The sequence below is a fragment of the Butyrivibrio proteoclasticus B316 genome (assembly GCF_000145035.1).
GTDB lineage: Bacteria > Bacillota > Clostridia > Lachnospirales > Lachnospiraceae > Butyrivibrio > Butyrivibrio proteoclasticus.
In genome coordinates this window covers 1,441,788-1,535,000 of the sequence record NC_014387.1, presented here as the reverse complement: position 1 = coordinate 1,535,000, position 93,213 = coordinate 1,441,788, and the positions used below count along the sequence as shown (strand labels likewise).

Sequence of the window (93,213 nt, the reverse complement as noted above, 5' to 3'; positions counted from 1 at the left end):
CTTTTACCACTTCCTCACTTGAAGCATCGATAGCACTATCTATAATCTGGGTGCTCCCCTGATCATCCAATGATAAATCTTCTGTACTTGACATTGAAGGTTCTTCTATTTCAGTTTGGATTGGTTCTGGCACTTTTACCGGTTCCTGAACCGGCTGTGGAGCAGGCTTACTAGTTTCTTTGTCCTTTTCTTTCTCTGCCAGTGCTGCTTCTTTTTCCCTTTGCTTAGTTACTTCCTTAGCATCGACATACGTAAGCTTGGCCTGTCCATTATTTGAATATTTCATCAAAAGACCTACTGCAAACTCCACAGTCTGATTATATTCATCATCAGTAAGCTCCGGAAACGCCTCTCCGCATCCTGCCAAGCATAAAGAAAAACATATAGCCGTCAGTATACCAAAATACTTTTTTGTCCTCATAAGCCATCCTCTCTTAGGATTGATTACTTGGTTTCCAATTCAAAATAGAATTCTACTCCATTATCATAGTTCTTGACGCCATATTCCTGATGCATTCCTTCCATGATAGCCTTAACTATGGATAAACCTACTCCACTACCGCCGTACTCTATGGTTCTTGCCTTGTCTACCTTATAAAACTTCTCCCAAATGTGTCCAATACTATCATCCGGAATAGGTTTACCTGTATTAAAGACAGAGACTCTGACGTGGCTGTCTTTTCTGGTAAGTTTGATCTCTATTATCTTCTCACCATCAATATGATTTAGAGCGTTACTGTAATAATTCTGAAGTACTTCTTCTATCTTGAATTCGTCACCCCATACAAATATCGGCTCATATTCATCAAACTTGATAGTTACATCTTTTTGTCTTGCCAAAAGATCTGCAGATTTAATATAGTTAGTGATCATTTCGACGATATCAAATCTGTCCATGTTTGCACTTTCATTGCCAAACTCAAGCTGATTGAGAGTAAGGAGCTTTTTAACCATGATATTCATCTTATTAGCTTCATCCATGATTACTTCACAGTAAAAGTTCCTACTCTCTTCATCATCACTGATTCCTTCCTTAAGGCCCTCTGCATATCCTTGAATAAGAGCTATAGGAGTCTTCAGCTCATGAGATACATTTGAAAGGAATTCCTTACGCATCTCATCAATTTCTTCTTTTTTGGCAATATCATGTTTGAGTGCTATATTCGCATTCTTGAGTTCTTTGATTGTCTTCTCAAGAGTTTCTGACAGCTCATTCATATTCGACCCAAGTGCATCTATTTCACTGTGGTAATCCCCTGTAGACTCATATTTTGCTTCAAAATTAAGTTTCTTCATATCGTCTGATATGAAATATAGTCTCTTGATAGGATCAGTGATCTTCTTGGAAATATATAAAATGACAATAGAACCTGCCACAATAGCAACTATAGCAACATAGATCATGAAAGTGTTGGAAATTGCTACACTGTCATGAATACTCTCCATGGCGGAACGTACCAGAACAAGGTTTCCGTTTCCTACAACGCCCCACATTTCCAGATACTTTCTTCCGTACCTGTCTTCATCTCTTTGAAGAGTATAGTTCTCTCCTACATCGAGAACAACCCTATTCTCAATTTCGTATTCTCCACCAGCCGGGCTTATCATGTTTTCCCAAAGAATTTGGGCAAGAAGTTCAGCATTGCTGGTTGAAGATTTAACTGTCTTGGAATCACCGTCAAGAACCAGCATCTCAATATCATATCGTTCACAGATATGTCTGATTTCCTGATCAAATTCTTCAGAAGTTATATCACCTGTTGAAGTGGCCCGATCAATGCTTCTATACGCCTCAATGATTGCTTCTCTTTTGTTTTGAACATAAAAGTTCTCCATAAACAAAAGATTTATAACAAGGCAGAACGTAAAAGTTCCAATCATTGTCGCGATAAACGCGATACTCATTTCAAAACGTATGGAATGGGTCTTATTAAACTTTTTATCATTTCCCATAGCGATAGCCAACCCGATTCCCCGTATTATTCTGCATCAAACTTGTAGCCCATTCCCCAAATGGTCTTGATCATATCACCTTTTTTTCCAAGTTTTCCGCGAAGTTTTTTGACATGAGTATCAATAGTTCTGGCATCGCCAAAATAATCATAATTCCAAACATTATTAAGGATTTTTTCTCTTGAAAGAGCAACTCCTTTATTCTCAAAAAAGAATGATAATAATTCAAATTCTTTATAGCTCAGATCAATTTCTTTTCCGTCAACAAGAACGCTATGTGCAACTTTATTAACCACTATTCCACCAATTTCCATGATCTGATTATTGGCAGCCTGATTAGTTCTGCGCAAAATAGCAGAAACTCTGGCAGCAAGTATCTTGGGACTAAAAGGCTTTGAAATATATTCATCAACGCCAAGTTCAAATCCCAACAGCTCATCTCTTTCTTCTGCCTTGGCAGTAAGCATGATGATTGGAACCTTAGAGTTGGTTCTGATTTCTTTACAGACTTCCCAGCCATCTCTCTTTGGCATCATAACGTCAAGGATGATCAGAGAAATGTCCTTATCTTCGTAAAAAATATCCAGAGCCTGCTGTCCATCTTCAGCTTCAACTACGAGATATCCGTCTTTTACTAAAAAGTCTTTAACGAGCTTACGCATTCTGCTCTCGTCATCAACTACTAATATTTTTAGATCTTCCATTATGTCAATCCTCCTGATTGTCGTCTATTATTTCTGTATCCTCATAATAACTTGAAGTATCAGTGATGCCAAGCCTTTTTTCCGCTTCTCTTACTTTTTTCTCCCTCTCTTTAAGGTCCTGTTCCCATGAAGCATATCTGTTCGTGACATTACTCTTGTAGTTAATTATATTGTCACTTTCTGCAGTTGCAGCGATAACAAACAATAGTATAACAAGAATAACAAGGACTATATTACATATAATTGACAATATTTTGAGAAAATCAAGCTTTTTTTCCTGCTTCTGTGGCTTTATTCTCTGTTTAACTGAAAGGTTATCGAGAGCTGAATGCTTGGAAAAAGAGACATCAATAGGAATCGGAATAAGATCTGCATCTGCATATCCACTTTCCAATAATTTCCTTCTAAGCCCTGTAAGATACCCCCATCCAATCGGTGTTTTAAATATCTTATTTTCTATAGCTTTCTCATAAACCGCTTTAATATCTGTCGGTTTGCTGGACTTAACTCTGGATTGCAGAAGTTTTATCTTAGACGAATCAAGGGATGCTTTTTGCGTATCTGATTCCGACATAAACTGAAATCCATCAACTATAAAATTGTCAGCATTACTTTTATCATCAGCCGCCATATTCTGCTCCATTAGCTGCAATGAATACACTTACGCTTCTGGCCTTAAGAGTTTTGTTTCTCCAGGTAAGAGGCTTTGGTCTGTTAAAAAAGTATTTGCCATCATCGTCGCCGGTATCTATGCAAAGTGCCCAGTACATACCCTCAGGTGGGTTTGGAAGCATTATCTGTACATCTTCCCAATACGCATTTATTGCCATATATACAATGTCATCATGGCCTTTTTTGTTATAGAATCCGGCATATCTGACGCAGACAACCTTAGATTCTCCTGTTATATTACCATTGTCCGGATTTTCTGTATGTAACGATATATTCGGATAGCCGCTTTTGGCATTAGGAAGGTCTTTTCTGATGCATGGATGCTTTCTTCTAAACTGGATAACTCTTCTATAGAAGTCAAAAAAGTCTTTATTCTTATCTAATAGTTGCCAATTAAGCCATGAAATCTCATTATCCTGACAATAAGCATTGTTATTGCCATACTGAGTATTTCCAAACTCATCTCCGGCATAAATCATTGGAGTTCCCCTGCTGCACATCAAGACCGTAATAGCATTACGCATCATCCGGAATCTAAGATCGTTTATGCCCTGATCAGTAGTCATACCTTCAGCGCCACAATTCCAGCTCCTGTTATCATTGGCTCCATCAGTATTATTCCAACCATTATCTTCATTATGTTTACTGTTATAGGCATAAAGATCATACAATGTGAATCCATCATGGCAGGTTATAAAGTTTACGGATGATTCATATCCAAGATATGCCCCGCCATAAAGATCCATTGATCCTGTAATTCTCTTTACTGCTTCAGGTGCAGCCCAAATATCCCCTTTCAAAAAAGAACGAATGTCATCTCTATACTTGCCATTCCATTCAGCCCATCTTTTCCATGCAGGGAAATTACCAACCTGATACATTCCTCCGGCATCCCATGCCTCGGCTATAAGCTTGACATTTCCAAGGATAGGATCATAGGCAAGGCGCTGAATAAGTGGCGGTCTTTCCATGGGTGATCCATCCTGATCTCTTCCGAGTATGCTTGCCAGATCAAACCTAAAGCCATCAACTCTGTACTGTTCAACCCAATATCTAAGGCACTCTACTATTAGTTCCTGCACCATCGGGTGGTTACAGTTCATAGTATTTCCGCATCCGCTGAAATTATAGTACTGCCCCATAGGAGTAAGCAGATAATAGATATTATTATCAAATCCTTTAAAAGAAATAAAAGGTCCATTTTCGTTGCCTTCAGCAGTATGATTGAACACGACATCAAGGATAACTTCAATTCCGTTATCCTTAAGCTCTTTTATCATGTGTTTGAGCTCAACACCTTCTTTATTGTATTCACTTTGAGATGCATAGCTGGTGTTGGGTGCAAAAAAACTGATGGTATTATATCCCCAATAGTCAAGGAGGACCTTACCATTAACTTCACGTTTATCCCTGGTTTCGTCAAACTCAAAAATAGGCATAAGCTCAACAGCTGTTACACCAAGTCTTTTCAGGTATTCAACTTTTTCCTTTATTCCTTCAAAAGTGCCTCTGCATTTAACTCCGGAAGAAGGGTCCATTGTAAAGCCACGAACGTGCATTTCATAAATTACAGAATCACACATCGGTATGCCAAGATTTGATGTAGCATTCCATTCAAAGTTATCTCTGACAACTCTTGCTCTGTACTGCCCATTCTTATTAAGTCTCTGTCCCCATATTCTCTGTCCTGATACTGCTTTGGCATACGGATCAAGTAGAACATTGTTTTTATTAAATAAAAGACCTTTTTCCGGATCCCATGGACCATCTACGCTATAACAATATTCTAGATTTTCTATATCCAGACCAAACACAATCATGGAATAGACCTTGCCAATTTTATAGCTTTCAGGAAATGGTATTTGTGCAAAAGGCTTATCTTCACCTCTGTGATATAACAAAAGAGTTACAGTTGTAGCCCCATTAGAATAAACGGTGAAATTAACACCATCAGTAAGCATTGTAGCGCCATTAATACCATAAAAACCAGGCCTCACTCTGAAGCCTGATATCTCATCCAGCGCTAGCATTTGTCTGTTAAGATCGCTCTTTCTAAGCTCTCTGCCCTGCCTCTCGCCGATCTCTATAGGTTTTCTGCTCTGCCTGTGTCTTCTATACTCATTCATATTAATATATTAACACATTATTGATAAAATTTCTGTGAAATAATAATCATGACTTATTGAAATCGAGTAGGAGGGAGTGATTAGCACCCGTCCTCTCACAGCACCGTACGTACCGTTCGGTATACGGCGCTTTCAATAGTTGACGTGCACAGACTGATAGGCTGTGGCTAAATCATAAAAGCCACTGTTTATCAGTCTTTCTTTTGATAAGGCACAGTTAACCGCACCCATACCAGACACAAACCAATGGCCTCTACGGCTGTTGGCTGTGATATGTGCATAGTATTCGGGTATCCCCAGTTTAATAAGATTCCTCTTCTTTGTCTTGGGAAGTTTCCACTGTTTCCATATGCACATGCGTATTCTGTGATAGAGCCACTTATTAATGTCATCTATGTTGTTCTTCATGCTGGCTATTCCATAGTAGTTAAGCCATCCTCTCGTATATGTCTTGATTTTCTCTAGGCTTGGCTTGATGGACTGTACAGACTTACGGGAAGATAAGTCTTTCAGCTTGGACTTAAACTTCTTCCATGACTTTGGATGAACTCGGACATATATGCCACTTCCGTTCCTTCCCAATGCAAAGCCAAGGAATTTAAAATTTCGGATAGCAAACGCACTGACAGTACGACTTTTCTCCCGATTAACCGTTAGCTTCAGTTTCTCTTCGAGATATTTAGTACTGCTTTCCAAGAGTCTCTCTGATGCTCTTTTGCTTTTCGCAAGAAGAACGATGTCATCTGCATATCTTATACAGGGCACACCTCTTTTCAGAAACTCTTGGTCGAACTCATTGAGGTAGATATTCGCAAGAAGCGGAGATAGATTTCCACCTTGCGGTGAACCTTCCTCTGTGTCAATAACCACTCCGTTTTCCATTACTCCACTCTTCAGATAGCGCTTTATGAGCTGCACTACACGTTCGTCCTTTACATTCTTTCGAAGAAGATTTATAAGGATTTCGTGATTCAGGGTGTCAAAATACTTGGACAAATCAAGAACGACAGCAAATGTATAACCTTGTTCTGCGTATTCCTTTACCTTCTGTATAGCATCCTTTGCGCTTCTGTTTGGACGATAGCCGTAGCTTCCGTCCGCAAACAATGGTTCATAGATGGGCACTAACTGTTGAGTTATTGCCTGTTGGAGTGTTCGGTCTATCACGGTAGGTATGCCAAGCTTGCGCACACCCCCATCTGGTTTTGGAATCTCAACTCGCCTGACTGGCGATGGGGTATACTTGCCGCGGTATATACGGTCAGTTAACTCCTGTTGATGTTCCTTAAGGTACGGAAGTGCCTCTTCAATGGTCATACCATCAATACCTGGCGCTCCCTTGTTTGCCTTAACTCTTTTGTACGCTCTGTTAAAGTTATCCTTATACAGTATCGCTTCCAAGAGCTTCGGCTGTGCACTGTCTCTTTCTTTCCATATCCGATTGAATGACCTAAGCGCTTTCGCATACCCTTCGTGTTCCGCACTATCTCTTTGCGAACAGCCATTATTATCAATGTTTTCTGCCATTAATGGTCATTCCTCCTTTCTCGGTCATACTTAAGACTCCTACTGATTTCGGTCCTTCGGTTAGCATGTCCATGTTTCCATGTCCATATCCCTACTGTGACCTCTGCTGACTTCTGCGTGTTCAGCACCGCCTCGTTTCCTTGTACGGTGGTTACTCCTTTCAGAGCGTTTCACGCAGACCTCCCTAGGTACCACACGTTTCTTCCTCTCCATCCATCTGCCTCATTTATCATGCATGATTCCGTGTAGTTATTGGGCTTCGACTTGTATGGCAGCCTTACCCTCATGCATAACCTCGTATGAGATTTCTGTACGTCAGACCGGAGATTTGCCCGTGGGTTAGTATGTTCCCCACATCCAGCTTCCTTCAGATTCCGTCTCGCGATGGACACCCTTGCCTTCGACTATATCCTTCCCACTACCGGGCGGATTCGGGACTTTAACCCGTTAGAAACGTGCGCCGCTAGGCGCACCACAAAAATGCAGCGGCTAAAAGCAAAAATATGCTTTTGGCCGCTGCATTATATTTACCTTTTATCAAACAGGATATGCACCATTCTTGGTATCAGCTGCAGATACATCTACTGATGTCTGCTGAGCCATACGATACTTGAAGAAGTCTGTAGCAACCTGTGGGAACAATGCATATGAGAGAACATCCTCATCCTGCTGCTTCCACTGAGCAACTTCCTTCTCGAACTTAGCAAGACCAGGCTCAAGTCTGTCAGCAGGTCTGCATGTGATTACCTCTCTGTCACCAATGATCTTCTTCTGAACTTCAGGATTGAAAGGCTTAATTGTCTTACCATACTCACCAGCAAGAAGGTCCTTAGTCTGGTCAGTAGCAACCTTATATCTCTCGCCCATAAGTACGTTCATAACAGCCTGTGTACCAACGATCTGTGATGAAGGTGTTACAAGAGGTGGCTCACCGAAGTCCTTACGAACCTGTGGGATTTCCTCAAGAACTGTATCATACTTATCGCTTGCATTCTGCTCTTTAAGCTGACTAACCATGTTAGAAAGCATTCCACCAGGAACCTGATACATAAGAGTCTTAATGTTAACACCAAGAACCTTAGGATCCATAAGTCCACTAGCAAGACACTCTTCTCTGTATGGTCTGAAGTGATCTGCAATCTTAGCAAGAAGTTTCTGATCAAGACCTGTCTCAAAAGGCTGTCCCTTGAAAGCTTCAACCATAACTTCTGTAGCTGGCTGTGAAGTACCAAGAGCAAATGGTGAAATAGCACAGTCAATTATATCTACACCAGCCTCAGCTGCCTTCATGTATGTCATGCTGGCAACACCTGATGTGTAATGAGTATGAAGATCAATAGGAAGGCTTGTAGCGCTCTTAAGAGCCTTAACAAGCTTCTCTGCCTCATAAGGAAGAAGAAGTCCAGCCATATCCTTGATACAGATAGAATCTGCTCCCATGCTCTCGATATCCTTAGCAATGTTCATCCAGTACTCTTCTGTGTAAGCATCACCAAGTGTATAAGCAAGAGCGATCTGAGCATGTCCGCCCTCTTTCTTACATGCCTTAACAGAAGCCTCAAGGTTTCTAAGGTCGTTAAGACAGTCAAAAATTCTGATGATATCGATACCGTTAGCAATAGACTTCTGAACGAAGTACTCTACTACATCATCTGGATAATGCTTGTATCCAAGGATGTTCTGTCCACGGAGAAGCATCTGAAGTTTAGTATTTTTGAATCCGGCACGGAGCTTACGAAGTCTCTCCCATGGATCTTCCTTAAGGAATCTCATACATGAATCGAATGTAGCACCGCCCCAGCACTCAACTGCGTTGTATCCAACCTGATCCATTGTCTCAATGATAGGAAGCATTACTTCTGTAGGCATTCTTGTCGCAATAAGTGACTGATGTGCATCACGAAGTACAGTCTCATTGATACGAACTGGTTTTTTCTGTATATCTGCCATTTCTTTATTTTCCTTTCAAAAATATTTATATATTATCACTCATACACCAAATACCGCCATAAATGTACCGGCAACAACGGCTGTACCAATAACTCCGGCAACGTTAGGTCCCATAGCATGCATGAGCAGGAAGTTTGATGGGTCATATTCTGCACCAACCTTCTGTGATACACGAGCAGCCATAGGTACGGCAGAAACACCTGCTGAACCGATAAGTGGGTTGATCTTGCCACCTGTAACAAGGCACAGGAGCTTACCAAGAAGGCATCCCGCAGCTGTACCAAAGGCAAAAGCAATAAGACCAAGAACTACAATGATGATTGTTGTTGTATTAAGGAAAGCCTCAGCACTTGTTGTAGCACCAACGGATGTACCAAGAAGGATAACTACGATATACATAAGTGCATTAGAAGCTGTCTCCTGAAGCTGACGTACTACTCCGGACTCTCTGAAAAGGTTACCCAACATGAGCATACCAATAAGAGGAGCTGTAGTAGGCAGGATCAAACTTACAACGATTGTAACAATGATAGGGAACAGAATCTTCTCAAGCTTGGATACTTCTCTAAGCTGCTGCATTCTGATTTTTCTCTCTTTGTCAGTTGTAAGAAGCTTCATAATAGGTGGCTGGATCATAGGCACAAGAGCCATATATGAGTAAGCAGCTACCGCAATAGGTCCCAGAATTGATGTCTGATGCAGTTTGGATGCAAGGAAGATAGATGTAGGTCCATCTGCTCCACCGATAATAGATACAGCAGCAGCCTGCTGATCATTAAATCCAAAAGCAATAGCCATAAAGTATGCTGAGAAAATACCAAACTGAGCTCCGGCACCCATAAGGAAACTGATAGGGTTAGCAATAAGAGGACCAAAGTCAGTCATAGCTCCAACACCAAGGAAAATCAGTGAAGGAAGAATTGCCCATTCATCCAGGATATAGAAATAATGGAGAAGACCACCGGCTGAATCGCCTACTGGTTTAGCCATGATTTCAGGATAAATGTTTACAAGAAGCATACCAAATGAAATTGGTACCAAAAGTAAAGGTTCAAATCCCTTGGCAATCGCAAGGTACATAAAGACAAGTGCAACTACTACCATTACATAGTTACCAGGTGTCATTGTTGTAAATGCAGTCTGTTGCCAGAGATTAGATAATGTATTAACGATGTAATCCATTTTTTATCCTCATTTCTGTTTATTGAAAAACTTAGATTTCTCTGACGTCTACTTAGTTAAGAGTTGCGAGGCATGTACCTGCTTCTACAGAATCACCTGCAGCAACATCAATGCTTGCTACTGTTCCGTCTGAAGGAGCAACCATAGGGATCTCCATCTTCATAGACTCGATAGTAACAACTGTGTCGCCCTTCTTAACAGCCTGTCCAACGCTTGCGTTGATCTTAAGAACCTTACCAGCTGCACCAGCCTCAACCTTAATTGAACCTGCGCCAGCGCTTGCCTTCTTAACAGGTGCTGCAGGAGCCTTAACAGCAGGAGCTGCGGCTACAGGAGCAACGCCTGATCCAGCACCTTCCTCTACAGTAACATCATATACGTTTCCGTTAACGGTTATAGTATAATTCTTCATTTATATCTCCTTTCGATGAGCAGGGTATTCATCCGTGCTCGATCCTTTCATTAATGTTTTTTCCAGTTATTATTTACTTTTCTGATAGATCTTACACGGAATCCATCTGTTCCGGCGCTTCCCTCATAAGCGGCAATAGCAGCTGCGATAACAGCTACAAGTTCAGCATCGCTGGAAAGGTCTTCCTGTTCAGCAATCTGATTGATTGTATTATCCATTGCCTTCTGAGTGATTTCTTTATCGCTCTCCTTCTTTTTCTTGTTTCCGCCAAAGAGCATTGGGAAAAGAGAAATAATGAGAGAAATAAGGATAAGGATAGTAAACGCCATTCCCATTCCAAGAAGAGTATTAAGTCCTGCATTCTCAAGCTTCTCAGCAGTAGTCTTATTAACTGTTACACCGATATCTGTAACTTCTCCTCTGTTTGTGAGGTAGATTTCCATATCAGCTGTATGCTTGGTTCCCTGCAGTACTGCATTTACTACAAGTTCATCATCCTTGTTAACTTCGTAGTTAACCTCTTTAACAAAAATATCATTAGCAAGAGTCTCAACTGAATTATATCCGAGATCATCAAGAGCCTTGTACCAGCTGTCATAACCACTGGCAAGAACCTCATAACGCTCGTCAGTTGAATTCAGTGCAATGTCGAAGTATAAGTTGCTTTCGAAGTTGTCAGGAGTTATTCCCTGTAAATACCAACCTTCGAAGTTGTTATCTTCAAGTGACTCTGCAAAGCCCTTCAAGCTTTCCTGTGTGAAAATATCAGACGAATACCTGCTTCCTTCTACGGTATTGGATTTAACCTCTGCACCGCAGGCTGTCAGTCCCAGAAGGCAACTAAGCATTACGCCCAAAACCAACGTTTTATGTTTCATTTTGAGTGCTCCCTTCATTAAACTGTGCCATGTTTCTTGGCAGGACGCTCATCCCTTTTTGTAAAAAGCATCTCGAATGCACCTACAACATACTTTCTTGTATCTGCAGGTTCAACGATTTCATCAACATATCCTCTTGCAGCAGCACTCTTAACATTGTTCTGAAGTGCAGCGTATTCAGCAGCAGCCTTGGATACAGTCTCAGCATCCTTGCCATCGCAAATGATCTTGGCAGCAAGATTAGCATCCATTGTACCAACCTGAGCATCAGGCCAGCTGATAGTAACATCAGCACCGATTGCCTTTGAATTCATGATAACGTATGCACTGCCAAATGCCTTACCTGTAATAAGGTTAACCTTAGGAACAGTAGCATTTGCAAGTGAATAAACAAGTCTGCCTGCAGCCTTGGCAACATGCTTCTCATCGCATTTAGATGTGCCAAATCCTGTTGCATTTGTAAGTGTAAGAACAGGAAGATCAAAAGCATCACAGAATGTAATGAATTCTGCAGCCTTCTCAAGACCATGTGCTGTAAGCTTGTCAGCAAACTTCTCAGCTTCCTTGCCGTTCTCATCAAATACAGCTGTACGGTTTCCTACAAGACCTACGGTAGCACCATTTAATCTGATAAATCCTGTTACCATCTCCTTGGCGTATTCTCTCTTTGTCTCAAAGAACAGGCCATTGTCAGAAATCTGTCTAGCAATAAGTGAAGGATCAGCTGTAGCACCATCAAGATTCTCACATGCTCTGTTAAGATCATCTGAGCATTCCTGATATGAATCTCCATCCTCATTATTGGAAGGGAGAATAGATACAAGTTCTCTGATCTGCGCATAAATAGAAGCTTCATCAGAAACAACGTCAACATTAGCTGTCTCTGTAGACTGCCACTTAGCAGCTGATGTGTCACACTTCTCTTTATAGTTGCCATCAAGAGCGTTAGGTGAATTAACAAAGAGCTTAGCCTTCTCAGACTCCATGAATGTAAAGTCTGTGATAGAAGGAATTATCGCAAGTCCACCACCACAGGCACCAAAAATGGCTGTAATCTGAGGAACAACTCCAGAAGCCTCCACCTGCTTAAGATAGATTTCGCCAAAGCCATTAAGGGCATCTGTTGCCTCCTGAAGACGAAGTCCTGTTGAATCGATAAGTCCGATTACAGGTGAACCAGTCTTAATTGCCAGTTCATACAGGCGAACGATCTTTCTGGCATGCATTTCACCGATAGATCCGCCCAGTACAGACGCATCCTGGCTGTAAACATAAACCAGATTACCGTCAATAACACCATATCCGGTTACTACACCGTCAGATGGTGTTTCTTCCTGTTTCAGATTGAAATCTGTGTTTCTGGCTGTCACAAGAGCACCAATTTCAACGAAACTGTTTTCCTCCAACAAAGCATTGATTCTTTGTCTCGCTTGTGAAGAACTACTCATTTGTTTACCTCCGAAAATTTTATATTGAATAATATATGCACAAATGAATTGTAAAAATGCAAAAAACTGCTATTTTCACAACATAAGTCAGAATATATTGTATCATAAAAAATGGCAAAAAAAAGGAAAAATGCATAAAAAATTGCGCATTTTTCCTATAATTTATGAATTGTATATAAATAATTGTTTATGCAAATATCATTGACTGCAAATTGATAATAATATATCTGTTAATTAAATATCAAGCTTAACATTTATCTCTTCCTCAGCCTGAGCCTTAAACTCCTCAACCTGCACAGTTCCTATAGATGGAAGCTCATCAAGTGATCTTACGCCAAAGCTTCTGAGGAATTCTTCTGTGGTTCCAAACAAAAGAGGTCTTCCTGGCGCATCCAGTCTTCCCAATTCCTGAACAAGTCCAAACTCTACCAGTCTGTTAACAGCGTGATCACTGTTAACTCCTCTTATTTTCTCAACTTCCAGTCTGGTGATTGGCTGCTTATAGGCTATTATAGACAAAGTCTCCATAAGTGAATCCGTTAAAACTGCCTTTTTTGGAGCTTTTGCTATTTTTACCAAATATTCATACATTTCTTTTTTGGTACATAGCTGAACTGCCTTTTCAAGCTCTATAATTCCAATTCCGCTATCACTTCTTTCATATTTTTCTTTTAAATAATCAATGTATTTCTTAATTTCCCTGGCATCCATCTCCATCGCCTTAGCCAGCGCACTGATTTCAACAGAATCCCCCATAGTAAATAAAATAGCCTCTACTACAGCTGCTCCCTCTTCTCTTGTCATATTAACTTGCCTTCCTGGACGTAATTATAATATCTCCAAACGTCGTTTCCTGCTCGATTTCTATCTCTCCAAGTTTCATTTCTTCGAGCATAACAAGAAACGTCACAATGATTTCTGTTTTGCTATGCTGTTTTTCAAGAAGCTGCCTGAAGCTAAAACGCGAATGTTCTCTTATGAAAGCTCTAATATAAAGAGTCTTAGCATCCATATCTACTTCTTCTTTTTCTATGTTGCCAAATTTACTACGGATCGGGTCAACCTTATCTTCCTGTCTCTTGAGCAGATCCTGAAAAATCTCGTTAAGCTTGGACAAAGTTGCATCGCCGATAAGTTCCGATAAATCAACCGGCATCTCATAATCCTTGACTTCCTGCGGAATATTCTTATTCCTAAACCAGGAAAGTCCTGCATCCATCTGCCTGTCCTTAAGTTCATAAGCCATATACTTGTACATCTTGTACTCAAGGAGCTTTTCAACCAGTTCTGCTCTGGGATCTTCCTCTTCTCCCTCTTCATTAACCTCTTTCGGAAGAAGCATTTTACATTTAATATCGATCAAAGTAGCTGCCATCACCAAAAACTCACTGGTAACATCCATATCATCACTTTGCATCGCATTTATATATTCAAGATACTGATCCGTAATAGTAGCAATCGGAATATCATAAATATCTATCTGGTTCTTATCGATCAGGTGCAGCAAAAGATCCAGCGGACCCTCAAACACCTGAAGTTTAACTTCTAGTGACATATCCTACCTCTATAAAAAACATTATCACAAACAGATATATTACTTGTTTACACTGTGAACCCTGATTATATCAACCTCTCCAGGATTAAACATTCTAACGTGAATGCTGTGAGTCCCAAGTCCTCTGCTAAGTATCATAGTCTTGCCGTCTTTGGTAAACTTACCGCCATCATATTTAGGGAAAAGAGCTATTGCAGGTGAAATTACGCCTCCCAACAGCGGAAGCCTTATTATCCCTCCATGCACATGGCCGGAGACTGTAAGATCAGCTCCCCAATCCGCATATTCATCAAAATACTGAGGATTATGTGCAATAAGAACCTGAAATTTATTTTTACTGCTATGGCCTACCGTTTTGTCGACATATCCCTTTTCCATTTCAAGTTTGATAACCTTGCGAAAATAGTCGTGCTTAAGTTCAAGGCCTGTTATTCGAATGTTAGTGCCCTGTATATCGACGCTGTCATTTTCAAGCACTACCACCCCGGCCTTTTGAAGGCCGCTCCTATATCTGGAATACAAATTACCAAACTCGACTGTATATGTCTTTATCTTGTGCTCATGGTTACCATTAGCCATGTATACAGGAAATTCACCAGCAAGCTCAGTAAGCACATGAAAACCTGCCTGATATCGTATTTCCCCCTTTATCTTGTGTCCGGTGAACATATCCCCTGCACACAGAACAGCATCCGGGTTCTCTCTGGTAACTGCCTCTATAAGCCTGTCATTATTATTGCCATATACATACCCATGAAGATCTGATAAAAGAGCAAAAGTATAATCACCCTCTATCTTGTCAGAATAAACATCATATCTCCTGACAACAAAGTTATGCGTATCATGATAAATAACAATAACTGAAAGTATTATTAGTATTAAAATTGCAATCAGTATATATATCCACATAAATTCATCCCGTGCTTAAAACGTAACAATCATAATTTTATCACAGACTTGAAATATTAGGAACAAAAAGAACATATACACCAGCAAAATAAAGGCAAAGAAAAAAGTCCTCAGAGAAAAACTCCAAGGACTTTTCATAAATTTGTTTTAGTTATATTTGCGCTTTCTTGCTGCTTCAGACTTCTTCTTGCGTCTTACGCTAGGCTTCTCGTAGTGCTCTCTCTTACGGATTTCCTGCTGGATACCAGCCTTTGCGCAACTTCTCTTAAAACGACGCAGTGCGCTATCCAAAGTCTCGTTTTCTTTTACTACTACTGTTGACATCTCTACTCTTACCCTCCCTTCAGTCCCTTCAAGTACATGACTGATTGGGTTATTTATTATGCTTATACTAAGCCCATTAGCTCACATAACATGAATAATTTTAGCACATTTATCATGTCTGTCAAGCATATTTTTAATATTTTTATATAATATTTAGTTTATTTGACTCAAAAGGACAGTCTTTGCTTCAGCAAGTGCGTCCTGAATACCGGCAGGATTCTTACCGCCTGCCTGAGCCATATTAGGACGACCGCCACCGCCGCCGCCAACCTTAGGTGCAATTGCTTTAACAAGGTTTCCTGCATGTGCTCCCTTAGCCATAGCACCATCAGTTGCCATTGTTACAAGGTTTACCTTGCCATCAGCTTCTGAAATAAGAACAACAACGCCTTCACCAAGCTTAGTCTTCATCTGGTCACCAAGATCTCTAAGGCCGTTCATATCAACACCCTTAACTGATGTTGCCAGGAGTTTAACTCCCTTGATTTCAAGAACCTGATCCATTACATCGCCAAGAGCAGCCTGTGCTTCTTTGCTCTTAAGAGACTCATTCTCACTTCTGAGGTTTTTAAGTTCTTCCTGAAGCTTCTTGATGTGATCAACAAGATCAGCCGGTGTAGTTTTAAGAGTCTTAGCTGCTTCTCCAAGATTAGCCTCAACATTCTTATAATATGCTCTTGCATTGTCTCCTGTAAGAGCCTCTATACGACGAACGCCCGCAGCAACGCCGCTCTCAGACAATATCTTGAAAAGACCGATATGGCTTGTGTTAGCTACATGAGTACCACCGCAGAGCTCAATTGAGAAATCTCCCATATTAACGACTCTTACAGTCTCACCATACTTCTCACCAAACAGAGCCATAGCCCCAGTCTTCTTGGCATCTTCTATTGACATTTCCTTAGTCACAACAGGAAGTGCCTCAAGAATCTTGCTGTTAACTATGTCCTCAACCTTCTTAATCTCATCTGCTGTCATAGCCTGATGATAGCTGAAGTCAAATCTTGTTTTATCAGGATCCTGATATGATCCGGCCTGTTCAACACCGTCTCCAAGAACCATCTGAAGGGCTTTCTGAAGAAGGTGAGTTGCTGAATGGTTACGACAAGTCTTAGCTCTATTCTCAGCATCTACACTAAGTGTCACTTTATCAGATACCTTGAAGCTTCCTGATACAACCTTACCGACATGTGCTGTTCTGCCGCCGGCAACCTTGACCGCCTCAGTTACCTCAAATTTAGCGCCATTGCTTCCAAGAATCTCACCGATATCGCCAACCTGACCACCCATTGTGCCATAGAATGTAGTCTTATCTGTGATAATAGTGCCCTGCTGACCTTCTGTAAGTTCAGTTACAAGAGCATCTGCTCCAGCAATAACTGCTACAGTTCCATCACATTCAAGTTTCTCATATCCAAGAAACTCGGTTGCCACTGACTCATCAAGGTTATCAAAAAGTCCTGTACCTGTTGAAAGGTTTGCTGAGAAATTCTGGTTCTCTCTGGCCTTCTGTTTCTGCTCTTCCATAGAAGCCTTAAAGCCCTCTTCGTCAACAGTAAAACCTTCTTCATCAGCAAGCTCAACTGTAAGTTCTACAGGGAATCCAAATGTATCGTAAAGGAAGAAAGCATCCTTACCCTCGATTTCCTTCTTGCCTGCTGCAGAAGTCTTATCAAGAATCTTTCTAAATTCCTTCATTCCATTTTCAAGAGTTGACTCAAATCTTGTAATTTCTCTCTCAAGCTCTGTAAGAACAAACTTGCGATTCTTGGCAAGATTCTCATAGCTCTCAGAATACTCATCAATATAGATAGTAGCTACTCCAAGAATCTGGTCCTTATTAAGGCCGAGGGTTCTTGCATGTCTAACTGCTCTTCTGATAAGTCTTCTCAGAATATAACCAGCTCCTGTATTGGAAGGGAGAAGCTTAGCTTCATCACCAATAAGCATAACGGATGTACGAGTATGGTCAGCAAGAATTCTCATAGATCTTGTTGTCTTCTCGTCAGATTCATACTTAAGGCCACTCTCTTTTTCAATATAAGCGATTACAGGTGCATGAAGATCAATCTTATATACATCATCTACGCCATTAAGGAATGCAAGAATTCTCTCAAGTCCCCATCCTGTATCAACGTTTTTCTGAGTAAGAGGTGTAAGATGTCCATCATGATGCTTCTCATACTGCATAAATACATCATTACCAATTTCTGTGTACTTACCGCAGTGACATCCAGGTCCGCAATTTGGTCCACAATCAGGCATATCCTTAACATAGAACATCTCACTGTCAGGACCACATGGGCCATATTCAAGTCCCCACCAGTTATCTTCTGCAGGAAGATAATAGATATTCTCAGGCTTAAAACCTGACTCTATACGATACTTGGCGCCTTCTTCATCTCTTGGTGCATTCTCATCGCCTGCAAAAACCGTGGCAGCAAGGTGATCTGCATCAAATCCAAAGAGCTGTGTCAAAAGCTCAAAACTCCACTGGCAACGCTCCTTTTTAAAGTAGTCACCAAGTGACCAGCTACCCATCATCTCAAAGAATGTACCATGACTCTTATCGCCTACTGAATCAATATCATTGGTACGTACGCATCCCTGAACATTGCAAAGACGTGTTCCCATAGGATGCTTCTTGCCAAGAAGATATGGCATAAGAGGCTGCATACCTGCAACGTTGAACATAACACCTGTTGATCCATCTGATACAAGTGAAACAGCGCCACAATCCACGTGTCCTCTATCCTTATAAAACTGCTTCCAAGCTTCGCGAAGCTCCTGTGCTGTAAATTGTTTCATCAAAGATTCCTCCGTATAAACTGAAATAATCAAAGAACCTGAAATAGCTCAGGTTCTTTGATCTATGTCTGATAATGATCAAAAATCGAATTTGTCACTAAAGAAAGCTTCAAGCTCGTCTATAGCAATTCTCTCCTGTTCCATGCTGTCTCTGAATCTTACTGTAACCATGTTGTCATTCTCAGACTCAAAGTCATATGTAATGCAGAATGGAGTACCAATCTCATCCTGACGACGATATCTCTTACCAATATTTCCACGATCATCAAATTCGCAGTTATATTTCTTGGAGAGTTTAGCATAAATCTTCTCTGCACCTTCGTTGAGCTTCTTGGAGAGAGGTAAAATACCAATCTTAACAGGAGCAAGAGCCGGATGGAAATGAAGGACTGTTCTCATGTCAGGTTTCTCTTCTGTTCCGATGTTCTCTTCATCATAAGCTTCACAAAGGAAAGCAAGTGTTACACGATCTGCACCAAGTGAAGGCTCAACAACATATGGAATATACTTCTCATTAGTCTCATCATCAAAGTAGTCCATAGGCTGACCAGATGTCTCCTGATGTCTTGTAAGGTCATAGTCAGTTCTTGATGCAATTCCCCAAAGCTCGCCCCAATCTGTGAATGGGAATGCATATTCTATATCTGTTGTATGATCTGAGTAGAATGAAAGCTCCTCAGGATCATGATCACGAAGTCTAAGGTTTTCTTTCTTGATTCCAAGTGAAAGAAGCCATTCATAGCAAGTCTTTCTCCAGTACTCAAACCACTCTGTCTGTGTTCCCGGCTTGCAGAAGAACTCAAGCTCCATCTGCTCAAACTCTCTTGTGCGGAAAGTGAAGTTACCAGGTGTGATCTCGTTACGGAAGCTCTTACCGATCTGGCAAATACCAAATGGAACCTTCTTACGTGATGTACGCTGAACATTCTTGAAGTTTACAAAAATTCCCTGTGCTGTCTCAGGACGAAGATAAACTGTATCCTTGGCATCCTCAGTAACACCCTGGAAAGTCTTAAACATAAGGTTGAATTCTCTGATACCTGTGAAATTATGCTTGCCGCATGATGGACATGGAACACTATGCTCTTTGATAAAGTTCTCCATTTCCTCATGAGACCAGCCATCTACAGATGTCTCAAGTGTAATATTATTCTCTGCAGCAAAGTCTTCAATGATCTTATCTGCTCTAAATCTCTCATGACACTCCTTGCAGTCCATAAGTGGGTCTGAGAAGCCGCCAAGATGTCCTGAAGCGATCCATGTCTGTGGATTCATAAGAATAGCACAGTCAACACCTACGTTATATGGATTTTCCTGTACAAATTTCTGCCACCAAGCCTTCTTGACATTATTCTTGAATTCAACGCCCAGATTACCGTAGTCCCATGTATTGGCAAGGCCTCCATAAATCTCAGATCCCGGGTATACAAATCCTCTCGCCTTGGCCAGAGCTACGATTTTGTCCATTGTTTTTGCGTTTGCTTCCATAATCCTCCATTCTGCGACTGCCACAAACTGCAGACGTTTATAACTTATATTTTTATTTTGAAAGAAGTATCTGTACCAAATCAGTTGTTACATTAGTAAGATCTGCTTCCTTTTTATCTAAAAGTTCAACACCGCTTGTCATATACTCTATATTGTATGGTGTATATATTACTGTCTTCTCACCGGTTATGACAATATGTTTATTCAAATAATCTTCATATCCAAGATCAAATACATTACCGTTTTTATCTACCAATGATCCGGATAACTCAAAGCCATTATCAATAGCTTCCTGAACAGTACCGTAAAATAGGCTTGTCTGATTGAAATGTGAATAATCCGATGACGTTTCAAATGTCATAACAATTTTGCCAATCGTATCATCCTCTATAACTCCAACATCTGATATAGCAATCCTTGGTTTGTCATACTCGGAATTATAATAAGAAATCTCCCGATTTGCCATGTCGGATAACTCGTCTATATCGTAATAATCCCTGTCAAAGGCTTCATAAATAGTATTGGTTATCCTGCCATCTTTACTGATACTAAGGTTAGTATCTCTCCTATTATCCCCTCCGCATCCGGTTAGTGATGTAACACCTATAAATGTCAGAATTGCAAAAGAGATAGCGCTTGCATATAAGCTTTTATTCTCTTTAAAACTATGTATTTTCACTATTTCCCCTCTATTTAGCTAAAAAAATACAAACAAAGTTATTATATCCAAATAGTATTTCTTTTTCAATACTCAAAGATTTCAAGCATTTCAAGGCTTTTAAGAGGCCTGTCAATGTAAGTATTACGGTACTCCTTGGTGATCCTGTCAAGTTCTCCAAGTACTTCTTCTGAAAGCGAAAAAGAAAAAAGTTTATTAAGCGGACTTGTAGTTATAAAGCCCATCGCATATCTGGTTGAATCAAGCAGCTTTTGCCCTTCCGGAATCCCGGGATATTCCCCCTCTATCACAAGAGCTCTGAGCTCAAATATGCATCGCACAAGCCTGTTCGGTATATTCTCTTTTAAAAGCGCCTTTAGTGAAAAATACAGCAGATTCAAGAGATCTTTATCTTCATTGTTTTCTCTTGTATAAAAACTGCATAATTCAAGAAAAAAGGTGCCATAACAGGCACCTTCCAAATCCGCCCTAAAGCCTTCAAAATAGTTCTCTATGTCCGCTTCCGCTATTGTATACGAATTCTTACCTGCAAATAGTTTAAATGTGCCAAAGCAAAAGGGTTCTACCAGTCCGGATAACTTGGCCGAAGGCTTTCTGGCACTTCTGGCAAAAGCTGTTATCTTACCTCTCTCTGCCGTAAAGATTGTAGCGACCCAGTCATAATCTCCCACAGGTGCATGTTTTAATACAATGCCGCGAACTACTACGAAATCTTCCATTTTTATTCCGATCAGCTGAAATATCAGGCATTCGCAATATATCAGCGTTAATTACACATATGTTATTTAAGGTCCCTTATATCGTACCCAAAACTCTTCATCTGAGTTTTATCATCGCGCCAGTCTTTTCTGACTTTCACCCATATCTGTAGGTTTACCTGGCATCCAACAAGTTCCTCAATATCTTTTCTAGCTGCCGAACCTATTTTTTTGAGCATAGCCCCGCCTTTACCGATGACAATACCCTTATGAGAATCTCGCTCGCAGATAATAGTTGCATCTATATCCATGATTCCATCGGGATCATAATCCTGCTCAGGCTCCTGAATTGCACTTAGATCAAGTACCATAGGTCCATCGAAATCCTCATCTAAATCTTCTGGATTATCTAAAGCACTGGATAGTTCTTTTTCCATAGCTTCAAGCTTACTTTTTTTTGGAGGATGCTGGTGTCTCTTTTTCTTGGGTCTTGGAGTCTCTACAACCTTTTCCCTCATTCTCATAGTCTCTATGGTGACTGCAATTCCATGAGGGACCTCATCCTGTAAAAGACGAAGGGCCTTTTCTCTTATAATTTCCGCCGCAATTTGTCTTTCAGGCTGGTCTGTAAGTGTTTCTTCATCATAAAATGGCGGTCCAAAAGGAAGAAGCTTCTTGATGGCGTCCATCAGCTCATCTATGTTCTGACCCTTGAGCGCAGCCACTTTAACAACTCTATCAAAATCCATTTCCTGCCTATAGGCATTTTCAAATTTATCCAGATTGTCCTTGGAGACAGTATCTATCTTATTGATTACAAGGATCACAGGTTTTCTGCACTTTTTGAGTTCCTCGATAATAGACTTTTCACCAGCTCCAATGAAAGTGCTGGGCTCTACCAGCCACAAAACCACGTCAACCTCTTCAAGAGTACTCTTGGCTACCTTGGTCATATATTCACCAAGCTTATTCTTGGAGTCGTGTATACCGGGTGTATCCAAAAAAATCATCTGACAATCGTCATCAGTATAGACAGTCATGATCTTATTTCTGGTGGTCTGGGGCTTATTGGAAGTAATCGCAATCTTCTGCCCTATCATATGGTTCATAAGTGTTGATTTGCCTACATTGGGGCGGCCTATCAAAGTGATAAAACCTGTTTTAAAATTATCCTTCATTTTATCCTTTCATCATTCGTTCTGAGTATTGTCGTTTGTTTTATCTGCAACGACCTTCTTCTTTTTCTTTAATACTCTCCTGATCACCAATACAACAATAGTAATTACTATAGCAAGAAGCACAAGCTGAGGAATATATATAACAAACCAGACAAAGAATTCTACAATAGCGTGAAGAACGGATCCGCAGCTTTCTACAAATCCTTCCACCATTCTCTTTCCTGCGCTCTTCTCCTCAACAGGTGTATATTTGGAAACCTCTGTAATATCAAGATATATAGTGCTGTAATTAACTTTGTTATCTATAGTACGAAGCTTGGATTCTATGCTCTCAAGTTCATACCTGACCTCCGATAATCGACTTTCCACAGCAATTATATCTTCAACTGTTTCAGCCGTTTGAACAATTTCCAAAAGCCTTGACTCCTCTGCTTTAAGAGCTTTTTTCCTGCTCTCGGTATCCACATATTCAAGAGTCACATCCTCAACGTTCTGAGATTTATTGGTGATGTTGGTAACGCCTTCCACAGTCTGCAGAAATACTTCAAGCTTATCTGCAGGAATTCTTATGGTCAGATTTGCATCTCTTGTTATGGCACGGCCTGAATATCTGCTACCATTATAAATATTGCTTGATTCGACATATCCGCCAAGCTCTTTGACCCTGCCATTAACAGATTCAAGCACCTCATCAAGATTCTCCGCTTCTGCAGAAATGTTCATAGTAGTAATGAGCTTTCTGGAGGAATCTATGACTTTCTGATCATCTCCGGTAGCTTTTGGAAGCTGTGCATCAAAGTCCGCAGCCTTGTATTCATATATTCCGCTTTCATCATATGCCTCTTCTGCAGCCATATTCTCAGTAGCATAGGATGCCCCCTTGCTGCTTCCGCAGCCCGTTAAAAGAAATGACGCAGTAAATGCTACAATAACCCATTTGCCCCAAAAGCTCTTTTTCATACAAGTCTCCTCCCCGCTATTACTTATCTGTTTACAAGCTGCTCAACATTATCAAACAAATCCTTGGCTTCATCTATTTTGTCATTTGTACCAATGACGCAAAGACACTCATCCTGCATAAATGCATCAACATAATCTGCAAGGCTTCTGATGGTCTCCTTGGTCGTTCCAAGCAGTTCGTCACGATTTCTCTGAATGTTCTCCATTCTGGCATTGCAGAGATAAGCTGTAAGGCCATAAGCTCCCTTTCCTGAAGGAGTCTTAGGTGTATCAAGATCAGAAATTGCTCCGATTATATACTGCAAAATAGTGCGGTCATCATCATCAAAATTCCTCAGATAATCAGCTGCTTTTTCAAAAACATCGATACTGTTCTTAAGATTGGGATCCCTATAAGTAACAAATGCGCTGTCACCATTTTTAGCATAACTGCTCATGCATCCATAAGCTCCGCCAATGACTCTTATGTTCTTCCAAAGATAATCATACCCCATCATCACCTTAAGAACACGAAGCGCTCCGTTGTATCTAAGACCCTTAGATGCAAAATTACCTGCTCTGCATACGTACTGAACCTGTCCGGCTGTCTTGAAAGCTTCATTTTTCTTGGAAGTATGAATCTCAAGTCTGCCCATATCAATTGTATCTGTGTACAGGCTGTCAGCAAATTTCTTACTGTTCTCAGGGATTCCCTGATATTCCTTATCAGTGCCTGTAATATCTACTAAAAGATTATCCGCTCTAAAAATTGCTCTGCTAAGTTTACCTAGTGTGTCGACTATCTGCTTGGCACCTTCCTCAGTATTAATATCCCTGATAAGCTGTTCAAGATTTCTGAAATAACCAATTCCACTCACACAATCAGACACATAAGCAGCCGGTGAAATATAGGACATTGCGCGAAGTGCTGCTGTCTGATGTCCTGCTGAAGCAAGGTCAGACTGAAGTCTTGCGTATTGCTCTCCAAAAATCTCTTTTAACCTCTTGGTATCATCAAACCTTGTGGAAGTGATAATTTCCTGAACAAGTTCAAATGCTTTATCAAGATTGCTGTGAAGGACCTTAACGCTGATTTCAAAAGCAGTTTCAAATTGGGTCACGTCATCAGAATTTGTATAAGTACTGATAGCACCTGAAATTCCTCCTGTATAAATATTTATCTCGTTATACAGATCGCCATAGGTATGCTTATCAGTATCCAGCATTCCAAGCACCTTTTTGAGCACTGATACATATGGAAGATACTTGGCATCAATATTCTTTAAATCAAAAACAAACGAAATATAATCAATTTCATTTGTAAACACGTCGTGATGAAGAATCTTAACGCCTTGATATTCCTTGAGCTCATAGACAAATTTATCTGCCTCTTTTTTGAGGTCCTCAAGTTTTAAAAGAGGTATCTTTCTTAGGTCCTCAGGATCATCAGGCTGCTCCTGATACTCTTTTAACTCTTTGGTTTCTCTTACGATCTTGTCAATATCATCCGCTGAAAGAGATGCTTTATATGCTTCAAGTTTAGCCCTTAGCTCTTCGTCTTTTTTCTCTGTAAGTCCCTGAACAGGCTCAAGAAGAAGAACTGTCCTGTGGGTATTATCAAGTAAATACTTCTGAATAAGCTCCTCAAAGTATCTTCCCTTGGCATCCTCTTTAAGCTGTGCAAAGGTATCATTAGCCTCGACATTTATCCATGGGCTGTTGTCGTCATAAAGCCAGCTGTCAAATACCTGCAAACCATATAACAGCCCCTTAGGAAATCTTCCAAAATCAGCTTCTCTGTATTTAAACTCATCAAAATTAAGTCCTGCCAAAAGAGATTTCTTATCAATTCCATCTCTTACCTGCTGCTCAAGTACTTCTCTGATAGTATTAACAAATTCATCCTTCTGAGCCGCATCAGCGTTTTTGGCGATTATAGAGAATACCGGCTGCTGAAGACCATTGTCATATTCACTATAAACATCCTGTCCAATCCCCTTATCAATAAGAGCCTTCTTGATAGGTGCACCGGGCGCAGAGCACAGCGCATAATCCAGAATATCGAAAGCTACATAGAGTTTTCTGTCTAAAGTTGAGCCAACGCTGAAGTTATAAGACAGATATGTATTCTGCTCCATTGAGTCGCCTTCAAGAATAGAATATGGCTTATGTATTTCTCTTGGAGCGTCAAAAGCCTGCTGTCTCTGAATTTCAGAATCAACCTTGAGATAATCAAAGTTTGAAAGATAGTTCTTGTCAATATAATCCAGTTTCTCAGCCATATCCATATCTCCGTAGAGATAAATATAGCTGTTTGAAGGATGATAATACTTCCTATGAAAATCCAGATACTCTTCATATGTAAGTTCAGGGATAACATCAGGGTCTCCACCTGACTCTATGCCGTATGTAATATCCGGATAAAGAGAATTCTGTATTTCTCTTGAAAGAACATCGTCAGCTGAAGAGAATGCGCCCTTCATCTCATTGTACACAACACCATTGATGGTAAGATCACTATCCTTGTCCTCCATCTCATAGTGCCAGCCTTCCTGTTTAAATATCTTGTCAGTTTTATAGATATTAGGATAAAAAACCGCATCAAGATATACATGCATCAGATTCTGGAAATCTGCATCATTGCAGCTTGCAATAGGATAAACAGTCTTGTCAGGAAATGTCATGGCATTTAAAAAAGTATTAAGAGAGCCCTTTACCAGCTCTACAAAAGGATCCTTTACAGGGAATTCCCTTGATCCGCATAAAACAGTGTGCTCAATAATATGGGCTACGCCTGTTGAATTCTTAGGAGGAGTCCTAAAACCTATAGTAAAAACTTTATTATTATCATCATTAGAAAGAAGTGTTACTCTTGCACCTGTTTTCCTGTGTCTGAGAATATAGCTGTCAGAATTAAGGTCTTCTATTCTACGTTTTTCTATAATCTCATATGTTGCCAATTCTTCTAATCTCATTAAAAATATCCCTTTCAGGTTTTCTATTTATTTAAAGATCAAAATCATCACCATTCTTAAATGGCAGATCAAAATCATCTTTTTTATTTTCTTTTTCAACATGCGCAGTCTTGTACTCAGTTCTCTTTCTAAATACAACCTTGCGTTCTTTATGTTCGGGCTCAGTCTTAATCTCCGGCTTAACTGTAATTTTGTGTTCAGAAGATTTCCTATCCAGTCCAATCTTGCCTTCGAACTTAGGCATCTTCATCTTGGATGCGTCAACATCCATCTCATCCTCAGAACCGGTAGGCAAAACCATACCTTCAGGAACGTAGCGAGGACCTTGAAGCGCTTTCTTTTCAAGTGGAACATACTCGGCATCTTCATCACCTATGATTGTCCGAAGTTCTTCATCCACAGAGTCATCTTCATCATCTTCTTCTATATCTTCGTCAAAAATTTGTTCCTGTCTGGTCAGAGTAATAAGCGAAACAACGCATGCAAGAACAAATGCAAAAAATACAGTCACAACATTCTGATCATTCATTCTGGTTGCGCCAAAGAAAGGTGTAGCAACAAAGACAAGAATAGTAGCCAAAAGCCAGGGTGAAATCCTGCCAAAATTCTTATTTCTAAAATATCCTACAAGCACTCCGGACATCACTATAAAAGTGATCAGATACAAAAGCTTATAGTTTGTATAAGTCCAGAACATGCTAAAGGTATTGAGATTTCTAAAATAATAGTCAGACCAGTTGCCAAGAACTGCTCCCATATGCGCAAAACCGGCCTCCTGGGTAATCATTGCAAAAAATGTTATGACTCCCGAAAGAGAGACAAATAAGAAGCTAAATACTCCTTTATAGCCCTTATCTCCTGCCATAAACATAACTGACAAAAGAAGTGGCAAAACAGTAATAAAAGTTCCGGCATCAAGGTAGGTCATGAACCCTACAATAACTCCAACGAAAACATACCAGATTACATACCATCTTGAATTATATTTCCCATCAGATGCATTTCTCAGGTATATTCCAATTACAAAAAGCTCTACTCCCAGCATTGTGAGAAATAGCTCATCTGTACCAATAACTGCCTTTTGAAGATTCTCTGTAAAGATAGGCATAAAAGAAACATAAGAAGCAAAAATAACTGATCCAGCCTTACCCAAAAGAACCTTGCAGGTAATAGTTCCCAAAATGACAAATATCATAAAAAAGGCAATCTGAAGACCATAAGCCGTAGTGATCTTATTTCCGGTAAAATACATGATGAATCTAAGGATATCAGTATAAACGATAGACAAAAGATCATATTCGGCACCTGCAGCCTTAGCGCCCACCTGTGCATTTTCAAAAAGCGACAGCTTTCCAGTTGGCTCAGCTGTAGTCTGTCCTAAAATATAAAGCCGATAAAAAATACCACCTATAAAAACAGCAATAAGCATCAAAGCATAAATCACTCTGACGCCTATAGAATGAGCCAAACTCTCAAGTTCTATATGATCGCATATCCTGCCAAGCAAAAAGGTCAAGACGCTCATTATCAGAACGCCAAGGACAGTAAGTGCAATCGAATATGTTAATTTGGTATCTGAATATGGAAAAAGCCCTGAAAAGAAACTGGAACTTGCCACCATTATCACATCAAAAATCATAAATACAATCAAGATGCACAAACCTGGCCACATACGTTTTAGTTTCATTTCAGGACTCCCCCACGTTATATATATTGTTATAAAAAATCAGCCTATCTCAGCAGGTATATCACTCTTCAGGCTCATCCCAGTTGTGATATACAGCCTGAACATCATCATCCTCATCAAGGAGATCAAGAATTCTTGTAAGATATTTAACTGTCTCAGGATCAGTAACTGATACATAGTTCTGAGGGATCATAGTTACTTCTGCTGAAGCAGTCTCAACACCTGCCTCGTTAAGGGCTTCTACTACAGCCTGGAAACTATCAGGAGTTGTAAGGATTTCATAGCTGTCTTCTTCTTCATTAAAATCATCTGCTCCTGCATCAAGAACAAGCATCATAAGATCATCAGAAGACATCTTGCACTCTTCCTTGTCAATAAGGATCTGTCCCTTATTGTCAAACATATAAGATACGCATCCAGGAGTTCCAACGTTTCCATTACCCTTAGTAAATGCGCTCTTAACATTTGCTGCTGTTCTGTTCTGGTTATCTGTAAGAGTCTCAACGATGATAGCTGTTCCACCAGGGCCATATCCTTCGTATGTGATGCTCTTATAATCAACTGCTCCGTCTGCACCTGATGCCTTCTTGATACCACGCTCAATTGTATCGTTAGGCATGTTGTTAGCCTTAGCCTTGGCAATTACTGTAGCAAGCTTAAAGTTATTGGCAGGATTTGGACCACCTTCTTTAACTGCTACTGCAATTTCCTTACCAATGATAGTGAAAATTTTTCCCTTTGCAGCATCATTCTTTTCTTTCTTATGCTTGATGTTTGCAAATTTTGAATGTCCTGACATAAAAACTTCCTTCCTTTAGATATATCTAATTTGCTATTTCTAATTCTTTTTCTTCCTGAACAATCTCTTCATCAGGCAGCTTATTGACCTGAACACTCTGTACCATGTGATTATCTACAGAAAGAATCTTGAAACTATAGCCATCAACGGTGGTGCTAAACTCTTCATCAGCCTCAGGTATCCTGTCAAGCTGAGAAATCATATATCCGTTTAGCGTTTCAAACTCGCTCTCGCCGAAAGATATTTTAAATCTTTTCTCGAGAACTTCAAGAGGCGTTGTACCCTCTACAAGATATTCGCCGGAATTCTTTGTAGGTTTGATGAAGTTCTCATCCTCATCATACTCATCCATGATATTACCTACAATTTCCTCCAGAATATCTTCCATTGTGACCAAACCTGCAGTCTGACCATATTCATCTATGATTATGACCATCTGCGTTTTGGTAGATTGCATACTATGGAAAAGAGAATCTATATTCCTTGTCTCAGGAACAAATTTTGGCTGACGTAAAATACCCTTGATCTTCCTGATGGGAAGCTCTTCATCTGTCTCCTCGGATAGTTTTTTCATGGCATCTCTTATATGCATGATGCCAATGATATGATCAATATCATCAAGATAAACCGGAAATCTGCTGTTATTCGTGTCCATCATAAATCCAACAGCTTCCTTAAGGCTCATATTAGCGTCAATAGCCACCATAGCCTTTCTGTTGGTCATAATATCTCTGGCTTCTTTATCTGAGAATTCAAAGATATTGGTTATCATGTCTGCCTCTGTTTCCTGCAGAACTCCCTGTTCCTGTCCTTCAGAAACCATCGATTTGATTTCCTCTTCAGTAACATCAGACTCATCCGTTTCTCCGCGAATTCCAAATAAATATAAGAGCCCGGAAGAAAGCGCATTCGATATAAAAACAAAAGGATAACAAATTCCCAAAATAATGTTCACCGGATAAAAGCAAACATAAATCCATTGCTCCGGATATCTCGCCGACAGCTTTCTTGGAATCAATACTCCAAAGCACATTATAAGAAAACTGATGATAAGTCCGGTGCATAGATAAATAACTCCATGAGAATACCAGGTTGTAGTCATATTCTTGTCCATGGCACTTACAAAAGCACCGGAGATATTGATTACAACTATGCCTCCCAGGATCATATTTACCACAATATTAAAATACTGGATACATTTGATAAGTCTGGCATCATCCTTAATAGCCTTAAGAATCTTGGCGCTTAGCTGTTCTTTATTCTCAAGAACCTTTTTCTCTATTTCTTCCTCCCGGACATGCCCGAGAGCCACGCCAAATCCGTGTACCAGAACATCCATTATCAAAATGATAAAAAAGATGAGAATACTGACAGAAGGCAAGCCTTCGTCCATAGTAAGTCCTCCTATACACAAAATGTCAACTTACACTATATCATATTTTATAAACCTATTCCAGTAGGCAATTAGTCGCAGGCAAGTTTATCTATTTCAGCTCTCAAGACGTCACTATATATACCATCTTTTATCTTTTCGCTATGATCAAGTTCTTCATAGGGAACCAAAAGATTATGCTTTCTGGCAGCATTATCTCGTTTTGGAGCATAAGCCCAGTGATTTGCAAAATAAAATCTGCTCCATCGTATGTGCTCTATTCTAAATGCTTCCTCAGAGTTTTCAGCAATCTCGCCATCCGAAACAAGCTTTTTTTCTATCCAGTAATGATCCGCTCTTGCTACATTTGAGCTTTTGAAAAAGCCATTAAGCTTCTTCCACTCTTTTTCAGCCTCATTTTCATAATCAGCAGGAATATCCCCTCCCTGATATCTCAGAAAATAATCATAGTTAAAGAGCTTTCCCTGCCTGTACAGCTTTTCTTTTTTGATATTGTCTTCCGTCAAAATGTCGCTCATATCGCCAAAGGCCTGTACCTTATTGGAAACATATAGTTGTGATAAACAAGCAGGATTTTCCGAATAACAATGTATCTCTGCATCAGGATTTACATACAGTACCTTCTGAATCAGCTCAATACTCTTATCCGCAATAGTATAGATAACTCTGTCCATCGCAGATAGAGTATCCATCTCTTCCTCCCAGGATTTCTCATGGATTATGATACTGTCTTTATTCATGGTCTCAAGTGTCCCTACAAAAGCCTTCTGTGAAGGAGAACAGCCCCAGACATGATACTCTATTTCCTGCTCAAGGCTATAGATGTTATTAAGATACCCATACTTAAAAATAGCTGCTCCCACTCTTCCAAAACCTATTATTGCTATTTTAAGTTTTTCTTTTCTCCTGTCATAAAAATTATTTCTATGCCAGTATTCTCTGGCCATAACATCATAAATATTAAAGAAATGAAGGCTTGAAGACTCCTTGTCAGCTGCATCCAATAGTGATGGATCGATATCTCTTAGCATCATAAATACGTTAGAGCCCGATAGTTTTCCTTCATTCTCGGTATAAAAGCTGACATTATCCATATCATTTTCAAACATCAGAATATGATTCTTAACTTTTTCAACTTTAAACTTCTTGAGGTTATCACCATCATCATCCGGATTGTTATAGAGAGTATATCCATGGACGAGTTTGGAACCAACCTCCTGTCCCATATCATTATCCGTATATACAACCGTTGAATCAGCATTGAACCTGACAAAAAAATGATCCACCTTAGCATAGGCATATCTGACTACGCTCAGAATAATACCGGCAGTAACGATAACAGCGCCTATCTCCGCAAACAATATAAGAGGACTTTCATAATCAACAACGGGATTAACAAAATATAGTGCTACTGATGCATAGACAGCCTCCCATACAGGAAGCTTGCCATAATATCCATATCCTATACAGGCGACAAAAAAAGGTATCAATCCTATCGCATATGAAATCCATGGGAATTTTTCTTTAAGAAATTTTATGATTTTCATAGTTTCTCCCTCACAGGCAATAACTTTCAAACACCTATAAACCTTACCATTTTTAAATGTTTCAGGCAATAAATCTTTATACAGGGCCCTTTTCATAGTAAAATAATCTGATGAAAGAACGTTCGGGGGATATTTATGTTGTCGCTTTTTTCTATGGCATTAAACGCTGTTATCAGTTTCTTTTTATATATACTCAAGGGCTTATTCTCAATGCTTGCATGGTTTTTTAAAAGCTTATTCAGGCTGATTAAGCTTTTTTTCTGCGCTCTTCCTATTACTGCAGCCCTGTTTGTCATCTTTTTCCTGGCAAGTATTTTCCTATTTTTCAGCGGCATGCGCATTGCATCTCTAAATACAGACATCTTCCAAAAGCTCCTTAGTGATATCAGGATATGGTGGGTTCTCACTATTTATCCGACACGTGGAAGTATTGCGTTCTTTCTTTTGATCATTCTGTCCGTAATATTATTTATTCCGGTAATTTTTTCTGTTTTTTGTATCGGGACAGTCATCTCTTTTGGCAAGTTCCTGTTTTATGCAACCTGCGCTGACGCAATGATTTATCTTATAAGAGCTATTTTCCAAAAGTCATTTATTGCTCAGTTTCTTGACAGATACTACCTTCTCTTTCCATCAGCAGGTAAAAGACATTACGAAAAAAAATATGAAAAATGGTTAAGAAAACACCATGAAGATTTCGAAGATGAATCTGAAAGTCCCCGCAAATCTGTCAGGGATTTTTATGAAGAAGATGATGAAACTTACGATGATGATTACTACGAAGACGATGAATCCTATGAGGATGAAGATTTCTACGAAGATGATGAGTCTTACGAGAATGAAGACTTCTATGAAGATGATGAGCCTTATGCGGATGGAGACTTCTATGAAGATGATGAGCCTTATGAGGATGAAGACTTCTATGAAGATGATGAGCCTTACGATGATGAAAACTACTACGAAGGTCAAAAGTCAGCCTTCAATTTCTTTGCCGGCTGCAAATCAAGAGAAAGCGTAGATAAAAAATACAGATCCCTTGTCAAGCTCTATCACCCCGATAATATGGATGGTGATACTAAAGCTCTCCAAGAGATCAATGTTCAGTACTCAGAAGCCAAAAAGCGTTTTGGGTAGGCTTAAATATTACTTTCCTACAAATACTCTTGGAATTCTCTTGTTGAAATCACAGGTGAGTTCGTAATTGAATCTGCCGCTCATCTCTCCGAGAAGTTCAGCAGATATCTCTTCACCGGTATTCTTGTCCCTTCCAAGAAGAACTACTTCATCTCCTTCCAGGACATAATGAATATCGGTCACGTCTACCATGAACTGATCCATGCATACGCGGCCAATTATATTGGCATGATGACCATTTATCAGTACATATCCCTTATTGGAAAGACTTCTTGGATAACCGTCTCCGTATCCAACAGGTATTGTAGCTATCTTGGTAGGCTTATCTGTAACATAAGTTCCGCCATAACTTACAGGTGTTCCGGCAGGAACCTCTTTGATCATAACAATATGGCTTATAAGCTCCATTGTTGGTTTGAGGCTTACTATATCGCGCGGAACATCCTCTGATGGCCACATTCCATACATTGTTACTCCGGCTCTCACCATATCCATTGATGACTCAGGGACCGAAATAATACTTGCAGAATTTGCGCAGTGGTGAAGAGGTATTTTCTTTCCTGTCGTCTCTTCTACTGACTTAACAAAATCTGCGAACACTTTCTCTCTTTCTCTTGCATTGGAAAGATCAGCTTCATCAGCTCTTGCAAAATGTGTAAATATTCCTTCAACCTGTATTCCCGGCATATTCATGACTTTGCTGACAAAGTCTGCGCCCTTTTCATCAGGTGTTACGCCAATTCTGCTCATTCCTGTATCTACAGCAATGTGAACACAGGGAAGTTCTGTAAGTTCTCCGCTGTCAACAAGTTCCTGTCCGCAATCGGACAACTCCTGCGCCATATCCATTCTGAAAACTGAAGGTCTGACACCCTCTAAAAGCATTCTCCTGTACGCATACGGGAAGGTATATCCCAGTACCAAAATAGGCTTGATAGCCCCTGCATCTCTTAGTTCAAAGGCTTCCTCAGCAGTAGCAACCGCATAGCCCCATATATAATCAACATTTTCAAGACTAAGCGCGATCCTGGTAGCACCATGCCCGTAGGCATCTGTCTTGACCACAGCCATGATCCTGGTTCCATCGGGAATATTTTTTCTCATGGATTCCAAATTGTACTTAATCGCATCAATATCAATTCTTGCATAAACTCTTGAATACTCTTCAAGCATTTCTAAAACCATCCTAATTTTATATTTCTCTAAGAATATCTTCCATTCCAATTATAATATCAGAAGCCACCATGGAATGCTTACCTTTTTCCAGTGCTCCCCTGTCACCTGCCAGTCCGTGAAGATAAACTCCAAGGCATGCAATTTCAAAGGCCGATCTGTCAAAAGCCATGAACGCGCCCAGGATGCCTGAAAGAACATCCCCGCTTCCCGCAGTTGCCATTCCATCGTTGCCGCTCATATTAATATATATCTTTTTCTCTTTGCTGTCAGCAATAACTGTCCTTGCATCCTTGCAAACCACAGTGCAATGAAGATTCTCTGCCAGATCTCTTGGATATTCAAGAATATGTTCCTTGCAATCTCTGACATCTCTGTCAAAGAGTCTTGCAAATTCTCCAAGATGAGGAGTTATTATAAGTTTCCTGCCGTTTTTGGCATAATTTGACATAAGCTCTCTAAGCTCATGGTGCGAAGCAACAAGATTAAGCGCATCCGCATCAACCACCAGATTTCCCTTATACCCGGAAAGTGTCTGTTTGGTAAGTTCGTAGCCACTTTGCATTGTTCCGATTCCCGGACCAAGAACAACTGCACTCGCCCAACCAAAGCACAATTCAAGCTTGTCATTAAAAGGCTCGAAATCCTCATAGGTAACAAGCATGGCTTCCGGTAAAAGAGCTTTGATAACTTCCGCGTTTTCACTGGCAGTAAAAATCCTGACCATACCGGCTCCAGCCTTCATGCATGAATTAGTAGCCAAAAGGCAGGCTCCGCTTATGTCCTTGGACCCGGCTATAATAAGGACTTTTCCATTAGTTCCCTTATTTCCATCAAGAGGTCTTTTAGGCAAAAGATCTGCTATATCTTCATCATAAAAAAAGGCCCCCGGCTCTTTTGACAAAAAGCTGTCATCAGTTATTCCCACATCTTCTACTATGAGTTTTCCCAAATACTCACAACCGGGATACAGGATATGTCCAAGCTTGATCTGATTAAATGTAACAGTAATATCTGCTTTGACAGCACTTCCACAGATCTTGCCATTATCAGCATTTATACCTGATGGAATATCAACACTTGTAACAAGAAGGTCAGATTTTCTCTCAGCCTTACAATCGTTTATGTATCTGACTGCTTCTGCAAAGTCACCTGAAACAGGTCGTGATAGCCCTATTCCAAATAATGCATCTACTATGATATCCCACTCAGAAGCACATTTGTTGTCTCTTATATTGGAAAAAGTGTCAGGAGTAGTTCCATATTTTTCCAATATCTTAAGCTGTTTCAGTAAGAGGTCGCTGCACTTAGTGTAATCTCCCACAAGGCATATATTTACATATATTCCTTTCTGTCTCAATAGTCTTGCAATGCAGGCCCCATCTCCACCATTATTGCCGACTCCGCAAATTACAAGTGCTCTTACTCTCCTGTCGATGTTCCTATCTCCAAGCCATTTTTCAATACTTTCTACAACTTTTAGGGAAGCTCTCTCCATTAAGACAATGCCGGGAACCCCAAAGAATTCGGATGTATTCCTGTCATATACTTTCATTTCCTGACTGTTTACCGCAAACTTCATATAGATCTCCTCCCTTAAAATACAGCTAAAGATTGCTCGTACTCATATTTGTCTGTAGGCCGCCTGCAAGCACATCTGACGTAATTCACATAACCGGCTCTGCAATAAAAGGGCTGCCTGTTAAAGCAGCCCGCAAATTATTCTACGTATTCTTCTCCGGATAAAGGTCTTCTAATCGGATGTCTCTTGTCCGGATCATATTTCATATCAAAAAGATCTACAACTTCAGGTCCGAAAATCTGATGCATATAAGAATAGAGATTATAATTCTCCATCTCTGATTCCTGAAGCCTGATAACATTCTTTTTAAGTTCTATTCTGGCCCTCTTGATCCATTCATCCAAAGCTTTGATATCTTCTGTGTTATCATGAAGTCTCTCATAGCAGACCTTCATGGTTTCCAACATCAGCTTATAGTCTATATCATATATCTGTTTGGATAGATCAAGGAGCTCATCCTGATGGCTGTCTAGCTTATCGTTACATTCGTTAATAAGTCTGGTGCGTTCTGAAATCTCTTTCTCGATGTTTGGGGCATTACCAAGCTTATTGGCTTTATCCCTTAGCGGCACAATTTCTCCAAGAAGCTTTTTCTTAAGCTTCTTGATATCCTTGGTCTGGCTCCTGAGTTTGCCGTCCTTCTCAACCAGAGAATTAAGCTCATCAGCGAGGCTCTCTATTTCAGGTGTCATTTCAGTCTGCGTAAACAATTGATGCCATTTATTATCCAGCGTCAGTATAGGAATACTCTTTCCTTGTAGCGCAGACATATAAACTTCATCGTCTCTTGCCATCAGATTATCTCACAATCATCAGTTTATGTGTTTTCATACCTGTTTATATTATACGATAATTTCATCAAACTGTCAGATAAATGTACATTTTCTACCTGTATATTGTTAGGAACTTCCAGGTCTACATGCGCAAAGTTCCATATAGCCTTGATTCCGCACTCAGCAAGTTTGTGTGCCATCGGAACAGCCTGATCCTTGGGAATAGTAAGAACTGCTATCTCAATCTGATTCTTCCTGACAAAATCTTCCATCTCATCTACAGGGCGCACTTCAACATCTCTGATCTTGGTTCCATAAAGTTCAGGATTGCAGTCAAAAGCTCCCTTAAATACAAATCCTCTTCTGGTAAAATTAGTATATCCGGCAATAGCCTTGCCAAGATGTCCTGCACCGATAATTACAAGGCTGTGCTGCTTGTCAATTCCAAGTATCTTACTGATTTCATCATACAGGTAATTGACATTATATCCGTATCCCTGCTGACCAAATCCGCCAAAATTATTAAAATCCTGTCTGATCTGAGAAGCTGTCACCTTCATAATATCTGAGAGTTCCTGAGAAGAAATTCTCTCAACACCCTTTTCCTTAAGGTCCCCCAAATATCTAAAATAGCGAGGAAGTCTCCCTATTACTGCCTGAGAAATCTCTTTATCTGCCATCAAAAGCTCCAATCTTGCGCATCATTAACGCTTTATAATAATTTTTTTCATTTCTAATTGTTAATAAATTCTCAATTATAATTATATCCATCCGTTAAATAAATGTCAATTGAATTACAGCCCATGGACATGCCATTTTTAGGCTATCCAAGGGCTGTTTGAAACGCTTTTGAAGCAGTAAAACTTAAGGCTTAAAGAAACTAATTGTTTCTGTCATATCCTCTGCAAGTTTTTGAAGCTTATTAGCAGATTCTGTGATCAGTGAGAATGTTGCATTAAGTTCCTGCATTGAAGCATTTGTCTCTTCCGTTGAAGCTGCATTTTCTTCTGAAATAGCAGAAAGATCAGAAATAATCTCTACAAGTTTATCCTTGGCAGTGTTAAGGTTTTCAACATAACCGGCAATGCTGTCTGTACTGCTTGATACATTATCAACATTATCAGCCATGCTGCGCATATTGGTCTGAGTATCGTCAAGCTGCTGGGACTGTTGATCAAAGCTGGAATTAAGCCTCTGCATTACTTCAACTGATGCTTCAGAATCCGCCAGGAGTTGTTCTACAATTTTCTTGATTTCTTCTGCGCTGTTACTACTCTGAACAGCAAGCTGTCCTATTTCTGTTGCAACAACCGCAAATCCCTTTCCGGCATCTCCGGCTCTTGCAGCCTCTATGCTGGCATTAAGTGATAAAAGATTTGTCTGTGACGCAATTTCAGTAATAGCCTGTGAAAATTTAGAAATCTCTTTGGCTGATTCATTCGTCGAATTAATGGTATCTCCAATATCACGAACAGACGCCTGAACATCTTTACTTTGCTCTATCAGTTTATCAAGAGCTTCCATAGCTGCTTCACAGGAAGTTTTCATTTCTCCTGCAAAAGAATTGAGCTGCTTGACATTATCTGCCACTTCATCAATATCTCTTCCAATATCCTGTGTATTACCGGCTGCTGTTTCAACGCTTTCCGCCTGGTTAACAGCTCCTCTGGAAATCTCATCGACTGCCTCACTGACCTGACTTGATGCTGACGAAGCCTGCGATGCAGAGTCAAAAAGCTCCGCTCCTGAAGCCTTAAGGTCATTAGACATTCTCATAGTATCTCTGATCACAGAACCAAGTTTATCCATAAGTGTCTTAGCTCCATCAGCCAGGAGACCAATTTCGTCATTACGCTTAAGATATGATTCATCTATATTCAGTTTAAGCTCTCCTTGCGCCAGTAATCCATATTCATCTGCTATAGCTCTCATCTTGACAGATACAGTATTAGCAATGACGATTCCGATAACAGAAAGAATAACAGCAAGGATTACAGAAATCACAGCCATCGTTGCAATGACAGCTGAAATTTTTCCAATAACATCATCTCTTCCTCTGCCTGCAAAAACCATTCCCGCGACTGTCCCATCATCCTGTAAAAGAGGACAATAATAGCAATAATACTTTTGAGAAGCTCCGGCAGGGGATGCATTTGGAGTATACATTTCGTTCTTTTGGTTAAGCACCTGATTGATAACGCCGTCAGATGCATTGAAGCCTACTATCCTTTTGCCATCTTCAACAATAGTGGTAAGAACTCTTTCTTTTCCATAGAAAACAGAATACTCAAGTCCTGTATAATCCTTTAGCTCATCGATTATCTCTTCATATTCATCATGAACTTCTACGTCGCCTTTGGTAAGAACTTCATTGTCGTATGCCCAATCTCCATCCCAGACATAAGTCATTTCACTTTGAAGCTGCTCTGCAGCAACCCTGAGTTCTTCGCGAACCATATCATTATAGGTGTTAGTGATGTTAATCCCACTTATGACAGTTAACACTACTGCAATGCCTATAATAGCTGCAACTGCCGCAAAAATGAGCTTTTGAACTAATTTACCATTATATGCCTTAGGCTTCATATTCATCCCTCCTGGAAAGCACAATGTCGAGATAATAAAAAAACATATACAAATTATCGTATATTATTATACAAAAAAATCCCCGTGCATTTCTGCACAGGGACTTTCTTTTTTATTAATTTTTGATTAATTATCTTTACTTAACAAGAAGTCCATTTTCATCAAATGTATATTTCTTGAAGTAATAAGTGATTGTACAATTCTTGACCATATGACCTTCATTATCAAAGTAGCGGGTGCCATCTTCAAACGTTACAAGAATATTCTTTAACATTACGCCTCTTGCGTCAACGTAGTAATTGTAGTCACCGTCACTTACTATAGTCTTGTACTGAAGGCATCCATCTTCTCCAAGATAATATGTCTTGGCGTACTGTGTTACAAACTGAGATATTACCATACGTCCATCGCCATCAAAGTAGTACTTATTATCGTCTACAGTTGCGAAATTATTATGCATTATCTGGCCCTTAGCATTAGCGTAGTACTTATATCCATCGCCAGGAACAATTATTGTAGATGTAAGCATCAGACCATCATCACCAAAGTAGTAGATTGATCCATACTTTTCAAGGAAGCTGTTTTTGAGCATATGACCGTCAGTATCGAAGTAATACTTACCTTCGTCAGTTGTCAGATATGCCCCTCTTGTCATCTTGCCGTTTTCTTTGAAATAGTATGTTACTCCATCAATTGTTATAAGTCCTGTGTAATAGCTGCCATCTTCAAGAACATAGTAGTATGAACCATATTTGTTTACGATTGTACCAACAGGTACTGTAGGCTCATCATCAACAGGTCCATAGTAGGAAGCATCTGTAATAGCCTTACGAACTACAATCGCGCCAAGTCTTGGTGTGTTAGAGCCAAATGTCATAGTAAGCTGACCGTCTGTAACTTCAACATCAACCGAAGTTACTGCGTATGTGTTTGCAGCATTACTTACGCTAAAGCTCTTATCTTCTACTGTTCCTGTTACTGAGCTCTTGTAAACAGAGTTACTAAGGAACTCAACCTGATAATTGCCATTTTCAACATCTACAAGGAATGTTTCTCCTGCAGGAAGAGCAAAGTCTGTATAAACCAGCCAAGGAAGTGTTCCTTCATAAGTAAATTCCTCAGTACGTCCCTGCATAGCTACAGAGCCGTTTTCAAAGCCATATCCCTTTTCTTTTGAATATGCACTTCCAAGTGACTCAAGAGTTGCCTTACCATTCTTAGGGTTAACTGTTATTCCTGTCCAGCCTTCAGCAACACGGTTAGTGCTGATTCCAAGATCAAACTTATAAAGTGCAGGATAGCTTACAACTGCCTTGAGATTAGCAACACCCTCATAATCTTCAACAGTACCTTCTACATTGAAAGTAGATCCAAGGCTTGATACATCTATATCAGATGCATTCCATGTTACAGCAGCTGTTGTAGTATTGCCGCTTGCATAAGTTACAGTAACTGTCTCAGGAAGAGAATACTTCTTATTAAGATATTCAATCTCAACAAAAGAGTCTGCTACAGAAACAATATAGTCACTTACAATATGAACTGTAATGCTTACTGTATCTTCTGTTCCCTCTACAACGCCCTTAAGTGTATAGTCGCCAACCTTTGTTGTGTCGAGCTTGTCTGTATTCCAGGTAACCTTAACATCCTTGCTGCTTCCATTAAGGAATGTTGCCTTGACAACAGAAGGAAGAACAACCTCATTGCCAAGAATCACTTTGATATCTGCAAGTTTTTCATAACCTGTAGGAACATTAGCAACTACCTTTACAGTAACATCAACAGGGTTTTCAGCATAGCCACGAATATAAGCATGTGCTGTGTATTCTCCAACTGTATGGATATCAACATCATCAGCATCCCATGTAATAATTACGTTCTGCTCAACTCCCTCTGAGTCTGTTACAGAAATGTACTGTTTCTGTGCTGCAAGAAGGTCTGCTACAGTCTGTCCATCAGCAAGAGGAGTATCCTGAACAAGCTCCATTTCTGTAAGTTCTTCATTAAGCTTGCTGATCGATACAGTAGGCTGAACTGTAAGAGGAGCACTTGAATAGCTTACTTTTCCATCTACTACAGCTGCTACCTTATAAGAATAAGTATTTCCTCCCTTAACTGTCTTGTCAGTATATGTGTATACCTTGGAAGGATCTGTATCACCAGAAACAGGAACCTCTTCATAAATAGGATTAAGCCTTGTTATTACAGCAGCATTCAAGATTGCAAGATTGCCACTGTTAGAAGAAACAATCTCAATCTGAGAAGCTTCTTCAAATGTTACTGTTGCAGTCTTAACAATATCAGCTACCTTAGCTGACTGTGATACAACACCAAGGTTCTGTCCATTTACAATGATTGTTGTGCCATTATAAGCATTATTGCTATAAGCAGCTCCGGCATATACATCAACCTTATAAGAGCCAGCAGGAACATCTACAAGGAACTTGAGCTCGCTATCTCTTCTGTCAAGATCGCAGCATGCCTTCTCAATATCAGTCTGAGTATCGCCAGCATTCTCGATACCTACACCAACCTTATTCCAGTTGACATCTGCGCCTGTGCCAACTTCCCAGCCAAATCCTCTGGAAGCATTGTAGTCATCGGCAAGAATTCTCTCAAATCCACTAGCATTTGCACTCTTATAGCCAAAATCAAACTTCTTATATACACCAGCTTCCTCGTAACCGGTAATTACCTTTTCTGTCTTAGAAGTCTCTCCACCGTCTTCAGCTGCAAGCCCGTTTGCATCAAGTCTTGCTACTTCTTCATAGTCACCAGTAGTCTGATTGCCGTTTTCATCTGTAGTTACCTGAGCTCTCTTAACAACATAGCCCTCTACATCATGACCATATACACCATCATTTGCAGGAGTAAAGCCAATTGTTACGCTTGTAGAATCTACAGCTTTTTCTGATACCTTAGATGTTACAAGGCCTTCAGAAATGAGGTAACTTGTATGTGCAGGCTGGTTGTAGCCAACGTTCTGCCATGCTACGCCTTCTCTGTAAGCAAGGTCTGTAAGTGAGCAAGGAACTACATAATCTGTCTGAATTGTTGTTGAGTAAATTCTAATTCTGCTGTCGTCAGCAGCGCATCTTGCAATTATCTCTTCTCTGTAGTCACCAAGGATATCTGCTACAAGGCCAAGATTTCCCTTTGTTCCGTTACTTGTAAGAACCTGTGAGGATTCAAATAGAGTAACTGACTTCTGATTCTCATAATCCCATTTCTCAATAGTTGTTGTAAGAGGCACATATGCAGCCTGGTTAAAGGTGTGATCCTGCATATCTGCAAGAAGATCTCCATCCCAGAACATAGAGAAGTTAACTGCAGGAGTTGCGCCATCTGACAGAGCTATCATTGATGTATAATCAGAATCTGACTTGCCTACTCTTCCGGAAAGTGAGCTGAATACATCAGCATTTCTGGAATTCCATGCAGGCTCATCATTGCCCTTGTAATTTGGATTAGCTATTGACCAATACTCAGCACCTTCCGCTGTAGGATCAATATCAGCTGCCATTCCACGTCCTGTGTCTTTACCTGTGTAGTAACCTGTAAGGATCTCACCTGTCTCAGCATCATGAATTTCTACATGATATGGAACATTATCATGCTCGTGAACATCCATAACCTCAAGTCCCGGATTACTTGGAATCCAGTCACTTACATGCATTGCATCGCCATGACCAAGCTGTGTTGAATAAAGAACTGATCCATCGTTATCAATTGTAAGTGAACCATAAATGATCTCGTCCTTGCCATCTCCATCTACATCATTGATGGAAAGTCCATGGTTGCCCTGAGCTGTAAGCTCAACATCACTTGAAATATTATCTGTATCAAATTTCCAATATACACCAATCTGCTCAACTTCATTGCCTTCATCATCTGTAGTCTTGGTGAGGTAATATGCTGTGAGTGTTGTTCTTGTGTAATAACCTCTTGCAAATACTGCGAAAGGAGTTGTTCCATTAAGATAAGCTGTACCAGAAAGGAATCTGTCTACACGGTTACCATATCCATCTCCCCATGCAGAAACGCTTCCTCTTGCAGGAATATAATTTGTTGTATCAATAAGTTCACCGGTATTTCCCTTGAACATTGAGAAGTACTCAGGTCCATCAAGTACATAACCGCCAGAATTTCTATAGTCATATTTAGGACTTATAGTATCTGTAGGAAGTGCATCGCTGTTGCAGGCACCAACATATCCTGTTTCTACAAGACTTCCGTTCTCATTTTTATAAGTTGTAGTACCATCTGCTGTCTTAATAGCAATCTCTGCGATACCATCAGCATCATAATCCCAAACCTGGAACTGAGTATAATGCGCGCCGGAACGAATATTGACACCAAGGTCAATTCTCCAAAGCTGGTTAACTGCTCCGGTTGAGAAATCTACGTCATATCCATCAAGGAAAGTTTTTCCGGTGTAGCCTGAACCTGAATTATCCTTGGCATTGCTTGGATACCACTTAACGATAAGTTCAAGTTCACCATCACCATCAAGATCTCCAACTGACATATCATTTGCTGTATATGTGCAGGTTGAACCATCAGGCATTGTTTCATCTTCAGGCTTATTGAGTCCAAACTCCATATACTGATTAGCCCAGACAGGAGTTTCCTTTGCTGTAAGGCCAAGAGCTGAATCATTAGAACCAACTACTGTATAAACATTTGATGGAAGACCACCCTCATCGATCATGTTTGTAGAGCTGATGTCATGTGCAATACATGTACCATTTCTATAAACGTTAAATGTTGTTGTAAGTTCTTTTCCGCTGAAATCTCCAGGGAAGCTTCTCCATGAGAGGTAATTTCCTCTTGTAATAGGATTGCCGTCTTTGTCAGTAGCTGAAACCTTAGTCTCTGCACCTGCATCGCCTGCAAGGTTGATAGCTACAAGAGCACGAGAAGCATATGTTTCAAGTCCGCCTGCTACAAGTGAACCAGCTATAGGTGTCATGATAGCTTCTGACATTTCACCGATTCCGCCTGCGTTCATTGCAGCGACCTTGTAATAATAATGTACATTAGTTGCAATTTCAGGATCTTCGTCTGTAAAGGATGCAGTAGTTGACTCTCCAACCTTAACAAACTCCTTAAATCCCTTGTCGCTCTCTGCCTTAGCAGAACGATAAACAATGTACTTGATAACATTCTCTTCTGCAGGACTCTCATCCCATGCAAGAGAAATAGTATTCTGAAGCTCTTCCTGTCCTTCCTCAGGACTTGTGCACTTAAGTCCCTTAACAGCAGCAGGAACCTCTACACTAGGATCAAGCATAGACTGTGTTACAACATTACTTGCTGAAGACTCGGAACCATCCTCAATAACACAAGTCATGTAATATGAGTAAGTTTCTCCAAGTGAAGCTGTCATAGCACGGCAGTCAAGCTCGTTATCAATAAGCTCCTGAGCAGTATAGCTCTTTACCAATGCAAAATCTTTATCAGATTCACCTTTCTGATAAACCCTATAAGATACAGCATCCTCAACCTTTGTAAATGAAAGAAGGAATGTAGCTGTAGTCTTTCCAAATGAAAGCTCTGTGATAGCAAGGTTTCCAGGTGCAGGTAAAAGAGATGTAATAGTAAGACCATTTATATACTGGTTAGTACCCTCAACAGTTAAATTGAGCTGTCCATCTGTAACACTTACAGTTCCTGTGCAGCTTCCAAGAGACTGTTTGCAGGCGATTGAACCAATTGAAATTCCCTCAGCAGAATATGCAGGCTTAATTGTACTTGTTCCATTTAAAAGATCTGCAGCATATACTGTAATTTCATATTTTCCGTTTGGAAGATCAACTGCAAATTCTCCGGCACCAAGGTTAAAGTCATCTGCCATAGCTGATGAATCAGCCTTGCCATTTCCGCCTCTGTAACGGCCATTGTTAGGAGCTGTGATCCATCCATAGCCTTTTTCAGCAGTGTACATCTCATTCTGGTTAACACCAGTCCAACCTTCCATTGTAGGAGAATTGTTGTAGTTAAAGTCAAAGCGAAGTCCTGCTGTCTTGGTAGCAACCTGAAGCTTATCAGATAGCTCTCCTATGCCAAAGCTGTTAAATCCTGCTACGGCATATACATATGTAACTCCGCCTCCACAGCTTGGATCAACATAAGTTGTCTTACCTGAAACAGAATACTTATCAGCCTTTGAAAAATCTACATCATCAATTGTCTGTCCCTCTGAAAGTGCTGCTCTGTAAATATAGTAAAGCTCTGCGCCCTCAGCAGCTTCCCATTCAAGTGAAATGCTTGTAGCACCAATTGAAGTTGTCTTAAGACCCTGAGGCTTAGCCGGAGCTTCTGAAGCTGCATTGATAACTACAAGGCCAGCCAGATCATCAAGCTTGTCTGAAGCACCCTCAACCTTACCATCAGCATAATCAACAATACCTTCTGCTACGCACTGAGCAAACTTAAGTGCTCCATAGTACTGAAGGTGTGTAGAATCATCAACGCCACCTGCATATGCGCCTGTAGATACCTCACCGGCTGCAAGCTTAAGGAAAAGCATCTTGGAGCCTTCAATTCCAAAGTTGTTACATACATCAATAGAGCGCTGTGTAAGATCAACATAAGGAATATCGTACTCAGCTGCAAGTCTTAACATTACCTGTCTGTATGCCTCGAAATTGCTGGCAAAAGAATTAAGACTTCCATCAGGATTAGTTGTATAGCTGTAACGTGCAACAGGAGTAACAAGAACCGGTGTAGCACCTCTTTCTATAGCTCCGTTTACGTATACCATGATCCACTTTTCAAAATCAGCAGCTGATACATAGCGGTTTGGTCTTGAATAAGTAGCATCGTTATGTCCCCACTGAACAAGAAGATAATCGCCTGGCTTGATGTCCTCGAGAATATCGTCGAACTTGCCCTCATCAATAAAGGACTTGGATGAACGTCCACCAATTGAGCGATTCTCAACTATTGCAGCTGTAGTCTCATAAACCTGAGACTGGCTGTATCCGCAATCAGTGCACTCTCTTTCCTCTACAAAATCCCCAAAGTATGTAGAAAGAACCTGGCCCCAACCAGTCTGAGGATAATAATACTCGTCATATGTCTGAACTGTTGAGTCAGAAGCCACAAAGATTGTAGGCTTATCGCCCTTCATTTCTGTAGCAAGTCTTGTGATCTTGAGACCTGAAACATAAACCTTTGTTGTCTTGGCATCACTCATAGACTTGGCATCACTTGTGCCAAGGAATTTGATATTAAGATTGCCATCTACAAGGTTTGCCTCAAAAGACTTAGTAACGCTACTGCCGGGAGCAACACTTATACCTGTTACTTTAGTAATGTCCTCAGCCTCCAAAGCAGCTGTGTATGCATTATCAGTAGGGTTAACAAAAGTAACATCAACCTTGTAATCAGCATTATAAAGATCTACATCAAAAGTTGATGTGCTCTCATATGTATATACGCCATATCCGCTTGATTCAGTCTCTGTCCATATCTTGCTGGCAATTTCTACATAATCGGAGCCATCAATAACATTTCCGGCGCCGGAAGATACAGCAGGAACACGTGGATAGTAAACATTACCGGACCATCCAATTGCATCCTGACTATAATCTACATCGCTAAAGCCATAGCCGTGTTCTTCATCATATACAGATTTTGAAGAAACGTCTTTGTCAGCACCAAATCTGATGTTTGCCACAGTAAGATCTTCTGTGAAGTTTTCAAAACCATCTTCTCCCTGATCAGCAATAACTCCGTCAGAAGAAGCCAATAAAGTTTTGCTCTCAAGTAAAAGAGATGATCCTTCTTCGGCAGAGTCCTCAGTCAAAGCTACTGTTTCACTTTCATCCAAAGAAATCTCTTCTAAAGCTTCATCAAGAGAATCTTCCTCTGAGCTTTCTACTACAGAACTTCCTTCTGTAGATGCTCCATCCACACTTTTTTCTTCTGATGCAGCTGATTTTTCATCACCAGCCTCATCGCTGCCAGAGTTGCCAGAAGAAGCATCATTTTCATCAAAAAAGATCACATCTGCATTATCAGGATTTAAGTCATCCTCTTTTGCAAATGCGGTGATACCGCTTGTGGCAGAAGCAATAGTTGACGCTGCCATCATAGCGCTCATTCCAAGAGCAAAGCTCTTTGAAAGCGCTTTGGAACGTCTATTACTACCCTTATACATCCCAACAACCTCCTTTTTCCTTTCCCCTTTTTGTTAACATTTTCAAATTTTGCAATCCCCCTCAAGATCGCAGACATTAAAATGTTACAAATAATAATTTATCTAGTAACATATTTTAGGCAATTTGTCGGAACTTAGCATTTCATTTTCGGTATAATACTTTGCAAATTTGACCTTTTCACTTTTGTGATAATTTGCACTTATAAGTCAGTTTTTATTTCAGCCAATAATCATTTTTGACCAGCCATCACACTTACTTTTTAGATATTTACATATATATTATTTTCGTATAATATTGTTGGGTTAGAAACAACTACAAACTATATCTTTTTACTTATATATGAGTAAATTACAGAAAGAGGAAATATGGAATATAGAGATTATATGGTCCGTGCAACCGCTGGGAATGCACAGATAAGAGCATTTGCCGCTACAACCAAAGACCTGGCCGACTATGGCAGAAGGGCTCATGGCCTCTCTCCTATTGCCACAGCAGCACTAGGCAGACTTATGACCGGAACTGTTATGATGGGACAGATGATGGATAACGACAGCGATATGATCACTGTTAAAATGGATGGCGACGGCCCACTTAAGAGCGTTCTTGCTACCGCTGACAATAAAGGTAATGTTAAAGGCTATGTCAGCAACCCTTATGTCATCATGGAGCCAAACGCAGCAGGACACCTCAATGTTGGAGGCGGAATCGGCGAGGGAACTCTCACAGTAATAAGAGATATGGGATTAAAAGAGCCCTATGTTGGTCAGGTTCCTCTCTATTCAGGGGAAGTTGCCGAGGACCTCACATACTACTTCACCAAATCAGAGCAGACTCCTTCATCTGTAGGACTTGGCGTTCTTGTTGAAAGAGAAAACCTCTCTGTAATAGCAGCCGGTGGTTTCATAGTTCAGCTCATGCCTTTTGCAGACGAGCAGACTATCACTCATCTTGAGTTTAACCTTGGTAAGTTTTCTTCAGTAACTGACATTCTCAAGGCCGGCAAAACACCTGAAGACATGCTCAAAATTGTTCTTGATGGTTTTGACATAGAATTTACCGACACTGTTGACCTAAACTTCTACTGCAACTGCGATAAAGACCGCGTAGAAAGAGCTCTGATGCTTGTTGGCAAAAAAGATATCCAGGAAATGATCGATGACGGCAAAGATATAGAGATAAAATGTCATTTCTGCAATAAAGCATACACCTTCTCAGTAGATGAACTTAAAGCGATCAAAGAAAAAGCTAAATAAATAATCTAAATAAATAATCTAAATAAATAATCTAAATAAATAAGCGCTCGCCATGCAAGTAAGTGTCATAAACAATTTGCATAGCGAGCGTTGTTATTATGTAAATATCAGTTTGTAGACTTTGAGGACTTTTTACTTTGTTTGAATAAAAGCCTTCCGCCCCAGAAAACAAGAAATACTACAAAGAGCATAAAAAGCTCAGAATGGAAAACTCCGACAATGTAGTAATTTCTCTCCAGAAAGTATTCCGCTTTAAATCCTATGAACACCAAAATAAACGTATAGAGAACATACATGAGTAAAATCGGCGAATTAGCGAACACTTTTTTCATATTATCTATAAAATCTTTAAAGGATGCATCAAAATATACAAATCTACCTATCATAAGTCCCAGATAATACATCATAACCGGACCATATTGGCTCTCATCACCAATAGTATTAAGGTATATAAGCGATATGATGGCAAAAAACATACCAAGCATTCTCATGGTAGCCTTCTCATCCTTGTTGATCACCTTGAGCGGGATAATAAATGTATCAAGGACAGAATTAAGCACACATGAAAAACAGATCAAAAACAAAAGAACAAAGTCTTTGCCATCAGCCCATGTAGTCACAAGAAAGTTCTCGAGCTGTGTCAGATTAACTGCTTTACCTGTTTCAACCAGTTCATAAACATGGTTGATGATCACATATGCACAGGAAAAAGACATTACGCAGGTTCCCGAAATGATCATTTCGAAGAATTTCTCCACTCTTACTTCAAAATCTTCCTTTGTGTATTCTTCCCTGCATCTGGCATCATATTTTTTCCCATAGGCTTTGGAAAAAAGATATATTATCCCCATACACACTCCGCAAAGAGCCAGTGTAAGGCATAAGAAAATAATTTTTTTGATAAGTGTAAAATCCGGATTTAAATAAGCCTGTATTGTCATGTCATTATGTCTTGTACTGCATTCCCCACTTCGCAGTACTCTCTCCCTCAGTCAGTTATTGTCTTATAGCATTTAGGTCTTCTGTCACGAAACAGCCCCCAGGATGCTCTCATTTTACTAATTTCCTCAAAATCATATTCAGCATAGATTATTTCTTCTCTGTCCCTGCTGGCTCTAACAATAACTTCACCAGTTTCATCAGTCATAAAGCTGTTTCCATAGAAAGTAAGGCTTGATTTCTGTCCTCCGTTTTCTTCAGAAGGCTCAACATCCTCTCTTCCAATTCTGTTTGCAGCAGCAACAGGAATGATATTTGCAGCTGAATGTCCCTGCATTGTACGCATCCAGTGTCCTGAACTATCTACATCAAGGATTGGCTCGGAGCCAATTGCCGTAGGATACAGAATAATATCCGCTCCTGCCAGTGCAAGGCATCTTGCCGTCTCAGGAAACCACTGATCCCAGCAGATTCCTACGCCAACTTTGCCATAGGTCGTTTCGAATACCTTAAATCCCGTATTTCCCGGAGTAAAATAAAACTTTTCCTGATAGTAGTGATCATCCGGAATATGGGCCTTACGGTATATACCAAGCTCTCTTCCGTCAGCATCTATCATTACGACAGTATTATAAAAGACATTTCCGTCTTTTTCATAAACGCATATGGGCATGACCACTTTAAGTTCAGCACAAAGTTTCTTAAAATGTTCAACTGCAGGGTTCTCTGAAATTGGAAGAGCAAGCTCATAATAGTCATATCTGCGTTCCTGACAGAAATACTTACGCTCAAAAAGCTCAGACAAAAGAATAATCTTAGCACCACCAGATGCTGCTTCTCTTGTAAGTCTGTCAGCCGTTTCTATATTTCTCTTAACCTGATCAGCGTCTGATGAAGCTATAGCGCCACAGGCAAATTGCACACAGGCAACTTTTGTCTTATTACCCATTACTGATTATTCCTCGCTTTATATCAAAATATTTTCATGTCTCACCAAGATTATTCTCCGGTATCTGCTGTGTAATGCAGTGAATATTGCCACCTCCAAGAAGAATATCTCTTGCCGGAATCCCTATTATTTCTCTATCCGGAAGGAGTTTACCAAGTATCTCAAGCGCTCGAAGATCACTATCTTCATTCTCTCCTCCAAATTGAGGAATAAGCGCAGCATCATTTACAAAGTAGAAGTTGACATAGCTTGCAGCAAGCCTCTCTCCTACCTCCCTAAAATCTTCTCCTTCTTCAAACTCGTAGTTATCAAGGTCTTCCTCAGTAACAAGAACAGGATGGTCCGGGATAGGAAGTTTGTGCACTACTATTTTTCTTCCTTTAGCATCAGTCTCTTTTTCCAAATACTCAAGATCAGCGCGGGACAATTCATATTGAGGATCATTTACATTATTGGTCCAGGCAAGAACCACTTCCCCAGGTCTTATAAAAGCACATACATTGTCGACATGTTCATTAGTCTCATCATTATAAATACCGCGTGGAAGCCACAATACTTTTTCTACTCCAAGATATTCCTTTAGCCTGTCTTCTATCTGATTTTTGGTCATCTTAGGATTTCTTCCTGCACTTAAAAGGCAGCTTTCTGTCACCATGCAGGTTCCCTCACCGTCACAGTGAATAGAACCGCCCTCAAGGACAAAAGGCTCTGCACTATAATAATCCAGATCGATCTTATCGCAGAATCCCTTCGCAACCAGATCATCCTTATCCCAGGAAGCATATAATCCGTCTACTTCTCCACCCCAGGCGTTAAAAGACCAGTTGATTCCCCTTATTTCAGGTCTTGGAGTTTCCTCTAAATCTCTTTTATCAGATTCATTATCCAGCTTGCGATTTCTTATTACAAAAGTAGGTCCCACATCTCTTGCCCAGGCATCATCTGAATCTATTGGCATGACCAGATAGCGGTTCTCAAGGACTTCAGCTGCTGTTGAAATATTAGCAATTTTGCGCATACTCTCAGCACTTAGAAGAATCCTTTCTTCTTCCTCATCTGTTATTGGAGTAACCAGATCGCCGATGCCCTCAACATAGTCTGCAATTATCTCTTTCAAGAAATCCTTGGCTTCCATCCAATGCTCTTTATCAGCAATAAGATAAAGATACTCTCTTTTTAAAATCTCTATGAAAACATTTGCAAAACTATATAAGGCTCCTGATCTGTCTTTTCCCCAGCTTCCGGGCCTTACGGGATATATCATTATAGTGCCGTCATGCCTTGAATACTCAGCAGGCATGTAAAATCCATCTTGTTTCGGAACAGAATTAGTAACCTCTGACACTTCTCATCTCCTTGATTGTAGGTCTTAGTAAATGCTTATAATCTGTTTTTAAAATCATCATACCCAAATTTCCTGATAACATCGATTTTTCCATTCTCATGCATGATATCGATATCAGGAAGTGGCATACCGTTAAAGGTATTGTTCTTGACCATGCTATAGATCGCCATATCTTCAAAAACAAGTCTGTCACCAATATGAAGCTCATGGTCAAAGCTATAGTCTCCTATAATATCACCTGCAAGGCAGGTTCTTGAAGACAGCCTGTAATTAAATTCTAGTTCTCCGGGCTGTTCTGAATCCCTAAGAGGTGGCCTATAAGGCATCTCAAGCACATCAGGCATATGGCAGGCTGCTGAAGTATCCAGAATCAGTACGGGCATCCTCTCAGTTTTGACGATATCCATTATTGTTGTCACAAGATACCCTGCATCAAGCGCAATAGCTTCACCCGGTTCAAGATATACTTCAATATCATATTTCTTCTTGATGTCTTTAATAAAGGTTATGAGGCCATCAACATTGTAATCTTCTCTTGTAATGTGATGCCCGCCACCAAGATTTATCCATTTGATCTTGCGGCCAGAACCATGCTCATTATTGTCATTTGCAGACTCATCTGTATGATCTTTTGTAGGGAAGAATTTTCCAAAATTTTCTTCCACATGATGAAAGGTCTGCTTAAGCGGCTCAAAGTCCTGCTCGCACAGAGTATGAAAATGAATTCCCTCAACGCCCTCCGGAAGCTCATCCGGCATATCTGCAAGCTTTATTCCAAGTCTTGAGCCCTCTGAACAAGGATCATATATCTCATGCTCCTCCTGAGTGCTGAATTCCGGATTGATCCTAAGTCCCACAGATACCCTGCCATCTCTGACAGCACTCTCCCAGGTTTTTCTGTGATGTTCAAGCTGATTAAGAGAATTGAAAACTATATGATCGCAGATATTGCAGAGTTCCTCCATCTCATCATCTTCAAATGCAGGCTCATAGACATGATTTTCAATTTTCTTTTCATGATCATCCTGCTCTGAGAGCTTCATCTCTTCATGGGCAAGCCTTGCTTCAAAAAGCCCTGACGCTGTAGCTCCTGTAAGATACCTTGCTATTAATGGATATGTCTGATATACAGAATACGCCTTCTGAGCAAGAAGTATCCTGGCTCCTGACTCTCTCTGTACTCTATCAAGGATTTCAAGATTCTCTTTTAACTTTTTTTCATCTATAACATAAGCAGGAGTTTTGATATTATCAAAATTCATATTTGCCTCCATGTTGTTTCCACGCAATTCTCAATACTTTCCTAATATCTTGTGTGTCTATTTTATCTTACCATAAATATTTACAAACAAAAGTTGTTACCCGCTCTTTATTCAAAAAACGGGTAACAACATCTAAAAAACTTTTATATGTAAATAAAGCTTCTATCTATTAGTCTACCATTACAGGGTTTTCTTCTACAACCCAAGGAAGTCCGAACTCATTAAGCATCTCCATATATGGATCCGGATCAAACTCATCTGTAGTAAATACTCCGGGCTGTTTCCACTTGCCGCTCATAACAAGAGCTGTACCAATCATAGCAGGTACACCTGTTGTGTAACTGATAGCCTGGCTTCCAAGCTCCTTATAGCACTCCTGATGGTCGCATACATTGTAGATGAAGAGAGTCTTCTCTTTACCATCCTTGATTCCACGGAAGATACATCCGATGTTAGTCTTGCCGACTGTTCTAGGGCCAAGGCTTGCAGGATCAGGTAAAAGAGCTTTCAGGAACTGGATAGGAACAATTTCTCTTCCCTCAAACATTATAGGGCTTGTTGAAAGCATTCCAACATCCTCAAGGCATCTCATGTGATCAAGATAGCTCTGACCAAATGTCATGAAGAAACGGATTCTCTTGATCTCAGGGAAGTTGCGGCCAAGTGCCTCAATCTCCTCATGGTGAAGAAGGTACATATCTTTCTGCCCAACCTGAGGGAAATCATATACTCTCTTGATCTCCATAGGCTTGGTCTCTACCCAGTGGCCATCCTCCCAGTAACTGCCGTTGGCACTTACTTCTCTAAGGTTGATCTCAGGATTGAAGTTTGTTGCAAAGGCATAACCATGGTCACCGCCGTTGCAATCAAGAATATCTACAGTGTGAATTTCATCAAAATAGTGCTTCTTTGCGTAAGCAACAAATACGCTTGTTACACCAGGGTCAAAACCTGTTCCGAGAAGACCTGTGATACCAGCCTCCTTGAACTTGTCCATATATGCCCACTGATAGCTGTAATCAAAATAAGCTGTAAAGCCTTTTTCCTTGCAACGCTTCTCGTAAGCTGCGCGCCATACAGGCTCATCTGTATCTTCAGGTTCATAATTTGCAGTATCAATATAGTCTACCTTGCATTCAAGGCAGGCATCCATGATTGTAAGATCCTGATAAGGAAGAGCTACATTAAGAACTGCGTCAGGCTGATACTCTTTGATAAGATTGATAACGTCATTAACATCGTCAGCATTTACAGTTGCTGTTGTGATCTTAACAGGAGTTCCCTTTTTCTCAAGTTTCTCCTTAAGTGCATCACACTTGCTGACTGTTCTGCTGGCCAGACACATTTCTGTAAAAACTGCGCTGTTCTGCGCACATTTCTGAATAGCTACCTGCGCAACACCGCCGCAGCCAATAACTAACAATCTTCCCATTTTCTTCTCCTTATAAATAACCTACTATGATAGAATTCCGCTTGCGGAATTCTTGCGCCGAGCGCGGATGCTATAGCATCAATTTCCATTCGCGCGAGTGTGCAAAATTTCGCGCTTTAGCGCGACATATCTTCTTCTTCCTGAAGAAGGTCCTCAACATACTTGGGCAACATAAAGGCTCCCTTGTGAAGGTGCGTAGTATAATACCAAGTCTTGATTCCTCTCTCATCCCATCTGTCAGGATTAAAATCTTTAAGAGGATGATACTTCTTACTTGCAAAGCCAAACAGCCAATAGCCTGCAGGGCAGGTAGGAATATGTGCCTGATAAACTCTGTTTACAGGGAACACTCTGTATGCCTTCCTGTGCATAGCTCTGCAGCTCTCTTCATCCTCATCATAGAATGGACTTCCATGCTGATAAACCATGATTCCATCATCGTGAAGAGCCTTATAACAGCTTCCATAGAACTCCTTGGTAAAAAGACCTGCCTCATGTCCAAGAGGTTCTGTAGCATCATTTATGATCAGATCATACATATCCTCGCATTTGCGAAGATATTTAAGACCATCCTGATAATAGATATGAACCCTGTCATCTTCAAGGCCAACAGCATTATCAGGAAAATACTGCTTGCAGACATCCACAAACATATTATCGGGCTCTACTACATCTATTACCTTGATCTCATCGTAATGGCACAGCTCTCTGGCAACGCCTCCGTCACCACCACCAAGAACGAGTACCCTTTGAACCTTGGGGTGAACAGCCATGGGAACATGTACTATCATCTCATCATAAGTAAACTCATCCTTCTCAGAAAAGATAATATTACCATCTGAAGTCAGAAACTTGCCAAACTCCGGTGAATCAAAGACATCAATTCTCTGAAATTCACTGCTTCCGGAAAAAAGCTGCTTACTGATTCTAATACTAATCTTAACATTTCCAGTGTGCATATCACTGAACCAATAATCCATCTCAGCCATATCTGTCTCCTTATATAGTCAAAAGCCTATTAAAATTATACATCAATATTGTAAAACGATTATCATTTGAGCACGAACAGTTCTGAAATATCTTCACTCTCCGGCCCCTGCATAGAACAGCCTTTCTCCATAGCTGTCTTAATATATCCGAGTATTTCCTCAGTTATCACTTCTCCGGGAGAAAGGATCGGGATTCCCGGAGGATAGCACATTACAGACTCAGCACTTATTCTGCCAACTGTCTCATCAATCGGAAGTGACTCTTTTTCTGCATAGAATGCTTCCTGAGGAGTTGCCTTGACAATAGGTGTCACATATTCAGCTGAGAAAAAGCTCTGCTCTGGTTTGGAGTAAAGTCTTCTGATATCCGCAAGAGCTCCTGCAAGTCTCTCAATATCCTGAAGTCTGTCTCCAATCGAAATATATGCCATGACATTGGACAGATCACCAAATTCCATCTGTATGTCATATTCATCTCTCAAAAGATCGTAAACCTCAATACCTGTAAGGCCTATTTTCCTGGTATTTACAACGAGCTTGGTCTCATCGAAATCATAAATACTTCCGCCATTCTTGAGCTCTTTGCCATATGCGTAATAGCCACCGATATCATTGATCTCTTCTCTGGCATACTGAGCCATCTTGGTAACCTTCTCAAAGCTCGATGCCCCATTAAGTGCAAGATTTCTTCTGGAAATGTCAAGACTTCCGAGAAGAAGGTAGCTTGCGCTGGTAGTCTGAGTAAGATTGACTATCCTGCTGATGTAACCGATATTAGCATCAGGTCCGCACAGAAGAATTGAGCTCTGAGTCAGGCTTCCTCCTGACTTGTGCATACTGATAGCCGCCATATCGGCACCTGCAGCCATAGCATTAAGCGGAAGATTAGGGCCAAAATACAAATGAGTTCCGTGAGCCTCATCTACAAGGGCCTTCATTCCATTTTCATGAGCAAGATCAACTATTGCCTTAAGATTGGAACAAATTCCGTAATATGAAGGATTGTTGATCAGAATAGCCTTGGCTTCTGGGTTATCTTCGATTGCCTTCTTTACATCAGAAAGTTCCATTCCAAGCGGAATTCCAAGGTTTGTATCCACCTTGGGATCAATATAAACAGGTATCGCTCCGCACAGAATAAGCGCATTTATCGCACTCTTATGCACGTTTCTGGGCATAATGATCTTCTCACCCTTTTTGACATGAGATAAAACCATAGCCTGAACAGCACTTGTAGTACCATTAACCATCATAAAAGCATGAGCTGCGCCAAAAGCATCAGCCATAAGCTCCTCCGCTTCCTTGATTACAGAAACAGGATGGCAGAGATTATCAAGAGGCTTCATAGAATTAACATCTATACCTACACATCTATCACCCAAAAAGCTAACGAGCTCTGGGTTACCTCTTCCTCTTTTATGACCAGGCACGTCAAAAGGAACAACGCGCTGCTTCCTAAACCTCTCCAAAGCTTCATATACTGGAGCCTTTTTTTGTCTATTAAGATCCAACTAACTACCCTCCAAAAAAAAATCCTTACACACAAGTAAAGGAGTGGCATGCCATACTGACATGCTACCCCCTCTTATTATCTAATTACACAGTAATGTAATCATACTATAAAACTTCTTAATATTAAAGCAAAATATGCTTAACTTTTACTTGTTTTTTCTAGACTTTTTCTTTTTCTTATTCTCTGGTTTCTGATCCGCATTTTCTTCAGTATTATCAGCTTTTTCAGAAGCCTCAGCTATATCTTCTTTCTCTTTGTTCTCTTCCTTCTTATCTTCCTCTTCTTTTACACTTCTCTGCTCATCATTGCTGTCATCATAGAAGAGCTGCTCTTTATCCTCTATCTTCTTGGACACATCCTTGGCAACATTGTTAATAATAACAGGAAGCTTTCTGCCATGTCTTTTGATAATAAATATAGCCAGAGCGATTATTACTACCACTAATACTATTGCGCCAATAGCTATCGCAGGAAGTAAATATTCAAAGTATTTGGCAACCTTATATTTAACATCTAAGGTTAAGACATCACCTTCGACATCGTAGGTATCATACTTACCAACATTTCCAGTCTTCTCAAGCTTAGTCAGACTGCCATCATCCTGAACCTGGTAGAGCTCATAAGTGATTTGCTCTCCCAATTGCATATTTTGATCTATACCAAACCTTATCTGATGTGTTTTCCTTCCATCATCCGGGATTGTAAACTTCAGTATCTCGTAGTCTACATACAGCTTGTCACCTTCTTCGGAGTACTTAGTCTCTTCACCAGTATTAAAAAGAGTTTCCCTTTCAACTACAAGCCTATCATCTTCCCTGAACTGTCCATCTACCAAAATCTCGCCCTGATGGATACCGTCATCCTCTGTAGTCTTCTCCTCTGCTATAGTCGTCCTATACTTGGTATAGTTTGCAGTGATTATCTCATCAGTTGTAACCTTATCTATCTGCGGCTTATCCCATACAACATAGTAGCCCTCTTTATTGTCTACCCTTGGATAATTCTCCTCGCTTATGGCTTCTCCATATTTAAGGCTGGACTTCTTAATGATCTTTTTTCCATCAGGAAGGTCCTCATCTTCAAGCATAAAAGTAATAGTCATGCTCTTGAAATCATAAGGCACATCTGCAGAGTTAAAGACAACTTCCTCTGCCTTTCCTGTATAGCTTGATCTGTCTATTCCAGTAAGCTCATCGCTGATAAAAGAGTTATTTCTCACAACACCTTTTTCGTCTATATGTCCGGAAATAGCTCCGTACCATCTGTCAGCACCGGTAACCTTAACAAGAGACTGGCAGTCGCTTATATTCATTCCATCGCCTGTAATTCCTCCAACATAGCTGACACCATCCAGTATTCCTGATGAGCTTGATTTAACTATGTTAGAAAGAGATCTTCCGCATATTCCACCAACATATTCGCCCGAGCTAGACTTCGCATTTCCCATATTAGCGCAGCCTGTGATAGTTCCCATTTCCTGAAGGCCACAGATTCCGCCTACATAGTTCTTTTCACCAACTACACTGTTATAGTTGTCATTATGTCTGAGCACACACTTGGTAAGATATGAGGTCGTAAGCTTGCTGTCCTTTATTCCTGTAATGTCGCTTTCCTTGTCATACTCATATTCAATGCCCATGGTTCCGGCAATTCCTGCAACATCAATATCTCCCTCTATGCGTCCATAATTGATACAGTAGTCTACAGTGGCATCTGTACAGGTATCAGCTTCATCTAGTGATACATCTTCAAAATTCTGGGTATAATCCATCTCCAGAACGCCATCTGCTGCATCTGTAAACAGAAGCATTATGGTATTGAACTGATCATTAACCGCCTCAAGATCAGTTGTAAGAACTCCTGTAGCATTGTTTATCTCTGAATTAAGAAGGCCAAAGTTATCGTTCATTCCCTGCATATTATCTACAAAGGAGGTTGTACGAAGTCTGTATTCATCGCTAAAGGTAGGGAAAGTGATATTGTCTCTTCCTGCGATATTGTTAAGAATTGACCTTGTGTCATGACCGGCACTTTCAAGGTTTCCAGCTGCATCTTCAAGCTCCTGCATACTCTTAACAACATCAGGCCTCATATCATCTGCCATATACTGAACGGCTTCTGCCAGTATACCCATTACTGTCTGGGTACTTACCAAAACATCCTGTTCATAAGCAACTGCTCCTGTACTTGTGCCATTATCATAAATGTTGATAGCATATTTTGATGCCTCTGTAATAGCCGTAGTATTAGCCGCAGCATAAAGAGCTGCATCGTCTGGATATTTCGTATTATCACTTGAAGGAAAAGCTGTTCCATCTTCATGTTGCCATGAACCTTCTGTAGATGCTCCTGTTTTATTTTGAATATCAGTCGCATTTACAGCAGTAGCCATTTGCGCAGTAATATCTGCCCCTGTTGCACTGGAAATATATACAAGCTTTGTACCGGTTGTATTCGCGTTCTTGGTGGATGCATAGTTCTCTTTTTGTGCATAAATCGCATTATTCAAGCATGGAGTTATCGCTCCGCTATAATTATCTGAATACTGAGCTTCTGCTCCCTCCAGAACTGTCTTGGCTGCATTGTATTCATCTCTTCTATTGTCTGGTATATATGCATCTACATCGAGCTTAGAAAAAGCAGTTCGTATATCACCCGCAGACTTCTTGACGTCCTTCATGGCTTCTTCTGTATGATCAAGAGCACCATTTTTCTTAGTCGCTTCATCAATTACATAATCAACTCTTGAAAAAGCCTCTGTTGCAGCACCGGACACGCCATTAGCATAGTCTATTGTTCCATTAGCAATGTATTTAACGTCATTAAGGGCTTTCCCTGTATAATCCTGTATTATGGATAATCTGTTAGATATTACATTGGACTGATTCCTGGTATCGCGCAGAGTTACAGATACAAGGTCATGTAGCTTACCTATAGCTTCAGTCAGCTGATAAGCTATATCTGTGCTAAGGTCAACAGTAATATAGGGCTCAGCCTGTCCTACAATGCCACCCACATCTTTTCTACCAAGGATCTTGCCACTATTAGTGCACTTATAAAGATATCCAGACTGTCTTCCAGCTATACCACCAACATTGTAGCCAACGTGCTCATAGCCGATATCACCAGTGTTTATGCAGCCTATGATAATTCCAATTGACTGTCCCGCAACACCACCGGTATCAGAAGCTGTTACGTCAGCGTTAGCATCCTCCTCTTCACTGTTTGCATTTTTGACAAGTGAGATAACCTTATTAAGGGTACTCATAGAATCAATTGTTATCTGAGTATCCGTGTTAGTTGTATTAACACTTGAATCATTGACGCAGTCTGTCACATAGCCCATGTTAGAGCCAACAATTCCGCCAGTGAAATGAACTCCATGGACATAGCCGGCACAGTTGCAGTCATCGATAATTCCTGTAAGCTGGTTAACTCCAACCACTCCGCCAACGTAGTCATTTCCATTTACAACTCCGGTGAAGCTGCATTTGTGTATGTAGCCACTGTTTGTTGCAGCGATTCCTCCAATAGTTATCTGCTCTCCAGCAGGTATGATATTTCCTTTGACATTAAGGTTAGTGATCACTCCGGTTTTCTGAACATCAGTAAAAAGACCTATGTAGGACATACCCTTATCTACATTAAAGGCACTGATAGTATGACCTCCACCATCAAAAATGCCTCCGAAGGATGGTATTCCTATAAAGTCTGTACCAAGAAGAGAGATGTCGTTTGTGAGAGTAATCTTTTTATTAACCGACCAGGTATCAAGCCTGCAGTTATCAGCAAATTTGAGGAACTCTTCTGTTGTTCCAATAGTTATCTCTTCAATATCTTCAGGTATTACCGCCAGTATATTTTCTTTGATATCCTCGTCTACATCGACTTCATTTTCCAGAGCTCTTTCATAGGTGCCTGTAGTGATCTCAGGTGCATTGCTCTGACTTGTATTTTCAGCTTCCTTGTCTCCGTTTTCAGCAAACACTGTTATGACTGGTGTTGTTACAAACAATATGCCAAGAAGAAGCGCGCATAATCTCTTTTTCATATCAGCTCTCCTCCCCTGCTGTCTCAGCCATAGTAGTTACTTCCTCGCCGTTTTCATCCAGCATCTTAATGGCATCATTATCAACATAAGCACTGATATTACCTCGTACCACAGCATGAACTACACCATTGATATTTCCATCGATGTGTCCTCGTACAAGACCGTCAATTCGCATAATTCCAGCCTTCTGCTTGGTCTGAATTGGCATATTCATAACAAAAGCAGTAAGTTCAATCACCTTATCTCCCACCAGAAGGATCTGCGGAAGCACGAACATAGTTATCAAAATAGAGATAATAGTTCCTCTTCCAAGACACTTTCCAATTCCATAAATCGCGCAATCTGAAGTCATTTTACCTATCAGAGTGCCCGCAACAGCAAGCATAGTACCGGATGTGATTATTGTTGGAAAAGAGAGATTCATAGTGCTGATTATGGCTTCTTTTTTACCCATCTTCTCTCGAAGTTCCGTATAACGTCCGGCTATAACTATGGCATAGTCAATATTTGCACCCATCTGTATAGAACTTACAATCAGATATCCCAGGAAAAACAAATTGTCGTGCTGCAGAGCAGGTACTGAGAAATTGATCCAGATACATCCCTGGATGACAGCGATCAAAAGTACAGGCATACCTGCAGATTTAAAGGTAAAAAGAAGGACCACCAAAACTGCAAGAATAGAAATTATACTGGTAACCTTATTATCTCTGTCAAAGCACTTCTTTAGATCATATTGGCTGACAGATTCACCAACTACATAGATTTTATCTGCATCATAGTACTTTTCGGTTATTCTATGGATTTTCTGCAAAAAAGCAAATGTCTCATCAGACTCCTGAGGAAGATTTAGATAGACCAGAACTCTTGAATACTCAGGTCCCTGTAATTGCTGCTTGGCAAAATTCATCATTCTGTCTGCATCAGAAAGCTTGTCCATAAGCTCATCAGAGAGTGTTACGTAACCCTCATCAACCTCCTGATATACAAACATGAACATATCAATAAGCGGAACTTTATAATTTGCAAGTCCATTTACAACCTTGGCGTAATCTTCATCATTAACTGCATAGGCCGTATAAACCAGTTCAGCTATCTCATAGTCTATATTTAAAAGTTCAGAAAACTGTCTTGGAGTAAGTTTATCTGTAAGCGTATAACCACCAAGAGCTTCTGTATTAGCAAGACCTGTTACAGATGTAACCTTATCTTCTGCAAGTAAGTCTTCTATAAGCCTTTTCTCTTTGTCATAATCACCTGAAGGAAATACGAGCGCCACCATATTGTCAGAATTAAAGTTATCATCCTGCATATTCTGTGCCTTCTGAACATCATTTAAAAGAGGTGGTGTGATCTGTGAATAGCCATATACATAAGGTGTTCTGGCTGAAATCCTGCTTGCAACAATGATGACTACAACAAAAGCCGGGGCTATCAGGTATCTTGTTGCGTATGCAAATTTTCCAACAAACGGAATCTGCGGAACAAAGTTCTTGTGCTGGGTTTTCTCCATCAGACCTGCGAAAAGCATTATAATTCCGGGCATTAGTAAAAATACTGATAAAAGGCTCAGCAAAATAGCCTTGATCAGTACTATTCCCATGTCCCTGCCTATTCCAAACTGCATGAACAGCATTGCTATAAGACCGCCGATTGTGGTAAGAGAACTTCCCGATATTTCCGGAATTGATTTGGATAAAGCAACAATACAGGCCTCACGATAAGGAAGCTCTGCATGCTCTTCCTTGTACCTGTTCAGGAAAATAACGGCATAGTCAACCGAAAGGGCCAGCTGAAGTACTATAGTTACAGAATCAGAAACAAAAGAGATAGTTCCAAGAAGGAAGTTGGTTCCCATCTGCACAAGTGCAGCACTTCCAAAGGTCAAAAGAAGAACAGGCACTTCTGCATAAGCCTGCGATGTCAAAAGAAGGACACCTACAACTACAAATACAACAAGAACTGATATTACACTCATCTCCTGATTTATCAGTTCGGACTGGGTATCACCAAGTGTTGTTGACAGGTAACAATCATAGTTTTCAAAGTATTCTTTGACCTTTTCAAGTAGTTCAAGACATGTATCATCTTTTTCATCATAGTCAAAGGTTATGTTAAAAAGTGCAGAGCCATTATTATAATGCTTATCAGAATCATCAAGTTCTGCAGAAAAAATACCATCCATGTTTTCAAGGTCTTCCTGAATGAGAAGCGCCTGATCATAAGAAATATTAGCCACCATAACCTTGGTGGATCCATAGGTGGTAAACTGTTCTTCCATAAGCTTGAGGCCGCGCCACGTTTCAGAGGTTTCAGGCAGATACTCAGACAACTGGTTTTCTACACTTACCCAGTTTCTGGAAATTGCCGCGAATATACATAAAATCGCATATATCAAGAAGAAAAGATTGCGCTTATCGACAATAAAAGCGCAGATTTTCAGCATTACGCTGTTCCCGCCCTTGGCTTCACTGTTTTCCATTTTCATCTCCCCCGAAAATTTAAACAAGACTTCACTAAATATTGTATACCTTTTAAAAAGTCGGGGCAAGATATTGAAAAACATGATGCAAAAATCACGTGAAGATTATCTATGAATCAAAGGAGCCAGAGTCGCGAAAGACTCTGGCTCAATAAGGTCTACTATGAAATTACATTCCCATGCCCATTCCTGCGCCGCCTGCTGGCATTGGAGGAACTGGCTCTTTAACTGTTGCTACAGCAGCCTCTGTTGTAAGGAAGCTTGATGCAACAGATGTAGCGTTCTGAAGAGCTGAACGTGTAACCTTGGCAGGATCGATGATACCATCCTTAACCATGTCAACATACTCTTCTGTATATGCGTTGAAACCTACGCCCTGCTTAGACTCTTTAACCTTGTTAACGATAACTGATCCATCAAGACCTGCATTGTTAGCAATGTGGAATAAAGGAGCCTCAAGAGCCTTGAGAACAACCTTAGCACCTGTCTTCTCATCACCTTCAAGTGAATCAACAAGCTTGGCAACTTCCTTGGATGCGTGGATATAAGCTGAACCACCACCAAAGATGATACCCTCTTCTACAGCTGCTCTTGTAGCGTTAAGAGCATCTTCCATTCTGTACTTTGCTTCCTTCATCTCTGTCTCTGTAGCAGCACCTACTCTGATAACTGCAACACCGCCAGCGAGCTTAGCAAGTCTCTCCTGAAGCTTTTCTTTATCGAAATCAGATGTTGTATCCTCAATCTGCTTCTTGATCTGAGCAACTCTAGCCTTGATATCATCCTTGTTTCCAAGACCATCAACGATTGTTGTCTTCTCTTTTTCTACCTTGATGCTCTTAGCTCTTCCAAGGTCATCCATTGTTGTATCCTTAAGTTCAAGACCAAGGTCAGAAGAAATAACCTTACCGCCTGTAAGGATAGCGATATCTTCAAGCATAGCCTTTCTGCGGTCACCATAACCAGGTGCCTTAACAGCTACAACATTGAATGTTCCACGAAGCTTGTTAACGATAAGAGTTGTAAGAGCCTCGCCCTCAACATCCTCAGCGATGATAAGAAGCTTAGAACCTGTCTTAACAATCTGCTCAAGAAGAGGAAGGATATCCTGAATGTTAGAAATCTTCTTGTCTGTAATGAGAATGAATGGATCCTCAAGAGTAGCTTCCATCTTGTCCATATCTGTAGCCATGTAAGCTGAGATATATCCTCTGTCAAACTGCATACCTTCTACAAGGTCGAGCTCTGTCTGCATTGTCTTGGACTCTTCGATAGTGATAACGCCATCGTTAGAAACCTTCTCCATAGCATCAGCGATCATCTGACCAACTTCATCATCACCTGATGAAACTGCTGCAACTCTCATGATCTGCTCTTTACCCTTAACCTTGGTAGCCATCTTGCTGATTGATTCAACAGCTGCGTCTGTAGCCTTCTTCATACCCTTTCTGAGAACGATTGGATTAGCACCTGCTGCAAGGTTCTTGACACCTTCATTGATCATAGCCTGAGCAAGAACAGTAGCTGTTGTTGTACCATCACCGGCAACATCATTAGTCTTTGTAGCAACTTCCTTAACAAGCTGAGCGCCCATGTTCTCATAAGCATCCTCGAGCTCGATCTCTTTGGCAATTGTAACACCATCATTAGTGATTGTAGGAGCGCCATAGGACTTATCAAGGACTACGTTTCTACCCTTAGGTCCGATAGTTACTCTTACTGTATCTGCAAGCTTATTAACGCCTTCTACCATAGCTGTGCGGGCGTCTGCGCCGTACTTAATTGTCTTTGCCATTTTGATTTTCCTCCGAATTAATTCATATAAATTTACGAGTGTATGTTTGCATCCCGAGGTCAATTGATCATATGTGCAAGCACATGATCAATTGACTTCTGTCTGCTATATCACTCACTTAATAATTGCAAGAATATCATTCTGCTTAACAATGATGTATGTCTCATCATCAAGCTTAACTTCTGTTCCTGAATATTTAGAATAGATGACATTGTCACCCTTCTTAACCTGCATCTTAACTTCCTTGCCATCTACTATTCCGCCAGGACCAACAGCGATAACTTCTGCCTGCTGTGGCTTCTCCTTCTCAGCGCCAGGAAGAACGATTCCTGATTTAGTAGTCTCTTCAGCCTCAAGAGCCTTCAGTACAACTCTGTCTGCAAGTGGTTCTAACTTCATAATAAAGCCTCCTTATATATTAAAATCATAATTTTTAATCTTGTTAGCACTCTGTTTTATTGAGTGCTAATCTCTAAGAACTTATATTAGTGCTATTAATACAAAAAGTCAAGTTTATTTAAGGTCATACTCGAGCTTAACTGTAATAGATGCAGTTTTAAATCTTGATTCTGTATCAAAAGCTCCATCATAGGTATAGCTTCCTGTTCCTGAATTCTTGGCAGTAATCTGGAACACACCAAGACTTGAATTTTTGAGTTTTCCAAGCCCCGCACCAGTATTTTTGGCAATAATGTCAATTCTGTCCTTGGCATTAACTGAAGCCTTATCAATAAGATCAAGCTTAAGAGCATCAAGATCTGAATAATAATACTCGGGAGAACCTGAAGTCAGCTCAACTCCCTTATCAAGAAGACTTGAAATGTCGCGGGAAATTTTCTCAACTGTATCAAGATTTGAAGATGATACTGTAACGCTCTGTGTAAGTTCATATCCATCGGCAACAGATCCTATGTAGTTACCGTTATCATCATAATTATCATGGTATGTTCTGCGAATATCCACAGAGTCAAATACTATCTCATCATCACTTATGCCGTTGTCCTTAAGATATGTATTTACCATATCAGCATCTTTTTTGATCTCAGTATACGCTTCCTGTGAAGTCCACGCAGTTCTTGAAAAAGAACCTCTCCAGATGATGATATCAGACTCAAAATCAACGCTGGCACTTCCTGTAGCAGTGATTACATGTGTACTTTCAGACCTGAAATGCGAAAGTCCAAATGCCAGAGCTACGCAGCTCACCATAACGCTGATTCCGATAATAAGAGCACTAAGCCATGTGTTTTTCTTTTGTTCCATTTTTTACCTCCAAAAATACTTAATAAACACCCTTAAACAGTATACATCTATTTCAGCCTTTTTTAATCACTTTTTAATAGCGGTTTAATTGCAATTATAGGGCCTTTGCCCAATAATAATCGTAAGATATTGTAGTTATTTTGTCAGAAAAGGGATTTTCTGACGTTTGCAACTTGAGCAAACGCTTTACTCAAGGAGGTGACAAATATGAGCACTAATTTCTTTTCCAGTCTGTCCGGAAATTTTGATTATATGTCCAGTATGAGCGGACTGATTGGCGACTATGCCAGTATCAAGAATGGCTCCTACGGTTCCCTTATGAAATCCTATGTTAATAAAGTTGGTAATAAAACCGCTCTAAATGCATATAGAGAAACAGGCTCCACTACTGTCGCGTCAGATTCTTCTGATGCTAATACTGCGGCAATTAGTTCATCCAAGACCAAGACTATTCCAAAGTCAAGTTTTGTAGATAATATTGGAGGCTCCAAGAAGTCAGTATCTTCTGACAGCTACGCCAAATATAAATCTTCATGGCTCGATGATCAGTTGAAGCAATATGATAAAGATGCCAACAAAACAACTGCAGCTGATACATCCGTCTCCATGGATACAACTATCTAAGATATATGTAAACAAGAAAGCATGTTGCTTGCAACATGCTCGCGCCGAGCGCGGTTGCATTTATGCAACATTTACCTATCGCGCGAGTGCGCATCCATAGCGGAGCGTTTTTTATGATATAGGAATTTCGGAGAAATTTCCTATATCATAAAAAAACAAGAACTTGCTGACTGTTCCAAGCAACGTTGAAAGGATGCAAGTTCTTGTTTTTTTGAATTTTAATGAATTACGGCGCAGACGAAAACAAGTATTTCCAAGCTTTTCTCATAAGACAGGCGGCCCAGTTTACTCATCTGTGTGCGGTATTTCTTTGCCGTGCAGATCTATATAGTTTTCTTTTAATGCAATGGCCCAGTATTTTTCAGGAATATTTGGCCAGCGCACATTACCTCTTTCCTGCTCGCATAGTCTCATAGCACGCAAAAGAACTGTCTGATTAAGGTCTACTCCGGTTCTGATGGTATGCATACTAACAGCAGCCCAGGCAGGAGCATATTTGCTGATATCCGAAGACTTAAAGTCCCTTATGATCTCTTTTCTGTTATATTCCAGCTGAATATATTCTTCTTCCCAGCCCTTACTACTGCCGTGAAGAATGCAAAACTGCGTCTTTCCGTCATAATACCAGGGTATACCTACTGAACCGGGATTGATAGCTTTTTTCCCCCTGTAAACATAGGTCCCCTGAATATGAGTGTGTCCATGAACAAGGTAATTCCCCTTAAGATGTGTAAGAACCTTCTTAGTATTTCGCTTCTCTCTGTATAAAAGTTCATTTATCTGGCCGGGTGAGCCATGGCAATACTCAAATGACGGATACCCCTTCATTTCAAATTGTCCATAGCTTTGAAGAGATTCAAAAAAATCAAAATCCTTCTGTGTCAAATTCTCATAAGTATATAAAAGAGCTCCTGACGCAGAACCTTTTCTCCAGTTCCCTGCACCGCTTTTGTGATAATCCAGAAGATAATCTTCTCTGTTTCCTTTAATAATATAGGTATTAAAATACTGCTTGAGAACATATATCTTTTCCATCGTTTTCTGAGGACTCGGACAATCTGTGACATAGTCACCAAGGAGCATGAAGTTAGTAATTCCCCTGCCTACTGCATGATCAATGCACGCCTGCAGAGCGCTGTAATTACCATGTATATCGCTAAAAACTGCTATATCCATCAAATCCTCCGCTTAGCACATCTATATTTCAATTTGCTTATGATATGTGCTACTGCCGATCAAAAATCACCCAAATACCTGGTCTGTACTGCTTTCATCAAACTGCTTGGTAAAGAGGTCATAATAATAGCCTCTTTTATCCATGAGTTCAGCATGAGATCCTCTCTCAACAATCTTACCATCATTAACTACAAGAATGATATCCGCATCAACAATAGTAGACAATCTGTGGGCTATAACAAATGAAGTTCTTCCCTTGGTTACCGTTACAATTGCATCCTGTATAGCCTTCTCTGTGACTGTATCTATGGAAGCTGTAGCTTCATCCAGCACAAGGATCTTGGGATCGGCAAGGAGTGCTCTGGCAAAAGACAAAAGCTGCTTCTCACCGGTTGAGAGCATTCCTCCGTCTTCTCCGACGTCGCTGTCAAGCCCTTTATCCATACGCTTTACAATTCCATCGGCAGAAACAAGCCTTAGTGCATTCCAAATCTCTTCTTCTGTGGCGTCAGGATTGCCATACCTTAGGTTATCTCTTACTGTTCCCGAGAAAAGATGCGGTGTCTGAAGAACATAGCCTATATTTGAATGAAGCCATAGCTGAGATCTTTCTGCAGCATCTCTTCCATCAATCAGTACCTGTCCCTTAGTCGGTTTAAAGAACCTGCATACAAGATTAACAAGAGTTGATTTACCGGCACCTGTTTCACCAACTATAGCGACATTAGTCCCCTGAGGCACTTTGAGATTAAAATCTGTCAGAACATACTCATCCCCATCCGGATATTTGAAAGTAACATCTTTAAATTCAACATCTCCAAAGAGAGGTTCCCAGTTCTCTTTCTTGGGATTAAAGGTATCACCATATTTTTCTATTACTTCAGGAGAATCGGATACATCAGATTCAGTCTCAAGAAGTCTTGTAAGTCTCTCAACATTAACCTGAACGGCAATAAGCTCAGAAAGAGTAATAATGATATTCTGAATGGGTTCCATCAGACTAAGTGCGTACGAGAGGAAAACAGAAAGAGTTCCAATCTGAATGATGCCGTCCATGGTTATTATTCCTCCGCGCCACAGAACAAGAGCAAGCGCAACTGAAGACATCATAGTGATAGCCGATGTGAAAAAAGCTGAATAATGAGTAGCATGTACCGAAGTGGCTCTCATCTTCTCGGTATCTTCCTCAAAATCACTTTGTATCTTATCTTCAACCACAAGAGTCTTGATAGCTTTAGCTCCTGTTATGCCCTCATTAAAATTGCTGGTAATGGTAGAATTGATTTCTCTTATCTTACGATTGAGGACAACAAGCTTACTCTGAAAGTACATAACAAGAACTACTGCGATCGGCACCAGGATCATAACTAAAAGAGCCAGTTTAAAGTTCAAAATAAGCATCATCACAAGAACAAATATTACATAGGCTCCCTGCCATACTATATCCATCATTCTCCATGACACCATAACGCCTATCTTACCTGTATCGCTCATAACCCTGGCATGGATATATCCAACATTATTCTGATTAAAATAGGCAAAAGACAAAGTCTGAAGATGACTGAAGGCAGCATTTCTAAGATCTCTGTCCACAGATAGTTCTATCTGTCCGCAAATATACGTACATATGAAATTGTCAATAACCTGAAGGACTAACACTATCAAATATAAAACTATAAATACAGTTAATCCCTCAAGGGTTTTTCTTCCGACAAAATAATCAATGGCATATCGGTTAAAAATAGGAAAAACCGAATCCGCAAGTGAACTTAAAACTCCAAGAATTATCATAAAGATGATCTTAGGGCCATACTGTTTAATATACGGAAACAGTTTTGGTATTCCAAATAAAGGTAATTTAATATTAGTATTTTCGTTCATGTTCCCTGCATCTGAATATCATAAATTTTTTTGTAAATGCCGCCCTGAGCCAGTAATTGTTCGTGTGTACCCTGTTCTGCAATTCTGCCATGATCCAGAACAATTATGTTATCGGCATGCATAAGTGTCATTATCCTATGTGAAATCAGTACCACTGTAGAATCTGTAGTATTCTCAGAAAGCGCATGTCTTATTCTTGCATCTGTCTGAGTGTCAACCGCTGAAAGTGAATCGTCAAAGACCATTATTGGCGGCTTGGAAACCAGCATCTGTGCAATTGCAGTACGCTGCTTCTGACCACCGGAGAGTGTTACACCACGCTCACCCACATAGGTTTCATATCCCTTGGAAAAATCCTCTATTGTTTCATCAAGAGCTGCTATTCTTGCAGCTGCACGAATTTCTGCAAAATCTGTCTTCTTCTGAGTTATCCCGATATTCTCAGAAAGGGTCCTGCTGAAAAGGAAAGGTTCCTGAAGAACAAATCCTATGTTGCTCCTGAGCCAGGACGCCTTGATATCTGTTATATCTGTATTTCCAACAAGTATCCTTCCGCAGCCCTCCTTGAGATCATAGAGCCTGTCCATCAGGTACATAAGGGTAGATTTACCGGAGCCGGTTCCACCAAGTATTCCAAAAGTTGTTCCCGCCTTAATAGTAAAAGAAACATCCTTTAAAACATCAGCACCGCCGTTTTCATAGGCATAAGAAACATGCTCAAATGTTATATCCTGTTTAAGCGAAGGCTTCAGAGCATTTTCTTTATCCTCTTCTGTTTCCGAATTCATGATATAGGCAATACGGTCTATAGATACCCCCGCCTTACTCATCTCGGAAATTATCCTTCCAAGGGCTCTTACAGGCCATACAAGCATCGCATTATAGGAAACAAACGCAATGTATTCACCAACTGTTATTGAATCCTGAACACAAAAAACAGCGCCAAGTACAGTGATCAGCATAACCTGAAGTCCGGATATAAGGTCATTCGAAGACCAGAAGGCCGCAAGTGTCCTCATCAGATTTATCCATAACTGCGTGTATTCCGCATTCTGTTTAACAAATCTGTCTTTTTCATATTTCTCACGTCCAAAGGCTCTGACTACTCTGACGCCGGTAAGATTTTCCTGCGCTGTTGCAGAAAGCCTGCCTTCTTCTGTATCAGCTCTCTCAAACTCGGTTCTGATCCTGTTATGGAAAAAACCTGAATATATTACGATAATTGGAATAAACGCCCCTGAGACAATCGACATCGGAATGCTGATTCCGACCATAAAGTACATGGCAACGGCAATTCTGATCACTATTCTGAAAAGAGACAGCATCTGCTCAGAAATAAACATCTTAATGGTATCTACATCTGAAGTACATCTCTGGATAATATCTCCTGTATGATTCTCTCCATGCCATGTAAAAGGCAGATGCATAATGTGCTCAAAGAGCTTATTTCTCATTCTCTGAATAAGCTTCTCCGCTCCCTGGGCATTACATAATCTAAAGATATACCTGAAAGTAGCCGTAAGAAGTGCAACAATCGCTACCACAACAGCAATGTAATACAGATGTTCTCTAAGGAACTCCCTCCCCCCAAGAGCATCCATTATTCCCTTTAGATAAACCGGAACACTGTCCGACTCTGCATCATCGATGCAGAAGTCGACAGTGTACTGTATGATTTTAGGATTAATAAGGTCAAAAAATGTAACCAGAATTGAAAAGATAATACTTAAAAAGAAAAATCTCTTATTTCCTTTGAGGAAATATAAAACCAGATCAGTATTTGATCTGAACTTTTTATTATTTGAAGACATATTTATAATCCCTATCATTTTTGTATTATTGGTTTCAGGGATCATCAAAATGTTATTTTATCACTTCCTTGATAGATTGTGCTAAACCGGCAATTCCCTGGATATTGGAAGGAACAATTATCTTGGTTGCCTGTCCGTCTGAAGCCTTTTCAAACGCTTCAAGACTCTTGAGCGTAAGTACTGATTCATCAGCACCAGCCTCTTTTAACATTCTGATACCCTCAGCATTAGCCCTCTGAACGTTCTTGATTGCTTCAGCCTGACCTTCTGCTTCTCTGATTCTTTTTTCTCTTTCAGCTTCAGCCCTAAGAATTGTAGCCTGCTTATCAGCCTCTGCCTGAAGAATTTTACTCTGTTTCTCACCTTCTGCAACAGTGATCTGCGACTGTTTCTCACCTTCTGCAAAAAGTATTTTTTCTCTCTTCTCACGCTCAGCTTTCATCTGTTTCTCCATAGCATCTCTGATCTGCTCCGGAGGATTGATGTTCTTGAGCTCTACTCTTGTGATCTTGATTCCCCAAGGATCTGTCGCAATATCAAGTGCATCCTGCATCTGCGCATTGATCTGGTCACGGGATGTAAGAGTCTCATCAAGAGTAAGTGATCCTATAACGTTACGAAGTGTTGTGGCTGTCAGATTCTCAATAGCACCAATAGGATTCTTAACCCCATAAGCATATGCCATAGGATCAGAAATTCTAAAGAATACGATAGAATCAATCTGCATTGTAACATTATCCTGAGTAATAACAGGCTGAGGTGGGAAATCACAATACTGTTCCTTAAGATCAACCTGTCTGGCTACTCTGTCGATAAACGGAACCTTGATATGAAGACCAACATCCCAGGTTTCCTTGTAGGCTCCAAGTCGCTCCACTACATATGAATGAGCCTGTGGAACAATCTTAATATTAGCTGCGATCAGAACAAGAATGAGAATAATTAGTGCAATAATTACATACATGGTGTCATACCTCCCTTTCAACAATAAGTTTAGCTCCCTGAACTCGAACTACTCTGACCTCTGTTCCCTCCTCAATTACAACTTCATCAATACTGGAAGCAGCAAGCCATGTAGATCCGTCCATATCTACTTTACCTGTTCCCTTGATGTTGTCAATAGTAGCTTTGACTATCAGTTTCCTTCCTACAACCGCATCAATATTGGTCTTTTTGATATGATTGTTAAAGTGCCTTGTAGCTATAGGGCGCACAGTTAGCAGAATAACAGTGGAAACTATTATAAACGTAAATAATTGTACCCATATATTGCCGCCAAGAAGTGCAACTATGATGGTTACTGCAGCGCCAAAAGCAAACCATATAGTAATAAGTCCAAGTGTGGAAAGTTCAATGACTGCAAGAAGCACAGTCATAAATAGCCAGAAAGCTGCAAATGAAACATGTGTCATCATCATACCTCCTCTCAAAGTACAAATCAGTCATCATCTTATGCGTTCATAAATGAAACATTCAAGAAGTTCTAATTTATAAACAATCCTATGCTCCCCTTTGTTGCCAGACTGTTTTCAATTCATATTATACTTCATTCTTAGACCTCGCGGAAGTGGCATAATCTAGGTGTTACCAAGTTCTATCCTACTACCGGTTTGCTTTTTCAAGCCAAGCATTTGACGCTTTGTATGTCTATTTTTTTCCTAATTATTTAATAACTATTTAACAAATTGCAAAACACAAATAAATGTTTTTGTGACAACTGTATGGTATTATATAGTAGTAAAAATATATTCGTTATTACGTCATTATCAATATGGAGGCTGGAATGTCCGGAATCAAATACGAAGATCTAAAAGCGATTGTTAATCTCTGCAATATGCCTAGCGCAATATTATCCGTCAAAAAAAATTCAGATGGAAGCTGCGGTGAAATACTCATGGTTGCCACCAACAGTAAATTCAGCATGACAGGCGAAAACGTTGAGGGTCAGCCATATGATTCCAAAATTCCAAGAGATCCCAAATTCGAAGAAATCCTGTTTAACGCAGCCTGGAAGGGTGAGCATTACCATGCTTACGTAGATACTACCAGACTCTACGGTTATTGGACTGAAGATATTGTAATCCCTATTTCCAATGGTGATGATCCTGAAATAGGCTATTGCCAGTTTAGTTATGTTCTTAGCAAAGAAATGGAAGCCGGCAAATACTCTATCATTTCCCCTGATATTGCCAGCTTTGTTATCCGAACCTGTATCAATCTTAGAAAAGATGATGACTTTTACTCAGCTATGAATACAGTCACCCGCGACCTTCGTGAGTTCACGGACTCTTTTGCCGCTTCTATCATGACTGTATCAAAAGATGTGTACGAATTTGAAGTAATAAGCGCAAACGTCAGAAATAACAGCAAAGACCTTCACGCTGTCTTTGCCAAAATTCCTTATGAAGTTGTTGAATCCTGGGAGGACCTTATTTCAGGAACAGATTGCATAATCATACGAAATGAGCGTGATATGAAGGAAGTAGAAGCAAAAGCGCCCGCCTGGGTAAAAACCCTGAGAGAAAATGACGTGGAAAGTCTTTGCCTTGCTCCTTTTATTTATCAGAACATGATCATAGGCTATCTGTATATTACTAACTTTGATGTTAACCAGTTATCCAGAATCAAGGATACGATAGAAATGGTTGCCTTCTTCCTCACCTCGGAAGTAGCGCACCACATATTTATCGAGAAATTAAAAATTCAGGGATTAACTGACTCCAGAACAGGTGTACACAACAGAAATTCCATGAATATCAAGGTTGATGAACTTGCTGTGGAGCTCAAAGCTAAACCCACTCCGTTTAGCGTAGCCTTCTGTAAACTTACAACTCTTAAGACTATAAATATCCAAAAAGGACATGAAGCCGGAAACGATTTGCTTAGTGATGCAGGAAAAGTCCTAAAAGAAGTATTTAAAGAAGACTTTGTTTGCAGATCTTCCGGAGACGAATTTGCCATTATATCGCTCCCTTCTACCAAAGAAAGCTTCGATGAAAAAGTACAGCTTCTCAAGCAAAAAGCCAGTGATCCTGACTGGTTATACATTACAGTCGGCTACTTTACCGATATGACGGACGGCAATCTTCATGCCGCTTTGCGATTTGCAAGCGAATACGAACAGGAATTTCAGGATGATTTCTACTATAACTATCCCGATATGGTGAAATAAATGAAAAAACTCACTTATGAACTGTTAAAAGATCTGGCTGAGACATCTACTATTCCCTGCACCATCCTTTCCGTCGAAAGACTGCCGGGTGACAAATGCGGAGAAATACGCTTCTATGCCATAAATGAAATATTTAAGAAGAGCTATTATGACCTTTTCTCGGAAACAGAACAAGGCCCGCTCCCTGAGTATGATGGCTTTGAGAATACTATTGAAGGTCAGCTTTATACTGCCCATCTTCCCAAAGAGCCCAACTTTGAAGACGTTTGCTATAGAGCTGCCTGGAAAAAAGAGTATATCAGCACGTACGTAGATACCACAAGAATGTACGGGTACTGGACTCAGGACATTTTGATACCTGTAGCCGGTGAATCAGAAAACCCAAACATTGCCTTCTGCCAGTTCATGTATACCCTCAATAAAGAAATGGATACAGGTAAATTTGCAACTGTATCACCTGATATAGCCAGCTTTGTCATTAAAGCCTGCCTTGAGCTCAGAAACGAAAACAAATTCAATGATAGCATGGATATTGTTGTAAGTGATATCAGAGAATACACTGGTTCCTATGCCGCAAGCCTTCTAATTGTCGACGATGATATAAAAAAATTTGAGGTTATAAGCTACAGTGTTCAAAATGATGCTCTGAACATCAAAAGCATCTTTGCTGATTTTCCATATGAAATTGTAGGAAGCTGGGCTGAACTTGTAAAAGAGACAAACAGTATCATCATCAAAAGCAATTATGATATGGATTTGATAGCGCAAAAAGCTCCCGCATGGGTCAAAACGCTAAAAGACAACAAAGTTGTAAGCCTATGCCTTGTACCGCTTATTCATCATCAGGAAATAATCGGATATCTGTATATCACCAACTTTGACGTTGATCACATATTGAGAGTTAAAGAAACAATTGAACTTCTCTCCTTTTTCTTATCCTCAGAGGTAGCAAATCACTTGTTTCTGCAGCGTCTTGAGTATCTTAGTAACGTTGATATGCTTACGGGCGTATTCAATCGTAACTGCATGAACGTAAATGTTGATGAATTATCACTTAAGCTTGAATTTGTTCCAACTCCGTTTAACGTAGCATTCTGCGATCTGAACGGCTTAAAATCAATAAATGATAACGGCGGACATGGTGAAGGCGACAAACTCCTTATAGATGCTGCAAATGTACTAAAAGAGGTCTTTCCTGACGATAAAATATATCGTGCAGGCGGTGATGAGTTTAATATCATCTCCTTTAGTCCTAAAGAAGAATTTGAGAGAAAAATTGAAATTTTAAAGGAAAGAGCCTGTGATCCGGATTGGCTATACTTTGCGGTTGGTTATTATCATGATGAAGAAGGACGAAATCTACGACTTGCCATGCGTTACGCAGATGAGAGGATGTACAAGGATAAAGACAAATTTTACGAAAAATATCCGGATAAAAGAAGATAGTACTATAAGGGGCTGTCGCTTTAGATGATTAAATCATCTGGGCGAAGCCCTTTTTCCATACCATGAATTGTGGATTTGATGAATGGATATCTTTCCTGTTGTCAAAAATAGAGTACTTTAATAAGCCGATGTGCTAATCGGTGCATTGTTGCCTTTTCTGCTTTGAAGTTTCAAAAATTATGAAACCTTTTTTAATTCAAACAGATGCGTTCCTGTTCGCTCATCAGCAATTTTATGATGCAGCTTATTTATGTCATAGCCGATTGCCAAAAGTATGCTCTGTGTAAGAACATTTTCTTTTCCACGGTACAGATATCTTCTGAAGTTCATGTCTTCTTTCACATTTGCGAAGGATCCTTCTGCCTGGATGCTTCGGTTCATCCTCAGCTGTGTTCCGTAATCACTGGTTATCCGTTCAAGACATTCTGCTCGTTTTTCTTCCATTTTTCTTGAGACAGAAAGCTTTTTATTTCTATCTTCAAATGCGGTCTTACAGTTATTCCCTTTAATGCAATCTTTCTTGTAGGGGCAGTTATTGCAACTACTGCATTCATATATCGTAACTTCACGCTGATATCCGGTTGCTGATTTTTGTGTTCTTTTGGATACTGCAGGGAGCTGTTGACCATTTCTGCATGTGTAGCAGTCTGACTCAGGATCATAGTCCATGTTTTCACGCCTGCTTATGTCATTCCTGAACTTCCTTGTTTTTGAAAGTTCGTAGTTTTGAGGCTTGATGTACGCGGCCTGCTCGTTGGACTCGATGAATATGTAGTTTTCTTCGCTTTCGTATCCTGCATCAGCAACGATGTTTTTATACTTGAATGTAAGATGTGACTCCATGTCTTTCAGAAATGGTATCAATGTAATGGTATCTGTTGGAGCCGGAAAGACATCCAGCCATGTGACATACTCTGAATCCACGCCATGCTGCAGATTGTATGCTGGCTTAAGCTGGCCATTGAGCATGGCATCTTCCTTCATTCTCATGAATGTTGCGTCGGTATCAGTCTTTGAATAACTATTTCTGGTGCCGCATACATAAAGCTTATGGTTGTATTCTTTGAGTTTTTCTATGTATTCTTCAAGAGCTTCCAACGAACGTTGCAACTGAGTTTTCCTTTTGCCAATTCCATGAACGAATTCAATACCTTCATCCTCCTTGAGCTTGTACAGTTTCTTTCTAAGACGCTTAAGGGTATGTAATGATATCTGATCGTTATAGACTACTTTTATTCCATAAAGTTCTTCACATCCGGCGCAGAAAACACATATCTTTTCAGTGAGCTTTATCATGTTTTTGGACACAGCTTTTTTCCATACAAAGGTATACTTGTTGGCTACTGACTCTATCTTTGTTCCATCGATAAAGATGTTTTCGCCTGATATTTCTCCCAGTTCGAGCAGTATGGTCCCTACCTGTGCCATGATCTGCTTAGCGCATTGTGAAAGATGCATTGATATAAATCTTGCTATTGTGGAATGGTCTGGAGCAGGTGCTCCATCCAGAAGGTACATGAAATTGATGTCTCTTTTGCAGGCGGACTCAATATCACGACTTGAATAGATTCTGTTCATTGCTGCATAGATAACAATCTTAAGCATCTGACGCGGTGAAGCCTGGCCTTTTCTGATTCTGTCATAAGTTTTATACAGATCAGAAAGATTCATTTCCTCCACAAATGCACTTAACAGGCGCACCGGATCATCGGATGGGATAGAAATTTCTATGTCGAGCGGAAGTTTGATTTGATGATACAAGGAAGAAACTGTATAATCTCCTTGTAAGATTTTGTTTAGTCGCATAAACATATTTTACAGTAAAAACCAGGCTTTTCGAAGTCTGGTTTTTGCTTTATGTGAAGATATTTACTAGCAGCCCAGCCCCTCAGACATCTGCATGGAAATGTGCAGTTCTCGGACGAGGATGATGATTTTCAAAACGAAGAAAGCATCAAATGCCGATTTCTCTGAGCAACGTCGAAATGAGGCATTTGATGCTTAATGAGTTTTAGAAAATCACACCGCAGACGAAAACAATCATTTCTGTGCGGATGCCTGAGGGGCTGGGCGTTAAAAAGGCTGTCACACTAAATTAGTGCGACAGCCCCATTATTATCATCTGATAAACTATCAGAACTTACCAGCCTTAGCAGCCTCTTCGATAGATACAGCAGTTGAAACTGTCATACCAACCATAGGGTTGTTACCAGCGCCGATAAGACCCATCATCTCAACGTGAGCAGGAACTGATGAAGAACCTGCGAACTGAGCATCTGAGTGCATACGTCCCATAGTATCTGTCATACCATAAGAAGCTGGGCCTGCAGCCATGTTATCTGGGTGAAGAGTACGTCCTGTACCGCCGCCTGAAGCAACTGAGAAGTACTTCTTACCAGCCTCTGTACGCTCCTTCTTGTATGTACCTGCAACTGGGTGCTGGAATCTTGTAGGGTTAGTTGAGTTACCTGTGATAGATACGTCAACATTCTCCTTCCACATGATAGCAACACCTTCCTGTACGTCGTTAGCACCGTAGCAGTTAACCTTAGCACGAGGTGAATTAGCATCCTTAGAGTAGCACTTTCTGAATACTTCCTTAACCTCACCTGTGTAGTAATCATACTCTGTCTCAACATATGTGAAACCATTGATACGAGAAATGATCTGAGCAGCATCCTTACCAAGACCGTTAAGGATAACTCTAAGAGGTTTCTGACGAACCTTGTTAGCCTTCTCTGCGATACCGATAGCACCCTCAGCAGCTGCGAATGACTCGTGACCAGCAAGGAATGCGAAGCACTCTGTATCCTCTTCAAGAAGCATCTTACCAAGATTACCATGGCCAAGACCTACCTTACGACGATCAGCAACTGATCCAGGAATACAGAAAGCCTGAAGACCGATACCGATTGCAGCAGCAGCCTCAGAAGCCTTACGGCAGTTTTTCTTGATAGCGATAGCAGCACCTACTGTGTAAGCCCACTTAGCGTTCTCAAAACAGATTGGCTGAATGCCTTCGATGAGTTTGTAAACATCGATACCAGCATTCATACAAATATCTCTACATTCTTCGATGGAAGAAATCCCATACTCCTTAAGGCAAGCCAGGATCTGGGGCTCTCTTCTTTCATATGATTCAAATAAAGCCATTATTTTTTCCTCCTTACCTTAATTACTCATGTCTAGGGTCAATGCATCTAACTGCATCAGCAACACGTCCATACTGACCCTTAGCTTTTTCCATAGCTGTATTAGCATCATCACCGGCCTTGATGAAGTCCATCATCTTGCCGAAGTTAACGTACTTATATCCGATGATCTCATCATTCTCATCAAGAGCAACATCTGTGATATAACCATCTGTAAGCTCGAGATAACGAGGTCCCTTATCAAGTGTTCCGTATGTTGTACCAACCATAGAACGTGTTCCCTTACCAAGATCCTCAAGACCAGCACCGATCTGAAGACCATCCTCAGAGAATGCAGACTGTGTTCTGCCGTATACGATCTGAAGGAACAGCTCTCTCATAGCTGTGTTGATAGCGTCACAAACAAGGTCTGTGTTGAGTGCTTCAAGAACTGTAAGTCCTGGAAGGATTTCAGCTGCCATAGCTGCTGAATGTGTCATTCCTGAACATCCGATTGTCTCAACCAATGCCTCCTGAATGATGCCTTCCTTAACGTTAAGTGAAAGCTTACAGCAACCCTGCTGAGGAGCGCACCAGCCGATACCATGTGTATAGCCGGAAATATCCTTAATTTCTTTGGACTTTACCCATTTAGCCTCTTCAGGAATGGGAGCAGCGCCATGATGTACCCCTTGTGTTACGGGACACATATTTTTTACCTCTGTTGAGTAAATCATGTGAAAAATCTCCTTTCGTATTGTAAAGTAACTTTCATTACTTACTACCTATAGATGATTGCATGAATCGTAATCTGCCGCATACAATCATAGATGGCTCTTACGTGTCAGTTAATAAGCCGACCGCAGAACACCATTTTTATTTTTGCACAAATCTTTTAGTTTTTCAATGGTTTTTGATATTTTTTTAACATCCTTTTTACAGATAATAATTTTACATAATAATAGCTACAAGCATGCCTATTATTACTATCGTTGCTATTATGCAGATAGCTATGATCCCGACTGTTCTCTTGGATACATAAAACCGTCTCTTCTGACCTATAGTGATCACTTCATCCTCAGGATCAATATCCTCTCCTTCAAGATTTATATCTTTTAGCATATGCATTTTTTCAGACACAAGGACAATAAAAGAAAAGAGTCCGAAATGACTGCTTAAAAATACAATTGCCGGTTCAGGTGCATGATTCATCTTCAAAAGTCTTATCATGGCATTTGGATTCTTGCCTATCATTTCTAATAAAAACTCATGATTTGTTATAAAGTCTATTATTCCGAGCATACCTGTATTAAAGCCGTTCTGACCAAGGATTTCTCTGACAGAAGCTACCATTTGAGGCTTTTCTTCCTTGTATCTCAAGATATAAGCTGCAAGACTGGCAGCACTATCTTTATACCTTTCGTCGGTGAAGGTTGCTATAAGTCCTTCCGTATCTCCTGCCTTGGCACTAACTATTACATTTCCGAGCATATTTGCAATGTTTTCTTTGGTAGACATTCGGCAAGTCCTGATAAAACTGTTAAGCATCTTATCAAGATCCGCCATTTTCTTATCCTGTGCCTTGGCCTTCCACAGATACATATCCCCTTTATCATCAAAGAACAAAATAGCATTGGCGCAGTGATTTTCCGCAAATCCAAGTCTTCCAAAATTAGTTCCAAGGTAAAACTGCTTGGGGCCGACATCATTTAGAAGAATGTTTACAAAATCACTTTCTGCAATGATATTTATTATCTTTTCACGGTTTCTTACGATCTCCGCAGAATACTTGCGGATAAATTCATCAGAAAAGCCCTGTCCGTCAAAAGAAAAACAGTTATCTACAGAATCGTCCATGATGGTAATGTACTTAGCCTTATTTCCGCCCTTGGAATGGCCGGTTACTGTAATTGCATCGTATCCATCAAGATCAAGTGATCTGTACCAGTTTAAGGCATTTTCCTGAAAGGCAGTAGGAACAGTATACAGTCCCGATACATTATCTATCCATTCCGCATCACTCTGTGTTCCCTTAAAGGCAACTATAGCCTCGTTGTATACAGGATCTATCAAAAATGCGCTTCTTCCGCCGCCGACATTTGCACCTTCATAATGAACTTCCTGAATGATAATCTCGCAAAGATGCTCATTTGCCTTAACAGCCTGTAGTATTTCCTTGTACTCAGCACCTGTGACTCCTGTACTATACTCAGTGTCGTCTTCAATATCTTCACTTTTTCTAAGGACTCCTCTGACATAGTCTCCTATTGTCTTGGATTGTTGACTTGGATGTAAAAAAGTTCCCCTTGGTCCTCCAAGGTTTTCGCAATAAAGAAGGTTATTGATAAGAACTATTTCTTCAATCGTAAGTTTGCTGTTCATACACTTCCCCCAAATTCAGTCCAGCGTCACACTCTTTGAATACAACCTGTCCCTGGCAAAATCGCTATCGGCATCCTTTAGAACAACGATGTAAATATCACCAATCACTTTCTTTCTGACCAATAATTCTTTGATCTTTGCAACTACCTCCTCGTACGGAGCATCGGAAAGAACAGAACCGTCAAGAAAGATCTTTATATCATTTCCAGCAGGAATAATTCCCTGTAATACCTCGTCTGCAGAGATTTTCTCTCCGTACTCTTTTCCCAAATATTCCCAGAATCCAATGTTTACCTGGACTACCGGAAGTCCAATCTGTTTAAGGTCACCTTCTATCGTTTCCTGAATATCTTTTCTTACGACTTCCCCGTAAAAATCATCTTTTATCTCAAGTTTTCCATCCATTTCCCGGCTTGTTGCGATAAAAGCAGAATCCCGCTCTATTCCTTCTGCTCTGTAATACCACTCATTGTAATCCTTGGCAGTACCGGCTTTAAGTTCGCATCCTGTAATTACAAATTCATAGCTGGGATATTTTTTCTTAAGATAAGCCCCAACTGCTCTCATCTCAGTCAAAAGAGCCTTGTCATTTTCGTCCAGTTCCCCGTTTTTGATCTGTTCCCCGTTAAAAGATATACCCGACAAAATACTTTCTTCTTCATGTGTCAGTTCCATAGAATCCTCCTTGCCTTCTCAATATGCTATTTATCTTGATATACAGTAGCTTAGCAGCTCTGTCTTAGTTATAGGTTTGGAAAAGAAATATCCCTGATAATAGTCAACCCCAAGCTTTTTGAGCTTTTCAACATGTTTTTTTGTCTCGACACCTTCAACAAGGATTTTCCTCTTCATCTGCTTGATCATATGAATGCAGCTTTCTAATATAATTTCTCCCAGTTCACTGTTTTCCGCATCCCACAGAATACTCTTATCAATTTTGACAATATCAAATGATAGTGAGAAAAGAGAATGCATATTTGAATAACCTGTTCCATAATCGTCCATAGAGAACTGAAAACCATTTTCTTTAAGGCTCGTGATAACCTTGCTCAATAGTTCATAATCGCTTGCAGAAACAGACTCTGTTATTTCAAAGTTGATAAGTGATTTGGAGATTCCATAGCTGTCTACTATCCCTCTGATTCTCTCAACAAACTTATCCTGCATGCACTGAACAACTGAAAGATTTACATTAATGCACTCCATTCCAAGCCTTGTAGGCTCTCCGCTCTGCAAAAAGGCGCATACCTCATTGAGAACATAATCATCTATATCATCAATATATCCGGTCTGCTCAGCGATAGGAATAAATTCATCCGGGAAAAGATCTCCAAGTTTAGGATCATGAAGCCTTATAAGAGCCTCTGCCCCGTGAAGAGTCACACCATCAGAGCAATAGGTAGGTTGATAATAAACTTCGAAGTTCCCCTGTTTAAGGCCTTCAGTTATAGCAGTTTCAACTTCAGCTCTCCTTGTAAGGAATTTAAGATCTCCGTTTCTCAAAATAGTGCGGTCTATATCCTTGGGCACAGGTGTATCAATCATATACATAAGATCAGCAAGGGTATGAATATGCATAGGGATACTGGCTACAATCGTAACTGCAGATAGCTTCATCTGTACCCCATGAACTGTCCACTCTGACTTAAAGCGGCAGTCAATATCTTCTGCAATTGTGAGCGCTTCAAGTTCAGAGTTAATAAAATCATCCTCTTTGACCAATAGGAGCATGGTATTGGGATCAGTATGATAAATGTAATATCTCGGAAGCAAAGTTTTAAGGAAAACTGCCACCTCCTGGACTATCTCATCCGCATTGGACAGTCCCGTGATACGTCTCACGGAATCTATATTTGTGATCTTAACGCAAACTATGTAGAATACATTCTTTTTGGTAAGAAGACTTTCTACATCCATTTTCAGGGCATTTCTGTTATAGAAGTCTGTTTCTGCATCCAGCCTGTCATCTTCATTTTCTACAGCCAGCATAAGACCGATGAGCGCTATAGATTCAGCGAACAGTTCACTCTTTATACTTATATCCAGAAACTGTACAACAACGCCGATTATGGTAAGGATAAAAAAGTATACAATAGCCCATCTTCTACGCCTTGTGAGTGCATTCCATGACATCATAAGGCATATGAAAGCAAACACAGTATAAGCAATAGAGACTAAGTAGATGATTATCTCGCCCCAGCTTCTGTTAAACTGCATGCCCTCAGAATAATAATAAACAAAATGAGTAACAGGATTTGTTAAAACCAGAAACTCCGTTAAACAAAGCGGAATCAGATATAAAATTTTAGAAAAAACAGATTTATTCCGGATCGACCCTGTAACAGTCAAGACATAGTATAGAAAAATAGCGGCAATCGGCGTATGTACCAGGAAGTATACATACTGGAACAACATTATAAGTCCATCACCTCTTAAAAAGAAATGCCGGTATAATTCAATAAATTCGCTGCAAAGACATGTGATCGCATTAAAAAGAACAACATAATTCATAAAAAGAAATATCCTGTTCTGACGACGATCCGTTCGTTTCTGCAAATTAGTATAGATAATGGCTGTAAGTCCCACCAGAATCGTTGCACAATAAAATGCTATGTGAAACAGATTATCATTCATTGTTCTACCCCCATTAGATAACTACTGGGTATCTTCTATCAATAAGACTATCGCGCCAAAGTAATTATAACATATTTGCAATTATTTACTATCGTAATACTATTATCAGGTTGATGTCAGGCCTTTTTTCAAGCCGCTGTAAATGCAGATAAATAGGGAGTGCTGATATCACTCATGCACTCCCTGTAAAAATTTATATTTATTTAATATTCTGATAGCTTAATTCTTGACGATCATCTTACCGCCACGCTTTGATACAACATCAAAGATTACTGCAGCAAGAAGAACTACGCCCTTTACAACCTTCTGCATATTGGCATCGACACCCATAAGTGACATACCAAGGTTGATAACACCCATAAGAACCGCGCCTACAATAACCCCCGGAACAGTACCGATTCCGCCATAAGCAGAAGCGCCACCGATAAAGCAGGAACCAATAGCATCCATCTCGTAGTTCTGTCCATAGGTTGGCTGAGCTGATGTAAGTCTTGCAATTGTAACCATACCTGCAAGTGCTGCCAAAAATCCCATGTTCATGTATGCAAGGAAGTAAACCTTGTTTGTATCAATACCTGAAAGCTTTGTAGCCTTTTCGTTGCCACCAACAGCGTAGAAATAACGGCCAGTTGTGGTATTGCTTGTGATATATCCATAAATAATAACTACGATGAGTACCCATATAAGAACTGTAGGAATACCCTTGTGCTGAGCAAGCTTATAAGCAAATACAAGAATTGCAGCCGAGATCAGGATTATCTTGGAACAAAATGCCCATAAAGCCTCTACTTCATATCCACTGTCAATCTTCTTTTTACGGCTGTAAATATTAAGTGACAGTATAGCGATCACACCAAGGATTCCGCCAAAGAGGCAGGTAAGATTAAGGCTTTCACCGCCAAAGAAATCACGGATATAGCAGTCAGCACCGCCGCCAAAAAGGTTTACAAAAGTAGTCTGTTCCTTGATAGAAACTGTAAGTCCGTTAAGGACAACATTTGAAAGTCCTCTAAATGCAAGCATTCCAGCCAGTGTAACAATGAAAGGAGGAATTCTTACAAAGGCAATCCAGAAGCCCTGGAAAGCACCAATTGCTGTTCCGATGATAACCATTACTATGATTGCTACCCAGAATGGAACATTTAAGTTTACCATTAGAATAGCTCCGACAGCACCTACAAAGCAAACTACCGATCCAACTGACAGATCAATGTTACCTCCAGTCAGTATACACAAAAGCATACCTGTTGCAAGAATAAATACATATGCATTCTGTGAAATAAGGTTACTAACATTCATTGGCAGAAGAATTGCTCCGGACGTCTGCCATGAGAAGAATCCCAAAACTATCAGAAGCACTATGATCATAGTGTTCTTTTTCAAAAATTCAAAAACTTTATCCTTATTCATGTTTCTCCTCCTTAACATCGGCAGATTTCAAGATACAAGCCATGATCTTTTCCTGAGTTGCATCCTTGGCATCCATTTCCCCTACCATCTTGCCTTCGTTCATTACATAAATTCGATCACACATTCCCAGTATTTCAGGAAGCTCCGATGAAATCATGATCACAGCTTTTCCCTCAGCTACCAGCTGATTGATAATACAGTAAATCTCGTACTTGGCGCCTACATCAATACCTCTTGTGGGCTCATCCAAAATCAGTATATCCGGATTAGCAAACATCCATTTTGCCAAAAGAACTTTCTGCTGATTGCCTCCACTTAAGTTACCAACGTTCTGCTCAACTGTAGGACATTTTGTACGGAGTTTATCTTTATACTCTACAGCTACAGAGTATTCTTTATGCTTATCGATTACCTTATTGGTACTTACTTCATCAAGGTTTGCAAGGGTCGTATTGATCTTGATAGGATTAGAAAGAATAAGTCCATTCCCCTTTCTGTCCTCGGTAACATAAGCAAGTCCGTGTTTGATAGCACTGTTTACATTTTTAAGTTCAACTTCTTTTCCATTTATAAATATCTGTCCGGAAATGTTTTCTCCGTAGCTCCTGCCAAAAATACTCATAGCAAGCTCTGTTCTGCCCGCTCCCATAAGTCCTGATATTCCCAGAACTTCTCCTTTTCTGACATTGATATTTACGTTATCTACTACTTTCCTGTCTTTATGAAGCGGATGATATACATTCCAGTTTTTAACTTCCATCATAACTTCGCCAAGATGTGATTCTCTCTTTGGGAATCTGTCTGAGATTTCTCTTCCGACCATTCCTTTTATGATCCTGCTCTCGGAGAAATCATCCACTCCCTTGGCAAGTGTTTCTATCGTAGATCCGTCTCTGATAACAGTGATCTTATCTGCAACATAAGATACTTCATTTAACTTATGAGAAATAATGATAGAAGTAAGATTTCTTTCTTTTTTCAGCTTCAAAAGAAGATCAAGAAGTGCCTTGGAATCAGTCTCGTTAAGAGATGACGTAGGCTCATCCAGAATAAGAAGTTTTGCATCTTTAGAAAGAGCTTTAGCTATCTCAACAAGCTGCTGCTTACCTACACCAAGATCTTTTATAAGTGTCTGTGTACTTTCATGTAATCCAACTATATTCAAGAACTTTCTTGAAAGTTCATTAGTTTCATTCCAATTGATTTTAAACTTTGTTCCTCTCTCATTTCCAAGGAACATATTCTCCGCAATTGACATATACGGAATAAGAGCCAGCTCCTGATGAATGATTACAATACCCTTTTCTTCACTATCCTTGATAGCGTTGAACTGGCAGACTTCAGAATTATATATAATATCGCCTTCATATGAACCATATGGATAAACTCCACTAAGGACGTTCATAAGCGTAGATTTACCTGCACCATTTTCTCCAACAAGTGCATGAATTTCACCTTCCGACACCTTCAGATTAACATTGTCAAGTGCCTTAACCCCAGGGAAGGTCTTGGTGATATTCTTCATTTCCAGTATTATCTTTTCCACCTTTGCCCCTCCTCCTTTTCTATTTTTTTACTGTTAGCAGCGATAAACAGATTGCTCCGCTTTGCTCCCGCAATCTGACGGACATTCGTAAACCGCACTATCGTGCTATTTACTCATATCCGTTACAGTAACTATAATGGGATGCATAATGCATGCTAGCATGCTATGCATCCCATTCTGTTACCTATTTATCGCTTACTTGAGCTGATCTTCTGTGTAGTAACCTGAATCGATAAGAAGTTCCTTGTAGTTGCTTACATCAGCAAATACAGGCTCGCAAAGGTATGAAGGAATAACACCAGTGCCGTTGTTGTATGTCTCTGTATCGTTAACAGGAGCTTCTGTTCCCTTCATGATAGCGTCAACCATTTCAACTGTCTTCTTGGCAAGATCACGAGTATCCTTGAAGATAGACATTGACTGCTTACCAGCAATCATGTTCTTAACGTTAGCAATATCGCAGTCCTGACCTGTGATGATTGGCCAGTCGCCTGTGTAGTTAGCTTCAAGAGAGTTTGTAACGCCGAGTGCTGTTGAATCGTTTGAGCAAAGAACAGCATCAAGCTTAGTTCCATCAGCATAGTTAGCAGAAATGATTGCATCCATTCTGGACTGAGCATTTTCTGTTGACCAGTTAGCTGTTGCTACATTATCAAAATCAACCTGACCAGACTTAACTACAAGCTTGCCATTGTCAATGTATGGCTTAAGTACGTCAATAGCACCGCCATAGAAGAATCTTGCATTGTTGTCACCAGGGTCACCTGTGAAGATTTCAAGATTGAAAGGACCTGCTGCATTGTCGAGATCAAGCTGCTGCTTGATGTACTCGCCCTGCTTGGTTCCTACCATATAGTTATCAAATGTTGCATAATAAGAAACAGCGTCAGAATTCATGATAAGACGGTCATAAGCGATAACCTTGATGCCGGCTTCTTTTGCCTGTGCAAGAACTGTTCCGAGTGAATCGCCATCGATAGAAGCAATTACAAGTACCTTAGCTCCTGAACTGATCATGTTCTCAATCTGAGAAACCTGAGTTGCAATATCATTAGAAGCATACTGAAGGTCAACATCGTAGCCGGCTGCCTTGAGCTGCTGCTCCATGTTTGCACCGTCCTGATTCCATCTCTGAAGATCCTTGGTAGGCATTGCCACACCAACTTTACCATTTCCACCGCCACTTGAGCTTGCAGGAGCCTGACTTCCGCATCCAACAAGGAGTGATGCTGCCATAGCTGCAGCGAGCATTACGCTAAATAACTTTTTCTTCATCTCTTTTCCTCCGTCAAAAATATGCTATAAGTTTATAAACTTTTAATAGTTTGGCATGACTCATGCCTCCCTACGCTTAACAATTTATCACACAAGTACAAGCACTAACTTGCATTATTAAGCAAATTTTTATTATCCATCAGAATAAAAAAACAGCAGTGCTAGCATTATTTTGCAGGCACTGCTGTATCGTCACAATTTTGTGCTATTTCGTAATATCTTGCGATATTCCAGGCAGCATTATTTAATGTGGAACATTCAAATAAACATCCTCTTTTAAATGGAATCCGTTCTTAATAATAACATCATCCATATTGTCTTTTGAAACACTCACCGTCTCTATCTTGAGGTAAGGAACTGTTTTTTTACCATCATCATACTCAGATAATTCCTCGGCGGGTAGCTCCTCTCCATTTGCAAGAGCGACTGCTGCCTCTGCTGCCTTCCCCGCAAGCTTCTCAATAGGCTTATAAACAGTCATCAGCTGAGTTCCCTCAACAATCCTCTGGCAGGCCTCAAGATCTGCGTCCTGTCCGGATACCATCTTTTTCCCCGCAAGCCGCTTCTCTGAAAGAGCATATACCACCTTGCTCGCCAGATCATCGTTGCCGCACATGATCGCATCTGCTTCTTCTATGAGCTCAGTGTTATTGTAAACGTAATCCCCTGCTGCCTCTGCTTTCCATCCATCTGCATAATAGATATCAAGCACTTCATTGTCATTTTCTTCCATGACTTTTGTGAAACCATCACGAACCATAGGAACATTATTATCTGTAAGCGGGCCGCATATCATTACCACCTTGCCGCCCTTTAAGCCATTTTTAACAAAAGCCTCTCCCATCATCTCTCCAACCATCTCATTATCAAAAGATATGTAGAGGTCTGCTCCGGCATTTGAAATCGGTCTGTCATAAGCAATAACTTTGATTCCCTCATCCTGGGCCTTCTTGACCGAATCTGCTATCTCCTTTGAATCAATACAGATAATGACTATAATATCCATCCCCTTTTTGATGAAATACTCTATCTGTTCCTTTTGTTTGGCCGGGTCACCATTAGCATTCTGAACATTAACTTCTGCCCCCAGTTCCTTGGCTGTAGAAACAAATACATCCCTGTCCCTTTGCCACCTCTCTATGACAAAAGAATCAAAGCACATTCCTATCTGCACCTTGTCACTTTTCTCTTTTCCGGAATTCTCAGCTTCTCTTGAAGGGCTACTGCATCCGGATAATAAAGCTGTAAGTAAGCAACCTATCAAGCACCCTAATACAAACCTTTTCTTTCCCATACCCTTTGCCCCACTTAAAATCTGTCTTTATATTCTGTTGGTGTAACTCCCACATTTTTCTTGAAGCTGCGGCTAAAATAATTAGGGTCCGAATAGCCACAGGATATACATATTTCTTTAACGGACAAATTAGAATTCTCCAATAGGTTCTTGGCTTTTTCTATTCTGATGTTAGTCAGATACTCAATAAAATTAAGTCCGCTCTCTTCCTTAAAAATCTTACTGAAATAATATGGTGAAATATTTACTACCTTTGATACATCGTCCAAAGAAATATCCTTGTCAAAATGTGCATCAATATAATCCTTGGCAGTCTTGATGATATTACCTGAGCGTTCCTGTCTCTTACTGATGACATCGCTACAGGCCGCCATAACCTTGGAAATAAACCATTCTCTTATCTCCATAGGAGTTTCTAGAGCCATTATTTCAGGAAGATAATTGTTCCTGCTGGAATATCTGTAGGTCTGACCACCATTTTGATAAGCAAGATGTTCTGCATAAAGTGAAAACTCCAAAACCTTGAGTCTCATCGACATAAGATCACCATCTGCTGCCTTCTGGCACATCCAGTCAGCATACTTCTCAGCTATAACTCTGGTCTCATTAAGATCGCCTTTACCTACGGCTTCAAAAAGAGGCTTCTCAAGAGCCTTAGGATATCCATCCTCATAATCGCAATTAATTGTAAGGTCATCTGCATGAGCTACTGATCCGGTTGTAGCTATCAGTGCATTAAGAGCTTCCTTGTAAGAATCTCCAAGTTCCTTTAAAGGCTTAACTCCTCCAATACCTACTCTAAAGCTGATATCCGTCTTCTTTCTGAGATATCTGGCCATTTCCCTTGCTCTGTCTATAAGCTCTGAGCGAAGTCCCAGTTCCATCTGCGGCTCTTTTTGAGGAATCAGGACAGCTATTTTATTAGCCATTACATTACCTATCTTGCAATCAAAGAAGTTCTTGACCCCTTCTCTTATTTCCTGATACTTACCGGAGATCTTGACAGAACTTCCGATAGCATTAGTCATGTGATTTCCTTCCTGAGAATCTCCGCATACTATCGCCATCATGTATCCATAGCTTTCCTCTATTCCCAGAATAGTTCTGTAATTGTCTATATCTTCCTCGAAATGCTCCTGCAAAAGAATGTCATAAATAAGTCCGTTCTCTATAATAGGTTCTACAGTCTCCAGTTTTTCTTTAATGAGAAGTTCATTGCTCCTCTTTTCCCTGTCTGAATCTATCTGCTCCATTGCCTTTTTAAGAACACTTATAACCTTGGTCTTATCCATGGGCTTGGTAATATATTCAAGAACTCCAAGCTTAATGGCTTCCTTGGCGTAATCAAATTTGTCATAGGCAGACATTACTATAAATACTGTATTACTGCTAAATCTCTGCATCTCTCTGATGGCATCAATACCATTTATACCGGGCATATGGATATCTACAATTGCTATATCCGGTCTGAAAGTCTCAGCAAGCTCTATCATCTTTCGCCCCGACTTGGCAAACTCCACCTGACATGTATTTCCGAATTCTTTTTCTATAATAAACTTAGTAGAATCAATCACGATTCCTTCATCATCTGCAAGCATTACCCTATACATTTACTAATTCTCCTCAAGGGGAATGCTCAGTTTTATCTCGCACCCCTTGTTTTCACCTTCACTCTTTATACTGATAACATCTCTTCTTCCTGCGAACAGGCGAAGTCTTGATATAACATTGTCCATTCCAATGCCGTTGTTGTCATAGCTGTTCTCATCAGGATTTCTGGTTCCGGAGAGAATCTCTTCTATGGTCTTTTCATCCATTCCCTTGCCGTTATCTATAACGCTGATACAAAGATTGTCATCTTCCCTGTAAACCTTAAGAAGGATCCTGCCATCCCCTGCCATTTCTCTTATTCCATGATTAACAGCATTCTCAACAATAGGCTGCAGGATCATACTGGGCATCTTGTGGTCAAGGAGCCTCTCATCTACCTGCTTGTCATAGCCAATATCCCCTGAGAACCTTACATTAAGTATCCTGATATAGTTGTCGACAAGAGTAACTTCTTCGCGGACATTAACTGTATCCTGACGGTTTTTGACATTATACCTGAAGAAATCAGCCACAGTCTGAACATACTCATAAGTTCTGTCAGCGCCTTCCATCATGGCAAGCTGAGCCCCGGCATTAAGGGTATTAAAAAGAAAATGCGGATTTATCTGAGCCTTAAGGTACTTAAGCTGGGCATCCTTGAGGTGAGCTTCCATTGTAAGCTCTTTTTCCTGCATATCTTTCTCTTTCTCAAGGCTCTCTCTAAGTTTCTCGATATAGTCCTTGATACTGATGACCATCTTGTTAAAGGCACCAATAACAATGCCTATCTCGTCGTTGTAATGGGCTGTAGGAAGAACGATATCAAAATTACCGTCTGCAACTTCATCCGCTGAGTCAGATAACTTCTTAAGCGGTAAAATGATAGTCTTAACAAAGCTTGTAATAATAAACACGTTGCCTATCATTACAATGAACATGACTCCGACAGCGACTACTTCAAAGTATCTAAAGGCCTTGATAAGAGTGTTAAAGCTCTCTGAATTGGATACAAAAAGCTCAAGGTTAAGGCTGGTAAGATAGGCCTTGATATCCTTATACAGTTCTGTGGACTTCTCATAATAGGCTCTGTATTTTTCGACGTTTCTGCCTCTCTTGGTATCTATAGTCTTCTCAACCTCACCAAGATAATTGCCTGTCATGTACTTGATATTTCTTTCCATTCGGTTATAAGAAAGGTCAGTTATCTTATCATCAAGCTCACCTGATAGATTCGTTAATTTCTGGGCACTTATATAGTAGTTTTCCAGGGAATCACTTGTCTTGGAACTAAGATAAAGAGTCATCGAGTCCTGAACTTCAT

The 93,213-nt window shown here is 40.2% G+C and carries 66 protein-coding genes (2 of these 66 running past the window's edge); 5 read left to right on the top strand and 61 right to left on the bottom strand.

What is annotated here, in order from left to right; genetic code table 11:
• The 26 genes from BPR_RS06285 to BPR_RS06160 form a co-directional block, all read right to left on the bottom strand.
• Window positions 1-421, bottom strand: partial view of a hypothetical protein gene (locus BPR_RS06285; protein WP_013280629.1) — the beginning only. 476 nt of this gene lie to the left of the window's left edge; 421 of the gene's 897 nt are visible here — the first part of the coding sequence; it begins with the start codon at window positions 419-421; the stop codon falls past the left edge of the window.
• A 23-nt stretch (window positions 422-444) separates the two neighbouring features.
• The gene (locus BPR_RS06280; protein WP_242662207.1) at window positions 445-1,905 is read right to left on the bottom strand and encodes a sensor histidine kinase; all 1,461 of its coding nucleotides are present in this window, start codon (window positions 1,903-1,905) and stop codon (window positions 445-447) included.
• 74 nt (window positions 1,906-1,979) lie between these two features.
• Entirely contained in the window at window positions 1,980-2,657 is a 678-nt protein-coding gene (locus tag BPR_RS06275; RefSeq protein ID WP_013280627.1) for a response regulator transcription factor, read from the bottom strand.
• A gap of 4 nt (window positions 2,658-2,661) precedes the next feature.
• Window positions 2,662-3,300 (bottom strand): hypothetical protein, encoded by a 639-nt coding sequence (locus tag BPR_RS06270; RefSeq protein ID WP_207636497.1) that lies wholly within the window; start codon window positions 3,298-3,300, stop codon window positions 2,662-2,664.
• On the bottom strand, window positions 3,278-5,455 hold the full coding sequence (glgX, locus tag BPR_RS06265; protein WP_013280625.1) for a glycogen debranching protein GlgX: 2,178 nt from the start codon (window positions 5,453-5,455) through the stop codon (window positions 3,278-3,280). The genes BPR_RS06270 and glgX overlap by 23 nt, the downstream gene beginning before the upstream one ends.
• Window positions 5,456-5,587: 132 nt before the next feature.
• Entirely contained in the window at window positions 5,588-6,982 is a 1,395-nt protein-coding gene (gene ltrA, locus BPR_RS06260) for a group II intron reverse transcriptase/maturase (RefSeq protein WP_013280624.1), read from the bottom strand.
• Window positions 6,983-7,519: 537 nt separating this feature from the next.
• The gene (locus BPR_RS06255; protein ID WP_013280623.1) at window positions 7,520-8,932 is read right to left on the bottom strand and encodes an oxaloacetate decarboxylase subunit alpha; all 1,413 of its coding nucleotides are present in this window, start codon (window positions 8,930-8,932) and stop codon (window positions 7,520-7,522) included.
• A gap of 39 nt (window positions 8,933-8,971) precedes the next feature.
• Window positions 8,972-10,114 (bottom strand): sodium ion-translocating decarboxylase subunit beta, encoded by a 1,143-nt coding sequence (locus BPR_RS06250; protein WP_013280622.1) that lies wholly within the window; start codon window positions 10,112-10,114, stop codon window positions 8,972-8,974.
• Window positions 10,115-10,166: 52 nt separating this feature from the next.
• On the bottom strand, window positions 10,167-10,526 hold the full coding sequence (locus BPR_RS06245; RefSeq protein ID WP_013280621.1) for a biotin/lipoyl-containing protein: 360 nt from the start codon (window positions 10,524-10,526) through the stop codon (window positions 10,167-10,169).
• 50 nt (window positions 10,527-10,576) lie between these two features.
• The gene (locus BPR_RS19715; RefSeq protein WP_167531154.1) at window positions 10,577-11,404 is read right to left on the bottom strand and encodes an OadG family transporter subunit; all 828 of its coding nucleotides are present in this window, start codon (window positions 11,402-11,404) and stop codon (window positions 10,577-10,579) included.
• 17 nt (window positions 11,405-11,421) lie between these two features.
• Window positions 11,422-12,852, bottom strand: coding sequence for an acyl-CoA carboxylase subunit beta (locus BPR_RS06235; protein WP_013280619.1), 1,431 nt, complete (start codon window positions 12,850-12,852; stop codon window positions 11,422-11,424).
• A 234-nt stretch (window positions 12,853-13,086) separates the two neighbouring features.
• The gene (gene scpB, locus BPR_RS06230) at window positions 13,087-13,656 is read right to left on the bottom strand and encodes an SMC-Scp complex subunit ScpB (RefSeq protein WP_013280618.1); all 570 of its coding nucleotides are present in this window, start codon (window positions 13,654-13,656) and stop codon (window positions 13,087-13,089) included.
• Window position 13,657: 1 nt separating this feature from the next.
• Window positions 13,658-14,407 carry a segregation and condensation protein A gene (locus BPR_RS06225; RefSeq protein WP_013280617.1) on the bottom strand — a complete coding sequence of 250 codons (750 nt, stop codon included), beginning with the start codon at window positions 14,405-14,407 and terminating at the stop codon, window positions 13,658-13,660.
• Between the two features lie 39 nt (window positions 14,408-14,446).
• On the bottom strand, window positions 14,447-15,316 hold the full coding sequence (locus BPR_RS06220) for a metallophosphoesterase (RefSeq protein WP_013280616.1): 870 nt from the start codon (window positions 15,314-15,316) through the stop codon (window positions 14,447-14,449).
• Between the two features lie 147 nt (window positions 15,317-15,463).
• Window positions 15,464-15,640, bottom strand: coding sequence for a 30S ribosomal protein S21 (gene rpsU / locus BPR_RS06215; protein WP_013280615.1), 177 nt, complete (start codon window positions 15,638-15,640; stop codon window positions 15,464-15,466).
• A 153-nt stretch (window positions 15,641-15,793) separates the two neighbouring features.
• A complete protein-coding gene (gene alaS / locus BPR_RS06210; RefSeq protein ID WP_013280614.1) occupies window positions 15,794-18,448 on the bottom strand; it encodes an alanine--tRNA ligase in 2,655 nt (884 codons plus the stop codon).
• Between the two features lie 78 nt (window positions 18,449-18,526).
• The gene (locus tag BPR_RS06205) at window positions 18,527-19,936 is read right to left on the bottom strand and encodes a glycine--tRNA ligase (protein ID WP_013280613.1); all 1,410 of its coding nucleotides are present in this window, start codon (window positions 19,934-19,936) and stop codon (window positions 18,527-18,529) included.
• Window positions 19,937-19,988: 52 nt separating this feature from the next.
• Window positions 19,989-20,615 (bottom strand): hypothetical protein, encoded by a 627-nt coding sequence (locus tag BPR_RS06200; protein ID WP_013280612.1) that lies wholly within the window; start codon window positions 20,613-20,615, stop codon window positions 19,989-19,991.
• A gap of 65 nt (window positions 20,616-20,680) precedes the next feature.
• Window positions 20,681-21,334: a DNA repair protein RecO gene (gene recO, locus BPR_RS06195; protein WP_013280611.1), complete on the bottom strand. Its 654-nt coding sequence runs from the start codon at window positions 21,332-21,334 to the stop codon at window positions 20,681-20,683.
• 62 nt (window positions 21,335-21,396) lie between these two features.
• Window positions 21,397-22,491 (bottom strand): GTPase Era, encoded by a 1,095-nt coding sequence (era, locus tag BPR_RS21270; RefSeq protein ID WP_013280610.1) that lies wholly within the window; start codon window positions 22,489-22,491, stop codon window positions 21,397-21,399.
• A 12-nt stretch (window positions 22,492-22,503) separates the two neighbouring features.
• Window positions 22,504-23,451 carry a DUF4349 domain-containing protein gene (locus BPR_RS06185; protein ID WP_013280609.1) on the bottom strand — a complete coding sequence of 316 codons (948 nt, stop codon included), beginning with the start codon at window positions 23,449-23,451 and terminating at the stop codon, window positions 22,504-22,506.
• 23 nt (window positions 23,452-23,474) lie between these two features.
• The gene (locus BPR_RS06180; RefSeq protein WP_013280608.1) at window positions 23,475-26,405 is read right to left on the bottom strand and encodes an insulinase family protein; all 2,931 of its coding nucleotides are present in this window, start codon (window positions 26,403-26,405) and stop codon (window positions 23,475-23,477) included.
• Window positions 26,406-26,436: 31 nt separating this feature from the next.
• Window positions 26,437-28,092 carry a hypothetical protein gene (locus BPR_RS06175; RefSeq protein WP_013280607.1) on the bottom strand — a complete coding sequence of 552 codons (1,656 nt, stop codon included), beginning with the start codon at window positions 28,090-28,092 and terminating at the stop codon, window positions 26,437-26,439.
• Between the two features lie 61 nt (window positions 28,093-28,153).
• A complete protein-coding gene (locus BPR_RS06170; protein ID WP_013280606.1) occupies window positions 28,154-28,891 on the bottom strand; it encodes a YebC/PmpR family DNA-binding transcriptional regulator in 738 nt (245 codons plus the stop codon).
• 25 nt (window positions 28,892-28,916) lie between these two features.
• Window positions 28,917-30,284, bottom strand: a complete 1,368-nt coding sequence (locus BPR_RS06165) for a hemolysin family protein (protein WP_013280605.1) — start codon at window positions 30,282-30,284, stop codon at window positions 28,917-28,919.
• Between the two features lie 71 nt (window positions 30,285-30,355).
• On the bottom strand, window positions 30,356-31,831 hold the full coding sequence (locus tag BPR_RS06160) for a RyR domain-containing protein (protein WP_042256683.1): 1,476 nt from the start codon (window positions 31,829-31,831) through the stop codon (window positions 30,356-30,358).
• Between the two features lie 135 nt (window positions 31,832-31,966).
• Here BPR_RS06160 and BPR_RS21020 point away from each other — a divergent pair, with 135 nt between their 5' ends.
• A complete protein-coding gene (locus BPR_RS21020; protein WP_013280603.1) occupies window positions 31,967-32,965 on the top strand; it encodes a J domain-containing protein in 999 nt (332 codons plus the stop codon).
• 9 nt (window positions 32,966-32,974) lie between these two features.
• Here BPR_RS21020 and alr read toward each other — a convergent pair whose 3' ends face one another.
• From alr to BPR_RS06125, 6 genes are all read right to left on the bottom strand, one after another.
• Window positions 32,975-34,150 (bottom strand): alanine racemase, encoded by a 1,176-nt coding sequence (alr, locus tag BPR_RS06150; protein ID WP_242662205.1) that lies wholly within the window; start codon window positions 34,148-34,150, stop codon window positions 32,975-32,977.
• 7 nt (window positions 34,151-34,157) lie between these two features.
• Entirely contained in the window at window positions 34,158-35,720 is a 1,563-nt protein-coding gene (locus tag BPR_RS06145) for a bifunctional ADP-dependent NAD(P)H-hydrate dehydratase/NAD(P)H-hydrate epimerase (RefSeq protein ID WP_013280601.1), read from the bottom strand.
• A gap of 137 nt (window positions 35,721-35,857) precedes the next feature.
• Window positions 35,858-36,514, bottom strand: coding sequence for a hypothetical protein (locus BPR_RS06140; RefSeq protein ID WP_013280600.1), 657 nt, complete (start codon window positions 36,512-36,514; stop codon window positions 35,858-35,860).
• Window positions 36,515-36,537: 23 nt separating this feature from the next.
• A complete protein-coding gene (locus BPR_RS06135; RefSeq protein WP_013280599.1) occupies window positions 36,538-37,173 on the bottom strand; it encodes a redox-sensing transcriptional repressor Rex in 636 nt (211 codons plus the stop codon).
• 184 nt (window positions 37,174-37,357) lie between these two features.
• Entirely contained in the window at window positions 37,358-39,079 is a 1,722-nt protein-coding gene (locus BPR_RS06130; RefSeq protein WP_042256680.1) for a methyl-accepting chemotaxis protein, read from the bottom strand.
• 136 nt (window positions 39,080-39,215) lie between these two features.
• Complete coding sequence (locus BPR_RS06125; protein WP_013280597.1) at window positions 39,216-47,246, bottom strand: rhamnogalacturonan lyase family protein; 8,031 nt, start codon at window positions 47,244-47,246, stop codon at window positions 39,216-39,218.
• 366 nt (window positions 47,247-47,612) lie between these two features.
• Between BPR_RS06125 and hslO the strand changes: the two genes are divergently transcribed.
• On the top strand, window positions 47,613-48,500 hold the full coding sequence (hslO, locus tag BPR_RS06120) for an Hsp33 family molecular chaperone HslO (protein ID WP_013280596.1): 888 nt from the start codon (window positions 47,613-47,615) through the stop codon (window positions 48,498-48,500).
• 107 nt (window positions 48,501-48,607) lie between these two features.
• Here hslO and BPR_RS06115 read toward each other — a convergent pair whose 3' ends face one another.
• The 12 genes from BPR_RS06115 to BPR_RS06060 form a co-directional block, all read right to left on the bottom strand.
• Window positions 48,608-49,441, bottom strand: coding sequence for a hypothetical protein (locus BPR_RS06115; RefSeq protein WP_013280595.1), 834 nt, complete (start codon window positions 49,439-49,441; stop codon window positions 48,608-48,610).
• Window positions 49,442-49,488: 47 nt separating this feature from the next.
• Window positions 49,489-50,388, bottom strand: coding sequence for an N-carbamoylputrescine amidase (aguB, locus tag BPR_RS06110; protein WP_013280594.1), 900 nt, complete (start codon window positions 50,386-50,388; stop codon window positions 49,489-49,491).
• A 34-nt stretch (window positions 50,389-50,422) separates the two neighbouring features.
• Window positions 50,423-51,733 (bottom strand): agmatine deiminase, encoded by a 1,311-nt coding sequence (gene aguA, locus BPR_RS06105; RefSeq protein ID WP_013280593.1) that lies wholly within the window; start codon window positions 51,731-51,733, stop codon window positions 50,423-50,425.
• A gap of 35 nt (window positions 51,734-51,768) precedes the next feature.
• Entirely contained in the window at window positions 51,769-52,995 is a 1,227-nt protein-coding gene (locus BPR_RS06100; protein WP_013280592.1) for a carboxynorspermidine decarboxylase, read from the bottom strand.
• Window positions 52,996-53,164: 169 nt separating this feature from the next.
• Window positions 53,165-54,427, bottom strand: a complete 1,263-nt coding sequence (locus tag BPR_RS06095) for a saccharopine dehydrogenase family protein (RefSeq protein ID WP_013280591.1) — start codon at window positions 54,425-54,427, stop codon at window positions 53,165-53,167.
• 116 nt (window positions 54,428-54,543) lie between these two features.
• The gene (speE, locus tag BPR_RS06090; RefSeq protein WP_013280590.1) at window positions 54,544-55,407 is read right to left on the bottom strand and encodes a polyamine aminopropyltransferase; all 864 of its coding nucleotides are present in this window, start codon (window positions 55,405-55,407) and stop codon (window positions 54,544-54,546) included.
• Between the two features lie 71 nt (window positions 55,408-55,478).
• The gene (locus tag BPR_RS06085; RefSeq protein ID WP_013280589.1) at window positions 55,479-56,927 is read right to left on the bottom strand and encodes an aminotransferase class I/II-fold pyridoxal phosphate-dependent enzyme; all 1,449 of its coding nucleotides are present in this window, start codon (window positions 56,925-56,927) and stop codon (window positions 55,479-55,481) included.
• Between the two features lie 147 nt (window positions 56,928-57,074).
• Window positions 57,075-60,980, bottom strand: a complete 3,906-nt coding sequence (locus BPR_RS06080; RefSeq protein ID WP_013280588.1) for a hypothetical protein — start codon at window positions 60,978-60,980, stop codon at window positions 57,075-57,077.
• A gap of 1 nt (window position 60,981) precedes the next feature.
• A complete protein-coding gene (locus BPR_RS06075) occupies window positions 60,982-63,462 on the bottom strand; it encodes an efflux RND transporter permease subunit (protein ID WP_042256677.1) in 2,481 nt (826 codons plus the stop codon).
• Window positions 63,463-63,631: 169 nt separating this feature from the next.
• On the bottom strand, window positions 63,632-65,257 hold the full coding sequence (gene groL / locus BPR_RS06070; RefSeq protein ID WP_026662661.1) for a chaperonin GroEL: 1,626 nt from the start codon (window positions 65,255-65,257) through the stop codon (window positions 63,632-63,634).
• Window positions 65,258-65,371: 114 nt separating this feature from the next.
• A complete protein-coding gene (locus BPR_RS06065) occupies window positions 65,372-65,656 on the bottom strand; it encodes a co-chaperone GroES (protein ID WP_013280585.1) in 285 nt (94 codons plus the stop codon).
• 114 nt (window positions 65,657-65,770) lie between these two features.
• Window positions 65,771-66,520, bottom strand: coding sequence for an SIMPL domain-containing protein (locus BPR_RS06060; protein WP_013280584.1), 750 nt, complete (start codon window positions 66,518-66,520; stop codon window positions 65,771-65,773).
• Window positions 66,521-66,727: 207 nt separating this feature from the next.
• On the opposite strand from BPR_RS06060, the gene BPR_RS06055 reads away from it, so the two are divergent.
• Window positions 66,728-67,144: a hypothetical protein gene (locus tag BPR_RS06055; RefSeq protein ID WP_042256673.1), complete on the top strand. Its 417-nt coding sequence runs from the start codon at window positions 66,728-66,730 to the stop codon at window positions 67,142-67,144.
• 285 nt (window positions 67,145-67,429) lie between these two features.
• On the opposite strand, the gene BPR_RS06050 is transcribed toward BPR_RS06055, so the two are convergent.
• The 5 genes from BPR_RS06050 to BPR_RS06030 form a co-directional block, all read right to left on the bottom strand.
• Window positions 67,430-68,320, bottom strand: a complete 891-nt coding sequence (locus BPR_RS06050) for a metallophosphoesterase family protein (RefSeq protein ID WP_013280582.1) — start codon at window positions 68,318-68,320, stop codon at window positions 67,430-67,432.
• A gap of 66 nt (window positions 68,321-68,386) precedes the next feature.
• The gene (locus BPR_RS06045) at window positions 68,387-70,201 is read right to left on the bottom strand and encodes an ABC transporter ATP-binding protein (RefSeq protein ID WP_013280581.1); all 1,815 of its coding nucleotides are present in this window, start codon (window positions 70,199-70,201) and stop codon (window positions 68,387-68,389) included.
• On the bottom strand, window positions 70,198-72,012 hold the full coding sequence (locus BPR_RS06040) for an ABC transporter ATP-binding protein (protein ID WP_013280580.1): 1,815 nt from the start codon (window positions 72,010-72,012) through the stop codon (window positions 70,198-70,200). The genes BPR_RS06045 and BPR_RS06040 overlap by 4 nt, the downstream gene beginning before the upstream one ends.
• A gap of 52 nt (window positions 72,013-72,064) precedes the next feature.
• Window positions 72,065-72,976 (bottom strand): SPFH domain-containing protein, encoded by a 912-nt coding sequence (locus BPR_RS06035; RefSeq protein ID WP_013280579.1) that lies wholly within the window; start codon window positions 72,974-72,976, stop codon window positions 72,065-72,067.
• Window positions 72,977-72,980: 4 nt separating this feature from the next.
• Window positions 72,981-73,430 (bottom strand): NfeD family protein, encoded by a 450-nt coding sequence (locus BPR_RS06030; protein ID WP_081441745.1) that lies wholly within the window; start codon window positions 73,428-73,430, stop codon window positions 72,981-72,983.
• Window positions 73,431-73,795: 365 nt separating this feature from the next.
• On the opposite strand from BPR_RS06030, the gene BPR_RS06025 reads away from it, so the two are divergent.
• Both BPR_RS06025 and BPR_RS06020 read left to right on the top strand, forming a co-directional pair.
• Window positions 73,796-75,184, top strand: coding sequence for a GGDEF domain-containing protein (locus BPR_RS06025; protein ID WP_026662666.1), 1,389 nt, complete (start codon window positions 73,796-73,798; stop codon window positions 75,182-75,184).
• A complete protein-coding gene (locus BPR_RS06020) occupies window positions 75,185-76,630 on the top strand; it encodes a sensor domain-containing diguanylate cyclase (RefSeq protein ID WP_013280576.1) in 1,446 nt (481 codons plus the stop codon).
• Window positions 76,631-76,807: 177 nt separating this feature from the next.
• Here the strand turns inward: BPR_RS06020 and BPR_RS06015 are convergent, their stop codons facing one another.
• From BPR_RS06015 to BPR_RS05960, 12 genes are all read right to left on the bottom strand, one after another.
• On the bottom strand, window positions 76,808-78,436 hold the full coding sequence (locus BPR_RS06015; RefSeq protein ID WP_013280575.1) for an IS1182 family transposase: 1,629 nt from the start codon (window positions 78,434-78,436) through the stop codon (window positions 76,808-76,810).
• A 327-nt stretch (window positions 78,437-78,763) separates the two neighbouring features.
• On the bottom strand, window positions 78,764-79,783 hold the full coding sequence (locus BPR_RS06010) for a GGGtGRT protein (protein WP_013280574.1): 1,020 nt from the start codon (window positions 79,781-79,783) through the stop codon (window positions 78,764-78,766).
• 22 nt (window positions 79,784-79,805) lie between these two features.
• Window positions 79,806-80,498 carry an iron-sulfur cluster assembly scaffold protein gene (locus tag BPR_RS06005; RefSeq protein ID WP_013280573.1) on the bottom strand — a complete coding sequence of 231 codons (693 nt, stop codon included), beginning with the start codon at window positions 80,496-80,498 and terminating at the stop codon, window positions 79,806-79,808.
• 214 nt (window positions 80,499-80,712) lie between these two features.
• Window positions 80,713-82,143, bottom strand: coding sequence for an Mbeg1-like protein (locus BPR_RS06000; RefSeq protein WP_013280572.1), 1,431 nt, complete (start codon window positions 82,141-82,143; stop codon window positions 80,713-80,715).
• Between the two features lie 15 nt (window positions 82,144-82,158).
• Window positions 82,159-82,818, bottom strand: coding sequence for a hypothetical protein (locus BPR_RS05995; RefSeq protein WP_013280571.1), 660 nt, complete (start codon window positions 82,816-82,818; stop codon window positions 82,159-82,161).
• A 30-nt stretch (window positions 82,819-82,848) separates the two neighbouring features.
• Complete coding sequence (locus BPR_RS05990; RefSeq protein WP_013280570.1) at window positions 82,849-84,777, bottom strand: EAL domain-containing protein; 1,929 nt, start codon at window positions 84,775-84,777, stop codon at window positions 82,849-82,851.
• Between the two features lie 219 nt (window positions 84,778-84,996).
• Window positions 84,997-86,187, bottom strand: coding sequence for a multiple monosaccharide ABC transporter permease (gene mmsB, locus BPR_RS05985; protein WP_013280569.1), 1,191 nt, complete (start codon window positions 86,185-86,187; stop codon window positions 84,997-84,999).
• Complete coding sequence (mmsA, locus tag BPR_RS05980) at window positions 86,180-87,733, bottom strand: multiple monosaccharide ABC transporter ATP-binding protein (RefSeq protein WP_013280568.1); 1,554 nt, start codon at window positions 87,731-87,733, stop codon at window positions 86,180-86,182. Before mmsA ends, mmsB begins: the two co-directional genes overlap by 8 nt.
• Before the next feature lie 195 nt (window positions 87,734-87,928).
• Window positions 87,929-89,008, bottom strand: a complete 1,080-nt coding sequence (chvE, locus tag BPR_RS05975) for a multiple monosaccharide ABC transporter substrate-binding protein (protein ID WP_013280567.1) — start codon at window positions 89,006-89,008, stop codon at window positions 87,929-87,931.
• A gap of 244 nt (window positions 89,009-89,252) precedes the next feature.
• On the bottom strand, window positions 89,253-90,302 hold the full coding sequence (locus BPR_RS05970; protein ID WP_013280566.1) for a sugar ABC transporter substrate-binding protein: 1,050 nt from the start codon (window positions 90,300-90,302) through the stop codon (window positions 89,253-89,255).
• A gap of 14 nt (window positions 90,303-90,316) precedes the next feature.
• The gene (locus tag BPR_RS05965) at window positions 90,317-91,912 is read right to left on the bottom strand and encodes a response regulator transcription factor (protein WP_013280565.1); all 1,596 of its coding nucleotides are present in this window, start codon (window positions 91,910-91,912) and stop codon (window positions 90,317-90,319) included.
• A gap of 3 nt (window positions 91,913-91,915) precedes the next feature.
• Window positions 91,916-93,213, bottom strand: partial view of a sensor histidine kinase gene (locus tag BPR_RS05960; protein WP_167531153.1) — the 3' portion only. The gene runs 178 nt beyond the window's last position; the window shows 1,298 of its 1,476 coding nt (coding positions 179-1,476); its start codon lies beyond the right edge, outside the window — the gene reads right to left on this strand; its stop codon occupies window positions 91,916-91,918.

What these genes read in the sequence shown, in the direction of transcription:
- BPR_RS06055 (WP_042256673.1), top strand. Translation starts at nt 66,728, where the DNA reads ATGAGCACTAATTTCTTTTCCAGTCTGTCCGGAAATTTTGATTATATG.
- BPR_RS06165 (WP_013280605.1), bottom strand. Translation starts at nt 30,284, where the DNA reads ATGGACGAAGGCTTGCCTTCTGTCAGTATTCTCATCTTTTTTATCATT.
- BPR_RS06275 (WP_013280627.1), bottom strand. Translation starts at nt 2,657, where the DNA reads ATGGAAGATCTAAAAATATTAGTAGTTGATGACGAGAGCAGAATGCGT.
- BPR_RS06000 (WP_013280572.1), bottom strand. Translation starts at nt 82,143, where the DNA reads ATGAACAGCAAACTTACGATTGAAGAAATAGTTCTTATCAATAACCTT.
- BPR_RS06115 (WP_013280595.1), bottom strand. Translation starts at nt 49,441, where the DNA reads ATGACAATACAGGCTTATTTAAATCCGGATTTTACACTTATCAAAAAA.
- BPR_RS06010 (WP_013280574.1), bottom strand. Translation starts at nt 79,783, where the DNA reads ATGGCTTTATTTGAATCATATGAAAGAAGAGAGCCCCAGATCCTGGCT.
- BPR_RS06255 (WP_013280623.1), bottom strand. Translation starts at nt 8,932, where the DNA reads ATGGCAGATATACAGAAAAAACCAGTTCGTATCAATGAGACTGTACTT.
- BPR_RS06205 (WP_013280613.1), bottom strand. Translation starts at nt 19,936, where the DNA reads ATGGAAGCAAACGCAAAAACAATGGACAAAATCGTAGCTCTGGCCAAG.
- BPR_RS06065 (WP_013280585.1), bottom strand. Translation starts at nt 65,656, where the DNA reads ATGAAGTTAGAACCACTTGCAGACAGAGTTGTACTGAAGGCTCTTGAG.
- BPR_RS06245 (WP_013280621.1), bottom strand. Translation starts at nt 10,526, where the DNA reads ATGAAGAATTATACTATAACCGTTAACGGAAACGTATATGATGTTACT.
- BPR_RS06035 (WP_013280579.1), bottom strand. Translation starts at nt 72,976, where the DNA reads ATGTATGTAATTATTGCACTAATTATTCTCATTCTTGTTCTGATCGCA.
- BPR_RS06030 (WP_081441745.1), bottom strand. Translation starts at nt 73,430, where the DNA reads ATGATGATGACACATGTTTCATTTGCAGCTTTCTGGCTATTTATGACT.
- BPR_RS06170 (WP_013280606.1), bottom strand. Translation starts at nt 28,891, where the DNA reads ATGTCAGGACATTCAAAATTTGCAAACATCAAGCATAAGAAAGAAAAG.
- mmsB (WP_013280569.1), bottom strand. Translation starts at nt 86,187, where the DNA reads ATGAATAAGGATAAAGTTTTTGAATTTTTGAAAAAGAACACTATGATC.
- BPR_RS06015 (WP_013280575.1), bottom strand. Translation starts at nt 78,436, where the DNA reads ATGCGACTAAACAAAATCTTACAAGGAGATTATACAGTTTCTTCCTTG.
- BPR_RS06100 (WP_013280592.1), bottom strand. Translation starts at nt 52,995, where the DNA reads ATGAATTTTGATAATATCAAAACTCCTGCTTATGTTATAGATGAAAAA.
- BPR_RS06280 (WP_242662207.1), bottom strand. Translation starts at nt 1,905, where the DNA reads ATGAGTATCGCGTTTATCGCGACAATGATTGGAACTTTTACGTTCTGC.
- BPR_RS06075 (WP_042256677.1), bottom strand. Translation starts at nt 63,462, where the DNA reads ATGGAAAACAGTGAAGCCAAGGGCGGGAACAGCGTAATGCTGAAAATC.
- BPR_RS06270 (WP_207636497.1), bottom strand. Translation starts at nt 3,300, where the DNA reads ATGGAGCAGAATATGGCGGCTGATGATAAAAGTAATGCTGACAATTTT.
- BPR_RS06145 (WP_013280601.1), bottom strand. Translation starts at nt 35,720, where the DNA reads ATGAAGTTTGCGGTAAACAGTCAGGAAATGAAAGTATATGACAGGAAT.
- BPR_RS05970 (WP_013280566.1), bottom strand. Translation starts at nt 90,302, where the DNA reads ATGGGAAAGAAAAGGTTTGTATTAGGGTGCTTGATAGGTTGCTTACTT.
- BPR_RS06025 (WP_026662666.1), top strand. Translation starts at nt 73,796, where the DNA reads ATGTCCGGAATCAAATACGAAGATCTAAAAGCGATTGTTAATCTCTGC.
- BPR_RS06060 (WP_013280584.1), bottom strand. Translation starts at nt 66,520, where the DNA reads ATGGAACAAAAGAAAAACACATGGCTTAGTGCTCTTATTATCGGAATC.
- BPR_RS06175 (WP_013280607.1), bottom strand. Translation starts at nt 28,092, where the DNA reads ATGAAACTAAAACGTATGTGGCCAGGTTTGTGCATCTTGATTGTATTT.
- BPR_RS05995 (WP_013280571.1), bottom strand. Translation starts at nt 82,818, where the DNA reads ATGGAACTGACACATGAAGAAGAAAGTATTTTGTCGGGTATATCTTTT.
- BPR_RS06185 (WP_013280609.1), bottom strand. Translation starts at nt 23,451, where the DNA reads ATGAAAAAGAGCTTTTGGGGCAAATGGGTTATTGTAGCATTTACTGCG.
- ltrA (WP_013280624.1), bottom strand. Translation starts at nt 6,982, where the DNA reads ATGGCAGAAAACATTGATAATAATGGCTGTTCGCAAAGAGATAGTGCG.
- recO (WP_013280611.1), bottom strand. Translation starts at nt 21,334, where the DNA reads ATGGAAGATTTCGTAGTAGTTCGCGGCATTGTATTAAAACATGCACCT.
- scpB (WP_013280618.1), bottom strand. Translation starts at nt 13,656, where the DNA reads ATGACAAGAGAAGAGGGAGCAGCTGTAGTAGAGGCTATTTTATTTACT.
- BPR_RS06020 (WP_013280576.1), top strand. Translation starts at nt 75,185, where the DNA reads ATGAAAAAACTCACTTATGAACTGTTAAAAGATCTGGCTGAGACATCT.
- chvE (WP_013280567.1), bottom strand. Translation starts at nt 89,008, where the DNA reads ATGAAGAAAAAGTTATTTAGCGTAATGCTCGCTGCAGCTATGGCAGCA.
- BPR_RS06225 (WP_013280617.1), bottom strand. Translation starts at nt 14,407, where the DNA reads ATGTCACTAGAAGTTAAACTTCAGGTGTTTGAGGGTCCGCTGGATCTT.
- BPR_RS06180 (WP_013280608.1), bottom strand. Translation starts at nt 26,405, where the DNA reads ATGAGATTAGAAGAATTGGCAACATATGAGATTATAGAAAAACGTAGA.
- BPR_RS06250 (WP_013280622.1), bottom strand. Translation starts at nt 10,114, where the DNA reads ATGGATTACATCGTTAATACATTATCTAATCTCTGGCAACAGACTGCA.
- groL (WP_026662661.1), bottom strand. Translation starts at nt 65,257, where the DNA reads ATGGCAAAGACAATTAAGTACGGCGCAGACGCCCGCACAGCTATGGTA.
- BPR_RS06050 (WP_013280582.1), bottom strand. Translation starts at nt 68,320, where the DNA reads ATGGATATAGCAGTTTTTAGCGATATACATGGTAATTACAGCGCTCTG.
- BPR_RS06095 (WP_013280591.1), bottom strand. Translation starts at nt 54,427, where the DNA reads ATGGGAAGATTGTTAGTTATTGGCTGCGGCGGTGTTGCGCAGGTAGCT.
- BPR_RS19715 (WP_167531154.1), bottom strand. Translation starts at nt 11,404, where the DNA reads ATGAAACATAAAACGTTGGTTTTGGGCGTAATGCTTAGTTGCCTTCTG.
- BPR_RS06220 (WP_013280616.1), bottom strand. Translation starts at nt 15,316, where the DNA reads ATGTGGATATATATACTGATTGCAATTTTAATACTAATAATACTTTCA.
- BPR_RS06160 (WP_042256683.1), bottom strand. Translation starts at nt 31,831, where the DNA reads ATGAAAATCATAAAATTTCTTAAAGAAAAATTCCCATGGATTTCATAT.
- BPR_RS06005 (WP_013280573.1), bottom strand. Translation starts at nt 80,498, where the DNA reads ATGATTTACTCAACAGAGGTAAAAAATATGTGTCCCGTAACACAAGGG.
- BPR_RS06140 (WP_013280600.1), bottom strand. Translation starts at nt 36,514, where the DNA reads ATGGCAAGAGACGATGAAGTTTATATGTCTGCGCTACAAGGAAAGAGT.
- BPR_RS05965 (WP_013280565.1), bottom strand. Translation starts at nt 91,912, where the DNA reads ATGTATAGGGTAATGCTTGCAGATGATGAAGGAATCGTGATTGATTCT.
- hslO (WP_013280596.1), top strand. Translation starts at nt 47,613, where the DNA reads ATGGAATATAGAGATTATATGGTCCGTGCAACCGCTGGGAATGCACAG.
- BPR_RS21020 (WP_013280603.1), top strand. Translation starts at nt 31,967, where the DNA reads ATGTTGTCGCTTTTTTCTATGGCATTAAACGCTGTTATCAGTTTCTTT.
- BPR_RS06235 (WP_013280619.1), bottom strand. Translation starts at nt 12,852, where the DNA reads ATGAGTAGTTCTTCACAAGCGAGACAAAGAATCAATGCTTTGTTGGAG.
- alaS (WP_013280614.1), bottom strand. Translation starts at nt 18,448, where the DNA reads ATGAAACAATTTACAGCACAGGAGCTTCGCGAAGCTTGGAAGCAGTTT.
- alr (WP_242662205.1), bottom strand. Translation starts at nt 34,150, where the DNA reads ATGGTTTTAGAAATGCTTGAAGAGTATTCAAGAGTTTATGCAAGAATT.
- speE (WP_013280590.1), bottom strand. Translation starts at nt 55,407, where the DNA reads ATGGATTATTGGTTCAGTGATATGCACACTGGAAATGTTAAGATTAGT.
- BPR_RS06040 (WP_013280580.1), bottom strand. Translation starts at nt 72,012, where the DNA reads ATGTCTTCAAATAATAAAAAGTTCAGATCAAATACTGATCTGGTTTTA.
- BPR_RS06125 (WP_013280597.1), bottom strand. Translation starts at nt 47,246, where the DNA reads ATGTATAAGGGTAGTAATAGACGTTCCAAAGCGCTTTCAAAGAGCTTT.
- rpsU (WP_013280615.1), bottom strand. Translation starts at nt 15,640, where the DNA reads ATGTCAACAGTAGTAGTAAAAGAAAACGAGACTTTGGATAGCGCACTG.
- BPR_RS06080 (WP_013280588.1), bottom strand. Translation starts at nt 60,980, where the DNA reads ATGAAAAAGAGATTATGCGCGCTTCTTCTTGGCATATTGTTTGTAACA.
- aguB (WP_013280594.1), bottom strand. Translation starts at nt 50,388, where the DNA reads ATGGGTAATAAGACAAAAGTTGCCTGTGTGCAATTTGCCTGTGGCGCT.
- era (WP_013280610.1), bottom strand. Translation starts at nt 22,491, where the DNA reads ATGAAGGATAATTTTAAAACAGGTTTTATCACTTTGATAGGCCGCCCC.
- BPR_RS05990 (WP_013280570.1), bottom strand. Translation starts at nt 84,777, where the DNA reads ATGAATGATAATCTGTTTCACATAGCATTTTATTGTGCAACGATTCTG.
- BPR_RS06135 (WP_013280599.1), bottom strand. Translation starts at nt 37,173, where the DNA reads ATGGCAGATAAAGAGATTTCTCAGGCAGTAATAGGGAGACTTCCTCGC.
- BPR_RS06045 (WP_013280581.1), bottom strand. Translation starts at nt 70,201, where the DNA reads ATGAACGAAAATACTAATATTAAATTACCTTTATTTGGAATACCAAAA.
- BPR_RS06130 (WP_042256680.1), bottom strand. Translation starts at nt 39,079, where the DNA reads ATGAAGCCTAAGGCATATAATGGTAAATTAGTTCAAAAGCTCATTTTT.
- glgX (WP_013280625.1), bottom strand. Translation starts at nt 5,455, where the DNA reads ATGAATGAGTATAGAAGACACAGGCAGAGCAGAAAACCTATAGAGATC.